Origin of the sequence: Azospirillum sp. OGB3, from assembly GCF_014192915.1 — a bacterium.
GTDB lineage: Bacteria > Pseudomonadota > Alphaproteobacteria > Azospirillales > Azospirillaceae > Azospirillum.
On sequence record NZ_JACHYN010000013.1, the window covers coordinates 1 to 113,720 of the forward strand.

The 113,720-nt window shown below is 68.6% G+C and carries 94 protein-coding genes, 2 tRNA genes, 2 pseudogenes and 2 riboswitches (1 of these 100 running past the window's edge); of the genes and pseudogenes, 47 read left to right on the forward strand and 51 right to left on the reverse strand.

Translation table 11 applies throughout. The features are described 5' to 3' along the window. Positions 1–310 precede the first annotated feature (310 nt). From FHW79_RS22400 to FHW79_RS22415, 4 genes and pseudogenes are all read left to right on the forward strand, one after another. A pseudogene (locus FHW79_RS22400) lies at positions 311–1,266 on the forward strand (transposase). 136 nt (positions 1,267–1,402) lie between these two features. After that, a complete protein-coding gene (locus FHW79_RS22405) occupies positions 1,403–1,588 on the forward strand; it encodes a hypothetical protein (RefSeq protein WP_183180950.1) in 186 nt (61 codons plus the stop codon). A gap of 336 nt (positions 1,589–1,924) precedes the next feature. Beyond that, on the forward strand, positions 1,925–2,299 hold the full coding sequence (locus tag FHW79_RS22410) for a hypothetical protein (protein ID WP_183180951.1): 375 nt from the start codon (positions 1,925–1,927) through the stop codon (positions 2,297–2,299). A gap of 128 nt (positions 2,300–2,427) precedes the next feature. Further along, positions 2,428–3,195, forward strand: coding sequence for a superoxide dismutase (locus FHW79_RS22415; protein ID WP_247884544.1), 768 nt, complete (start codon positions 2,428–2,430; stop codon positions 3,193–3,195). Between the two features lie 64 nt (positions 3,196–3,259). Here FHW79_RS22415 and FHW79_RS22420 read toward each other — a convergent pair whose 3' ends face one another. Then, complete coding sequence (locus FHW79_RS22420) at positions 3,260–3,940, reverse strand: energy-coupling factor ABC transporter permease (protein ID WP_040137994.1); 681 nt, start codon at positions 3,938–3,940, stop codon at positions 3,260–3,262. A gap of 174 nt (positions 3,941–4,114) precedes the next feature. Beyond that, positions 4,115–4,355, reverse strand: a riboswitch (cobalamin riboswitch). Between the two features lie 144 nt (positions 4,356–4,499). Between FHW79_RS22420 and FHW79_RS22425 the strand changes: the two genes are divergently transcribed. After that, positions 4,500–6,428: a hypothetical protein gene (locus tag FHW79_RS22425; RefSeq protein WP_183180952.1), complete on the forward strand. Its 1,929-nt coding sequence runs from the start codon at positions 4,500–4,502 to the stop codon at positions 6,426–6,428. A 207-nt stretch (positions 6,429–6,635) separates the two neighbouring features. Continuing rightward, positions 6,636–7,787, forward strand: coding sequence for a glutathionylspermidine synthase family protein (locus FHW79_RS22430; protein ID WP_247884545.1), 1,152 nt, complete (start codon positions 6,636–6,638; stop codon positions 7,785–7,787). Positions 7,788–7,870: 83 nt separating this feature from the next. On the opposite strand, the gene FHW79_RS22435 is transcribed toward FHW79_RS22430, so the two are convergent. Further along, entirely contained in the window at positions 7,871–8,095 is a 225-nt protein-coding gene (locus FHW79_RS22435; protein WP_183180954.1) for a hypothetical protein, read from the reverse strand. A 149-nt stretch (positions 8,096–8,244) separates the two neighbouring features. Then, positions 8,245–8,904 carry a polyhydroxyalkanoate synthesis repressor PhaR gene (phaR, locus tag FHW79_RS22440; protein WP_183180955.1) on the reverse strand — a complete coding sequence of 220 codons (660 nt, stop codon included), beginning with the start codon at positions 8,902–8,904 and terminating at the stop codon, positions 8,245–8,247. Between the two features lie 545 nt (positions 8,905–9,449). Here phaR and FHW79_RS22445 point away from each other — a divergent pair. From FHW79_RS22445 to phbB, 3 genes are all read left to right on the forward strand, one after another. Further along, positions 9,450–10,652: an alpha/beta fold hydrolase gene (locus FHW79_RS22445; protein ID WP_211108431.1), complete on the forward strand. Its 1,203-nt coding sequence runs from the start codon at positions 9,450–9,452 to the stop codon at positions 10,650–10,652. 112 nt (positions 10,653–10,764) lie between these two features. Then, complete coding sequence (locus tag FHW79_RS22450; RefSeq protein ID WP_183180957.1) at positions 10,765–11,940, forward strand: acetyl-CoA C-acetyltransferase; 1,176 nt, start codon at positions 10,765–10,767, stop codon at positions 11,938–11,940. 98 nt (positions 11,941–12,038) lie between these two features. Further along, on the forward strand, positions 12,039–12,761 hold the full coding sequence (phbB, locus tag FHW79_RS22455) for an acetoacetyl-CoA reductase (RefSeq protein WP_119510469.1): 723 nt from the start codon (positions 12,039–12,041) through the stop codon (positions 12,759–12,761). A 610-nt stretch (positions 12,762–13,371) separates the two neighbouring features. Here the strand turns inward: phbB and FHW79_RS22460 are convergent. The 3 genes from FHW79_RS22460 to FHW79_RS22470 form a co-directional block, all read right to left on the reverse strand. After that, the gene (locus FHW79_RS22460) at positions 13,372–13,773 is read right to left on the reverse strand and encodes a hypothetical protein (RefSeq protein WP_183180958.1); all 402 of its coding nucleotides are present in this window, start codon (positions 13,771–13,773) and stop codon (positions 13,372–13,374) included. A gap of 5 nt (positions 13,774–13,778) precedes the next feature. Continuing rightward, entirely contained in the window at positions 13,779–15,032 is a 1,254-nt protein-coding gene (locus FHW79_RS22465) for an MFS transporter (RefSeq protein ID WP_183180959.1), read from the reverse strand. 115 nt (positions 15,033–15,147) lie between these two features. After that, positions 15,148–16,083: a LysR family transcriptional regulator gene (locus FHW79_RS22470; RefSeq protein ID WP_183180960.1), complete on the reverse strand. Its 936-nt coding sequence runs from the start codon at positions 16,081–16,083 to the stop codon at positions 15,148–15,150. Between the two features lie 111 nt (positions 16,084–16,194). Between FHW79_RS22470 and FHW79_RS22475 the strand changes: the two genes are divergently transcribed. After that, the gene (locus tag FHW79_RS22475) at positions 16,195–16,656 is read left to right on the forward strand and encodes an NUDIX hydrolase (protein ID WP_183180961.1); all 462 of its coding nucleotides are present in this window, start codon (positions 16,195–16,197) and stop codon (positions 16,654–16,656) included. Here the strand turns inward: FHW79_RS22475 and FHW79_RS22480 are convergent. From FHW79_RS22480 to FHW79_RS22505, 6 genes are all read right to left on the reverse strand, one after another. Continuing rightward, positions 16,619–17,455: an EAL domain-containing protein gene (locus tag FHW79_RS22480; RefSeq protein WP_183180962.1), complete on the reverse strand. Its 837-nt coding sequence runs from the start codon at positions 17,453–17,455 to the stop codon at positions 16,619–16,621. The genes FHW79_RS22475 and FHW79_RS22480 overlap by 38 nt on opposite strands. Positions 17,456–17,656: 201 nt before the next feature. Further along, complete coding sequence (ychF, locus tag FHW79_RS22485; protein ID WP_183180963.1) at positions 17,657–18,757, reverse strand: redox-regulated ATPase YchF; 1,101 nt, start codon at positions 18,755–18,757, stop codon at positions 17,657–17,659. Positions 18,758–18,875: 118 nt separating this feature from the next. After that, positions 18,876–19,691, reverse strand: a complete 816-nt coding sequence (locus tag FHW79_RS22490) for an energy transducer TonB (protein ID WP_183180964.1) — start codon at positions 19,689–19,691, stop codon at positions 18,876–18,878. Positions 19,692–19,718: 27 nt separating this feature from the next. Beyond that, the gene (locus FHW79_RS22495) at positions 19,719–21,956 is read right to left on the reverse strand and encodes a TonB-dependent receptor (protein ID WP_183180965.1); all 2,238 of its coding nucleotides are present in this window, start codon (positions 21,954–21,956) and stop codon (positions 19,719–19,721) included. A 214-nt stretch (positions 21,957–22,170) separates the two neighbouring features. Further along, positions 22,171–22,584 carry a DUF2946 domain-containing protein gene (locus tag FHW79_RS22500; protein ID WP_247884546.1) on the reverse strand — a complete coding sequence of 138 codons (414 nt, stop codon included), beginning with the start codon at positions 22,582–22,584 and terminating at the stop codon, positions 22,171–22,173. A 115-nt stretch (positions 22,585–22,699) separates the two neighbouring features. After that, the gene (locus tag FHW79_RS22505) at positions 22,700–24,664 is read right to left on the reverse strand and encodes an ATP-binding protein (RefSeq protein ID WP_183180966.1); all 1,965 of its coding nucleotides are present in this window, start codon (positions 24,662–24,664) and stop codon (positions 22,700–22,702) included. A gap of 162 nt (positions 24,665–24,826) precedes the next feature. Here FHW79_RS22505 and FHW79_RS22510 point away from each other — a divergent pair, with 162 nt between their 5' ends. Further along, positions 24,827–25,852: a chemotaxis protein CheB gene (locus FHW79_RS22510; RefSeq protein WP_183180967.1), complete on the forward strand. Its 1,026-nt coding sequence runs from the start codon at positions 24,827–24,829 to the stop codon at positions 25,850–25,852. Positions 25,853–25,898: 46 nt separating this feature from the next. Here the strand turns inward: FHW79_RS22510 and FHW79_RS22515 are convergent, their stop codons facing one another. The 3 genes from FHW79_RS22515 to FHW79_RS22525 form a co-directional block, all read right to left on the reverse strand. Then, positions 25,899–28,175, reverse strand: a complete 2,277-nt coding sequence (locus FHW79_RS22515; protein WP_183180968.1) for a CheR family methyltransferase — start codon at positions 28,173–28,175, stop codon at positions 25,899–25,901. 1 nt (position 28,176) lies between these two features. Further along, positions 28,177–31,086 carry a DNA polymerase I gene (gene polA, locus FHW79_RS22520; RefSeq protein WP_183180969.1) on the reverse strand — a complete coding sequence of 970 codons (2,910 nt, stop codon included), beginning with the start codon at positions 31,084–31,086 and terminating at the stop codon, positions 28,177–28,179. Between the two features lie 102 nt (positions 31,087–31,188). After that, positions 31,189–31,851 (reverse strand): DUF6766 family protein, encoded by a 663-nt coding sequence (locus FHW79_RS22525; protein ID WP_183180970.1) that lies wholly within the window; start codon positions 31,849–31,851, stop codon positions 31,189–31,191. A gap of 150 nt (positions 31,852–32,001) precedes the next feature. On the opposite strand from FHW79_RS22525, the gene FHW79_RS22530 reads away from it, so the two are divergent. From FHW79_RS22530 to FHW79_RS22540, 3 genes are all read left to right on the forward strand, one after another. Continuing rightward, complete coding sequence (locus FHW79_RS22530; RefSeq protein ID WP_211108432.1) at positions 32,002–32,535, forward strand: hypothetical protein; 534 nt, start codon at positions 32,002–32,004, stop codon at positions 32,533–32,535. Positions 32,536–32,625: 90 nt separating this feature from the next. Beyond that, positions 32,626–32,928, forward strand: coding sequence for a hypothetical protein (locus tag FHW79_RS22535; protein ID WP_183180971.1), 303 nt, complete (start codon positions 32,626–32,628; stop codon positions 32,926–32,928). A gap of 340 nt (positions 32,929–33,268) precedes the next feature. Next, complete coding sequence (locus tag FHW79_RS22540) at positions 33,269–33,553, forward strand: hypothetical protein (protein WP_247884547.1); 285 nt, start codon at positions 33,269–33,271, stop codon at positions 33,551–33,553. A gap of 226 nt (positions 33,554–33,779) precedes the next feature. Here the strand turns inward: FHW79_RS22540 and FHW79_RS22545 are convergent, their stop codons facing one another. From FHW79_RS22545 to FHW79_RS22570, 6 genes are all read right to left on the reverse strand, one after another. Beyond that, positions 33,780–34,358 carry an XRE family transcriptional regulator gene (locus FHW79_RS22545; protein WP_051658510.1) on the reverse strand — a complete coding sequence of 193 codons (579 nt, stop codon included), beginning with the start codon at positions 34,356–34,358 and terminating at the stop codon, positions 33,780–33,782. Between the two features lie 133 nt (positions 34,359–34,491). Then, positions 34,492–35,700 carry a hydantoinase/carbamoylase family amidase gene (locus tag FHW79_RS22550; RefSeq protein WP_183180972.1) on the reverse strand — a complete coding sequence of 403 codons (1,209 nt, stop codon included), beginning with the start codon at positions 35,698–35,700 and terminating at the stop codon, positions 34,492–34,494. A 118-nt stretch (positions 35,701–35,818) separates the two neighbouring features. Beyond that, positions 35,819–36,889 carry an arginase family protein gene (locus FHW79_RS22555; protein ID WP_183180973.1) on the reverse strand — a complete coding sequence of 357 codons (1,071 nt, stop codon included), beginning with the start codon at positions 36,887–36,889 and terminating at the stop codon, positions 35,819–35,821. 71 nt (positions 36,890–36,960) lie between these two features. Beyond that, complete coding sequence (locus FHW79_RS22560) at positions 36,961–37,800, reverse strand: ABC transporter substrate-binding protein (RefSeq protein ID WP_109068189.1); 840 nt, start codon at positions 37,798–37,800, stop codon at positions 36,961–36,963. Between the two features lie 11 nt (positions 37,801–37,811). Beyond that, positions 37,812–38,567, reverse strand: a complete 756-nt coding sequence (locus FHW79_RS22565; protein ID WP_183180974.1) for an amino acid ABC transporter ATP-binding protein — start codon at positions 38,565–38,567, stop codon at positions 37,812–37,814. Between the two features lie 36 nt (positions 38,568–38,603). Continuing rightward, positions 38,604–39,269 carry an amino acid ABC transporter permease gene (locus FHW79_RS22570; RefSeq protein ID WP_183180975.1) on the reverse strand — a complete coding sequence of 222 codons (666 nt, stop codon included), beginning with the start codon at positions 39,267–39,269 and terminating at the stop codon, positions 38,604–38,606. 273 nt (positions 39,270–39,542) lie between these two features. Between FHW79_RS22570 and FHW79_RS22575 the strand changes: the two are divergent. Continuing rightward, a pseudogene (locus FHW79_RS22575) lies at positions 39,543–39,734 on the forward strand (transposase); the annotation flags it as partial. A gap of 146 nt (positions 39,735–39,880) precedes the next feature. Here the strand turns inward: FHW79_RS22575 and FHW79_RS22580 are convergent. The 5 genes from FHW79_RS22580 to FHW79_RS22600 form a co-directional block, all read right to left on the reverse strand. Continuing rightward, on the reverse strand, positions 39,881–40,270 hold the full coding sequence (locus FHW79_RS22580) for a response regulator (RefSeq protein ID WP_183180976.1): 390 nt from the start codon (positions 40,268–40,270) through the stop codon (positions 39,881–39,883). Between the two features lie 4 nt (positions 40,271–40,274). After that, on the reverse strand, positions 40,275–43,208 hold the full coding sequence (locus FHW79_RS22585) for an ATP-binding protein (RefSeq protein ID WP_211108433.1): 2,934 nt from the start codon (positions 43,206–43,208) through the stop codon (positions 40,275–40,277). Between the two features lie 565 nt (positions 43,209–43,773). Then, a tRNA-Arg gene (locus FHW79_RS22590) sits at positions 43,774–43,850 on the reverse strand. A gap of 96 nt (positions 43,851–43,946) precedes the next feature. Next, entirely contained in the window at positions 43,947–44,948 is a 1,002-nt protein-coding gene (locus FHW79_RS22595; protein WP_183180978.1) for an alpha/beta hydrolase, read from the reverse strand. Beyond that, positions 44,938–45,966 carry an ABC transporter ATP-binding protein gene (locus FHW79_RS22600; RefSeq protein ID WP_183180979.1) on the reverse strand — a complete coding sequence of 343 codons (1,029 nt, stop codon included), beginning with the start codon at positions 45,964–45,966 and terminating at the stop codon, positions 44,938–44,940. Before FHW79_RS22600 ends, FHW79_RS22595 begins: the two co-directional genes overlap by 11 nt. 180 nt (positions 45,967–46,146) lie before the next feature. On the opposite strand from FHW79_RS22600, the gene FHW79_RS22605 reads away from it, so the two are divergent. Together FHW79_RS22605 and FHW79_RS22610 are read left to right on the forward strand one after the other, a co-directional pair. Continuing rightward, positions 46,147–46,329 carry a zinc-finger domain-containing protein gene (locus FHW79_RS22605; protein WP_035682430.1) on the forward strand — a complete coding sequence of 61 codons (183 nt, stop codon included), beginning with the start codon at positions 46,147–46,149 and terminating at the stop codon, positions 46,327–46,329. Between the two features lie 339 nt (positions 46,330–46,668). Then, on the forward strand, positions 46,669–48,732 hold the full coding sequence (locus FHW79_RS22610; RefSeq protein WP_183180980.1) for an EAL domain-containing protein: 2,064 nt from the start codon (positions 46,669–46,671) through the stop codon (positions 48,730–48,732). A 59-nt stretch (positions 48,733–48,791) separates the two neighbouring features. Here the strand turns inward: FHW79_RS22610 and FHW79_RS22615 are convergent, their stop codons facing one another. From FHW79_RS22615 to FHW79_RS22650, 8 genes are all read right to left on the reverse strand, one after another. After that, positions 48,792–49,388 carry a hypothetical protein gene (locus tag FHW79_RS22615; RefSeq protein ID WP_183180981.1) on the reverse strand — a complete coding sequence of 199 codons (597 nt, stop codon included), beginning with the start codon at positions 49,386–49,388 and terminating at the stop codon, positions 48,792–48,794. Between the two features lie 262 nt (positions 49,389–49,650). Further along, on the reverse strand, positions 49,651–50,451 hold the full coding sequence (locus FHW79_RS22620) for a MetQ/NlpA family ABC transporter substrate-binding protein (protein ID WP_183180982.1): 801 nt from the start codon (positions 50,449–50,451) through the stop codon (positions 49,651–49,653). Between the two features lie 10 nt (positions 50,452–50,461). Then, entirely contained in the window at positions 50,462–51,130 is a 669-nt protein-coding gene (locus FHW79_RS22625) for a methionine ABC transporter permease (RefSeq protein ID WP_149472059.1), read from the reverse strand. After that, positions 51,096–52,160, reverse strand: coding sequence for a methionine ABC transporter ATP-binding protein (locus FHW79_RS22630; protein ID WP_183180983.1), 1,065 nt, complete (start codon positions 52,158–52,160; stop codon positions 51,096–51,098). The genes FHW79_RS22625 and FHW79_RS22630 overlap by 35 nt, the downstream gene beginning before the upstream one ends. Beyond that, entirely contained in the window at positions 52,157–53,827 is a 1,671-nt protein-coding gene (locus FHW79_RS22635; RefSeq protein ID WP_183180984.1) for an acyl-CoA synthetase, read from the reverse strand. Before FHW79_RS22635 ends, FHW79_RS22630 begins: the two co-directional genes overlap by 4 nt. Positions 53,828–54,024: 197 nt before the next feature. Then, positions 54,025–54,804: a MetQ/NlpA family ABC transporter substrate-binding protein gene (locus FHW79_RS22640; protein WP_183180985.1), complete on the reverse strand. Its 780-nt coding sequence runs from the start codon at positions 54,802–54,804 to the stop codon at positions 54,025–54,027. Between the two features lie 73 nt (positions 54,805–54,877). Beyond that, on the reverse strand, positions 54,878–55,078 hold the full coding sequence (locus FHW79_RS22645; RefSeq protein WP_183180986.1) for a hypothetical protein: 201 nt from the start codon (positions 55,076–55,078) through the stop codon (positions 54,878–54,880). 398 nt (positions 55,079–55,476) lie between these two features. Further along, positions 55,477–56,616 carry a c-type cytochrome gene (locus FHW79_RS22650; protein ID WP_183180987.1) on the reverse strand — a complete coding sequence of 380 codons (1,140 nt, stop codon included), beginning with the start codon at positions 56,614–56,616 and terminating at the stop codon, positions 55,477–55,479. Between the two features lie 150 nt (positions 56,617–56,766). Between FHW79_RS22650 and coxB the strand changes: the two genes are divergently transcribed. Genes coxB through FHW79_RS22665 form a run of 3 tightly spaced genes read left to right on the forward strand, consistent with a single transcriptional unit; the run spans position 56,767 to position 60,691 of the window. Beyond that, the gene (coxB, locus tag FHW79_RS22655) at positions 56,767–57,795 is read left to right on the forward strand and encodes a cytochrome c oxidase subunit II (RefSeq protein ID WP_183180988.1); all 1,029 of its coding nucleotides are present in this window, start codon (positions 56,767–56,769) and stop codon (positions 57,793–57,795) included. Beyond that, complete coding sequence (gene ctaD, locus FHW79_RS22660) at positions 57,792–60,323, forward strand: cytochrome c oxidase subunit I (protein WP_183180989.1); 2,532 nt, start codon at positions 57,792–57,794, stop codon at positions 60,321–60,323. Before coxB ends, ctaD begins: the two co-directional genes overlap by 4 nt. An 8-nt stretch (positions 60,324–60,331) precedes the next feature. After that, complete coding sequence (locus FHW79_RS22665) at positions 60,332–60,691, forward strand: hypothetical protein (RefSeq protein ID WP_183180990.1); 360 nt, start codon at positions 60,332–60,334, stop codon at positions 60,689–60,691. Positions 60,692–60,701: 10 nt separating this feature from the next. On the opposite strand, the gene FHW79_RS22670 is transcribed toward FHW79_RS22665, so the two are convergent. Beyond that, the gene (locus tag FHW79_RS22670; RefSeq protein WP_183180991.1) at positions 60,702–61,565 is read right to left on the reverse strand and encodes a DUF2189 domain-containing protein; all 864 of its coding nucleotides are present in this window, start codon (positions 61,563–61,565) and stop codon (positions 60,702–60,704) included. A gap of 244 nt (positions 61,566–61,809) precedes the next feature. Between FHW79_RS22670 and FHW79_RS22675 the strand changes: the two genes are divergently transcribed. Together FHW79_RS22675 and FHW79_RS22680 are read left to right on the forward strand one after the other, a co-directional pair. Continuing rightward, positions 61,810–62,103: an acylphosphatase gene (locus tag FHW79_RS22675; protein ID WP_183180992.1), complete on the forward strand. Its 294-nt coding sequence runs from the start codon at positions 61,810–61,812 to the stop codon at positions 62,101–62,103. A gap of 192 nt (positions 62,104–62,295) precedes the next feature. Beyond that, entirely contained in the window at positions 62,296–62,805 is a 510-nt protein-coding gene (locus FHW79_RS22680) for a hypothetical protein (RefSeq protein WP_247884548.1), read from the forward strand. A gap of 3 nt (positions 62,806–62,808) precedes the next feature. Here the strand turns inward: FHW79_RS22680 and lipB are convergent, their stop codons facing one another. Continuing rightward, the gene (lipB, locus tag FHW79_RS22685) at positions 62,809–63,531 is read right to left on the reverse strand and encodes a lipoyl(octanoyl) transferase LipB (RefSeq protein ID WP_183180993.1); all 723 of its coding nucleotides are present in this window, start codon (positions 63,529–63,531) and stop codon (positions 62,809–62,811) included. 125 nt (positions 63,532–63,656) lie between these two features. Here lipB and FHW79_RS22690 point away from each other — a divergent pair. Beyond that, positions 63,657–63,743, forward strand: a tRNA-Leu gene (locus tag FHW79_RS22690). A gap of 107 nt (positions 63,744–63,850) precedes the next feature. On the opposite strand, the gene FHW79_RS22695 is transcribed toward FHW79_RS22690, so the two are convergent. Beyond that, positions 63,851–64,153, reverse strand: coding sequence for an STAS domain-containing protein (locus FHW79_RS22695; protein WP_040138053.1), 303 nt, complete (start codon positions 64,151–64,153; stop codon positions 63,851–63,853). A gap of 297 nt (positions 64,154–64,450) precedes the next feature. On the opposite strand from FHW79_RS22695, the gene mgtE reads away from it, so the two are divergent. From mgtE to FHW79_RS22730, 7 genes are all read left to right on the forward strand, one after another. Then, positions 64,451–65,890 carry a magnesium transporter gene (gene mgtE / locus FHW79_RS22700; RefSeq protein ID WP_137117927.1) on the forward strand — a complete coding sequence of 480 codons (1,440 nt, stop codon included), beginning with the start codon at positions 64,451–64,453 and terminating at the stop codon, positions 65,888–65,890. Between the two features lie 46 nt (positions 65,891–65,936). Further along, a riboswitch (TPP riboswitch) is annotated at positions 65,937–66,040 on the forward strand. Next, the gene (gene thiO / locus FHW79_RS22705) at positions 66,032–67,201 is read left to right on the forward strand and encodes a glycine oxidase ThiO (protein ID WP_183180994.1); all 1,170 of its coding nucleotides are present in this window, start codon (positions 66,032–66,034) and stop codon (positions 67,199–67,201) included. It overlaps the preceding riboswitch by 9 nt. Continuing rightward, positions 67,198–67,407 (forward strand): sulfur carrier protein ThiS, encoded by a 210-nt coding sequence (gene thiS / locus FHW79_RS22710; RefSeq protein ID WP_183180995.1) that lies wholly within the window; start codon positions 67,198–67,200, stop codon positions 67,405–67,407. The genes thiO and thiS overlap by 4 nt, the downstream gene beginning before the upstream one ends. A 45-nt stretch (positions 67,408–67,452) precedes the next feature. Continuing rightward, positions 67,453–68,223 carry a thiazole synthase gene (locus tag FHW79_RS22715; protein ID WP_183180996.1) on the forward strand — a complete coding sequence of 257 codons (771 nt, stop codon included), beginning with the start codon at positions 67,453–67,455 and terminating at the stop codon, positions 68,221–68,223. Positions 68,224–68,287: 64 nt separating this feature from the next. Beyond that, positions 68,288–68,731, forward strand: coding sequence for a PaaI family thioesterase (locus FHW79_RS22720; protein WP_183180997.1), 444 nt, complete (start codon positions 68,288–68,290; stop codon positions 68,729–68,731). 38 nt (positions 68,732–68,769) lie between these two features. Continuing rightward, positions 68,770–69,243 carry a hypothetical protein gene (locus FHW79_RS22725; protein ID WP_183180998.1) on the forward strand — a complete coding sequence of 158 codons (474 nt, stop codon included), beginning with the start codon at positions 68,770–68,772 and terminating at the stop codon, positions 69,241–69,243. 33 nt (positions 69,244–69,276) lie between these two features. After that, positions 69,277–69,975: an NnrU family protein gene (locus FHW79_RS22730; RefSeq protein WP_183180999.1), complete on the forward strand. Its 699-nt coding sequence runs from the start codon at positions 69,277–69,279 to the stop codon at positions 69,973–69,975. Between the two features lie 37 nt (positions 69,976–70,012). Here the strand turns inward: FHW79_RS22730 and FHW79_RS22735 are convergent, their stop codons facing one another. Next, entirely contained in the window at positions 70,013–72,142 is a 2,130-nt protein-coding gene (locus FHW79_RS22735; RefSeq protein WP_183181000.1) for a hypothetical protein, read from the reverse strand. Between the two features lie 229 nt (positions 72,143–72,371). Here FHW79_RS22735 and FHW79_RS22740 point away from each other — a divergent pair, with 229 nt between their 5' ends. After that, the gene (locus FHW79_RS22740; protein ID WP_247884549.1) at positions 72,372–72,785 is read left to right on the forward strand and encodes a Rid family hydrolase; all 414 of its coding nucleotides are present in this window, start codon (positions 72,372–72,374) and stop codon (positions 72,783–72,785) included. 18 nt (positions 72,786–72,803) lie between these two features. Here the strand turns inward: FHW79_RS22740 and FHW79_RS22745 are convergent, their stop codons facing one another. After that, on the reverse strand, positions 72,804–72,989 hold the full coding sequence (locus tag FHW79_RS22745; protein WP_183181001.1) for a hypothetical protein: 186 nt from the start codon (positions 72,987–72,989) through the stop codon (positions 72,804–72,806). 230 nt (positions 72,990–73,219) lie between these two features. On the opposite strand from FHW79_RS22745, the gene FHW79_RS22750 reads away from it, so the two are divergent. From FHW79_RS22750 to FHW79_RS22760, 3 genes are all read left to right on the forward strand, one after another. Continuing rightward, entirely contained in the window at positions 73,220–73,933 is a 714-nt protein-coding gene (locus FHW79_RS22750) for a response regulator transcription factor (RefSeq protein ID WP_183181002.1), read from the forward strand. Between the two features lie 83 nt (positions 73,934–74,016). Continuing rightward, on the forward strand, positions 74,017–74,619 hold the full coding sequence (locus FHW79_RS22755) for a 2-hydroxychromene-2-carboxylate isomerase (protein WP_183181003.1): 603 nt from the start codon (positions 74,017–74,019) through the stop codon (positions 74,617–74,619). Positions 74,620–74,718: 99 nt separating this feature from the next. Continuing rightward, complete coding sequence (locus FHW79_RS22760; RefSeq protein ID WP_183181004.1) at positions 74,719–75,705, forward strand: potassium channel family protein; 987 nt, start codon at positions 74,719–74,721, stop codon at positions 75,703–75,705. Between the two features lie 6 nt (positions 75,706–75,711). Here the strand turns inward: FHW79_RS22760 and ccoG (FHW79_RS22765) are convergent, their stop codons facing one another. The 4 genes from ccoG (FHW79_RS22765) to FHW79_RS22780 form a co-directional block, all read right to left on the reverse strand. Continuing rightward, positions 75,712–77,196, reverse strand: coding sequence for a cytochrome c oxidase accessory protein CcoG (ccoG, locus tag FHW79_RS22765; RefSeq protein ID WP_183181005.1), 1,485 nt, complete (start codon positions 77,194–77,196; stop codon positions 75,712–75,714). Positions 77,197–77,386: 190 nt separating this feature from the next. Further along, the gene (locus tag FHW79_RS22770; RefSeq protein WP_183181006.1) at positions 77,387–78,835 is read right to left on the reverse strand and encodes a PLP-dependent aminotransferase family protein; all 1,449 of its coding nucleotides are present in this window, start codon (positions 78,833–78,835) and stop codon (positions 77,387–77,389) included. A gap of 412 nt (positions 78,836–79,247) precedes the next feature. Then, positions 79,248–82,067, reverse strand: a complete 2,820-nt coding sequence (gene ppc, locus FHW79_RS22775; RefSeq protein ID WP_183181007.1) for a phosphoenolpyruvate carboxylase — start codon at positions 82,065–82,067, stop codon at positions 79,248–79,250. A 297-nt stretch (positions 82,068–82,364) separates the two neighbouring features. After that, positions 82,365–83,237 (reverse strand): SMP-30/gluconolactonase/LRE family protein, encoded by an 873-nt coding sequence (locus tag FHW79_RS22780; protein ID WP_183181008.1) that lies wholly within the window; start codon positions 83,235–83,237, stop codon positions 82,365–82,367. Between the two features lie 240 nt (positions 83,238–83,477). Between FHW79_RS22780 and fbaA the strand changes: the two genes are divergently transcribed. Further along, positions 83,478–84,557 (forward strand): class II fructose-bisphosphate aldolase, encoded by a 1,080-nt coding sequence (gene fbaA, locus FHW79_RS22785; RefSeq protein WP_035682507.1) that lies wholly within the window; start codon positions 83,478–83,480, stop codon positions 84,555–84,557. A 44-nt stretch (positions 84,558–84,601) separates the two neighbouring features. Here the strand turns inward: fbaA and FHW79_RS22790 are convergent, their stop codons facing one another. The 4 genes from FHW79_RS22790 to FHW79_RS22805 all read right to left on the reverse strand — a co-directional run bounded on the left by FHW79_RS22790 (position 84,602) and on the right by FHW79_RS22805 (position 88,982). Further along, positions 84,602–85,444, reverse strand: a complete 843-nt coding sequence (locus FHW79_RS22790; RefSeq protein WP_183181009.1) for a hypothetical protein — start codon at positions 85,442–85,444, stop codon at positions 84,602–84,604. 77 nt (positions 85,445–85,521) lie between these two features. Beyond that, positions 85,522–86,448, reverse strand: a complete 927-nt coding sequence (locus FHW79_RS22795; protein ID WP_348984246.1) for a glycosyltransferase — start codon at positions 86,446–86,448, stop codon at positions 85,522–85,524. 172 nt (positions 86,449–86,620) lie between these two features. Then, positions 86,621–88,099, reverse strand: coding sequence for a cytochrome c oxidase accessory protein CcoG (gene ccoG / locus FHW79_RS22800; RefSeq protein ID WP_183181010.1), 1,479 nt, complete (start codon positions 88,097–88,099; stop codon positions 86,621–86,623). Positions 88,100–88,274: 175 nt separating this feature from the next. Further along, positions 88,275–88,982, reverse strand: coding sequence for a Crp/Fnr family transcriptional regulator (locus tag FHW79_RS22805; protein WP_183181011.1), 708 nt, complete (start codon positions 88,980–88,982; stop codon positions 88,275–88,277). Positions 88,983–89,348: 366 nt separating this feature from the next. On the opposite strand from FHW79_RS22805, the gene FHW79_RS22810 reads away from it, so the two are divergent. From FHW79_RS22810 to FHW79_RS22845, 8 genes are all read left to right on the forward strand, one after another. Beyond that, positions 89,349–91,628: an ATP-binding protein gene (locus tag FHW79_RS22810; protein WP_183181012.1), complete on the forward strand. Its 2,280-nt coding sequence runs from the start codon at positions 89,349–89,351 to the stop codon at positions 91,626–91,628. Further along, a complete protein-coding gene (locus FHW79_RS22815; RefSeq protein WP_183181013.1) occupies positions 91,621–92,103 on the forward strand; it encodes a response regulator in 483 nt (160 codons plus the stop codon). Before FHW79_RS22810 ends, FHW79_RS22815 begins: the two co-directional genes overlap by 8 nt. Before the next feature lie 16 nt (positions 92,104–92,119). Further along, positions 92,120–95,035, forward strand: coding sequence for a PAS domain S-box protein (locus FHW79_RS22820; RefSeq protein WP_183181014.1), 2,916 nt, complete (start codon positions 92,120–92,122; stop codon positions 95,033–95,035). A 67-nt stretch (positions 95,036–95,102) separates the two neighbouring features. Further along, positions 95,103–97,610, forward strand: a complete 2,508-nt coding sequence (ptsP, locus tag FHW79_RS22825; protein WP_183181015.1) for a phosphoenolpyruvate--protein phosphotransferase — start codon at positions 95,103–95,105, stop codon at positions 97,608–97,610. After that, positions 97,607–98,563, forward strand: coding sequence for a 1-phosphofructokinase (gene pfkB, locus FHW79_RS22830; protein ID WP_183181016.1), 957 nt, complete (start codon positions 97,607–97,609; stop codon positions 98,561–98,563). The genes ptsP and pfkB overlap by 4 nt, the downstream gene beginning before the upstream one ends. A 26-nt stretch (positions 98,564–98,589) precedes the next feature. Next, a complete protein-coding gene (locus tag FHW79_RS22835; RefSeq protein WP_183181017.1) occupies positions 98,590–100,428 on the forward strand; it encodes a PTS fructose-like transporter subunit IIB in 1,839 nt (612 codons plus the stop codon). A gap of 170 nt (positions 100,429–100,598) precedes the next feature. After that, a complete protein-coding gene (locus tag FHW79_RS22840; protein ID WP_247884550.1) occupies positions 100,599–102,965 on the forward strand; it encodes a HAMP domain-containing sensor histidine kinase in 2,367 nt (788 codons plus the stop codon). A gap of 118 nt (positions 102,966–103,083) precedes the next feature. Beyond that, on the forward strand, positions 103,084–104,631 hold the full coding sequence (locus tag FHW79_RS22845) for a tetratricopeptide repeat protein (protein WP_183181018.1): 1,548 nt from the start codon (positions 103,084–103,086) through the stop codon (positions 104,629–104,631). On the opposite strand, the gene FHW79_RS22850 is transcribed toward FHW79_RS22845, so the two are convergent. Together FHW79_RS22850 and FHW79_RS22855 are read right to left on the reverse strand one after the other, a co-directional pair. Next, positions 104,583–106,874 (reverse strand): TonB-dependent receptor, encoded by a 2,292-nt coding sequence (locus FHW79_RS22850; RefSeq protein WP_183181019.1) that lies wholly within the window; start codon positions 106,872–106,874, stop codon positions 104,583–104,585. The genes FHW79_RS22845 and FHW79_RS22850 overlap by 49 nt on opposite strands. Before the next feature lie 128 nt (positions 106,875–107,002). Next, a complete protein-coding gene (locus tag FHW79_RS22855) occupies positions 107,003–108,016 on the reverse strand; it encodes a FecR family protein (protein WP_183181020.1) in 1,014 nt (337 codons plus the stop codon). Between the two features lie 236 nt (positions 108,017–108,252). On the opposite strand from FHW79_RS22855, the gene FHW79_RS22860 reads away from it, so the two are divergent. Continuing rightward, positions 108,253–108,765 carry a sigma-70 family RNA polymerase sigma factor gene (locus FHW79_RS22860; RefSeq protein ID WP_183181021.1) on the forward strand — a complete coding sequence of 171 codons (513 nt, stop codon included), beginning with the start codon at positions 108,253–108,255 and terminating at the stop codon, positions 108,763–108,765. A gap of 208 nt (positions 108,766–108,973) precedes the next feature. On the opposite strand, the gene FHW79_RS22865 is transcribed toward FHW79_RS22860, so the two are convergent. Beyond that, positions 108,974–109,687: a transglycosylase domain-containing protein gene (locus tag FHW79_RS22865; RefSeq protein WP_247884551.1), complete on the reverse strand. Its 714-nt coding sequence runs from the start codon at positions 109,685–109,687 to the stop codon at positions 108,974–108,976. A 444-nt stretch (positions 109,688–110,131) separates the two neighbouring features. On the opposite strand from FHW79_RS22865, the gene cysE reads away from it, so the two are divergent. Beyond that, complete coding sequence (gene cysE, locus FHW79_RS22870; protein ID WP_183181023.1) at positions 110,132–111,001, forward strand: serine O-acetyltransferase; 870 nt, start codon at positions 110,132–110,134, stop codon at positions 110,999–111,001. On the opposite strand, the gene FHW79_RS22875 is transcribed toward cysE, so the two are convergent. Continuing rightward, positions 110,998–111,924, reverse strand: coding sequence for a LysR family transcriptional regulator (locus tag FHW79_RS22875; protein WP_211108442.1), 927 nt, complete (start codon positions 111,922–111,924; stop codon positions 110,998–111,000). The genes cysE and FHW79_RS22875 overlap by 4 nt on opposite strands. Positions 111,925–112,109: 185 nt before the next feature. On the opposite strand from FHW79_RS22875, the gene FHW79_RS22880 reads away from it, so the two are divergent. After that, a complete protein-coding gene (locus tag FHW79_RS22880) occupies positions 112,110–113,231 on the forward strand; it encodes an extracellular solute-binding protein (protein ID WP_183181025.1) in 1,122 nt (373 codons plus the stop codon). A 65-nt stretch (positions 113,232–113,296) separates the two neighbouring features. Further along, positions 113,297–113,720, forward strand: partial view of an ABC transporter ATP-binding protein gene (locus FHW79_RS22885; RefSeq protein WP_183181026.1) — the 5' end (the start) only. 638 nt of this gene lie beyond the right edge of the window; only the first 424 of its 1,062 coding nucleotides appear in the window; the start codon lies at positions 113,297–113,299; the stop codon falls past the right edge of the window.

The following is a 113,720-nucleotide window of genomic DNA, read 5'->3' on the forward strand; positions in this document are numbered from 1 at the left end:
AGCCACCCAGGACTTGGACGATACGGTTTCAAACACGCTTGACAATCGGCTTCATGAACGGCAAGGCCGGCGCTTTCCCCTGCGGGAAGCGCCGGCTTTTCGTTGTGTCGAGGTGTCGCCACGGGCCCCCTCCCTAACCCTCCCCCGCCGTGGGCGGGGGAGGGGATCAAGGGGTTGGGAGGTGGACGGTGCAGAGCTTGTCGGGGCTTTCCTTGGCGATGCTCTTGTGAACACCTGGACGCCTCGAAAAACCGTAGCGTTGCCGGCGTTCTGGTGATTCCCTTGGCTTGAGGGCGACGGAGGACGGGACATGGCCGGTCAAACTGGGCTGTTCGATCTTCGGGACCGCGACGCGGAGCTGAGCAAGAGCGGTGATCCACTGGAACGGCTGTTGTCGGTGATGGACTTCAAAGTGTTCCGCCCGACGCTGGACGCGGCCCTGGGACGCAAGGATCGCTGCAAGGGCGGCCGGCCGCCGCTGGACGCGGTGATGATGTTCAAGATCCTGGTGCTGCAGGCGCTGTAGGGTCTGTCGGACAAGCAGGCCGAGCATCAGGTGCGCGACCGGCTGTCGTTCATGCGGCTCCTTCGCCCTGGGCGGCCAGATCATCGACGCCTCCATCGTGGAGGCGCCCCGGCAGCGGCTGACCCAGGAGGAGAAGCGCCAGATCCGTGACGGCGAAGACCAGCCCTCGCCGCCGGCCAAGGCGCGCCAGAAGGACAGGCAGGCGCGCTGGACGGTGAAGCGGGGACGGGTCAAGGCGAAGCCGGGACCGACGCTCGACGGGTCCGAGGCGCGCATGGTAGAGGGACTTCTGATCCCGGCGTTCGGCTACAAGTCGCACATCACCATCGACCACCGGTCCCGTCTGATCCGGCGCTTCATCGTCACCGACGCGGCGCGGCACGACGCTGCCCAACTGCCGGGCCTGCTCAACCCGGACGCTTTCGACAGCCGGGTATGGGCGGACAGCGCCTATCGCTCGAAGGCCAACGAAGCGGCCATCACGGCGGCGGGGCGCCGCAGCATGGTGCATGTCCGCAAGCCGAAGGGTCGGCCGATGCCGGAGCCCTACCAGCGTGCCAACCGTGCCCGCTCGGCGGTGCGCTCGGCCGTCGAGCATGTGTTCGCCGACCAGAAGGCGCGCATGGGGCTGTTCATCCGCACCATCGGCCTTGGGCGCGACGGTGACGATCGGCATCGCCAATCTCGCCCACAATTTCCGACGCCTGATCTGGCTTGAGGGGCGAATTGCGCCCGTATAGCGCCAAAATCGCTGCATATTCCCGCATTTTTCGCCAGAAATCGCGCTTCATCCCTCAAAAGGCAAAGCTTTCACGCCCGGACGCCCTCACTCTCACCATCAACCGAGGCTGAAAAGCGGTTTATCGAGGTGTTCGTATGGCGAGGTTCGGCGTCACCGCTCTGGTGTACGGGGTCGAAGCGTTCGCCGACATCGGGCGCATGCACGACATCGTGCTGACCAGCTTCGACGACGACGCCTACATAGACGCCAAAATGTTCGGCGGGCTTTACTGGTGCGATGAGTTCGTGCGGGCGGCCAAAGTGGAAACCGCCCCCCTGTAGTGGGTTGGGCGTCAGCGGGCTTGGCCTGTGCGCGGCGCCCCTATCCTGGGCTGAGTTCGATCGCATCTGGGAGAACACACGGGCCATCTTGGATATCAAAACGGTGAAGAAGCAGATCGAATCCGCACGGCACAAGCTCAACGCGGTCACAACCATCCAGGCGGTTTCCACCGCACTGGTCTATGGTTTGATCACGCCGTAACGCGCCTGCTTCCAAGACGGAAATCGGACGTTTTAATGAGGGGGTGGGCTAATCCGTAGGGGCCTTTGCCGCGACGGGGTTATCGGTTGGATGATGGTTTACCCGATCGAACGAATCGCCGGAGCTTTTCCGCCATGCCGACACCGCCGCACGGATTGCCCGACCGAGGGCTGAAGCCCTTCATTCTCGCCATTCATCGCGAAGCGCTGGAAACCGCCGCCGCCAAGGGGTTGAGCGGCACCCTGGCGCAGGTCGCCGCCCTCCAGGACACCGCCAGCCTTGCCTCGGCACAGGCCGGACGCCGCGTCACGGAGGAGGAGGTGATGCGGCTGCTGCTGCGGGAGCGCCGCGCCGGCAGTATCCGCGAGGCGGCGCAAGCGCCCCTGGTCGCTCCGGTCCGGAAGCCGGCGGCGCCACCCTCGCGATTCCGTCTGGGGCGCTGGCGAACGGTGGCGATGGGCGCGGCCCGGTCGGTACCCGCCGGCTTGGCGGGAAAGGCCCGCTTGTAAAGAACGGGCATCGCGCGGTCCGCTGGTACCGAATGAGTACGCCCATTGCCCTGTTGAGTGAGTTGCGGGGCGCACTGACGCTGTCGCTTCCCCGCTGTTCGGCACGAAACACAAGATTGGGAGGTCTCATGTCCGTTCGCCTGGATCGCCGCCAACTGCTGCTGTCCGCCGGCGCCGCCGCGCTGGTGCTGGCCGTGGCGCCGCGCTTCGTTCTGGCCCAAACAACAGGGGCCCAAACAACCGGAGGCCAAGCGCCGGGCGGCAAGGGTTTCACGCTGCCGCCGCTGTCCTACGCCCCCGCCGCGCTGGAACCGCACATCGACGCGACGACCATGAGCGTGCACCACGGCAAGCACCATCAGGCCTACGTCGACAACCTCAACAAGGCGCTCGCCAACCACGGCGACCTCCAGACGATGCCGCTGGCCGAACTGCTGAAGCGCGTGCCGGAACTGCCGGAGAGCATCCGCACCGCGGTGCGCAACAACGGCGGCGGGCACGCGAACCACAGCATGTTCTGGAGCATCATGGGACCGAACGCCGGCGGCGCCCCGGACGGCGAGGTGGGCGCCGCCATCACGCGCGACTTCGGCACCTTCGACGAGTTCAAGACGCGCTTCAACACGGCGGGCGCCGGGCAGTTCGGCAGCGGATGGGTCTTCGTCACCGCCGACCCGTCGTCGGGCAAACTGGCCATCGCCGCCCGTCCGAACCAGGATTCGCCGGCCATGGAGGGCGTGCCCGTGCTGATGGGCAACGACGTGTGGGAACACGCCTATTATCTGAAATACCAGAACCGCCGCGCCGACTATCTGGCGGCTTGGTGGAACGTCGTCGACTGGGGCGCGGTGAACCGCCGCTACGCGGCGATCCGCAAGGGCGAACTGGTGATCTGAACGGAAAAGGGCGGCAGGACATCCCCGCCGCCCTTCACGCGAACCATCCGGTCCGGGGAGCCGGTCAGGCGCCCTGGTGCAGGCGGATGTTGAACAGCGGACCCTGGCTCTGGCGGCGCAGCGCCTTGGCGACGGCCAGCACGGCGAGGTCGGCCAGCGGCTCGACGATGATGACGGTCATGTAGGCGGCGCCGAACGAGGCGACTTCCGTCATGGTCTCGGCGGTGAAGCCGTGGCCGTAGAAGGCCCAGAAGGCCACCCAGGCGACGATGCCGCCCTGGTAGGCGGTGGAGAGGGCCAGCGCCTGCGAGTACTTCAGGTCGACATAGGGGGTGGCGTCGGGAACGATCCGCTTCGCCAGCAGGCTGATGCCCCACAGCGGAACCAGCAGCGTGGTGACGTTCATGCCGTACTGCGGCAGGTCGAAGGGCGCGAAGAACAGGCCCTGGATCAGCAGGCCGGCGGCAAGGCCGATGGAGGCGGCACCGGCGCCGAACAGCAGGAGCAGGGTCGAACCGAGGATCAGGTGAACCTCCGACACGCCCACGGGGTGGTGCGGGAACACCTCGAAGAAGCTGAAGACCAGCGCGGTGGCGATCAGGCTGCGCAGCACCAGCGGCGCGACCCCGCCATTGTTGCGGACGTCGTCGCGCGCCAGCTTGCCGGCCATCGCGAAGCCGCCGGCGGCCGTCGCGTAGCTGAGAGCGATCTTGGCGCCGTCCACGACGCCGGGTTCGATGTGCATGCTCTATGCCCTTTCCGAGTCTGCCATGCGTTGGGAGGGGCGTCGTTGCTGGCAGGCACCGGCATCGCAACCCCCTTGGTCCCCTTGGCTGGGCGCACCGGAGGGACGGCTTGCGGAGGACGGGCGGCCGTCGGGCCGGACATCGGCAAGCGACCACCGGGGCACCCCGCCCGAGGACGTACGTTCGGTCACGGCAGGTCTCCTGGCTTGCGGGTCAAGGCGGCATCGTCCGGCCTTCCCGGCGCCCGTTCCCGCAGGCGGCGCCAGTGACACGGATAAGGACGAGGCCGCTCACCGCTCACAGTTGCGGGGGCAGCGCCGGATTTGCCGTGTCTCCCCGAACGGGGCGGTGCACCGGCTTCCCTCTTAGCCCCGCGACCGGATGGCGCGGGGAACCATAACCGGCGCCAGGGTAGGGGCGGGCTCCCCTGCCGTCAAGAGGGGGATGGAGGCCCGACCGCGGCATCGCATGCCTTCCTTGACACCGTTCCCACGGAGGCGACAAGGTGCCACGGACTGCGCGGCGCCGGACCAACGGGCGAAGGACGGGATTGCGGGCATGCTACCGGTTCATTTCCTGACCATCGTGCTGAACGGCGATCCCTTCATCCGCTATCACCTGGAGGTTTTCCGCCAACTGCCCTTCCCCTGGCATTGGCATGTCGTGGAAGGGGTGGCGGAACAGGTTCGCGACTCCTCTTGGTGCGCGCAGCGGGGTGGGCGCGTTCCGCAGGACCTTCACCGCGACGGCCGCAGCAGCGACGGGACGTCGGAGTATCTCGACCGCATCGCCGCGGAGGAACCCGAGCGCGTGTCGGTCTACCGCAAGCCGCCGGGCATGTTCTGGCAGGGCAAGGTGGAGATGGTGACCGCGCCGCTGGCCGCCATGACGGAGGACTGCCTGCTCTGGCAGGTCGATGCGGACGAGCTGTGGACGGCGGAGCAGATCACCCGTGCGCGCCGGATGTTCCTAGGCTCGCCGTCGCGCACGGCGGCTCTGTACCTCTGCCATTTCTTCGTCGGCCCGTCCCTGGTCCTCGACCGGCTGGACCAGTACGGCAATTACCGCGCCTACGAATGGCTGCGCACTTGGCGCTACCGGCCGGGCGACTACTGGCACTCGCACGTCCCGCCCCGGCTGATGCGCCCGCAGCCCGACGGGTCCGAGGTCGAGCTTGGCGCGGCCAACCCCTTCCTGCACGAGGAGACGGCGGCGGGCGGGCTGGTCTTCCAGCATTTCGCCTACGCGACGCGGGAGCAGGTCGCGTTCAAGGAGGTCTATTACGGCTACGACGGCGCGGTCGGGCAATGGGCTGCCCTGCAGACGGCGGGACGGTCGATCGGAGGCGGCACCCTTCCGCTGCGCGATTTCTTCCCTTGGGTGACCGACGCGGCGACTGTCGCCCGCGCCGAGCACGCCCTGGTGGAGCCGCTGGCGCGCCCGGACGCCGCAGGGACCTGGGGCTTCGTGCCGCCGGCGCGGGGCGCCTCGACGGCCCCGGCGGTGGCCCTGCTGCGGGAGTCCGGCCCCGCCGTCCGCCGCCGCACGCTCCTTCCCGGCGAACCGCCGCCCTTTCCGAGCGACCTGATCCGGAACGTCGGCCTGTTCCTGCTCGACGGGGCCGGCGCCGTGCTGCGGGCGTCGGGTTTCCTGCGGGAGCTGCGGCGGGCCTTGCCGCTGGCCCGGATCACCGTTTTCGCGACGCCGGACGCGGAGGCGGCGCTCGCCCTCTGCCCCTACATCAACCAGCGGGTCACCCTGCCGCCGCTGGGGGGGCGGGCGCCCGACGACGCGCTGGTGAGCGCGGTGCGCCAGGAGATCGGCCAGCAGTTCCGCGGTGCCTTCGACCTCGCGGTCAACCCGATCCGCGGCGAGGATGCCAGCTTCGCCAACCGATTGATGCAGGACACCGGCGCGCCGCTCCGCCTCGGTTGCAAGGTCGGCCGGCCGGTGCGCGGCTATTACGCCGACGCCTTCCTGACCCACGTCGCCCCGACTCCCGCCGGCCTGCTGGAGGCGCTGACCACCGGAGAACCGGACCCCGCCACGGAGGTCTGGACCCCCCCCGCCGGCGAGCGGGCCGCCGCCGCGCTTCTGGCCGAGGGCGTTCCGGCGCGCTGGCGCTGCGCCGTCGGGCTGTCCGCGTCCGCCGGCGCTGGAAGCCTGTCGGAGCTGTGCCGCCGCCTCGCCGCACGGGGCGACACTGCTCTGATCCTGGTCGGCGAGGAGGCCGCGAAGGGGGCTGCGGCGCGCATCGCCGGGGAGGCCGGGGCCGCCTGTTTGAACGCCGTTGGGCGGCTGGGCTTCGACGGGCTGTGCGCCCTGCTGCGGCGCTGCGACCTGTTCGTCGGGACCGGGGCCCCGGCGGCGGACATCGCCGCGGCGGCCCGGCTTCCCATGGTGGGAACCGGCCCGGAGCACGGCGATCCCACCGCCGAGGCAATGGAGGGCGCCATCGCGGCTTGGCTGGCCGACCGCGCCTATTGACGGGCGTTCCCGCCCGGCCTGTGAGATCCACGGGGGGAAGCGTGGAAAAACGGAGGGGCGGGCGCGCAAGGCGCTTGTGTTGGCGCGTTTGCGCCGCAATGATCCGCCCCCACCGAATCCCGGACGGCCGCAAGCGGCGCGCCGCAGCGGGGCAAAACCATGGATTGAATCCGCCGGCCCGGTAAGCACACGATGCGCAGAGCAGTCATGAAACCCCGTGCGGATTGGCGTCCGGGGCTCCGCAAATACCCCTATGGCGTCCGTGCCATGAACGCCGGCGCCTTCTGGCGCGAGGACGTGCGGTACGAGTTCTCCGCCCACCAGATCGACCTGATCGAGAGCGTCGCCGACGAGCTGCACACCATGCTGCGCGAGGCGCTGCGCGCGACGGTGGACGGGCGGGCGCTGGCCCGGCTGGGGGTGCGCGGCGGCGTGGGGCGGCTGCTGGAGGCCTCCTGGAACGACTATTGGGCGTCCGGCCGGCTGAACGAGCGGGCCGGCGCGCTGATCGGGCGGCTGACGCTGGCCTATGACGGGCGCGATTCGGTCAAGCTGCTGGCCTGCAACTACGACACGCCGGAAGGTCTGTTCGCCGCTTCGATCATCCAACGCAACTGGCGCGAAGCCCTGATGGGCGACGCCAACCAGTTCAACGGCCTGCACGAGGGGCTGGTGGAGCGCTGGGAGGAACTGGCGGTGGGAATGCCGGGCCGCAGCCTCGTCCATCTCGCCTGCGCCACCCCCGACCCGATGCGCGAGAGCGAACTGGTCTATCTGGCCGCCACCGCGGCGGAGGCCGGCATCGCCACGCATCTGCTGCCGCTGCAGAGCCTGGGCTGGGACGGCCGGCGCTTCATCGACGACGAGGGGCGGGCGGCCTCCTGGCTGGCGAAGATCTACCCCTGGCAGGGGCTGGCCGACGACGCCTTCCTGCAAAAGCTGCGGATGGGTGGCATGAGCATGCTGTCGCCGCTGTGGTGCTGGCCGATGTCGAACCATGGACTGCTGGCGACGCTCTGGTCGCTCTACCCGCGCCACCCGAACCTGTGCCGCGCCGCGCTCGACCCCGAGGAACTGGCCGGCTGCGAGGCGGTGACCGAGCGCAGCCTGTTCGGGCTGGATGACGCGGCCCAGCGCATGACCGCGCACGGCCGCGCCATCTCGGACACCGGGGAGGCCGAGTATCCGGGGGGACGGGTCTGGCTGGAAACCCCGCCGATCTTCGAGGAGGAGGGCGTCCACGCGCTCCTGCACTGCTGGATCATCGGGGACAAGTGCCTGGGCATGTCGGTCCGCGAGTCAGCGGACCCGCGGGTCGGCTCCGACGCGGCGATGGTGCCGCACATCTTCCGGGGCTGAGGCGTCTTCAAGGGGCGGACTGAGCCCGCCCTGTCTTTGAGAGGGGCAGGGCGGGCGCTTTGGCGGCGATTGACCGGCAGGCTTTAACGGCCGCGGCCCGGCGCGAAGGGATTGGGCAACGGCGAGCCAAACGCCGCCCGGCGGGCGTCCCGCCATGCGACGTCGTTGCCGACGCCGCTGTGGGTGGCGGACACCGACACCACCTGACTCTGGTGACGCAGCCAACCGCGCAGCTTTTCCTCGAACCGGTGGGCGTCCTGGACGTCTGCAACCTCCAGTTCCATCGTCATCTGCAATTCGGTCTTCATGGCGTTCCTCCTCTGGACCGTTCCAACGAACAAACAGCCGGGCGTGCCTCTGGTGCCGAAAAAAACAGAAAAGGGCGGGGAACTTTCCCCGCCCTGCGCTGCAACGCCGTGAAGGCGATGGCCGTCGATGCGATTGGCGGCGCTGCCGCTCACTTGCCTTCGGGCTTGGCCGGGCGTGCCGGCTTGGCGATGCTGGCGATCTGCTTCTGCAGGTCGTCGATCTGCTTCTGGAGCTCTTCATAGGTGTGGCTAACCGCCGCACCATTGGGCGGAACAGCGGACGGGCCGGGGGCCGCCGGGCGCGGAGGAGCGGCGGGGTGTTCGCCGGGCTGCCCGTCCTCGGCGCCGCCGAAGGGCGAGAACATGCGCATGGCCCGTTCGAACATCGCCATGTTCTGCTTGCCGACCTCTTCCAGCCGGCCGAAGGGGAACATGCCGCCCAGCGTGTTCTGGAAATAGTCGCGCATCTGCTCCTGGTTGCGCGAGAAGGACTGCATCGAATATTCGAGGTAGCGCGGCACCATCCACTGCATGTTGTCGCCGTAGAAGCCGATAAGCTGGCGCAGGAAGCTGATCGGCAGCAGGTTCTGGCCCTTGCTCTCCTCCTCGACGATGATCTGCGTCAGCACCGAGCGGGTAATGTCCTCTCCGGTCTTCGCGTCATAGACCACAAAGTCGAGCCCATCCTTGACCATCTGACAGAGATGGTCGAGCGTCACGTAGCTGCTGGTCGCCGTGTTGTAGAGCCGCCGGTTGGCGTACTTCTTGATCGTGATCGTCGCGGACTTCTGGTCTTCCTTGTCGGCCATCGCTGTTTCTTTCAAGAAGGGTCGTGCGGCGGGAATGTTCCAGATATAAGGACTACTCGAAGGAATGCACCCTGTCCAGTGCTGTGCCGCAGCGCTGCGACCGCTGGTGGACATCGCGCCGATATTTCAGGATTTGCGACATTTTCGATCGGTCCGTCGCGGCTCTGGTCAAGCGCACCGCCTCCCCCATATACTCCCGGCCATGGCCGAATCGTCCGAATCCGACAGCCCGTCCCTGGAAACGCTCGCGCAACGGTACCTCGACCTGTGGCAGGAACAATGGGCGGCCTGCGCCGCCGATCCCGAGATGGCCGATGCCGCTGCCCGCCTGTTCCAGATGATGGCGCAGGGCGCCGCGGCGATGGCGCCCTTCGTGCTGGGACCGGGCGGTTTCGTCTATGCCAGCCCGCCGGGCACCGGCTGGAATCCGATGCCGGCTTCATCCCAGGCGGCTTCATCCCAGCCGTCCTCCCAAGGAGAGCCGCGTGACCGGGGACAACGCCACGATCCCCCCGCACCCCCCCACCCCGCAGCCCGTCCCAAGGATGGGCCCGCGGCCCCTGGCGCTGCATCTGGCGACGGTGGCGGCGACACTGCTCAGCTCCTCCGCCGCATTGCCGCACTTGAGGAACGGCTCGCTGCCATGGAAGCCGCATCTGCGGGAGCGGGCGGAGGACCTGCGCCGGCGGATCGCCGCAACCGACGCGGACGCGTTCGCCCAGACGGTTGACCGGGAGGTCCGCCGCCAGCTCAACCTCGCCTTGACGGGGATCGAGCGCTACCGCCACCATCCCTACCGCCGCGACCTTCCCGACCCGCCCGTGCTGTGGACGGAAGGCGCGTCCCGCCTGCTCGACTACGGCGCCCTCGGCCCGGCGACCGGCGCGCCGGTGCTGTTCGTGCCGTCGCTGGTCAACCGCCATTACATCCTCGACCTGTCGGCGCGCAAAAGCCTGATGCGCTGGCTGGCCGCGCAGGGGCTGCGCCCCTTCCTCATCGACTGGGGCACGCCCGGCCCGCTGGAGCGGCGCTACAACCTGACCGACTACATCGCCGGGCGGCTGGAGCGCGTGCTCGCCGCGGTGGTGGAGGCGGTGGGCCGCCCGGTTCCGGTGGTCGGCTATTGCATGGGCGGGCTGCTCGCCACCGCGCTGGCGCAGCGCCGCCCCAAGGAGGTCGCGGCGCTCGGCCTGCTTGCCACTCCCTGGGACTTCCATGCGGAAGATGCCGGGATGGCCCGCCGCGCCGCCGCCGTCTTCCAGCCCTTCGGCCCGCTGCTCGACGTCTGGGGGGAGTTGCCGGTGGACATGCTGCAGGCGCTGTTCGCCCAGCTCGACCCGCTGCTGGCGCTCAAGAAATTTTCTCAGTTCGCCCGCATGGAGCCGGACAGCCGCGCCGCGCTCGCCTTCGTGTCGCTGGAGGATTGGCTGAACGATGGGGTGCCGCTGGTCGCCGGGGTGGCCCGCGACACGCTGGCCGGCTGGTACGGGCGCAACGACACGGCGCGCGGCGCGTGGCTGGTCGCCGGCCAGCCGGTGGAGCCGGCGCGGTTGCGCATGCCGGTCCTGGCGCTGATCCCGGAGCGCGACCGCATTGTTCCGCCAGCTTCCGCGGTGGCCTTGGCAAGATCAATCGACAGCGCGCAAATGATCAGGCCGCCGCTTGGCCATATTGGCATGGTGGTCAGCGCCGGAGCCGAAACAGGCGTTTGGCGCCCCCTGGCCGAATGGCTTAGTGCGGCAGGATAACCGCAGCCAGTCAGGTGTCTTGCATTGCGGGAAATCCGCGCATAAGGTTTTTCCCACTCCGTGCGGCCCACTGACACGATAATAAAACTGACAAAATCTGAGGAGCGTCAACATGACCGAGGTTGTGATCGCCAGCGCAGCGCGTACTCCCATCGGAAGCTTCAACGGGGCGCTCAGCACCGTGCCGGCCCATTACCTGGGTGAGATCGCCATCCGCGAGGCGCTGAGCCGCGCCAAGACCGACGCCGCTGAGGTGACCGAGGTCATCCTGGGCCAGATCCTGACCGCCGGTCAGGGCCAGAACCCGGCCCGCCAGGCCGCCGTCAACGCCGGCATCCCGGCCTCCGCCACCGCCTTCGGCATCAACCAGCTCTGCGGCTCCGGCCTGCGCTCGGTGGCGCTCGGCTATCAGGCGATCCGCAACGGCGACGCCGAGGTCATGGTTGTCGGCGGCCAGGAGAGCATGAGCCAGGCCCCGCACGTCATGCATCTTCGCAACGGCGTGAAGATGGGCGCCGCCGAGATGCTCGACACCATGCTGAAGGACGGCCTGATGGACGCCTTCAAGGGCTACCACATGGGCACGACGGCCGAGAACGTCGCCCAGAAGTGGCAGCTGACCCGCGAGGAGCAGGACGTCTTCGCCGCCGCCTCGCAGCAGAAGGCCGAGGCCGCCCAGAAGTCGGGCCGCTTCAAGGACGAGATCATCCCGGTCACCATCAAGGGCCGCAAGGGCGACATCATCGTCGCCGACGACGAGTATCCGAAGCACGGCACCACCGCGGAATCGCTGGCCAAGCTGCGCCCGGCCTTCTCCAAGGAGGGCACCGTGACCGCGGGCAACGCGTCGGGCATCAACGACGGCGCCGCCGCGCTGGTCCTGATGACCGCCGAGAACGCGGCCAAGCGCGGCCTGACCCCGCTGGCCCGCATCGTCTCCTGGGCGACCGCCGGCGTCGATCCGGCGATCATGGGCACCGGCCCGATCCCGGCCTCCCGCCTCGCGCTGGAGAAGGCCGGCTGGAAGCATGAGGATCTCGACCTGATCGAGGCGAACGAGGCCTTCGCCGCGCAGGCCCTGGCCGTCAACAAGGACCTTGGCTGGGACACCTCCAAGGTCAACGTCAACGGCGGCGCCATCGCGCTCGGCCACCCGGTCGGCGCTTCCGGCGCCCGCGTCCTGACCACCCTGCTCTATGAGATGCAGAAGCGCGACGCCAAGAGGGGCCTCGCCACCTTGTGCATCGGCGGCGGCATGGGCATCGCCCTCACCGTCGAGCGGGGCTGACGAAAAGCGGGCCGTTCCCTCCGGGGTGCGGCCCGTTTCGTATACGTGCCTACAGAAACCGATAAAGAATCCAACACCAAGCTTTGGGGGAGGAGCCAATGGCTCGAGTTGCAGTCGTCACGGGCGGAACGCGCGGTATCGGCGAAGCCATCTCCGTCGCGTTGAAGAATGCCGGCTATGTCGTCGCCGCCAACTACGCCGGCAACGATGAGAAGGCGAAGGAATTCTCGGCCCGCACGGGCATCGCGGTCTACAAGTTCGACGTGTCGGACTTCGACGCCGTGAAGGATGGCATCGCGAAGATCACCGCCGAACTCGGGCCGGTGGACGTGGTGGTGAACAACGCGGGCATCACCCGCGACGGCGTGATCCACCGCATGACCCCGCAGCAGTGGAACGACGTCATCGCGACGAACCTCACCTCCTGCTTCAACCTGTGCCGCAACGTCATCGACGGCATGCGCGAGCGCGGCTTCGGCCGCATCGTCAACATCGGCTCGGTGAACGGGCAGGCCGGCCAGTATGGCCAGGTGAACTACGCCGCCGCCAAGTCGGGCATCCACGGCTTCACCAAGGCTCTGGCCCAGGAGGGCGCGGCCAAGGGCGTCACCGTCAACGCCATCGCGCCGGGCTACATCGACACCGACATGGTGCGGGCGGTGCCGCCCAACGTGCTGGAAAAGATCGTCGCCCGCATCCCGGTCGGCCGTCTCGGCAAGGCCGAGGAGATCGCCCGCGGCGTGCTGTTCCTGGTCGGCGACGACGCCGGTTTCATCACCGGCTCGACCCTGTCGATCAACGGCGGCCAGCACATGTACTGATCGGCCGGTGCAGTGACTCCCGGGTCTGCGGACCCGTTTGAAGCGACACGAAGCCTTCGCCCCTCTCCCGCACCCGCGGGGGAGGGGTTTTTCTTTGGGCCGTCTAGAAGATGGATCGCCGAGGACATGACGCGCGGCGTGGAAGGCCGAAAAAGCGAAACCCCCGCGCGGGGGGCGGGGGTTTCAGCGGCTGTGCCAGGACATCCGCAATGGTTGAGCCGTCTCAACGGCAATGTTCAGAAATGTGTGGCCGAACAGGTCGGCTTCCTCAAGTAAGCGCAGGTGGACTCATGATGATCACACCCTCCTGGCTACGGGAACATTTGCTGTGATGAGAAGCTGGCTTTTGGGCCAACTTGATGCGGTGTCCACCGCGTCTTCACCTCAACCAGTGTTGCTCTGAGGGATAGCCTGCTCTTCCTTGCGGGGGTTGTCAATACCCGAACTGCGGTCCCGTTGCCGCTTGATGACGGGTTTGTGACGTCATACGGCCGGCGCATGAACCGTTCCATGATCGGCCGGCCGTATGACCCTTTCGCACAAGGCTGCGCCATGTGCTGTCGGGTTTGAACCGAAGGCGTTTGATGGAGGCCATCAAACGCCTTCGGTATCACTTGAACTGGAAGCCGACCGGGCGCTTGTCGTCCAGCGAGACCACCGCGCAGCCGCCCAGCGCCGGGCCGACCGACAGCTCGCCGTAGGCGGTGACCGCCCCTTCCTGCTTCAGGCGGCCGACGAAGCCGCCACCGTCGCTGCGGGCGACCCAGGCGAAGGGAATCCAGGTCTGGCGCACCGGCTGGCCGCCGGCGCGGACCACCGCGGTGAAGGCCTCGGCGGTCGGGGTGCCCGGCGGGAAGACGGCGAGCACCGTGCCGCCGTCCTCCTCGTTCAGAGCCGCCTGGTTCAGCGCCACCCCCGTCACCACCGCCCAAACGGCCAGCGCCAGCGCGCCGAGCGCCAGCGCGAAGCCGTGGCCGAAGCCAGGAGAGGAGGCGGGCGCCGGGTTCGTCATGACCGTCAGGCCTTGGCTTCCGCCGCCAGGGAGGGGGCGGGCTTCTCGGCGATCGGCCAGTTCACCACCGCGGCGGCAAAGGCCAGGGCCACGCTGGCCCACCACACCACGTCGTAGGAGCCGATGCGCTCGTACAGCACGCCGCCCAGCCACACGCCGAGGAAGCCGCCGACCTGATGGCTGAGGAAGGCGAAGCCGTAGAGCATGCCGAGATAGCGCGTGCCGAACATCAGAACGACGAGGCCGGAGGTCGGCGGCACCGTGGACAGCCACAGCAGGCCCATCGCCGCGGCGTAGAGGATCACCGAAACCGGGGTGACCGGCAGCAGGATGAAGAGCGCCGTGCACAGGCCGCGCAGCGTGTAGTTGGCGCAGAGCAGCAGGCGCTTGCTCATCTTGCCGCCCAGCACGCCCGACATGTAGGAGCCGACCACGTTGAACAGCCCGATCAGCGCCATCGCCCAGGAGGCGAGGCCGGGGCTGATCCCGGCGGCCGTCAGGTAGGGCGGCAGGTGGGTGGTGATGAAGGCGAGCTGGAAGCCGCAGACGAAGAAGCCGGTGACCAGCAGGACGTAGCTGCGGTGCTTGAAGGCCTGCCGGATCGTCGCGGCGAAACCGATGTCGGCCCCGGTGACGGCCTGCGCGCCCTTCGACCCGCCCGCCCCGGCGAAGGAGGAGGCGAGCACCGGGATCATCAGCATCGAGGCGCCGAACAGGATCAGCGCCGTCTGCCAGCCATAGGCGGCGATGAAGGCTTGGCCGGTGGGGGCGAACAGGAACTGGCCCATCGAGCCGGCGGCGGTGGCGACACCCATCGACCAGCTCCGCTTCTCCGGCGGGACGATGCGGCTGAAGCCGGCGATGACGATGCCGAAGGACGCCCCGGCCAGACCCAGCCCGATCAACAGGCCGGAGCTGAGATGCAGCATCAGCGGCGTGTCGGCGTAGGGCATCAGAGCCAGTCCCAGCGCGTAGAGAACGCCGCTGATCCCCAGCACCAGCGCCGGGCCGTAGCGGTCGCACAGCGCGCCGGCGAAGGGGGTGCCGATGCCCCAGACCAGATTCTGGATGGCGATCGACAGGGCGAAGACGTCGCGGCCCCAACCGTGCGCCTCCGACAGGGGGGCTGTGAACAGGCCCATGCTGGACCGCGGGCCGAACGCCAGCATGGCGATCAGGCAGCCGCAGGCGATGACGAATCCCGGCGTCCGCCAGGAGCGGGGCGACGGCGCCCCGCCCACCCGGTTGCTGGTGTCCAAGTTATCCTCCCTCGGCGCGGGCTGTGGCCGGTGCGGCAACGCTGGCCCGCGTCTCATCAGGGTCACACGATAAGCGTGCGCCGGGCGTGCATCAAATTCACAATGGGAAAGAAGGTTATTCGGCCGCGGAATGGCAGGGCAGGGGCAGAGGCGCCTCTTCCGCCGGGGGAAGCAGGTCCAGCAGGCTGTCCTCCAGCACGTCGAAGACGGGGCCGATGCGCCCGGTGAAGCGGCCGCGCAGCAGCCACACCGCGACGGTCAGCGCGAAGTCGGGGGTCTCCAGCGGCCGCACCTGGGCGGCGTGCAGGGTCGGGGCGATCAGCCGCAGCGGCGCCAGCCCGAATCCGACGCCGCGGGCGACCAGCGACAGCAGAAGCGACTGGTCGAACCCCTCCACCGTGACGTTCAGCGCCGGCCCGTGCTGCGCCATCGCGCGGCTCATGGCGGTCCGATACTGACAGCCGTCGGGCTGAAGCACCCAGCCCACGGCGTTCATCGCCGGCAGCGTCCAGTCCCGCTGCCCGGCCAGCTCGGCCGACGCGACGACCCGCACCGGCTCGCGCGAGATGCACACGGCGTCCAGGTCGTCCGGCGGCGTCTGGGCGTCGTGGGTCAGAACCAGCGCGCCGTCCAGCGTGCCGTTGCGCACCTGCTCGACCAGCGGCGTGCTCCAGTCCGAATGCAGGCGGACGGTCAGGCCGGGGAAGGCGGCGCGCAGCCGGTCCAGCGGATGGTGCGCGGCGATGGCGCTCAGCACATGGGCCACCCCCAGCCGCAGCAGGCCCTTGGGCTGGGCGGCCCCGGCAAAGGCGTCCGACAGCTCGTCCGCCGCGCTCAGCACCCGCTGCGCGTGGGCCAGCGCCATGGCGCCGTCGCGGGTCAAGGCCAGCGGCTTGGTCTGGCGGTCGAACAGGGACACGCCAAGCTCCGCCTCCAGCCGCTGGATCAGGCGCGAGACGGCGGACTGGGTCAGCCCCAGCCGGTGCGCGGCCTCCTGCACCGACTGGGCTTCGGCCACGGCGACGAAGGTGCGGATCTCGTTGAGCTTCATGGCGGCGTCCGGGGCTCGCTGTCCAGGGTGGCGGGTCGCTCGGCCTCTTGGCCACTGGTATCCGACTGTCCCCCTGGGTTAGCGTCGGGTCAAGCGCAACGAGGAGCCGCCATGTCCACCACACCCCCCGCCGATCGTTCCGGCCGCGAGTATCCCGACCGTCCCTGGGTGGGGGTGGGCGCCGTGGTGTGGCGCGGCGACCGGGTGCTGCTGATCCGCCGGGGCCGCCCGCCGCGGATGGGGCAGTGGAGCCTGCCCGGCGGCGCCCAGTCGGTGGGCGAGACGGTGTTCGAGACGGCGGTGCGCGAGGTGCTGGAGGAAACCGGCCTGCACGTCGTGCCGACGGAGGTGGTCACGGTGGTGGACGCCATGACGCTCGACGACACCGGGGCCGTCCAGTACCACTACACCATCGTCGAGGTGGCGGCGGAGAGCCCGGAGGGCGAGGCGGTCTGCGCCGACGACGCCCTGGAGGCGCGGTGGGCCACCATCGACGAGGCCGCGGAACTGACCGAATGGGACGAGACGGAGCGGGTCATCCGCCTGTCGGCGTCGCGGCGAGCCGCCGTATGAAGTCCGGCACCTGCGCCGCGTCCAGGGGTTTGGCCAGCAGATAGCCCTGGATGCGGTCGCAACGGTAGGCGCGCAGGTAGAGAAGCTCCTCGTTGGTCTCCACCCCTTCGGCGATCGCCTGCATCCCCAGCGCGTGGGCGAGGTCGATGATGGCGCGCACGATGGCGGCGGCGTCGCGGTCCTGCACCATCGCCTGGGTGAAATGCTTGTCGATCTTCAGCGCCTCGACCGGCACGCGGCGCAACAGGGCCAGCGAGGAATAGCCCGTCCCGAAATCATCCAGCACCAGCCGAACCCCGGCGCCGCGCAGCTGGGTCAGCACCTCGCGCGAGGACTCGCTGTGCTCGAACAGGGCGGTTTCGGTCAGTTCCAGCTTCAGGTTCGCGGCGGGCAGGCCGGTTTCGGCGAGGATGCCCAGAACGGCACGGGCGAAGCCGGGGTCCTGCAACTGCCGCGCCGACAGGTTCACCGCCACCGGCACATCGGCGATGCCACCCTGCATCCAGCCCGCCGCGATCTCGCAGGCGCGGCGCACCGTCCACTCGCCCAGGATGTGGATGGCGTCGCTGGTTTCCGCCATGGGGATGAAGACGTCGGGCGGGATCACCGTGCCGTCGTCGAGCCGCCAGCGCGACAGCGCCTCGAACCCGGTCAGTCGCCCGCTCTGGGTATCAGCCTGCGGCTGGAAGGCGAGGCGCAGCTCGCCGTGCCGGATGGCGTCGCGCACGCGGTCGGAGAAGGTACCGGGACCCGGCGCGATGGCACCCGGCGCGATGGTCGCGTTCTGGTTCACCGCCATATCCCCTCCGGTCCGGCCCGCGGTTGTCGCCCATTTCAGTGGACTTAACAGCCGAAGCGAGGCTTGTTAACCATATCTCAGGGGTATTTAAGCGGTTTTTCCAGTTTTACGAAAGGGTTAACGGATTTCCCGACGGTGATAAGATTGGGGGGCGTTAACCCCTTCTCCCTCAAGGAGGGGAAGGGGTCAGCGGAATTCCAATCAGACGTTGAAGCGGAAGTGGAAGATGTCGCCGTCGTTGACGACGTATTCCTTGCCTTCCTGGCGCATCTTGCCGTTGTCCTTCGCGCCCTGCTCGCCGCCCAGCGTGACGTAGCTGTCGAAATCGATCGTCTCGGCCCGGATGAAGCCGCGCTCGAAATCGGTGTGGATGACGCCCGCCGCTTCCGGGGCCTTGGCGCCGCGGCGCACGGTCCAGGCGCGGGCCTCCTTCGGGCCGACGGTGAAGAAGGTGATGAGGTCGAGCAGCTGGAAGCCGGCGCGGATCAGCTTGTTGAGGCCGGTCTCCTCCAGGCCGAGGGATTCCAGGAATTCCTGCTTCTCGGCGGCGTCGGAGAGCTGGGCGACCTCCGCCTCGATGGCGGCGGAGATGACGACCATGCCGGCGTTCTCGGCCTTGGCCTTCTCGGCGACCTTGGCGGTCAGGCCGTTGCCGGTGGCGGCGGACGCCTCTTCGACGTTGCAGACGTAGAGGACCGGCTTGGCGGTCAGCAGCATGAACTGCTTGAAGACCGGCTTCTCCTCCTCGCTGACCTCGACGACCCGGGCCGGCTTGCCGTCCTGGAGGACCTTCAGCGCGCGCTCCATCAGATCGGCCTTGATCTTGGAGTCCTTGTCGCCGCCCTTGGCCTTCTTCTGGAGGCTGGTGAGCTGGCGCTCCAGGCTCTCCATGTCGGCGAGCATCAGTTCCGTCTCGACCACCTCGGCGTCGCGCAGGGGATCGACGTTGCCTTCCACATGGGTGACGTCGTCGTCCTCGAAGCAGCGCAGGACGTGGACGATGGCGTCCACCTCGCGGATGTTGGCGAGGAACTGGTTGCCCAGCCCTTCACCCTTCGAGGCGCCGCGGATCAGGCCGGCGATGTCGACGAATTCGAGCTGGGTCGGGATGATCTTCTGCGACTTGGCGATGGCCGCCAGCTTGTCCAGCCGCGGGTCGGGCACGCCGACGCGGCCGACGTTCGGCTCCTTGGTGCAGAAGGGGAAGTTCGCCGCCTCGGCCGCCTGGGTGGCGGTCAGCGCGTTGAACAGGGTCGACTTGCCGACGTTCGGCAGGCCGACGATGCCGCAATTGAAGCCCATGGGGGTGCTCGCCGTCGGAAATCTCGGGAATTGGGGCGCTTTATCCTACGTGGAGCCGCAAAGCGCAAACGGGAAGTGGGGGTGGGCAGGGTTGAACGCCGCTTCCGGCGGGGCTGAGTCACCGCGGGCGGAACAGGAAGGGCACGGAGAAGACGCGGTCCTCCGCCGTCAGGCCGGGCGGCGGGGCGGGGAAGGGCGACGCCTTGCGCACCGCGGCCAGGGCCGCCCGATCCAGGGCCTCGTCGCCGCTCGACGTGAGGATGGAGGCGTCGAGCACCTCGCCCGCCGTGCCGAGGGTCAGCTTGACGGTGGCCTGCCCGCTGCCGACCACCTTCTCCGGCTTGTGCCGTCCGATCCAGGCCCAGACCTGCGCCCCGTAATCCACCATTGCGCCCCGGCTGGCCGAGACCGGCTCAACCGCCGCCGCGTTGCGGCCGGTTCCGGTTCCGGTTCCGGTTCCGGCTTCGGCGGATGGCGCCGGTGATGGGCTTGGGCCCGGTGCCGCCTGCGGTTTCGACACCGCCTTGACGGGCGGCTTCGGCTTCGGTTTGGGTGGCGGGGGAGGGGGCGGTTCCGGTGCGGATTCCGGGGTCGGCTCCAGCAGCGGGGGCACCGGTTCCAGCGCCACCTCCGGCTCGGGTTCCGGGACCGGTTGCGGCCCGGGGTCCTGCTGCGGCTCGCTTTCCGGTTCGGCGACCGCTGCCGGCGGCGGGCCGCTGTCCACCTCGGACGCCACCAGCATCATCTCGATCACCGGGGTGATGGTTTCGTTCAGGCTGACGGCGCCGGTCTCCTCCGCGACCGTGCCGGGGGCCGCTCCGGCGGCGGACAGAAGGACGGCCAGGGCGCCGGCGTGCAGCGTCCCGGACAGGGCGAGCGCCCCCAGCGGCCGGCGGGCCGGCTGGGGGCGCTCATGCAGGCGGATCGCGCGCAAGGCGGGGGCCTCGTCAGCCGGCCTCCATCAGAAGGCCATGGTCAGGCCGAGGTTGAAGGACCGCCCCATGCCGGCCAGGGCGCCGATCGGCTGGCGGTTGCCGCTGGCGCGGAAATCGCCGTAATCGACGCCGCCCAGCGGCAGGTGATACTGGGCGCCGAACAGGTTCTCGATCCCGACGTCGGCGCGCAGGTTGCCCCAGACGTAGCTGGTGCGCAGGTTGACCAGGGCGTAGCTGGGGGTTTCCGGCTCGTTCCGCCCGGAATCGACCAGAAACTTGCGCCCGACCACCTGGAATTCCAGGACGCTGCTCCAGTCGCCCAGCCGGTGGCCCAGGTCGATCGTCCCGTTCAGCGGCATGATGTGATAGAGGTCGCGCCCGGTGTCGAGGTTGCGGCCGCGGACGTAGCTGACCACGGCGCCCACCGTAAACTCGCCCAGCCGCTCGTCCTGATGCACCAGGCTGCGGCCCTCGGCGTTGATGCCGTACAGCTCCGCCGTGTGGTTGGCGAAGCGCAGCTGGACGAAGCCGTTCGACAGGGGGCCGATGCGGTCGGCGTCGATGAAGTTCTCGACGTGCGAATAATAGGGCGTGACCTTGACCGACCAGCGCTTGGCCTCGGCGTCCTGCCAGGCGGCGGTGGCGCCGACCGTGTAGGCGGTTTCCGGCTTCAGGTCCGGGTTGCCGACATAGCCGTTGGCGTCGCCGTACCAGCCGATCATGGTGGAGGACATGCCCCCGGTGCCCCAGGCGAACCGCTCGTACAGGTTGGGCGAACGGGTTTTCCGGGCGAAGCCCAGCTCGTAGCGTTCCGAGGCGGACGGCGCGAAGCGGAGCAGCGCCGTGGCGTCGACGTTCACGTCGGTCTTGGAGCGGTTCTCCCGGTTGAAGGCCGCGGCGGCGGGTGCGTCCGGGTTCGCCATACCCATCATGCCCATGCCGATCGTGTTGGCCCAGGAGTAGGGCTGGACCGGTCCGTTTTCCATCCACACCACGTCGTTGCGCACGCCGAGCAGCGAGGTCCAGGCCGGGGTCCAGCGCTTCTCCCACTCGGCGAAGGTGCCCAGCCGGTCGCGCCGTGCGTCGTTCAGGTTCACGAAGGTCAGCGGCGACATCATCGCCGACCCGGCGACCGGCGGCCACCAGTCGTCGATGCGGTAGCGGACCAGCTCGTTGCCGATGCGCAGCGTGTCCTGCGCCGACAGCGGAACTTCCGCCGAGACGGCATAGCCCATCTCGTGCGAATCCGTGTTCATCGGCATCCCGCCGCGGTCGGCGCCGCCCTTGTCGTGCAGGAAGTTCATGGCGTGGGCGGTGCGCTGCCAGAAGGCCCGGCCGTCCAGCGTGCCCCAGTCGAATTCACCCTTGTAATGGCCGTTCAGGGTGGTGCCGCGGTTCAGCGTCATGTCCATGCGCTGGTTCGCAAAGCCGGAATAGGGCGAATACTGGTAGCCGCCGGACAGGGTGATCTCGTGCCCGTCCTTGCGTGCGCTGGCCGACAGCGCGTGGTTCTGCACGTTGTAGAGGGTGGAGCGGACCTTGTCCCCATCGCCGTCCTTGTAGTCGTCTGCGCGGCTCCAGGCGCCGCTGTAGCGCAGGCTGAACCGCTCGGTCGCCGCGGTGGCGGTGCCGGACAGGGTGGTGCCGTTGCCGTTCGACCGGTAGACGGTGGACAGGCTGCCCTCGCCGTGGATGGGCTCGCCAGGCTGGGCATAGACGGGGGGCTTGCTGGTCACCGAGACGGTGCCGGCGATACTGTCGCCGCCCTTGCTGACCGGGGTGACGCCGGCGATGGCCTCGATGGCGCCGATGACGGCGGGGTCGGCGTAGGACAGCGGCGCGTTCATGTGGTTGGCGCAGGCGGCGGTCATCGGCATGCCGTCCAGCTGGACGCGCACGCGGTCGTCGGCCAGACCGTTCAGCGCCGGCAGGCTGGAGAAGCCGCCCGCGCTGTAGAGCGACACGCCGGGCAGGCTGCGCAGCAGAGCCGCGGCGTCCGCGCTGGCGATGCGGCGGCTGGCGATCTCGGCGGCGTCCAGCGTGCCGGCGCCGAGCGGCCGGGACAGGCCCTTCTCCGGCGCCGTGACGGCGGGTGCGGTGTTCGTCTCGACCGGGACGGCGGGCAGGGCCTGCGGGGTCTGTGCCTGGGCCGGCACTGCGCTCAGCGCGGCGAGGACCGCCGTCAGCAGGGCGGTGGAGGCGAGAAGGCGGTTGGACAAACGGGGGGCGTTCGCCGCGAAGGCGGCGGTGGACAGGCGAATCATTGGGCGCTCGTTCTCGAAACGGACGAGTGGAGATCGACGCAGCCTTGCCGTCCCGCCCGGTCCTCGATCCGCGCGCCGATCGGCGCACGGGATCGCGACCGGCGAGGTGCGGTGCGGAGGCTGGCGTTCAGGGTGGGATGGGCATGGCCGGACAGGCCGCGCCGCCGGGCTCGACAGCCGGGCGCGGCGATCACAGGGCGCGTGCCGAGGGTGGTCAGACGAGGATCGGGGGCGCTCGGGCCTTCAGCCGCGACAGGAACCAGCCGGCGGCGATGTGCTGGCCGGGCAATCCGATGGAACTGTGGGCGGTGACGGAGACCGGCAGCACCACCGTCAGAAGCGGCGGCAGCGTCGTGAGGCCGGCGACCAGACCGCACACCGGGCAGTCCTCACCCATGGACAGCGTGGGTTTTCCATCCGGAAGCAGGGACTCGGGAGGAGGGCCGTCGGGGAGGGCGATGGAGGCCATGCCCTGCGGCGTGCAGATCATGACCGTCTCGCCGGTCTCGGCGTTGGCCACCGGAACCAGGAAGGCCCAGCCGAGAAGCTGCAGCAGCAAGGCCATACCGCCCGCCATCACGGCGGCGCGGCCCAGCCTGCGTCCGATGCTTCCAAACAAAGCCGACATGTTCCGGGCGAACCCCTTTATCCGAGCAAGGGGTTAGGCTAATCGGGCTAAGCCGAAGGAACAAGGGACCATTGGTCGCACCCCCGCGTCGGCGCGCAACCCCAGGAGGGCAAAATCAGGAGGGCAGAACCTCGTCCAGCGCCCCGGCCAGATCGGCGGGCAGCACCGGCTTATGCAGCAGGCGGCAGCCGAGCGACATGGCCTCGCGCAAACGCTCCGGCGCGGTGTCGCCGGTGATGATGATGCCCGGCACCGGCCAGCGCTGGCGCACCAGCTCGACCACCGAGCGCCCGGAGTCGCCGCCCGGCAGGCGGTAGTCGGTCAGCACCACATGGGGGCGCCGCAGGCTAGGCAGCGTCGCGGCCAGTTCCCCCGCCGAGGACACGGCGACCACGCGCAGGCCCCAGCGCTTCAGCAACATGGTCATGCTGCGGCGGACCTGCTCGTCGTCCTCGACCAGCAGCACCGTGCGCCCCTTCAGCCGGGGTTCCCGGCCGACGGCCGGCACCGCCGCGGCGCCGGTGTCCGTCTGGCGGGCGTAGGGCACCGTCACCGAGAAGACCGAGCCCGCCCCGACCCGTGAGCGCAGCGTCACCTCCGTCCCCAGCAGGTGGGCGATGCGCGACACGATGGACAGCCCCAGCCCGAAGCCCTGGGTGCCGTTGCGCTCCGGGTTGTTGAGCTGGCGGAACTCCTCGAAAATGGCCCCGCGGGCGTCCTCGGGGATGCCCGGCCCGTTGTCCCACACCTGGAACTCGACCCCGTCCGCCCGGTGGCGGCAGCCGAGCAGCACCCGGCCCTTGGCGTCCTTTCCCTTGGCGTCCGTTCCCCTGGCATCCGTTCCCTTTGGCCGGCCATGGGCGATGGCGTTGGAGAGCAGGTTGCGCAGCATCCGTTCCAGGAGATGCGGATCGGTGCACACCGCCAGACGGCCGGGCCGGCAGCGCAGCTCAATGGACGAGGCCTCGGCCACGCCACGGAACTCCTCGGCCAGACGGGTCATCAGGGCGGTGGGGGAGAAGTCGGTGACCGACACCTCGATGACCCCGGCCTCCAGCCGGGACAGGTCGAGCAGCCCGCTCAGCATGCCGTTCAGGCTGTCGATGGACGCCTTCAGCCGGTTCAGCGATTCCTGGGCGACCGGGTCCGCGCCGACCGACCCGAGCAGGACGTGGGCGTAGAGGGCCGCCGCCTGGATCGGTTGGCGCAGGTCGTGGCTGGCCGCGGCGAGGAACTTGGTCTTGGCCCGGTTCGCCGCCTCCGCGGTCTCCTTCGCGCGCTTGAGCTGTTCCTGTGTCCGCTTCCGCTCGGTCACGTCGCGGAAGATCACGGCGATGCGGCGCTGGTCGGGGGCGCCGACCTTGAAGACGTAGAAGCTGATCCACTTCTCCAGCGGCCCGGCGTACAGCTCCGTCCGCGTCGATTCCCCGTCGCGGGCGGCGCGGCCGAACACTTCGTACCAGTGATCCTCGAAGGCCGGGCTGATCTCGCGCAGCCGCCGCCCCACGAAATCCTCCCCGGTCATACGCTGCGCCGCGGGATTCATCTCGAGATAGAGGACATCGGCCGGCCGGTCGCCCTCGAACAGCACCTCGGCGAGGAGGAACCCCTCGTCCATCGCCTCGAACAGGGTGCGGAAGCGCCGCTCGCTCTCGGCGAGCTGGGCCGTGCGCTCCTCCACCCGCTGCTCCAGATCGGCGTTGGCCTCCTCCAATTCCTCGGTGAGGACCTGAAGCTCCTCGTAGGAGGTCTGGAGTTCCTCCGACAGATGGGTTTCGCCCTGGCGGAGCGTGTTCAAGCGCTGGTCGGAATCCGCCAGGGCGTCGAGCAGCTCCGCCCGGTGGGTTTCCGACGCGGTGAGGCGTTCGCGCAGTGTGGCGATCTCCCGCCGCTGCGCGGTCATCTCCTCTTCGAACTGAAGCCGATCGGCGGCGAGAAGGCGGGCTTCCTCCTGCGCGTCCTCCGCCGTCACAAGGGCCTGTTCCAGGCTCCGGTCCAGCTCCGCGACACGCTGGCGCAGCGATTCACGCTCGGACTCGCGCGCCCCGTCCTCCGCACGGATGGATGCCGATCTGCCCAAGCCCTTCCCCCTCGCTGGGAACGAACATTCCCTCTCACTGGCAACGAATGTTTGCACAGAACGAACAACGGCGCGCTTGGGGAAAAGTTATACAACCAAAGCCGGAATTTTCGCGCCGACGCGCTGTTGTCATCCTGCACGCAAAAGGGTCGTTCCCGGATCATGGACAAGAGGGACATCCTGGCCATCGGAGCCTCCGCCGGCGGGATCACCGCCCTGCGCAGGCTGTTCGCGGCCATGCCGCGCGATGCGACGGCCACGGTCTTCGTCGTTCAGCACATCGGCGCCACGCGCAGCGTGCTGCCGGTTCTGCTGTCGCGCGCCGGCTGGCTTCCCGCCTTCCATCCCGAGGATGGCGAGCCGGTGCGGGAGGGCTGGATCCACGTCGCCCCGCCCGATCACCATCTGCTCGTCAAGGACGGTTGCGCGCTGGTGCGCCGCGGCGCGCGGGAGAACCGCTGCCGTCCCGCCATTGATCCTCTGTTCCGGTCGGTGGCGGTCGCCTACGGGGTGCGGGCGGTGGGGCTGATCCTGACCGGCACGCTGGACGACGGGACCGCCGGGCTGCGCGCCATCAAGCGCTGCGGCGGGCTGGCGGTGGTGCAGGACCCGGACGACGCCGAATGGCCGGACATGCCGCGCAACGCGCTGCGGCACGTCTCGGCGGACTCCTGCGCTCCGCTGTCCGATCTGCCGGCGCTGCTGGTCCGCCTTTTGTCCGAGCCGTCCGGCCCGGCCGTACCGGTCCCCGTCGACATCGCGATGGAGGCGCGCGTCCCGGAGAACGAGTTCGACGCGATGCCGGACCTCACCGCCGCCGTCGGCAGGCCGAGCACGCTGAGCTGCCCGGATTGCGGCGGCAATCTGGTGGAGATCGAGGACGGGCCGTTGCTGCGCTTCCGCTGCAAGGTCGGCCACGCCTATGGCCCTGCGGCGCTGGCGGAGTCGCATCGGGAGGCGGTCGAGCAGGCCATCTGGGTCGCCCTGCGCACCCATCAGGACCGTGCCCTCATGTTCCGGCGCCTGGCCGAGCGGGCCCGTAAGCAGGGGCATGCCACCGTAGAGGCCAACTGGACCAAGTCCGTCCAGGAGGCCGAGCGGACCGTGGCAATGCTGAAGGAGGTGCTGTCCCGGCAGGGTAAGGGTCAGGAGCTGGCCGGCGGCCTGGCCGAGGAAGGGGAGGACTGACGGAGTCGCCTCCACCCGCTGCCGGGCGGCGCGCCCCGGCCGTCCTTTACGTCGGCGCCGCCGTCGCGCCGCCGCCCGCGCCGAGATGCTGGCGTTCGCTGGTGTCGTGCACGATGGCGACGAGGATCGGCGGCTGCTCCCTGCCGAAATGCTGAAGGCACACCTCGACGGGGTAGGGGCCGCGGTGGCTGCCCTGCATCACCGTTTCGAAGACCACCTCCTGCTTATCGCCAGAGAGAAGAGGCGCCACGAGCGCCCGGAACCTCTCCGCCGGCACCTCGGGCATCAGGTCGTGGACGGCAAGTTGCTTCAGATGGTCCAGCTTGAAGCCCAGCTTGGTCTCGGCCCCGCGGTTCACCAGCAGGAAATGGAAGTTGGATGGATCGAGGAAATAAACCTCGTTCAGGGATTCGCCGATGATCCGCCCGAGATAGCCGGCGAAGGCCTCGGTCCGGGTCTGTTCGGTCACGTCCTCGATGATCAGGACGACGCCGCGGGCCTCCCGCGCCTCGTAGAGCAGTGGGGAGAGCCGGACCCGGCAGGTCACCGCGCGGCCGCGCCGGTCCACGGCGTTGAGCATGACGGGCGCCTGCGGCGCCTCGCTGTGCAGGACCCTCTCCAGGTCGAGGCGGAGCCGGTGCACCGGCAGGCCGATGTCGAGGTCGAGGAAGTCCTCGTCCTGCACCTCCTCGGCGCGCAGGCCCCACATGTTCTCGCCCCAGCGGTTCCAGGAGCGCACGCGCAAATCCTGGTCCAGGACGATGATGCCCACGTCCATGCTGCGCAGGATCGATTCCGAATAGCGGCGGAACTCCCCGGACTCCTCGCCCTGGCGGCGCAGCTCCTCGTTGGCGACCTCCAGCTCCTCGTTGGCGGAGCGCAGCTCCTCGTTCATGGTCTCCAGCTCCTCGTTGGTGGACTGGAGTTCCTCGTTGGTGGTTTCCAACTCCTCGTTGGTGGACTGGAGCTCCTCGTTGGTCGTCTCCAGCTCCTCGTTGGAGCTTTGCAGCTCCTCGATCGTCGTCTCCAGGCTCTCCTGTGCCGCCTCCAGCTCCTGCTGCACCTGGAAGTGCCGGCTGGTGTCGGTGATGCCGAGCAGCGTGGCGAAGGGCTTGCCGTCACGCCCGTAGAGCAGGGAAATCTCGATGCTCAGGCGCATCGGCTCGCCCGGCGGGCGGGCGAATTCCTGATGCTCGATGCGCACCACGCGCCCGGTCTTCTGCACCTCCTCGATGCGCGATCGCAGCTCCGCCGGGCGGTAGGAGATCGACAGGTCCTGGAACGGGCGGCCCATGTCGATCTCGCCCACGTCGAGCAGCCGCCGGGCCATGGCGTTGGCGAAGACGAGGATGCCGTCGCCGTTGACCGACAGATAGGCGGTGGCGCTGCTGTCCACGATGCCTTCCATCAGCCGGCTCTGGAAGCTCTGCCGAGGGCTGTTCTGGTCCGGCGCGATGGTCAGGCTGCCGCCCAGGCTGCGCCGCCATTCCTGCGGCACCTTGCGGAAGATGCGGCTCTTCAGGTTCACCGGCTCGAACATCTTGGAGCGGGCGAGCTGGGTCTCCGCCTTGCCGAGGAACAGGACGCCGTCGTTGGTCAGCGCGTAGTGGAGGCGCGGCAGGACGATGTTCTGGGTCTCGCTTTCCAGATAGATCAGCAGGTTGCGGCAGACCAGCAGGTCGATGCGGGAGATCGGGGCGTCGGTCACCAGATTGTGCCGCCCGAAGATCACGCATTTGCGCAGCTCGCGCTGGAAGACGTAGTGGTTGTTGGTGCGCTCGAAATAGCGTTCCAGCAGCGGGGAGGGCACGCTTTCCACGTCGCGCGGGGAGTAGATGGCGTGCCGGGCGGTGTTCAGCGCCGCGTCGTCCAGGTCGGTGGCGTAGATCTTCACCCGGTTGATGAAGGCGTCCTTGCCCAGCGCCTCGGCGAGCAGCATGGCGAGGGAATAGGGCTCCTCCCCCGACGCGCAGCCGGCGCTCCAGATGCGGATGGGGTCGCGGTCGGAACGCTGCGCCAGGATCTGCGGGACCACGTCCTTCCGCAGCACGTCCCACGACTCGGTGTCGCGGAAGAAGGAGGTCACGTTGATCAGAACGGTGTTCAGAAGATGGATGAATTCCTGCGGGTCGGCTTCCAGCAGAGCGTGGTAGGCGGCGAAATCCTCGCAGTCGGCCTCCTCCATCCGGCGGCGGATGCGCCGTTGCAGGCTGGTGCGCTTGTAGCCGCGGAAATCGAGGCCGCGGCTTTCCTGGATGTAGCGGATCAACGCCTCGAATTCGGGGTCGGCCGGCTCCTTGGCGTTGGTTTCCTTGCCGGACATCTCAGTGTGCCTCGTCCCAGTTGCCGCCGATTCCGGCCTCGGCCACCAGCGGCACGCCGAGCGTCGCGGCGCCTTCCATGACCTGCCGCACCAGGGCGGCGGCGCGTTCGGCCTGATCCTCCGGCGCCTCGAACAGCAGTTCGTCGTGCACCTGGAGCAGCATGCGGACCTCGTCGAAGCCGGCCTCCTTCAGGGCGCCGGGCACGCGGGCCATGGCGCGCTTCATGATGTCGGCGGCCGTGCCCTGGATCGGCGCGTTGATCGCCTGCCGTTCCGCGAAGGCGCGGCGGGCGGCGTTCTTGTCGTGGATGCCGGGGATGTAACAGCGCCGCCCGAACAGAGTCACCACATGGCCGTTCTGGCGGGCGAAGGCCTTGGTCGCCTCCATCCACACCTTCAGCTCGTGGAAGCGCTCGAAATAGGCCTTGATGAAGGCGTTGGCCTCGCCCGGCGCGATGCCGAGCTGGCGGCCCAGCCCGAAGCCGGAAATGCCGTAGATGATGCCGAAGTTGATCGCCTTGGCCTTGCGCCGGGTCTCCGAGGTCATCTGGTCGAGCGGCACGCCGAAGACCTGGCTGGCGGTGGCCGCGTGAATGTCGATGCCGTCCTGGAAGGCCTGCTTCAGCGCGGCGATGTCGGCCATCTCGGCGACCAGCCGCAGCTCGATCTGCGAATAGTCGATGGAGATCAGCTTGTGCCCCGGTGCGGCGACGAAGGCGCGGCGGATCTTGCGGCCCTCCTCGGTGCGGACCGGGATGTTCTGCAGGTTCGGGTCGGTCGAGGACAGGCGGCCGGTGTTGGTCGCCGCCATGGCGAAGGCGGTGTGCACCCGCTCCGACCCCTCGACGATCTGCGCCTGGAGCGCGTCGGTGTAGGTGTTCTTCAGCTTGGCGAGCTGGCGCCAGTCGAGCACGCGCTGGGCGATGACGTGGCCCTGCTCAGCCAGCTCCTCCAGCACGCTGGAGTCGGTGGAGTAGGCGCCGGTCTTGCCCTTCTTGCCGGTGCCGAGCTTCATCTCGTCGAACAGGATCTCACCGAGCTGCTTGGGCGAGCCGATGTTGAAGCTGCGCCCGGCGTGCCCGTGCACCTCCTTCTCGATCTCCGCCATGCGGACGGCGAGGTCCTGCGAGAGGCGGGCGAGGGCCGCGCGGTCCACGCGGATGCCGCAGGATTCCATGTCAGCGATCACCGGGACCAGCGGGCGCTCCAGCGTCTCGTAGACGGTGACCATCCGCTCGTCGACCAGCCGCGGCTTCAGCACCCGCCACAGGCGCAGCGTGATGTCGGCGTCCTCCGCGGCGTAGGCCAGGGCCTTGTCCAGCGGCACGCGGTCGAAGGTGATCTGGTTCTTCCCGGTGCCGCAGACCTCCTTGTAGGGGATGGTCGTGTGGGCGAGGTGCAGCTCCGCCAGCTCGTCCATGCCGTGGCCGTGGGCGCCGCCCTCCAGCACGTAGGAGATCAGCATGCTGTCGTCGACCGGCGACACGCGCACGCCGTGGCGGGCGAAGAGCTGGTAATCGAACTTGAAATTGTGCCCGATCTTCAGGATCGCCGGGTCCTCCAGCACCTCCTTCAGGGTCTTCAGCGCGTCCTCCGCCGGGATTTGCTTCGGCGCTTCCGGCGTCTCGAAGGACAGCTCCCCGCTGGCCGCGGCGTTGGGCGCCTGATGGGCCAGGGGGATGTAGCAGGCCAGCCCCGGCTCGGTCGCCAGCGAGATGCCGACCAGCGTCGCCGTGGCGGGGGTCAGCGAGTTGGTCTCGGTGTCCACGGCGAGGATGCCGGTGGTGCGGGCGCGCTCCAGCCAGACGGCCAGGGCGTCGAGGTCCTGCACCAGCTCGTAGCGCTGCTCGACGTCGGTCGGCGGGGCGGGGCGGCTGCGCGGCGCGCCGGCCTCCGCCGCCGGGGCGGGGGAGGTGGTTGCCGTCCTGGCCGGGCCGGCGGACGGCGTGGCGGAGGAGGGGACCGCGCCGTCGGCGATGGTGCCGTCCTTGCGCATCTCCGCCTCGACGCGGCTGACGATGGTGCGGAAGCCCTGGGCGCGCAGGAAGTCGATCAGCTTCTGGTGGTCGGGCTCGCGGACGCGCAGCTCCTCCAGCGGCTTCGGCGGCGGGGCGTGGTCGTCCAGCAGGACGAGGCGGCGGGAGATCCGCGCCTGCTCCGCGAAGTCGATCAGTTTCTGGCGGCGGGCCGGCTGCTTGATCTCGCCGGCGCGGGCCAGCAGCGATTCCAGGTCGCCGTATTCGGTGATGAGCTGGGCGGCGGTCTTCACGCCGATGCCCGGCACGCCCGGCACGTTGTCCACGCTGTCGCCGGCCAGCGCCTGCACGTCCACCACCCGGTCGGGGGCGACGCCGAACTTCTCGAACACCTCGTCGGGACCGATGGGCTTGTTCTTCAGCGGGTCGAGCATGCGCACGCCGGGGCGGACGAGCTGCATCATGTCCTTGTCGGACGACACGATGGTGACCTCGCGCCCGGCCTCGTTGGCCAGCCGCGCGTAGGTGGCGATCAGGTCGTCGGCCTCGTAGCCTTCCAGCTCCAGGCAGGGCAGGCAGAAGGCCTCCGTCGCCTCGCGGATCAGGGCGAACTGGGGCTTCAGCTCCTCCGGCGGCTCGGGGCGGTGGGCCTTGTATTCGGGATAGAACTCGTTGCGGAAGTTCAGCCGCTTCGAATCGAAGACCACCGCCACCGCGGACGCCTTGAGATCGGCCAGCAGCTTCAGCAGCATGTTGGAGAAGCCCAGCACCGCGTTCACCGGCGTGCCGTCCGGACGGTTCAGCATCGGCAGGGCGTGGAAGGCCCGGAAGATGAAGCCCGACCCGTCCACCAGATACAGGCCGCTGCCGTCCCCGGCGGGCGCGGGGGCGTCGGTGGCGGTCTGGAGCGTGTCGGTGGTCTTTTCGTCGGACATGTGATGCGGCCTCTTCCCTTCGGGGCGATACCATGGCCGAAGGCGGCCCGAGAGTCGAGCGCCCGACGCCCCCGGAAAGGCCGGCCGGGAGAGGCCGGGCGGTCAGTCGCCGGTTTGGCGGTTGGGGGCGGCGACCGGCTTGGATTCGGGGGAGCCGCGCTCACGCAGATAGATGCCGAGCACGACCAGAACGCCCATGGATAGGAACTCGCTCTGCCAGTTCTGGAAGCTCTCGTACCAGAATTCCGGATCGGCGAGGGTTTCGCCCATGGTCTTGGTGGGCTGGTGGTGCCACGCCGCCTCTTCGTTCGAGCGCCGCGTGCTGCCCGCCAGATGCAGGACGAAGGACATCACGAACAGGGTCACCAGCGCGATGCTGAGCGAATGGGAGTAGAGCCGCAGCAGCAGGCCGCCCCGGTGCACCGGCCAGGGCGCGTCGGGGTCGCCGCGCCGCCGCTCGGGCGCTTCGTCCTCCGGGTTGGCCTCTCCCGGCTTCTTGGATTCCGAGGAGCCTTTCTGGACCAGGATGGCGGTCAGCAGCACATAGACCGACATCTGGAGGAACTCGCTCTCCCAGTTCTCGAAGGTCGCCGACACGAAATGGCCGGTGGTCAGGTAATCGAATAAGCCGACGGGCGGCTGGGCGTGGAGGCGGAGCTCCTCCGCCAGGGCGCGCCATCCGGCCAGCACCTGCCCGACGATCGAGACGAGGAACAGCCCGAACAGGGCGACCGACAACCCGTTGTCCCGCAGGAAGCGACGCATGTGCTGCCCCTTGCCCGAAGCCACGCCCTGATCCGTCAACGCTTGGCCGGGCAAGAGGTTTCCCCGCCGGCCCCGAAGCCCACCAGGAACCTCGAAAGGCGGGATCCTGTTGATCGGTGGTCCTACGCAACAACCTTTGGTCCATTTTCCATGAACCGCTCTGTCGCCGGAGCCCTCGCCGGACTGGCCGGTACCGTCGCCATGACGGCGGCCATGCGCGCGATGTTCCGCGCGTTGCCGGAGAAGGACCGCTACCCCTTGCCGCCGCGCCTGATCACGGACCGCGTCGTCGGCCCGACCGGTTTGATGGACGCGATGGACGAACCGGAGCGCCGCGACCTGACGCTCGCCCTGCATTACGGCTACGGCGCCGCAGCCGGGGCGCTGTATCCCGCGGTCGCGCGGCGAATCGGCGGGCCGGCGGTGGCGACGGGAATCGGCTACGGTCTCGCGGTCTGGGGCGCCAGCTATCTGGGGTGGATTCCGGCGATGCGCATCCTGACTCCCGCGACCCACCATCCACGCGCCCGCAACGGCCTGATGCTGGCCGCCCATGTGGTCTGGGGAGGGGTGACGGGGGTCACGGCTGCGTATTTGATGGAAGGGGAAAGCCGGAGCCGATCCGGCGCGGGGGCGGTGGAGGGCGCCCGCGGACATGTCACCGCTGTCCGAGAGCCAGCGTAGGCGGGGCCTTCCTGAAGACATGCGGGAGTGTTGGCTGAGCGGCTTCGCTTGAAAAAATTCACTTCTAGAGCCCTTCCGAGGCGGGCGGCTGTGGCGATCAATTGCCGATTCGCGGCTCACGCACTGTCGGCGCAGGATGCCTGGGCGAAGACAAGACGTTTGGACCGGGAGTTTGCTGAACCGCGCCCCAAGACTGGTCTTGCAGAGATCCCCAAATGGACTTTTCACAATCTGCGGCGCCCGCAGCGCACCGGCCCATTCGAACTGCGGATCAACTCCGATGTCGCCGACCGGGTGCCGGGACGCGTCATCGATGGCGGCGTCGGCAACTGTGACCGTCACGCCGGCCTCGACGAGAACCAACTTCATTTATCGCTGGTCATGCGCAGGTAAATCAGTCGAGAGCCACGCGAAACCACTTCCGTCGATTGGTGTTGGTGAAGCAGAGGCTGATCCAGGTCCCTCATCGGTCTCATAGATCGACGGAGCGCCTGTATGGCTTCCAACCGTCAAAAATTCATCTGACAGAGGCTGGAGTGCCATGGTTGATCAGAAGACTTCCCCCACTCGAACCGCCACGCAGGCTCGACAAGGCAGTATCAAGCACGTTGGGCGGTATGTTCTTGGGATAAGCCTGCCGCTCGCAATTATCGCGATGATCGCTGTTTACATCTTCGTTTTCTAATCCGATCGGCTAGACACTTCCATACTCTTATTTTGTTGGAGAGAAGCTGTGAGCATTCAGTGCCGTTGCCTCATCCTCCGCGAAGGAGAGGCGCCTATATGGAGCGAAAAGGCGTTCCGCTTGCCACCGAGCAGGGGCGACGGCGTTCAGTTTGAGGAAAATGGAACGCCATTCACGTTCCGTGTCACGGAGATCCTGCACACGCTGTCGCTGGACGGCGTGGATTTCGCGCTGATCCTCACCGAAGTGCCTGGATCACGGGGCAAGCCGTTCAGGGTGTTGTTCGAAGATCAAGCCCGCACCACCGGCACATCGTCCAGCCCGGTCGTGTAGGCCGCCATCGCCTCTCCCCCGGTGATCGGCTGGCCGAAGCTGCGCGACCGCCGTCGCCTTGCCCGGGGGCAACGAAACCGTGGACAACGAAACCGGGGAGCGCGTCTCCGACGAGGAGGTGCGACACCTCCGCTGGGCGCCGCATGTCGTTTGCCCGACGTGGAACGAAACCCCATCGCCGCGAACCAAATGGGATGACGAACGAGCAGGCAGTTCCGGCCTTGCCCTAGAAGGTGGGCGGAGAGTTGAGCCACAGGACCGCGGCCGGAACGGTCCCCGGATTGGCGTAGCCGTGAGGAATCTCGGACGCGAAGAAAGCGGCATCCCCCGCGCTCATCCGGGTGGTCTCGTCGCCCAGGATCAGGTCGATCTCACCCGACAGCACATAGACGAATTCTTCGCCCGGATGGGTGATGCAGCCGTCGGAGCGTCCCCCGACGGCCACATGATGGATGTTCACCTGGAAGGAACTGCCCGGGGCGAGCACGGACAGGGCTTCGAGCTGCACACCGTCCCGCCCGCGCAGCAAACCGTCGGACAGGATGGGACGATCCCCATTCCGAACGATGATCGCCGGTTGGGCCCGCTCGGTCGGCAGCAGGTTTCCGATGTTGGTGTCGAGCGCCGTGGCGATCCTGTGCAGCGTGTTGAGCGATGGCCGGGCCTTGCCCTTCTCGATCTTCGACAGCAGCGCCACCGAGCAGTCGCAGCTTTTCGCCAAGCTCGACAAGGTCATCTTGCGCGCCACGCGCAGCTCATGGAGCCGTCTGCCAAAATTTTCGGACAGAAATTCGTCCTGCATCATCCCTGACTTTCACGCTCCGCGCTCTTTTTCCCGAAAACCGTGCCGAAACACACCGGAGCGGTCTCCGAAGTCCGTCATCCTATCGTCCCGGACCAACCTCCGCCACAGCGATGCGGTGCCGGGAGGTGGCCGTTCACAGGCTGTCGGCGCAGGCGAAAACGGCCTGCGCGAGCACATGGGCGCCCAGCACGATGTCTTCCGCCCGCGTGTCCTCCACCGGCGTGTGGCTCCGCCCGCCGATGCTCGGCACAAACAGCATGGCGGTGGGAACGCTCCGCGCCAGCACCATCGCGTCGTGGATCGCGCCGCTCGGCAATGGCATCGATCCGGCGCCGCGGGCGTCGGCGGCGTCGGCAACCAACCCCTGAAGCGCGGCGTCCAGCGACACCGGCGCCAGACGCCCGGCTTCCTCCAGCGAAACCCGCACCCCCTCCTGGCCGTCGAACTCGTCGACCAGCATCGCCAGCGCGGCGCTCAAGCTGTCCAGAGCCGCCGGGTCGAGGTCGCGGAATTCGAGCAGAAGCTCCCCCCGCTCGACGACGACGTTCACGGCGCCGGGCTGGAGCGACACCTTGCCCAGGTTCCACACGCTGTCCGTCGAGCCGGTCTGGCGGAAACGGTGATGGCAGGCGTCGGCGAAGCGGTAAAGCAGGCGGGCGGCGTCCCGGCGCAGCGCGATCGGGGTGGTGCCCGCATGGTCGGCGCGGCCGTCGAACCGCACGGCGTAGCGGCGCATGCCGAAGATCCCGGTGACCACGCCGATGGGGAGGCCGGCGGCCTCCAGCCGCGGCCCCTGCTCGATGTGGGCCTCGAAGAAGGCGCGGTGCCGTTGCGGGTCGAGACGGATCGGCGGGGCGGTGCCCGGACCGGTGGTGTCCAGACCGGCACTGGCCGCCTCCTCGGCGAAGCCGGCCGGCAGGCCGGGCAGGTCGCCGCAGAAGGAGCGGCTGCCCAGGCAGCTCAGGAACCGGCCCTCCTCGTCGGAGAAGTCGATCAGGTCGATGCCGACCGGCGCACCGGGGCGGGCCTCCATCCAGGCACGGGCGATCTCCAATCCATAGGCGAGGCCGAGCGTGCCGTCCAGCCAGCCCCCGGTCGGCACGCTGTCGGAATGGGAACCGATCAGCACCGACCGGCCGGCGCCGGGGGCCGCGCCATACAGGTTGCCCACCGCGTCGATGGTCGCCCTGAGACCGATCCTTTCCATTTCGCCGGCCAGCCAGCGGCGGGCCGCCAGGTCCGCCGGTGAGAGCGCGGGCCGGCAGACGCCGGACCCCACCGCGCCGAATCCCGCCAGGGTCCGCAGGGTCGCCAGAACGGCGTCGCCATTGACGTTGAGCATCGATCGGAAATCCCAGCGCCTCCGCCGCCGACGGACGGGGCGCTTCGCAAAGTTCGTAGGAAGGGAAACGGTGGAGAAGAGGGCGGAGAGCGGGCGCCGCTCCCCGCCGCCGGGTCCGTCAGGTCCCGGTCTGGCCGGCCTTGCGCATGGCGAGGCCCGCCAGGAAGTAGGTCACCGCGTAGACGATGACCCGGTACATGATCGCCGAACCGGGCGGGATGCACAGGAAGGACAGCCCGTCGCAGCCGCGCTTGCCGACCTCGTGCGCGATGCGGATCGCCTCGTAGTCGGTCATGCCGATCGGCTCGGCCAGTTCGCCCAGCACGTCGCCCTCGGTCGGTCCGGCGCCGCCCAGCACGTCCATGTCGAAATGGGCGTAGACGCCGGCCGTGCCGTCGTAGGCGTGGCGCAGGTTGTCGATCACGCCCTGGATGCCCAGCTCCGTCCGGATCTTCCACATCGGCATGAAGCAGGCGCCGTTGCGCAGGTAGTGGCGGACGATGTCCGGATTCTCCAGCATGCCGCGCTCGCCGATCTCGACCAGATTGCGGATGGCGTAGCTGGGGCAGTCGCGGAACAGCTTGTCCTTCCAGTTGGTCGAGCCGGCGACGTAGTCGTTCATGGTGGCCCAGTCGTAGGGCCAGCAGTCCCAATGGGTGTCGAGGCTGATCATGCCGACCGGCCCCTTCACATGCTCGGCCACCGGCCGGCCGATGGCGTAGGAGGCGCAAGGCGAGTTCTGGCCGATGACGATCGGCACCGCGCCGGCGGCCAGCGCCGCCTTGACCTTGCGCTCGACTCCCTCCTGGGCCTCCAGGATGCGCTCGACCGTGCCCTCGTAGCTGGCCTCGATGGGTATGTCCACGTCACCGTAATCGACGACCTTCAGATGCTCGAAGATGTCGAGGTCGAAGTCCTGCACGTAGCCGCCGCGGTAGCGGATCGACTGCTGGCGGACGCGGACGGTGGCGGCCAGCCATTCCGCCTTGTCGACGCCGCTGTACTTGGTTCCCCAGCCGGCGGCGAAGGGCGCGCCGATGATGACGGCGTCGGCGCCGGCCAGATCCTCGTCCCGGATGGCGTAGGGAACGCCGAGGAAGGTCGGCATGTCCGCCTTGATGCGGGGAAAGTGGGTCGTGCGCCAGGTTTTGCCGGCCAGGGTATCCTGCCAGCTCGGGTATTGCGGCATGGACGGAGATGTCCTCTTCGGGGGTTTTCAGGGCGACCGCTGCGGATCGGGTCGGGCGGCGGAGCCGGCGATCAGGGAGCCTGCTTGGGGAATTCGCGCAGGGCGGGCTCGTTCACGTAGCGGCCGCCGGTGATGTACTTGGCGGCGATCATGTCCCATTGGCCGGAGGTCAGCAGGTTGTCGAGCCCGACGTTGAGGACCGACTGCAGCTCGCTGTTGCCCTTGCGGACGGTCCAGGCGATCGGCAGGAAGTTCACAGGCCGGTCGTTGAACAGCATCTTCACGCCCGGCTGCTGTTCGGTGAAGCGGGTGGCGGTGAACAGGTCCTCGAAGCTGGCGTCGGCGCGGCCGGCCGCCACCTCCATGAAACCCGCGGTCAGGTTGCCGCCGGCCAGCGAGGTCAGCTTGGCGTTGGGGATGGTGCGGCGCACGAAGTCCTCGGCGGCCGTGCCCTGGACCACGGCGATGCGCACGTCCGGCTTGTTCATGTCGGCCAGCGAGGCGAAGCGCGCCTCGTCGTTCTTCACCACGGCCACGCTGCCGAGATAGAAGATCGGCTTGGTGAAGTCGACGACGGTGGCGCGCTTGACGGTGGCGAAGGTCGCGCCGATGGACATGTCGAACTGGCCGGCCTGCAGCCCGGCGACGAAGTTCGCCCAGGTCGTCTCGATGAAGACCGGGCGGACGCCCATCTGCTCGGCGATGGCGCGCGCCGCGTCCACATAGAATCCGGTCAGCTCGCCCGTCTTGGGGTCCTTGGCGGTGCCGGGCGGGGAGGGGATGTAGCCGATCTTCAGCTCGCCCTGCCGGACGATCTTCTCGACCTCGCCGGCGGCCTGGGCCTTGACGGCGCCGAAGGTCACCAGGGCGCCAACCACCAGCGACGAGATCAGCGTGCGGAATGCGGACATGTTCAGCCTCTTCAATGCAGGACGCGGGCAAGGAACGCGCGGGTCCTCGCGTTGTCCGGGTTGGTGAAAATCTTGCCTGGTGGTCCCTCTTCGACAATTCGGCCGCCTTCCATGAAGACGACCCGGCTCGCGACGTCGCGCGCGAAGCTCATTTCGTGGGTGACGATCACCATGGTCATGCCTTCGGCGGCGAGTTCGCGCATGGTGGTCAGCACCTCGCCGACCAGTTCGGGGTCAAGCGCCGAGGTCGGCTCGTCGAACAGCATCAGGCGCGGGCGCATCGCCAGGGCGCGGGCGATCGCGGCGCGCTGCTGCTGCCCGCCCGACAGCTTGGTCGGACGGACGTCGCGCTTGTCGGCCAGCCCAACCTTGGCGAGAAGCTGCTCGGCGTGGCGGACCGCTTCGTCGCGCGCGACGCCCTTGACCTGGATCGGCCCCTCGATGACGTTCTGAAGCGTCGTCATGTGGGGGAACAGGTTGAAGTTCTGGAACACCATGCCCATTTCGGCGCGCAGCCGGTTGGTCTGGCGCTCGGTGGCCAGCCGCCGCTGGCCGCTGGCCTCGACGTAGCCGACCAGTTCGTCGCCGAAGCGGACCTCGCCTTCGTCGTAGCGTTCCAGAAAGTTGATGCATTTCAAAAGCGTGCTCTTGCCGGAGCCGCTGGGTCCGATGATCGCCACGACGTCGTGGGGCTGCACGTCGAGATCAATGCCGCTCAGGACGCGCGCGCTGCCGTAGCTCTTCCCGAGGTTGGTGATGCGCAGCATAGGGGAAACTCCACCGGAGGATCGTGCGAGGATCGGTCAGGCCCGCATCTTCAGGCGCCGTTCCAGGCGCTGCGACAACCAGATCCAAGGATAGGTGATGAAGAAGAAAAAGATCGCCAGAAAGGTATAAACTTCAAGAGGGCGGTAGGTTGTGGCGATGAGGTTGTTGGATTCTTGAAGAAGCTCGTAGACCGCGATCATCGAGCCGAGCGTCGTCAGCTTCATCAGATTGGCGAATTCGTTGATCAGAGGCGGAATCATCTTCTGTCCGGCCTGAGGCAGGATGATGCGGCGGAGCGCCGTAAAGTGATTCATGCCGATGGACTTGGCAGCGAGAAACTGGCCGGTGTCCACTGCGTTGATGCCGGCCCGCACGATCTCCGACACATAGGCTCCGGAGTGGATGCCGAGGGCGATGATGATCGAGGTCATCGCGCTGAGCTGGTAACCGAAGATGATTGGGAAGCAGTAGTAGAGCCAGACAATCTGCACGAGCGCCGGAGTCGCGCGAATCATCTCGACATAGATGGATGTGACGGATCTTACAAAGACACCAGATGATTCCCGGCTCACGCCGACCAAGAGGCCGATGAACAAGCCGATGACAGACGACAGTAACGTTATCTGAAGAGTCGTGATAGCTCCGCGCGCAAAAATCGGCCAATACTCAAGTATTATGGCGAATTGCCATTCGTACCCCATCGCCGGTGCCCCTGTTCATAGTCTGGCTTTGTCGTCAGACCTAATTTTGAATGGCATTCAAAATGCTTGATTGATTTGGCACTGTCAATGGGGTTTCGCGATGCGTGGGGCATCGGTTTCCTTCTTTTCGATAATCAATCTGTAGTTGTAAAAAAGACGGAGGCTGCTGCGACTATGCCCGCCGTCATGCCCACTTTGCAGCGATGGATTGAATGACCGGTCCCCAGGAACTCCTTGGTCCTGGGTTTGCGTCCGCCGAGCAAGGAGACGGACATGAAGAAGAGCCGGTTCTGCGAGGAGCCGATTATTGGAACCCTGCGCGAGCAGGAAGCCGGCAGGCCAACGGCGGAGCTCTGCCGCAAGCACGGGATCAGCGAGACGACCTTCTCCCGGTGGACGGCGAAGTACGGCGGTCCGGAGGTGTCGGAAGCCAAGCGGCTGAAGACGCTGGAAGACGAGAACAGCCTCGCCGGCGCTTCGCCGATCAAGGTCGCCACGCGGATGTCACCGGAGGCGGGGCCGGGGCATGCCCCGATTGCCATCAACGCCCGGTCAGCGCATCACATGAGAGGACGCCCACTCTGAGCGGAGGACGCTCGGGGAGCAGGTCATCAGATGTCGGCCATTGCTTGCTGAATGGTTTCATTGAGTTTGTCCGGCTCATACGGTTTCCGGAGCAACGGCCCAATTGCGTGTGGAGACGGGGTGCGCTCCATGTCGGCGTACCCCGTTGCATAGATTACCTTAATGCTCGGGCGAAGAGCGCGAACGCGTTCCGCCAAAGCAAAGCCGTCAAGGCCAGGCATGCGAATATCTGTAAACAGGACATCGATGCGGGGCTCGTCACGAATGTGCTCCAGAGCCTCCTCCGCCGATCCTGCGTCGATCACGCGGTATCCCATGTCCTCGATAAGGTCGACGGTCATCATGCGGACCAAAGCCTCGTCCTCCACCACAAGTACGGTCGCTGGAGTGACGGGGTTGAGTCGATTGGTCTCCATGCGCCTACTCCACCACCGGCAAGAACAACGTGATGATCGTACCTTCGCCGACCCGGCTCGCGACGCTCGCGTGCCCACCCGATTGGCTGGCGAATCCATACACCTGACTTAGGCCCAATCCGGTTCCCTCTCCAGGCGGCTTCGTGGTGAAGAATGGCTCAAACACCCGCTCCACAATGCTTGGCGGCATACCGGACCCGCTGTCAATTACCCGTAGACTGACGTAACGGCGATCCGGCCTGAGATGCCGTTCGGCTGGTGGTTCCAGGGCTGCGGGCCGCGTTTCAAACCTTAGCGTGCCGCCGTTTGGCATCGCATCACGGGCGTTGATCGCCAAGTTCAACAGGGCCGCTTCCAATTCCGCACGGTCGACCAGGATTGGTGGAACGTCGCCCAGGTCGAGGTCCACGCGGACGTTCTCGGGAAAGGCGCGCCCGAGTACCGGAACGAGGTTTGCCAGCCGCTCGTTCACGTCGAGGGGCTGCGGGTCCAAGCGCTGACGCCGCGCAAACGACAGGAGTTGACGGGTCATAAGCGCGCCCCGCTCGATCGCTTCGGTCGCATGATCGAGAACGTTGCGCAAAGCGGGATCGGCGGTGCGACGGCCGACCAGATGAACGGCGCCTCGCAACACCATCAGAAGGTTGTTGAAGTCATGGGCAACTCCTGACGTCAATTGGCCAAGCGCCCGCATGCGTTCGGCATCATGATGCGCCTCGGCTGCCGCACGCCGGAGCTGCGTCATGGTCAGGTTTGCTCGCACGCGTGCGATGAGTTCTCGCGAAGAAAAGGGTTTGATCAAATAGTCGTCTGCACCTGCGTCCAGCCCCTCGACACTCGCCTCCTCACCAGCGCGGGCGGAAAGGAGCACCACCGGAATATCCTGCGTAGCTGGAGCGCTGCGCAACGCTGTCAACAGGCCAAACCCGTCCAGTCGCGGCATCATCACGTCGCTGAGCACCAGATCGGGCCGGGCCTCTCGGATCGCTTCAAGCGCCTCCACGCCATCGCAGGCGGTGCCCACGGTGAAGTCGGAGCCGAGAAGCCGGACGACGTAGTCGCGCATATCGGCGTTGTCGTCGACCACGAGGATGTAGCCGCCCATGCCACCATTCCCAACGTCCGGCGACGTGACGGCGGATGCTGGGGATGAAGCGCTTCGTCCGCCCCACCGGCTTGCTTCGGCCAGGAACGCCTCGGCCCGAATCGGCGTAGGGGTTTCGATCTTCGCCAGCGGATTGCCCGGCTTCCCTTGGTCATCTATGGCGTTCGTCGCATGCTCTTCCCCTGCTTCCCAGGGCAACGTGACCATAAAGGTCGATCCTTGGCCGACCACACTGGTGACCTCCGCGTCGCCACCATGCAAACGCGCCAGCTCGCGCACCAGCGCCAAGCCGATGCCGGTCCCCTCGTGCGTCCTCCCCTGCGCCGATGTGACACGGTGAAAGCGGTCGAAAATCCGCTCGTGCTCTTCGGGGGCAATGCCGGTTCCCGTATCGCCCACCTCAAGCGCAACGCCGTTCGACAGGCTCGTCAATCGGACGGTGATGGTGCCGGACAACGTATATTTCAGCGCATTCGACAGAAGATTGAGAACGATCTTCTCCCACATGTCACGGTCGACCGCGACCAGCCGAGGCAGCCTTTCGCATTCCACCCCGAAGCGCAAACCAGCCGTTTCGATCGCCGAGCGAAAAGAGCCAGCTATGTCGGTGGTAAAGGCGGCAAGATCCGTAGGCTCGAACTTGGCCTGTGCCCGCCCCGCCTCAATCCGTGAGAAATCAAGCAGCGAATTGACCAGTTTCAGCAGGCGCAGGCCGTTGCGGTGGATCGTGTGCAACAAAGCGCGATCAGCCTCATCCCATGCCGCCGCTTTGGGCAAAAGGTCTTCGAGAGGCCCGAGCAGCAAGGTCAACGGCGTCCGGAATTCATGGCTGACGTTGGAAAAGAAGACCGTCTTTGCACGGTCCAACTCCGTCAGGGCATCGGCACGCCGCCGTTCCGCTTCATAAGCCAATGCGTTGCTGAGCGTAACCGCAATCTGGCCAGCCAAGAGCTGCAAAAAGGACCGGTGGCCATCATCAAGGGCCCGGTTCGGGCTGGTGCCGGTGACAAGCACGCCGATCGGTGCGCCGTGCCCGGACCCGCCGATCGGCTGACTGACCGCAACACGGGTTGGGTCGCCCCACGGGCCTCCCGGCCGGGTCAGATGGTGATCAATGTCGTCGAGCACCACCATCTCACCCGCCATGGCGCGACGCAGTCCCCACGGATCGGGACCGTCGTCATGGAGGTGGATTGCGCGCGATGCGAGCGGATCGGTCGCAGGAAGCCCCACCACACTGTGGAGCACGATTTCATCCCCATCCGGATCACGCAGGTACAGAAGCATGAACGGCACGTCGAGGGGATGTTCGGCGACAATCGCCGCCGCCTCGCGGCACGCCAGATCGACGCTCCGCGTCTCTCCAGCCTTCGATGCCAAGTCGCGCAGCAACGCAACCCTCCGCTCCCCCACGATTTGCAGCGTGACTTCGCTGCACACCGCCAACATGCCCACGATCCGACCGTCGTCATCCTCCGCCGGCGCGTGCGACACACTGAAATAGGCCTCCTCGCGGTAACCGGCGCGCTCAAGCAGCAGCAGCAGAGCCGGCGTCCAATTGGCAACACCCGAGCGCATGACCTCGTCGATCATCGGGCCCAGCGTGTCCCAGGCCTCGGCAAGCGTGATCCGGATATCGCTTCCCAGGGCATCTGGGTGCTTGTCGCCGATCAGTTGCGCATAGGCGTCGTTGTAGAATTGGGTGAACTCCGTCCCCCAGGTCAGGATCATCGGATAACGGGAGGTAAGGAGGGTGCGGACCGTGGCTTTCAGACTTTGCGGCCACTTTTCGACCGGACCGACCGGCGTGCGGGACCAGTCGAACTCGCGCATCAAGGCTGCGATCGCTCCAGGTCGATCGAACAATCCTCTCTTACTCTGAATGCGGTTGTTCATTTCCTGTCACGGTCCGCGCTCAAACAGCAGGCTTATATGGGAATGAGGACGCTTGAGGAAAGGCGACAAGCGATAAGCTGCGCTGCATAGAACCGCTCCGAGCCCGTTTGAGAAAGAGGGCGGGCACGATCAAGTTGTGAGGCCCTGGGGCATGATGGAACTTATGGCGACGTAGATCTGCCTTCGGAGACGTCGATACGGGCCCTTAGGAGCGCGGCCAGCGTCGTCGTCCGCAATGCGGCCGTATCAATCGGAAGACCGGCGCGCTCAATGCCTGCTTCGATCTGGTGCGCCCATGCCTCAGCGTCAGCCTTCTTGGTGAATGTGCGGCTGATTGGGATGCCCTTCACGCCAAACCTGACCTGCCACTTTGTGCCGCGTTTACGGAACGAAGCCATGTCGAAAATACCGTCACTGTGACCACAGCGTGACGGATTGGTTTTTTGGCAATTTCCGGATTCTGCCCCAAGCGTCCAACCAATTGGAATGCTTGGGAAATCGCTGGCGGACCCGAATGGATTCGAACCATCGGCCTCTGCCTTCGGAGGGCAGCGCTCTATCCAGCTGAGCTACGGGTCCGTCATCAGCGGAGGCGCACCATAGCGAAAAGCCCGACCGAGTGCAAACACTCCTTTCGACATTTTTTCACACCCCGCCGGGGCCACTCACCCGCTCCTATTTCGCGGCCAGGAGGTTGCGGTTGCGGTCGGCGCCGCTCGCCAGAGGCTGCTTGGGATTTTCGATCCAGGCGGCGATGTCGTTGACCACCACCTGCCCCTTCAGGTCGCGCAGCAGCATGTGCCAGCCGTCGGGATACACCGCCACCACATGCCGTCCGCCGGCCTCGAACTCCTGGACCGCGCGGTTGACCGGAGTCTTCGGCAGCACCTCCTCATGGGCGCCGTAAAGCACGAGGGACGGCACCGACAGATGGCCGCAGGCGGTCAGGGCCGTGCCCATCAGGTCGGTCAGGCCCTCCAGCGCGTCGACGCGGGAGCCCTTGATGACCAGCGGGTCGCGGCCCAGGGCGCGCAGCATCTCGATGTTGTCGGACGCCTGGATCTTCAGGTCCTTCGGCGGGTGCACCACCATCCCCGGGACCGTGTTGTAGCTGAGCCAGAGCAGCGCCCTTGGGAAGAAGCCCATCGCGTCGCGGCCCCAGACGGCGGGGGCGACCAGGATCGTGCCGTTGACGTCAGGCGGATGAGCGCTGGTCATCGTCGCCAGCACCACGGCACCGCCCATGCTCTCGCCCATCAGGTAGACCGGCAGGCCAGGGTGGCGGGTGTGGATCTGCGAGACGGCCGTCTTCAGGTCGGCCACCAGCGTGTCGGTGCCCGGCCAGATGCCGGTGTTCCGCGTGGCGCCGAAGCCGCGCTGGTCGTAGGCGTAGACCGCGATCCCCCGCGTGGCGAGGCTGCGCCCGGCCCCGTCGAAGGCGTTGGAGTAGTCGTTGTAGCCGTGCAGGGCCAGAACCACCGCCCGCGGCGCCCCGCCTTCGGGCAGCCAGCGCCGCAGCGGCAGCTCGAAGCCGTCGGCGGCGATCAGGGCGCGGTCGGTCAGGGCCGGCTGGGTCACGGGCAAACCCATCGGCTGGTAGGCCGCGGTGCAGCCGGACAACAGAAGGCCGATCCCGACGATCAATCGCGCCACCCGGCCGGCCGCCCTACGCCGCATCGTGCGCGATCTCCTTGCGGGCGTGCGCGCCGCCGGTCAGTTGCAGGAAGATGTCCTCCAGATCCGATTCCTCGGTGCTGAGATCGACGACTCCCAGCCCCGCCCCGGCCAGGGCGGCGAGGATGCCGTCCACCCTCTGGCGGCTCGGCTGGTAGCGGACGATCAGGCGCCGCGGCTCGGCCAGTTCGGCGGTGAAGGCGGACAGTTCCGCCGGCACGGCGTCCAGGTCGCGGTCGACCAGAACGGTCAGCGCCTTGGCGTCCACCCGGCGGAGCAGAGTGGCGGTCGGCTCGCAGGCCACCACCGTGCCGTGGTTGATGATGGCGATGGAGTCGCACAGCTCCTGCGCCTCCTCCAGATAATGGGTGGTCAGCAGCACCGTCGACCCCTCGCGGTTCAGCTTGCGCACATGCTCCCAGAGTTGGATGCGCAGTTCCACGTCCACGCCGGCGGTCGGCTCGTCCAGCACCAGGACGGGCGGGGTGTGCACCATGGCCTTCGCCACCATCAGCCGCCGCTTCATGCCGCCCGACAGCGACCGCGCGTAGGCGTCGGCCTTGTCGCGCAGACCCACGGCTTCCAGAAGCTCCTCGGTACGGCGTTCGGCCTTGGGCACGCCGTAGAGGCCGGCCTGAAGCTCCAGCATTTCCCGCGGGGTGAAAAAAGGGTCCATGTTCAGTTCCTGGGGGACCACGCCGATCGACGCCCGCGCCTGGCGCGGATGGGCGTCGATGTCGGTTCCCCAGATCGAAACCGTGCCGCCGGTCTTGTTGACCAGCCCGGCCATGATGTTGATGAGCGTGGACTTGCCCGCCCCGTTCGGCCCCAGCAGCCCGAACACCGCCCCGCGTGGAATCGCCAGGTCGATGCCCTTAAGGGCTTGTTTCGGGCCGGCCTTGCCGGCGGCCTGATAGGTCTTGGTGAGGCCGCGCACCTCCACGGCGTAGGCGGGGACGGCGTGGGTGGGCAAGGTGGCGGCGGGCAGGGCGGCGGCGTTCAGCGGGGCGTGCGCAACCATGGAATCGAAAGGGCCTTTCCGGTCGTGCCCCGAGTCCGAACCCCCAGGGGCGATCACTGTCCAATCACTTGATCCGTCCGGCGCGTTGGGTATGATCCGACCCCGCGCGCGTGCCTCATTCGGTGGGCATCTTAACGATGGCGTTAACGCGCGCGTGTGTCAAAGTGGAGGATGTCTGCCATGCAGCCAATTGAAACGATCGAAGTCGAGACCCTGACCGTCGGATGCGACGGTGGCGGCGGCGCGCTCGGCCACCCGCTGGTCTACCTGACGCTGAGCGCCGAGGGGAAGGTCGAATGCCCCTACTGCTCGCGTCATTTCGTCCTGAAGGAAGGCGCCAAGACGGGCACGCACGGGCACTGAGCCCGGCGGCGCCTCTTACAGGGCGGAAACCCCGCGCACAGCAAGGGCCGGAGCGATCCGGCCCTTTTTGTTTGCCGGCGGTCCGAACCGGTGGTTCAGCTCGATTCTGTGGCCTTTCCGCCACCCGACGCTGTGGCGATGCAACGTCCGGGCGGGGTGGGTCATATGCCTCTTTTATTGCAATTGTGAAAAATATAAAACGAACCGCCTTGACGCGCGTCGCGATACGCCTTCTACTTTTTTGCGGCGCAAAAGAGGCGCCCATCGCAATTGCCCGCTCAGGTCCTTCGCATGCTTTTTCCTGAGGCCAACGCTCTCGCGCCAGATGAGGCCCGGTCCATGAGCCAAGAGACGGAAGAGCAATACAGAAGTATTTTCGAGAACGCGGTCGAAGGCATTTACCAGACCACGGTGGACGGGCGTTATCTGCGGGTCAATCCGGCGCTGGCGCGGATCTACGGCTACCGGTCGCCGGTCGACCTGATCGACAACCTGACGGACATCGCCGGCCAGCTCTACGTCGATCCCGGCAAGCGCGAGGCCTTCGCCCGCCTGATGGCCGAGCGCGACGTGGTGCAGAGCTTCGAGGCGCGGGTCTTCCGCAACGACGGCTCGATCATCTGGATCTCGGAGAACGCGCGCTGCGTGCGCGATCCGCAGGGCCGCATCCGCTATTACGAAGGCACCGTCCAGGACATCACCGAGCGCAAGCAGCACGAGGAGAAGATCCGGCTGCTCGCCACCGTCTTCGACAGCGTGGCCGACGGCATCCTGATCGTGGACCCCGACCTGTCGGTGCAGGCGGTCAACCCGGCCTACGAGGTGATGACCGACTTCCAGCGCGAGGAGCTTCTCCACCGCCCGCTGGTGATCTTCGCCCCCGGCTCGCACGAGCGCGCCTTCATCGACGACATCTGGCGCACCGCGCGCACGGAGGGGCGCTGGCAGGGCGAGGTGACCAGCTTCCGTCATTCCGGCGACGCCTTCGCGGCCTCGCTGTCGGTCACGGCGGTGCGCGCGCCGGGCGGCGCGCTGGAGCATTACGTGCTGACGCTCGCCGACATCAGCCAGCGCAAGTACCAGGAACACCAGATCCGCTACCAGGCCAGCTTCGACCGGCTGACCGACTTGCCCAACCGCTGGCTGGTCTGCGAGCGGCTGGAGGAGGCCATCGCGCGCGCCCAGCGCATGCGCACCAAGGTGGCCGTGGCCTTCCTCGACCTCAACCGCTTCAAGCAGGTCAACGACACGCTGGGCCACCACGCCGGCGACGACCTGCTGAAGCTGGTGGCCAAGCGCCTGCGCAACTGCACCCGCGTGTCCGACACGGTGGGCCGGCTGGGCGGCGACGAGTTCCTGATCGTGGCGCCCGACGCCGTGGACCGCGCCGCCGGCGCCCGGCTGGTCGAGAAGGTTCTCTATTCGATGGGCGAGCCCTTCGCCGTTCACAATCAGGAACTCTTCTGCGGCGCCTCGATCGGCGTCGCCTTCTTCCCCGACGACGGCGAGACGGCGGACCAGCTCCTGCGCAACGCCGACCTCGCCATGTACCACGCCAAGCGCAACCCGGAATGCAAGTTCGTCTTCTACGAGGCGGGCATGCGCGAGCGCACCGGCTTCACGCTGGGGCTGGAAAGCGACCTGCGCCGCGCCGCCGCGACGGGCGAGGAGTTCGCGCTGCATTTCCAGCCCAAGGTGGACATGCCGCAGCGCGGCTTCCACCGGGTGATCGGGGCGGAGGCGCTGATCCGCTGGCACCACCCGGTGCGCGGCCTCGTCAGCCCGGCGGAGTTCATCCCGCTGGCCGAGGAGACCGGCCTGATCTGGGAGATCGGCGCCTGGACCCTGAGGGAGGCCTGCGGCCGGTTGGCCGGCTGGCTGGCCGCGGGGCTGGACATCGCGTCGGTGTCCGTCAACCTGTCGCCGCGCCAGTTCCAGGACGCGCGTCTGGTGAACTTCGTCCGCGACGTGGTGGACCGCAGCGGCGTGCCGCCCGAGCGGCTGGAACTGGAGCTGACCGAGGGCGCCATGATCGGCGACATCGAGAAGGCGGTGACCATCCTGCACGGGCTGAAGGGGATCGGCATCCGCCTGTCCATCGACGATTTCGGGACCGGCTATTCCTCCCTGGCCTATCTGAAGCGGTTCCCGATCAACACGCTGAAGATCGACCGCAGCTTCGTCCGCGACATCGTTCAGTCGTCCACCGACCCGGCCATCGTCAACACCATCGTTAATCTGGCCGACAGCCTGGGCTTCGACACCATCGCCGAGGGGGTGGAGACGGAGGAGCAGGCGGACATGCTGCGCCGCCAGCGCTGCACGCGCATCCAAGGCTTCCTGATCAGCCGCCCGCTGGACGTGGACGCCTTCCAACGCTTCCTGGTGGAGAACGCCGGGTAAAGCGGCTCCCCGGCCGGCCGCTGTCCGATTGGAGCGGCTTGGCGGGAAGCCGCGCCCCGTCAGTTGCCGAGCTTGTTGGTGTCGAGCACAATCATCGCCACGCCGATCTTCTCCTTGCTGGCCGGATCGAGCACGGGAACGCTGACCTCGGTCAGCATGGCGTTCGTCTCGGCGTCTTTTTCAGGGTCGGTCATGTAGAGGTTGGAGCCACCACTGTAGACCTTCTGCCACTTCGGCTCGTCGCCCTGCCAATAGTCGGAGGTGCCGCCGGTCTGGGCCACGTTCAGGCCGCGGTTGTCCATCAGCAGGATTTCCACGATTCGGCCGTTGCTCTTGTCCGTCACCTCCTTCAGGCGCTTGGTCACGGCGTTGGCGGCGATCTTGTCGTAGGTCGGGTTGGCGGACTTGGCCTTGGCCGCCGCCTTCCAGTCGTTGTCCATGGCGTCGATCTTGGCTTGGTCGAGGCCCTTGTTCTGAGCGTTCTGAGCCTTGACGGCATCGACCACCGCCGGATCGGCGAGCCAGGTCTGGGTCTGCGGGCTCACCGTCTTGCGGACGTTGGCTTCCAGGGCGGGGTCGGCGGCGTAGGCCGGCAGGGTGCCGAGCACGGCCAGGACCGCCGCGGTGGACAGCAGCAGGGAAAAGCGTTTGGACATCGATTCCTCCCAAGGTTGATCCGCCCGCGGGCCGTCTTTGCGGCCTGTGCTTCGTGGGCGCAGAACCATAGGTCCCGCTTCATCCCGACCGTCAGAGGATTGCGTGATTTATTCCGTTTAGCGGAAAATCAGTGGGGCCAACCATTGTTGTCCTTGAAGCGCCCGACGGGAATTTCTTCGGGTTGGACCATCGTGGCGTCACGGCCAAAGAAAAAGGCCCTCCCCCCGGCTGGAGGAAGGGCCTTTCCGGTCCGGTGGCGGGTTACCAGGCCGGGACCACCGCACCCTTGAAGCGGTCGAGGATGAACTGCTTCACCTCGTCGCTCTGGTACACCTTCACCAGCGTGGCGACCCACGGCTTGTCCTGGTCGGCCTTCCGGACGGCGATGACGTTGGCGTAGGGGCTCTCGCTGGCCTCGCGGGCGATGGCGTCCTTGTTCGGGTCCAGGCCGGATTCCATGGCGAAGTTGGTGTTGATGACCGCCACGGTCACGTCGTCCAGCGAGCGCGGGAGCTGGGCGGCGTCCAGTTCCAGGATCTGGAGCTTCTTCGGGTTCTCGGCGATGTCGAGCGGCGACGCCTTCAGGCCGGCGCTCTCCTTCACCTTCAGCAGCCCCTTGGCCTGGAGCAGCAGCAGGGCGCGGCCGCCGTTGGTCGGGTCGTTGGGAATGGAGACCTTGGCGCCGTCGGGCAGCTCGTCCAGGCTCTTCACCTTCTTCGAGTAGACGCCCATCGGGAAGATCACCGTCTTGGCGACGCTGACCAGCTCGTAGCCGCGGTCCTTCACCTGGTTGTCCAGGTAGGGCTGGTGCTGGAAGGAGTTGGCGTTCAGGTCGCCCTGGGCCAGCGCCTGGTTCGGGATGACGTAGTCGGAGAACTCCAGAACCGTCAGGTCGAGGCCCTCCTTGGCGGCCAGCGGCTTGACCTTCTCGAAGATCTGGCCGTGCGGGCCGGGGGTGACGCCGATCTTCAGGGCTTCGGCCGACGCGCCGACGGCGGTCGCCAGGGTCGCGATGCCGGCCACCAGACCAAAGGCCGCGCCGAGCACACGGGTACGGAACATCTCCAACTCCTCAGGACTTCAGGTTGCGTTTGTTGACGCGGCGGGCGATCCAGTCGCCCGTCGATTGAACGATCTGCACCAGCACGATCAGCACGATCACCACGGCCAGCATGACCTCCGGCAGGAAGCGCTGGTAGCCGTAGCGGATGCCGAGGTCGCCGAGGCCGCCGCCGCCGACAGCACCCACCATGGCCGAATAGCCGATCAGGCTGACCACCGACAGCGTCAGGCCGAGCGCGATGGCGGGCATCGCCTCCGGCAGCAGGACCTTGCGGATGATCTGGAAGGGCGTGGCGCCCATGGACTGCGCCGCCTCGATCAGGCCGCGGTCGACCTCGCGCACGGCGCCCTCGACGATGCGGGCGATGAAGGGCACGGCGGCGACCGTCAGCGGCACGATGGCTGCGGCGGTGCCGATGGAGGTGCCGGCGATCAGCCGGGTGAAGGGAATGATCGCCACCACCAGGATGATGAAGGGGGTGGAGCGCGTCATGTTCACCAGCACGCCGGCGATCCGGTTGAAGGCGAGGTTCTGCAACAACTCCCCCCGGCCGGTGACGGCCAGGAGCACGCCCAGCGGAAGGCCCAGCGCCGTGCCGAGAAGGCCCGACACCGCCACCATGTAGAGCGTGTCGAGAAGCGCCTTAAACAGCAGCGCGTAGATTTCCGGGGACAGCATGACCGAGCACCTCGACACCGAGCTTGTTGACGTTCAGGAGGCTGATGGCCGCCTCGATGGACTGCGGGTTGCCGATGGCCTCCACCACCAGCGTTCCGAAGGGCGCGCCCTGGATCTCGTCGATCTGGCCGTGCCAGATGTTCAGGTCCAGGTTCAGCTTGCGGCTGATCGCGCTGATGACCGGGGAGGTCGCGCGCTCCCCCGTGAAGGTGATGCGCAGCACCATGTTCGACCCCGGCACCGGCGTCGCCGACAGGCGGGCGCGCAGACTGTCCGGGATGCCGCGGTTGATGACCGGGTCGACGAAGGTCTTCGTCGTCTCGTGCTTGGGGTGCGCGAAGATGTCGAAGACCGGCCCCTGCTCGATGATCCGTCCGTTCTCCATCACCGCCACCTTGTGGCAGATCTCCTTGATGACGGCGATCTCGTGGGTGATCAGGACGATGGTCAGCCCCAGCCGCTTGTTGATGTCGGCCAGCAGGTGGAGAATCTGGGTCGTCGTCTCCGGATCGAGGGCGGAGGTCGCCTCGTCCGACAGCAGCACCTTGGGCTTGCTGGCCAGCGCGCGGGCGATGCCGACGCGCTGCTTCTGCCCGCCCGACAGCTCCGCCGGGTAGCGGTCGCGCTTGTCGGTGAGGCCGACGAGGTCGAGCAGCGGCTCCACCGTTTCGCGGATCTGCGCCTTCGCCACTCCGGCCAGTTCCAGCGGCAGGGCGACGTTGTCGAACACCGTGCGCGAGGACAGCAGGTTGAAGTGCTGGAAGATCATGCCGATGCTGTGCCGCGCGGCGCGCAGTTCGCGCGGCGACAGGGCGGTGACGTCCACCCCGTCGACCAGCACGCGGCCCGACGTCGGCTTCTCCAGCAGGTTCACGGTGCGCAGCAGCGTGGATTTGCCGGCGCCCGAACGGCCGATGATGCCGTAGATCTCGCCGCGCCCGATGGTCAGGTCGATGTCGGCGAGCGCCTGGACCGGCTGCCCGGTGCCGCGGGACGGGTAGGTTTTCTGAAGCTGTTCGAAGGTTATCATACGCTCTTGGCCTCCCGACGTGCGCCCAGATCGCGGGCGGCGTCGCGCAGGACGGTCTTCTGGATTTTACCGGTCGATGTCTTCGGCAGGTCGCTGAACACAACGGTGCGCGGCACCTTGTAGTGCGCAATGCGGTCGCGGCACCATTGAATTATGTCGGACTCAGAGGGGCGCTCCGCGCCGGGCTTCACCGTCACGAAGGCGCAGGGGCTCTCCCCCCAACGGTCGTCGGGGCGGGCGACCACGGCGGCCTCCAGAACGGCGGGGTGCCGGTACAACGCTTCCTCCACCTCCAGGGACGAGATGTTCTCGCCGCCGGATATGATGATGTCCTTGCTGCGGTCCTTCACCTCGATATAGCCGTCGGGATGCAGGACGCCCAGATCCCCGGTGCGGAACCAGCCGTCCTTCAGCGCCTCCTTGGTCGCCGCGGGGTTCTTCAGATAGCCCTTCATCACCGTGTTGCCGCGCAGCGCGATCTCGCCGATGGTCTGGGCGTCGGCGGGCACCGGCCGGCCGGTTTCGCGGTCGAGCACGGTCGCGTCCTCCACCGCGACGTGGTTCACCCCCTGCCGCGCGAATTGCAGCGCCAGCCCGTCGGCGTCGAGGTCCTCCCAGCCGGCCTGCGGCGCGCAGACGGTGGCCGGGCCGTAGCATTCGGTCAGCCCGTACATGTGCACCACCTCGAAGCCCAGCGCCGCCATGCCGGCGAGAACCGCGGAGGGCGGGGCGGCGCCGCCGGTGCCCACGATGACGCGGCGGGGGGCGGGGCGCCGCACCGGTGCCGGGGCGTGGATCAGCATGTTCAGCACGATCGGCGCGCCGCACAGATGGGTGACGCCCAGCTCCGCGATAGCGTCGAAGATCGCCGCCGGCTCCACCCGGCGCAGGCAGACATGGGTGCCGCCCGCGGCGGTGACCGCCCAGCTGTAGGTCCAGCCGTTGCAGTGGAACATCGGCAGCGTCCACAGGAAGACGCTGTCGGGCCGGACGTTCAGGGTGAAGGCGTTGCCCAGCGCGTTCAGATAGGCGCCGCGGTGGTGGTAGACGACGCCCTTGGGGTTGCCGGTGGTGCCGCTGGTGTAGTTCAGCGCGATGGCCTGCCACTCGTCGTCCGGCCCGCGCCAGGGGGCGGGGTCGGCGGCGGCGAGGAAGTCCTCATACTCCACCACACCCAGCGACGGCGCGTCGGGCGCCTGCTCGTCGGCGACCTCCACCACCGTGATCGGGCGCTCCGTCCGGGCGAGCGCCGCCTTGGCGACCGGCGACAGCTCGCGGTCCACGATCAGGAGCGTCGTCTCGCTGTGGTCGAGGATGAAGGCGATGGCGGCGGCGTCCAGTCGGGTGTTCAGCGCGTTCAGCACCGCCCCGGCGAGCGGCACCGCGTAATGGGCCTCCAGCAGCGCCGGGACGTTGGGCGCCAGCACCGACACCGTGTCGCCGCGCCTCACGCCGGCCCGCAGCAGCGCCCCGGCGAAGCGTCGCACCCGGTCGTGGAACTGCGCGTAGGTGATGGTGCGGCGGCCGTGGCGGATGGCCGGCTTGTCCGGATAGACCTTCGCCGCGCGTTTCAGGAAGCTGAGCGGGCTGAGCGGGACGTGATTCGCGGGATCGGGGGCGAGGCCACGGTCGAAGATCGAGGCGGTGCGGCTGAACGGGCCGGTCATGACGGAGCTTCCTGAAAAGTCGAGGTTTTTGCCCGTTGATACCCCTCTCCCGCCCCGGGAGAGGGAAGGGGCCCGCGCAATGCGCGGGAAGGGTGAGGGTGCTGCCAACGGATCGGTGTTCGATTCTCGGCAGTACCCTCACCCGGCCCTTCGGGCCACCCTCTCCCGAGACGGGAGAGGGAACGGACAGGCCGCGCTCACCAAGTCGGGATGATGGTGCCGTTGAAGCGGGTGTTGATGAAGTCGCGCACCTCGGCGGAGCGGTAAAGCTCGATGAAGCGCTTGATCGCCGGGTCCTCGGCGCGGTCCTTGCGGACGGCCCAGACGAGGTGCCACTTCGACTGGTCGTCCTCCAGAACCAGCGCGGTCTTGGGAGTCAGCCCGGCCAGGACCGCGTAGTTCAGCGTGATGACCGAGGCGTCCACGTCGTCCAGCGAACGCGGAAGCTGGGCCGCATCCAGTTCCACCAGCTTGATCTTCTTCGGGTTGGACGCGATGTCGGCGATGGAGGTGTTCAGGCCCGCCCCATCCTTCAGCCCGATCACCCCGGCCTTGGCCAGCAGGAACAGGGCGCGGGCGCCGTTGGTCGGGTCGTTGGGGATGGAGACGCTGGCCCCCTCTTTCAGGTCGGCCAGCGCCGCGACCTTCTTCGCGTAGATGCCCATGGGCACGACGATGCTCTTGGCGATCGGCGCGATGTCGTAGCCGCGCTGCTTGATCTGATTGTCCAGGAAGGGCTGGTGCTGGAAGTTGTTGGCGTCGATGTCGCCGGACTGGAGCGCCGCGTTGGGCATGTTCCAGTCGGTGAACTCGATGACCTCCGCCTTCAACCCCTCCTTGGCGGCGATCTTCGCCGTGTATTCGAGGATCTCGCCATAGGGGCCGGCGGACACGCCGAGCTTCAGGGACGCGGCGCCGGCCCCGGTGGAGACGGTGAGAAGGGCAGCGGCGGCGATGGACGTGAGAAAGGCTTTCACGGAACGGGTCCTTTATGGGCAGTGTGGAATGGCTTTGTCGAACGATGGTGGCGTGTGAAATGCGGGCGCGCGATCAGCGCCGCCGCACGCCGGAGCGCCGGGCCGCCAGCTGCTGGGCGGCGCGCTCGGCCTGTCCGACGTTGCGGAAGGTCTTGCGGTCCAGGTCCTTGAAGGACCAGTCGGAGACGAAGAAGGTGAAGCCGCTCTGGCCGGCGACGACGATGCCGGCGGACCGGCCCTGGACCTCGATGGCGTAGGCGTTGGACGTGTTCATGACATGGTCTCCCTCGGCCCGCAGCGCTGCGGCGCGCGGGATTTTCATGCGGATCGGGTGCTGGACGGAACGGGTGGGCGCGCTGGGGTCAGCGGCGACACGAGGTGCTGCGCATTCGGCAACACAGGCCCGTCACGGCGCCGGTCCGATCGGCGGGGGAGGGGAGGGTCATCATGGTCATTCCGGTCACTCCTTCCAGAGTTCCACGACCGGTATCGTGGCGCTTTAGCGTTTGGTGACGCGGCGCAAGCTGGCGATCAAATTGCCGCGGGGCGCCCCCCTTGGGCGTCCGGCTTTTTATCTACAATGCGAGTGGGCATTCGGTCAAGGCAGAAAGTGAATTGATTTTGTGAAAATGCGTATACAGCAATTTTGCCTCGTTAAATTGGGCGCAAGACTCAGCGCTTCCCGTCCTCACTCGCCGTCTCCCGCGGGCGGCTCTGCGCGTAGTGCAGCGACAGGGCGCGAATCTGCTCCTCGGTCAGGTTGCGCACGGCGGCGCCCATGATCCTGGACAGCGGGGTGTCGCCGTGCGCGTCCCGCTGCCAGAGGCGGAGCTGGTCGGCGATGTAGCTGGCGTGCTGCCCGTCGAGGCGGGGGTAACGCGGGTCGCGGTCCGCACCATGGCAGCCGGAGCAGGCGGGCACCCCGGTGTCGCGGTCGCCGGACTCGGCCAGCCGGGCGCCCAGCTCCAGCAGGGCCGGATCGGCGTCGGCGGGCGCAGGGGGGAAAGGCGCCGCCGTCTGCCCGGCGTAATGGTCGGCGAGGCGGCGCAGGATCGACTCGTCCAGCCCGGCGGCCACCGGTTGCATGATGCCGCTGTTCCGTCCGCCCTCGGCATAGGCCTTCAGCGCGTGGAAGAGATACTCGGCGTTCTGGCCGGACAGGCGGGGGAAGGCGGCGGCGCTGTCCCCGCCGCCGCCGGCGCCGTCATAGCCGTGGCAGCGGGCGCAGTTGTCCAGCACCTCGCGGGCGGACCCGTCGAGCATCTGGAGGTCGGCCAGGGTCGAGCGGTCGCCGTCCGGCGGCGTCTCCCCGAAGGCGAGGCGGCGGTACTCCTCGGCGCTCATGCCGTCGAGCCGGCGCAGAAAGGCGGCCACCGCCCAGGGCTCGTCGTCGCGGGCCTGCGCGGGCCAAGCGGGCATGCCGGCGTATTTGATGCCGTTGTAGGTGATCCAGTACAGCTGCTTGTCCGTCCAGTCCCCGGTCTGCCCCGGCAGGAAGGGCGGGGTGGGCAGCATGTGACGGGAGATCGGGTTGCGTCCGACGTCCGGCGCGCCGTGGCAGGGGGCGCAGCCGTCCTCGTAATGGCCGGCGCCGCGCCGGATCAGCGCCGGGTCGTCGAGGTTGGGCGGATCGCTCACGAAGGCGGCGTGCGTCTCGATGGAGCTGCGCATCGCCATGCTGAAGAACCAGTGGACCGGCGGCCAGTGCTCCTTGCTGGCGGCGATGCTGTAGAGCCCCGACCAGGCGAACAGGAAGCCCCCCACCGCTTGGGCGCCCAGAACCAGCCCGATGATCGTCAGAACTCTGCGCATGGATGGGACGCTCCGCCGGTTGTGGGTGTTCGTCCCCGAGTGAATGCTCCCCCGCCGACCGAAGTTCCGGCGGAACCTGTGGCCTTGCCGTGAGTTTAGCCGTGCAACGACGCCGCCCGCCGCCGCGGGCCAACGCCGCGAGGGGGGTGCATGGACCGCAGGTCTGGCCGCAGCGAAGGACGCAGACGGAGCTGGCGGGGGGCGGCCCTGGCCGGCGGAATCGGGCTCCTGGCGGCCTGCGAGCGGGGTCCGCAGTCCGCGCTCCACCCCGCCGGGCGCAACGCCGAGGCGATCCTCGACCTGACGCTGATTCTCGTCGCCGGGGGCGGGGTCATCTTCCTTTTCGTCATGGCCCTGGCGGGGTACGCCGTCATCGCCCGGCCGGAACGCTTCCCGGGAGGCCGCGCCTGGATCATCGGCGGCGGCCTCGTTTTTCCCATCGTCACGCTGACCGCGCTCCAGGTCTACGAGTTCGCCGTGGCCCGGCAACTGTCGGACACCGGCGGGGTGGAGCCGCTGCGCATCGAGGTCACCGGATACATGTGGTGGTGGGAGGTCCGCTACCCCAACGTGCGGGTGGGGGAAGGCGGGGAGGTCCTGCGCACCGCCAACCGCCTCGTCATTCCGGCCGGGCGCCCGGTGGAGGTGGTGGTGACCGCGGCGGACGTGATCCACAGCTTCTGGGTGCCCAGCCTGGGCGGCAAGATGGACATGATCCCCGGCCACGAGAACCGGCTGATCCTGGTCGGGGAGCGGCCCGGCACCTACCGCGGCCAGTGCGCCGAATACTGCGGCGCCCAACACGCGCTGATGGCCTTCGACGTGGTGGTGGAGCCGCCCGAGCGCTTCGAGGAATGGCTGGCCGCCGAGCGCCGCCCCGCCGCCGAACCCGACGGGCCGCAGCAGGTCGCCGGGCGCGACGCCTTCCTGCGCGCCGGCTGCGGGTCCTGCCACACGGTGCGCGGCACGCCGGCCAACGGGGCGGCCGGGCCGGACCTGACCCATGTCGGCGGGCGCGGCGCGCTGGCCGCCGGGACGCTGCCCAACACGCCGGAGGCCCTGGCCGGCTGGATCGCCGGGTCGCAGCACATCAAGCCGGAGAACCGCATGCCGTCCTTCCCGATCTTGGGCGGCGACGATCTGCACGCCATCGCCGTCTGGCTGGAGAGCCTGAAATGACCCCCCCGCTCGATGATGCCGCCCTGCCCAGCCGCCTGCCGCGCCCGAAGGAGGAGCTGGAGGCTCTGAAGCGCGCCTGGAAACCGACCTCCGGCCTCGGCCTGCTGAAGGAGGTGAACAACAACATCATCGGGGTGATGTACATCGGCACGGCGCTGCTGTTCTTCGTCATCTCGGGCACGCTGGCGCTGGTCATGCGCACGCAGCTCGCCGTGCCGGAGAACGACGTGCTGGGGCACAGCCTCTACAACCAGTTCTTCACCGTGCACGGCACGGGCATGATGTTCCTGTTCGCCGTGCCCATCGTCGAGGCCATCGGCGTCTTCCTGCTGCCCTCCATGCTGGCGGCGCGCGACCTGCCCTTTCCGCGACTGTCGGCCTTCGCCTTCTGGGCCTATCTGTTCGGCGGGCTGGCCTTCTTCTGCTCGCTGATCTTCGAGGTGGCGCCGGACGGCGGCTGGTTCATGTACCCGCCGCTGACCAGCATGAAGTTCTCGCCCGGCATCAACGCCGATTTCTGGCTGCTCGGGATCGGCTTCATCGAGATCTCGGCCATCGCCGGGGCCATCGAGATCATCGTCGGCATCCTGCGCACCCGCCCGCCCGGCATGACGCTGGACAAGATCCCGGTCTATTGCTGGTCGATGCTGGTCATGGCGGGGATGATCGTCTTCGCCTTCCCGGCGGTGATCATCGCGACCGCGCTGCTGGAGATCGAGCGCGCCTTCGACTGGCCCTTCTTCATCGCGGAGCGGGGCGGCGACCCGCTGCTGTGGCAGCACCTGTTCTGGTTCTTCGGTCATCCGGAGGTCTACATCATCTTCCTGCCGGCGGCGGGGCTGGTGTCGATGATGGTGCCGGCGCTGGCGCAACGGCCGCTGATCGGCCACGACTGGGTGGTGGTGGCGCTGGTCGGCACCGGCTTCTTCAGCTTCGGCCTGTGGGTGCACCACATGTTCGCCACCGGCATCCCGCCGCTGAGTCTCAGCTTCTTCTCCGCCGCCAGCATGGCCGTGTCGGTGCCGGCGGGAATCCAGGTCTTCGCCTGGATCGCCACGCTGGGCAAGGGGCGGCTGCAATGGACGGTGGCGACGTGGTTCCTGCTGGGCTTCCTGTTCATCTTCGTGGCCGGCGGCCTGACCGGCGTGATGGTGGCGGTCATCCCCTTCGACTGGCAGGCCCATGACAGCTACTTCGTGGTGGCGCACCTGCATTACGTGCTGATCGGCGGCATGGTCTTCCCGGTCTTCGCCGGGCTGTATCACTGGTGGCCGACGATGAAGGGCACCATGCTGTCGGAGCGGCTGGGGCGCTGGGCCTTCTGGATGATGTTCATCGGCTTCAACGTCGCCTTCTTCCCCATGCATGTCAGCGGCCTGATGGGAATGCCGCGCCGCGTCTACACCTATCCGGGGGATCTGGGCTGGAACGTCCTGAACATGGTCTCGACCGTCGGAGCCTTCGTGATGGCCTTCGGCGTCCTGCTGGTGCTGATCGACATGGCGCGCGACGCCTTCGGCCGAGGGCGCCCGGCACCGGAGAATCCGTGGAAGGCGGGGACGCTGGAGTGGATTCCGAACGACGACTACGCGACGCGCAGCATCCCGCACGTCCGCTCCCTCTACCCGCTGTGGGACAACCCCAACCTGTCGCGCGAGGTGCAGGAGGGCGCCCATTACCTGCCCGGCGCCCCGACCCGCCGGCGCGAGACCATCGTGACCAGCCCGATCGAGGCCCGGCCGCAGTATCTGATGCCGATGCCCGGTCCGCACTGGAGCCATTTCCTCGCCGGGCTGTTCACCGCCGCCCATTTCATCTGTCTGGCCGTGCAGCTCTACTGGGTGTCGCTGGTGCCGGGGGTGCTGGCCATCGCCTCGGTCTTCTGGTGGGTGTGGAGCCTCGACAAGGGCGCCGACCACCCGCCGCAGGACGTCGGCGGCGGCTGGCGGGTGCCGGTCTATCTCCAGGGGTCGGAGAACCATTCCTGGTGGGGGACGGCAGTCCTGCTGCTGGTGGACGGGACGGCCTTCGCCTGCCTGTGCTTCACCTACGTCTTCCTGTGGACGGTCAGCCCGGACGTCTGGCCGGTGGGCACCGGCTCCCTGCCGGGGCTGGGGTGGCTGTTCGGCGAGGCGGCGCTGTGGGTCGTCGCGGCGGGGGCGATGCTGCTGGCGAGCCGCGCCGTGGCCGGCAACCGCTCCTGGGCGATGCGCGGCCTGCTGCTCGCGGGTGTCCTGCTGATGGCCGCCGCCGCGGTGGCCGAGCCCTACAACCGCATCGGCAGCGGCCTCGTGGCGTCGGAGAGCGCCTACGGCGCCATCGTCTACATGCTGGCCTCCTGGCAGGTCTTCCACGTCGTGATCCTGGTCCTGATGACCGGTTATGTGCTCGCGCGCTCCTTCGCCGGGCGACTGCACGCGCGGCGCCGCGTCACCTTCGACAACACGATGTTGATGTGGATCTACACCTGCGGGCAGGGGATCGTGTCGCTCCTGCTGGTGCATCTGTTCCCGCGTCTGGCCGTGTGAGGTGAAGCATGGAGAAGACGGCGTTCACCGCGACCTTCACCGGGATGATGTCGGCCTTCCTGATCTGGGCGGCCCATTTCGCGGCGGTCTACGGCATCAACGGCCTGATCTGCGCCCGCGAGTGGGACGGGGTGGAACTGTACGGCCACCCCGTCGCGGTGGTGCTGATCCTGGGCGCTACGGCGGTCGCCCTGCTGCTGGCCGCGGCCGTGCTGGCGGCGGCGCTGTGGGGCGCCGCTCCGGGCCGGCGGACCAGCGAGGACCCGCGGCGCTTCATCCGCCTGTTCACCGGGCTTGCCGCCGCGGGATCGCTGGTCGCCATCCTGTGGAACGGGCTGCCCGCCCTGCAGGTGCCGGCCTGCGGCTAACCCGGCCACCTCAGTCCGGGATGAGCCGGCGGTAGAGGTGCCAGGTGGCGTGGCCGAGCACCGGCATGACGATCACCAGCCCGACGAAGGCGGGCAGCGAGCCGAGCAGCAGCCCCCCCGCCACGATCAGGCCCCACAGCGCCATGGGCTCGGGATTCCTCAGCGTCGCGCGGACGGAGGTGCGGATGGCCGTCGCCACCCCGACCCGGCGGTCCATGAGGAGCGGGAAGCTGACCACGCTGATCGCCAGCGCCAGGACGGCGAACAGGAAGCCGACCCCGACTCCCAGCACGATCATGCTCCAGCCCGCGCGGGTGGTGAACAGGGCGTGGGTGAAAGCGCTCCAGCCCTCCGGCGCCAGCGGGGCGAGGGTCGCCATGTAGATGAGCTGCGCGGCCACCAGCCACAGCAGGAACACCGCCGTCAGGATCGCCCCCATCGCCAGGATCGCCCCAAAAGCCGGGGAGCGCGCCACGCCGAAGGCGTCCGCCCAGGACACGCGCTCGCCCTGCTCGCGCCGGCGGCTCATCTCGTAGAGGCCGACCGCGGCGAAGGGGCCGATCAGCACGAAGCCGGAGGCCAGCGGGAACAGCAGGTGCAGCGCGTTCTGGTCGAAGACCACCTCGGCCAGCAGCAGCCCGACCAGCGGGTAGATCAGGGCGATGAAGAGGACGTCGGTGCGGCAGGCCATGAAGTCATGGAGCCCCTTGCGCAGCGCGTCGCGCAGATCGTCGCCGCGGATACGCCGTACGGTCGGCTCCAGCGCCGCCCGCTCCCGCGCCGGCGGGGCGATGGCGTGGCCGGCTTCGGCCAGGCCGTGGGACCAGGATTTGAAATGGGCCGCTCCCCATTCCGCAGGGTTTCGGATGGTCATGTCCGTTCCTCCCGAACCGTTCGTTCAGGGGGTGCGAGCCCGCCCGTGCCCGGTCGCGGCCTTCGCTGTCGCGGCCCGGCGGTCACAGGAGATCCCGCGCCCCGCCATGCAGGGATGATACGCCGACGAATGGTTGACGGCACTGTTCATTGGAGGAGGGGAGGGCGCGGGGCAACGCCGGGTTTTCCGGAACCGGCGCCTGTCCTATTGTCCTGAGCTTATGGAAACGACACCGGGGATGGGAATGGCGGAAAAGGAAGACCGCAAGGCCGTGCTGGCCCGCATTCATGGCAAGGTGCAAGGCGTGTGGTACCGCGGCTGGACGGTGGACACGGCGAACCGGCTGGAATTGGCCGGCTGGGTGCGCAACCGCGGCGACGGCACGGTGGAGGCGCTGTTCGCCGGCCCGGCGGACGCCGTGGACCGCATGCTGGAGGCCTGCCGCCGCGGCCCCTCCGCCGCCATCGTCAGCGACATCGCCGTCGAGCCGGCCCGCGATCCCGGTCCGGGCGTCTTCGAGCAGCGTCCGACGCAGTGACGGCGGGGCGGGGTGGTTAGCGTTCTGTTAGCCATGGGGGGCTAGGCTGTCGGGTGCGGGTGGGGGCTGTTTAGCCGTGCCCCCACCCCGACCCTCTCCCGCTATCGCAGGGGAGGGAGAGTATCGCGAAGCGGCGGCAGTCCCCTCCCCTGCAAAGCGGGGGAGGGTTAGGGAGGGGGCACTCGGGTCGGGATGAGCGGCGAAAGGCCAAAATCAGCGCTCCGGCTCCTGCGCGGCACGCTTCTCTCGCTCGGCTTGCTGGCAACCGGAGCCGCCTGGGCCAAGGGACCGCTCGACCGGACCGAGCCGGGGCACATGCCGCCGGTGCCGCCCGGGGGCTATAACCTGCCGCTGGCGCCGCCGGTGGTCCAGTACCCCTTGCCGCCGCAATGGGTGACCATCCGCTCCACCCAGGACTGGCGGCACGCCGGCACCTTCGAGAAGGAGCTGAGCAAGGCCTGCGCCGCCCGCCAGTTCCGCGAGCAGATGCCGATGCGCTACCGCGCCATCTTCAAGGGCGAGGTCCTGGGCGTCGCCTTCGGCCACGGCCTGAACCTGCACGACCCGAAGAAGCAGGCGAACCGCAAGCTGATCTACCTGTTCCGGAACGGCGACAGCACCGGCTGCACCATCGTGTCGATCACCAACGAGGACCTGCGCGTCCTCAACGACGGGCAGCCCGCTGGGGCGGCGAAGCGGTAGGGGTCACTCCTCTGCGGCCGCGGCGCCGAAAACCTCCGCGAAGCTGGCGATCAGGGCGGCGTCCACATCCTCCATGGTGACGAGATGGCCGAGCGCCACGATGGAGGTCACGCCATGCTCGCTGATGCCGCAGGGGACGATGCCGGCGAAGTGGGACAGGTCCGGCTCGACGTTCAGGGCGACGCCGTGGAAGCTGACCCAGCGGCGCACCCGCACGCCGATGGCGGCAATCTTGTCCTCCTGGCCGGGCGCGCCGCCGTAGGGCTGCTTGTCCACCCAGATGCCGACGCGGCCCTCCCGCCGTTCGCCGCGGATGTTGAAGGCGGCCAAGGTGCGGATCAGCCACTCCTCCAGATCCTGGACGAAGGCGCGGATGTCGGCGCCGCGCGTCTTCAGGTCCAGCATCACATAGGCCACGCGCTGCCCCGGCCCATGGTAGGTGAACTGCCCGCCGCGCCCGGCCTGATAGACGGGGAAGCGGCCCGGCTCCAGCAGGTCCTCCTCCCGCGCGCTGGTGCCGGCGGTGTAGAGGGGCGGGTGCTCCAGCAGCCAGACCAGCTCCGGCGCGGTGCCGGCGCGGATCGCCTCGACGCGGGCTTCCATCTCGGCCAGCGCGTCGGGGTAGGGGACGGGCGTGTCGCTGATGCGCCACTCCACCGCCCGCGCAGGGGCAGCAGCGGGAGCGGCATCGGTGGACGGCGGAACGGGGGCGGTGAGGTCGGTCATTCCGACGTTATGAACTTTCTTTTCCAAAAACGCGAGACGCCGCTTGATCGGGCGTCGGGGATCTGCTATTCCCCCGCTCCACCCGATGACGGGAGTGATCCCGACGTCGGTTCTACCAGCCTTGTGCGGTCGTGGCGGAATTGGTAGACGCGCAGCGTTGAGGTCGCTGTGGCAGAGATGCCGTGGAAGTTCGAGTCTTCTCGACCGCACCATCCCCCAGAAACGGGGGGTTCAGGCAAACAAACGAAAAGCCCGCAGGTCGATCGGACCACAGCGGGCTTTTTCGTTTTCGGGCCACGGCGACCGGGACGGTCCCTTCTCAGCGGAACTCCACATACTGGTCGAGCGCGACGCGGCGCATGGTCTGCACGATGTAGGGCTGTGCGTTGTGCACCGTCACCAGCCCCTTGGCGTCGCGGCAGCGGTTGGCGAGAACGAACAGCATGCCGATCGCCGCGGAGTCGAGAAAGGTCAGGTAGCGCAGGTCCAGCCGCACGTCGGGCCGCGCGCCGATGTCCCAATCCGCCAGCAGGTCGTGGAATTTGCGGCTGTCGTCGTAGGTGAAACGCCCCGACAGCATGATCCCCTCCTGACCGTCGATGTCGGTGTAGGCGTACTCCATCGTCACATCCGCTGGCCGGTGGTGTCGGTTCTTCTCGGGCTGCGCGAGGTGAAAAGCCACGCGCGCATTATGGGTGCACGAATTGTGAAGCCCACGCAAGCAATTGCGCGTGGGGCCGAAGACCCGCGACCGGCCCGCCGGGCTGGACAAAACAGTGGCACACCTATATTCGGTGGGCGCCCCGGCGGGAACCCGCGAGGGCTCCCCACCAACCCGCAAACGCCGGTGCGCCATGGTCGGCCGATCGTAGGACCATGCCGTCACGCCGCATTGCCATCGTGAAGGGAGGGTGCCGCCATGCACACCGACCGCCAGGAACCGGATCGTATCCAGGACGATGTGCCGCACCCGGCCGAACGCCCCGACCCGCCCCGCGAGGACGGCGAGGAGGAGCGCGCCTATGGTGTCGAGCCGGAGTTCGTGGAGGAGGTCGTTGAACGGCTGCACGCCGGACGGCGCGACGAGCTGCGGGCCGAACTGGACCGGCTTCATCCCGCCGACATCGCCGACCTGATCGAGCAGCTCGGCCACGACGACCGGGAGGCGCTGATCGGCGTCCTGCGTCCCGACTTCGACGGCGAGGTGCTGAGCTACCTCAACCCCGATCTCCGCGAAGAGATCGTCGAGCTGTTCGAGCCGAAGGAACTGGCCGCTGCCGTCGCGGAGCTGGACACCGACGACGCCGTCGACGTCATCGAGGACCTGGACGAGGACACCCGGCGCGAGGTGCTGGAGAATCTGCCGGCCGCCGACCGCGCGCTGGTCCAGGAGAACCTGACCTACGACGAGTACACCGCCGGCCGCCTGATGCAGCGCGATCTGGTGGCGGTGCCGCAGTTCTGGACGGTGGGCAAGACCATCGACTATGTCCGTGCCGCCACCGACGAGCTGCCGGAGGACTTCTACGACATCTTCGTCGTCGACCCCATGCACCGGGTGGTCGGGGCGGTGCCGCTGTCGCGCCTGCTGCGCCAGAAGCGGTCCGTCCGCATCGCCGATCTGGTGACGGAGGAGGTGGACACCATCCCCGCCACCATGGACCAGGAGGAGGTGGCAAACCTGTTCCGCCAATACGCCCTGGTCTCCGCCCCCGTGGTGGACGCCGGAGGGCGGCTGATCGGCGTCATCACCGTCGACGACGTGGTCCACATCATCGACGAGGAGGCCGAGGACGACATCGGCAAGCTGGGCGGCGTCGGCGACACCTCGATCTACCGTTCGGTTCTGGAAACCTCGCGTTCGCGCATTTCCTGGCTGGGGCTGAACCTGTTCACCGCCTTCGCGGCGGCGGGCGTCATCTCGCTGTTCGAGGCGACCATCGAGCAGATCGTGGCGCTGGCCGTGCTGATGCCGATCACCGCCTCGATGGGCGGCAACGCCGGGACCCAGACGCTGACCGTAGCGGTGCGCGCCCTGGCGACGCGCGAGCTGTCGTCCTCCAACGCGCCCCGTGTGGTCGGCAAGGAGGTTCTGGTCGGTCTGCTCAACGGCGCCGTCTTCGCCACGCTGGTGGGGGCCATCGCCGCGACGTGGTTCGAGCCGATGATCGGCTTGGTGATCGGCTGCGCCATGGTCATCAACCTGTTCGTCGCCGGCCTGTGCGGGGTGCTGATCCCCATCGGGCTGGACCGGCTGGGCGTCGATCCGGCGGTGGCGAGTTCGGTCTTCCTGACCACCATGACCGACGTCATCGGATTCCTGTCCTTCCTGGGGTTGGCGTCGCTTTTGTTGTTGTGACCAACGAAAAGGGGCTTGCCAAAGGCGGCTCCCTTCCGGATGATCCGGGCATTGGCTGGGGTGCCGTGCGGGATGAGCCCGCGCGGCTGAGATCACACCCATCGAACCTGTCTGGATAATGCCAGCGAAGGGAGCCGCCGCATGGTATCCGCGCCCTTATTTCATTCTGATTCCGCAAAACCCACCGTCGCCGTGGTCGGCGCCGGGGTGATCGGCCTGTCCATCGCCTGGAGGCTGGCCGCCGCCGGCTGCCGGGTCGAGGTCTTCGACCGTGGCGCCGCCGGCCGGGGCGCCAGCCACGCTGCGGGCGGAATGCTCGCCGCCTGCGTGGAAACCGAACCCGGCGAAGAAAGCCTTCTGCCGCTGACCCGCGCCTCGCAGGACCTGTGGCCCGCCTTCGCGGCGGAGCTGGAGGCCGCCTCCGGCATGGCGGTGGACCTGCGCGGCGAAGGCACGATGGTCATCGCGCTGAACGCTGACGACTCGGCCAAGGTGCGCTTCCTGCACGATTTCCAGACCAAGCTCGGCCTGCCGGTGGAATGGCTGAGCGGGGCAGAGGTGCGGCGGCGCGAACCCTACCTCCAGCCGGGCGTGGCCGGCGCGCTCTTCTGCGCCGGCGACCATCAGGTCGACAACCGCAAGGTTGCCACCGCCCTGCACGCCGCCGCCCTGCGGGCCGGTGCCGTGGTGCACGAATACGCCGAGGTGTCTCGCATCGAGATCCGCGGCGGCCGCGCCGTCGGCGTCCAGGTCGGCGACCGGCTTTTCGAGGCCGATCGGGTGATTTTGGCCGCCGGGGCGTGGTCGGGCTGGATCGACGGGCTGTCTCCGGCGGGGCGTCCGCCGGTGCGCCCGGTGAAGGGGCAGATGCTCTGCCTGCGCATGGACGCCCGCCTGCCGCTGCTGCGCCATGTGGTGTGGACGCCGGGCACCTACCTGATCCCGCGGCTGGACGGGCGGCTGCTGGTCGGCGCCACGACGGAGGAGCGCGGATTCGACGACCGGCTGACCGCCGGGGGCCAGTTCGCCCTGCTGGAAGGGGCGTGGCGCGCCCTGCCGGGCATCGCCGAACTGCCCATCGAGGAAGCCTGGGCCGGTTTCCGTCCGGGCACCCGCGACGATGCCCCGATCCTCGGCCTCTCGGAGGTGGAGGGACTGGTCTACGCCACTGGGCACCACCGCAACGGCATCCTGCTGACTCCGGTCACCGCGGAATCGATCGCGCGGCTGATCCTGACCGGGGAGACCGATCCGGTGATCCGTCCCTTTGCGCTCGACCGCTTCGCCCAGTCGAAGGGGGCCGCGGCATGAGCGCCCGCATCCGCGTGAACGGGCGGGAGGAGGACCTCGCCGCCCCCACCGTCGCCGCCCTTCTGTCCGACCGGGGCATCGCCGCGGGCACGCGCGGGGTCGCCGTCGCCCTCAACGGCGCCGTCCTGCCGTCCCGCCGCTGGGACGAGACGCCCCTGTCCGCGGGCGACGCCCTGGAGATCATCCGCCCCGTGCAGGGCGGTTGACCTTCCCCCGCCGGAGAGCGGGACCAATTTCCGAAGGACACACCCATGAACGACACGCTCACCATAGCGGGCCGTGAGTTCCGCTCGCGCCTGTTTCTCGGCACCGCTGGCTATCCGAACCAGCAGGTCATGCTCGACGCGCTGGAGGCCAGCGGCAGCGAACTGGTCACGCTGGCCATCCGCCGCATCAGCCTGGACGGCTATTCGGAAAGCCTCGTCGACGTCATCGGCGACCGCGCCGGGCTGCTGCCCAACACCGCCGGCTGCCTGACCGCCAAGGAGGCGGTGCTGACCGCGCAGCTCGCCCGCGAGGCGCTGGGCGTGGACTGGATCAAGCTGGAGGTCATCGGCGACCGCGAACTGCTCTACCCCGACGTCGAGGAGCTGCTGCGCGCGACCGAGGAGTTGGTGGCCGACGGCTTCACCGTTCTGCCTTACTGCAACGATGATCCGGTGACATGCCGCAAGCTGGCCGACCTGGGCGCGGCGGCGGTGATGCCGCTGGGCGCCTTCATCGGCTCCGGCCTGGGCATCCGCAACCCGCACGCCATCGAGACAATCTGCGCGCGCAGTCCGGTGCCGGTGGTTTTGGACGCCGGAATCGGCACGGCCTCGGACGCCGCCCTGGCGATGGAGCTGGGCTGCGCCGCCGTCCTGCTGAACACCGCCGTGTCGAAGGCGCGCGATCCGGTGCGCATGGCGACGGCGATGCGCGACGCGGTGGCGGCGGGGCGGGCGGCCCGTCTGGCTGGGCGCATGCCGAAACGCGCCTTCGCGGAGGCGTCGAGCCCGCAGCTCGGCTTGATCGGAACGTAAGGCTGGCGCAGGGTAGGGGCCGTCCGATGTCAAACCCCCGAACACAATCAGAGAGACCCGAGACGTGCCCAAGACCTTCGAACCGCGCGATCCGGACTGGGAGGCGCGCTGCCGCGCCAGCTTCGAAATCCAGCCGATCTGCAAGACGCTGGGGATCGAGCTGACTCGGCTGGAGCCCGGCTTCTGCGAGATGCGCCTGCCGTTCCGCGCCGACCTGACGCAGCAGCACGGCTTCTTCCACGCGGGCATGGTCAGCACGCTGGCCGACAACGCCGGGGGTTACGCCGGCTACACGCTGATGCCGGCGGGCAGCGAGGTTCTGGCGGTGGAGTTCAAGGTCAATCTGATGTCGCCGGCCAAGGGCGAGGTGATGATCGCCCGCGCCCGCGTGTTGAAACCGGGCCGCACCCTGACCGTCACCAGCGTCGAGATCTCGATGCTCGACGGCGGGGTGGAGAAGGACTGCGCCATCATGCAGCAGACCCTGTTCTGCCAAGCCCCCGCCTGAGCCGTCCCAACCCTGTCCATCCGATCCAGGAGGTTCGCATGCCGCTGTCGCGTCTTTTCGGTGCCGCGCTGATCGCGGGCGCCGCCACCGTCGCCCTGGCCCAGCCGGCCCTTGCCCAGAAGAAGGAGCCGCCGGCCTGCGGCGCTGTGTCCTTCCGCGCCATCGCCCCCGGCGCGCCGGACGGTGAAACCGACGCCGGGCTCTACAAGTCCCGATTCGGCAAGATCGAGGTGAAGGCCGAGGTGAGGGGTGGGCAGGCCACCAATTATTACATGGTGCTGAACGGCAAGCGCATCGACGCCTCGGCCAACCCGCCCAAGGCCGCCGATTCCTGCCTGACGTCCAAGAGCGTCAAGCTGCCCTACCAGAAGCAGGCGGCGGGCGCCTGCACTGGCAACCGCTTCCGCGTGGTGATCGACCGCTCCGGCAAGCAGCCGGTGGCCCTGTTCTTCGGCCTGCACGGCGACGATTGGGCCTATTGCAGCGGCACGACGCTGGACAAGGGCGCCTGACGAGGGCTGTAGGACGCGACCGGGAGACCGCTCATGACCGGGACCATCGCCCATCTGTCCGCCGCGGGCCTGTTCCTGCTGCTGACGCATTTCGGCATGTCCAGCACGCCGCTGCGCGCGGCAATGGTCGCACGGCTGGGCGAGAAGCCCTATCTCGGCCTCTATTCGCTGGTCGCGGCGCTGGCCTTCTGGTGGCTGGCGGCGGCCTACAGCGGGGCGCCCCATGTGCCGCTGTGGCCGCCCGCCGGCGGGCTGGCCTGGGTGCCGGTCCTGCTGGTGCCGGTGGCGTTGTTCCTGCTCGTCGCCGGCCTTTCCACCCCGAACCCGACCTCGGTCGGGCAGGACAAGCTGCTGGCGGGCGAGCGGGAACCGGTCCGCGGCATCCTGCGGGTGACGCGGAACCCGTTCCTGTGGGGCGTCGGGCTGTGGGCGGTCGCCCACATGGTGCCGAACGGCGATCTCGCCTCGCTGATCCTGTTCGGCACGCTCGCCCTGCTGGCGCTGGGCGGCAGCGTCCTGATCGACGCGAAGCTGGCGCGGCGGCTGGGGATGGACTGGGACCGCTACGCCGCCCGCACCTCCAACCTGCCCTTCGCGGCGATCCTGGCCGGGCGCCAGAGCCTCGTCTGGCAGGAGATCGGCTGGTGGCGCCCGGTGGTGGCTCTGCTGCTTTACGGCGGGCTGCTGCACCTGCACCGGATGCTATTCGGCGTGTCGCCGCTGCCCTGGTGAGGGTCCAACACCCCGCCGCGTTTCGGACCGCCTCCGTTCAGAACGTCATGCCGCGCACCTGATCGCGCAGCGTGTTGCGGGCGGTGTCGGCCTCCTTGCGGGCGGTGGCCAGCTCGCGGGACAGCCCATCCAGGCGGGTTTCCTGCTCGCCCATCTTGGCGATGGTCCGCTTGAACAGGTCGCTGTCGCGCGGCAGCGTGGCGAGGTTCTGGCGCAGCCGCTCCTGCTCCTTGCCGATCTCCGCCTGTTCGCGTTCCAGGTCGGCGACGCGGCGCTCCTTGTCGGCGACGGCGGCGCGCAGGGTCGCGACCTTGCCCAAAGCCTCGCGCGCCGCGGGCGGCAGCTCGGTGGAGGAGGCGTAGGCCCGCACCTGCTCCGGCGACATTTCCGAGATGCCGAAGCGCTCGACCCGCGGCCGCTCCAGCGCGACCGCCAGGGTCACCGTCTGGCCGGCGGGCACCGCCACCGGCAAACGGTAGGCGTCGGCCGTCAGGTCCGGGGCGCTGACGCCCGTCGGCTGCACCAGTTCCCAGCCGGAACGACGCGGATGCTCGACGATGACCGTGCGGTCCTCGCCCGCCGCGCCGGCGATCCGGTAGGTGGTGGTCTGGCGGTCGGTCACGGTCAACTGCAGCACCCCGTCGGCCAGGGTGGCGCGGGACAGAGTGCGGCTCGGCTGCTCGGAGCGGTCCACCGTCACCGCCTGATCCACCGCGAAGCTGAGGATTCGGCTCTCGCCCGCCGGCAGGGTGGCCAGCCGCGCGTCGCCCACATAGGCGGCGGCCCCGCCAATCCGTTCATAGAGCGTCAGCACGCCCGGCGGCAGGCCGGTCTCACCCGAGTCGCCGTTGCTGAGGCGCAGCGCGGCCAGCGGGTGGCGCGGCTGGGTATTGGGCTGGTAGAGCGACAACCGCTCCGCCGGGATGGCGCGGGCGGTGATCGGCATCATCATCGTGCCGCCGTTCGCCAGGGTCACCGGCTGCGGGTAGCGGAACAGCACCTGCGCCGTCGCCTCCGTGCTTTCGGCGGGGGTGGTCTCCGCCGCGCGCTGGGGCATTGCCCCAGCGAAGGGCGCGCTCATCGCGGGGGCGGGGGCGGGGGCGGGCGGGGCGGCCATGGTGGTCGCGGCGCCGGACTCGGTGGCGGCGCGCGAGCGGACGGCCGAATCCTGCGCCTTCGCCATCACGTCGGCGGCCACGGCCCCCTCGTCGGGGGGCGGCAGGACGCGCCCCAGCACTTCCACCGGCACCTCCGGCCGATTCACGAAATAGGCGGAGTAGAGCGCCTGCCGGAAGGTGACCGGGTTGCCCGACGCCACCGACAGCTCCACCCCCTTCCAATCGTCGCCGCTGAGATTCTCCAGCACGGCCCAGCCCTGAAGGTCGCCCGTGCCGCCCTCGGTCCCCTTCGCCGGTCCGGGCGCCGATCCGGGCGCCGATTCGGGCAGGGTCAGGCGGTAGGTCGCCTTCCACAGCGGGGCGGCGACCACATAGGCGACGCGCACGGTCCGCTCGGCGCCCGCGTCCGCCTGCGGGGCGGTGGTGCGGATGGTCAGGCGCCGCCGCTCCTTGCCCGCCGCGCCGGCAACGGCGGCCAGGGCGGAGTCGAGCTGCGCCTGCACCCGCGGGTCGGCGAAGCGCAGGGAATCGGTCTCCTCCAGAACGAGCTGGCGCAGCCCCTCCGCGGTCATCAGGCTGACGCGGTTGCGGGTCACGGTGCCGCCGCCGTTGGGAAGCTGGGTGTATTCCTCGGTCACCGAGAGCAGACGGCCCGACACCGCGCGGGAGCCGCTGGTCTGCACCTCCGCCCCCTTCATGGCGTTCAGCAGGGCGGTGGGGGAGGCGAGATCCTGCGGCGTGAAGGGCAACTCGCGGAAGGCGGTCTCCAGCGGCTCCTGCCCCGGCAGGTCCACCGTGCCGATGCCGCCGCGGTCGTCGTAGACCACGATGCTTTTCAGCACGTCGTCCACCTGATCGCGGCGCACCTCCAGGGTCAGCGCCGCGTCGCCGGAGACGCGCGCCTCATGCTCGAAGTAGCCGACGCCGCCGGTGGACAGCAGCACCCGCTTCAGCGCCAGCGCTCCCGGCGGCTGGTCGGCCGCCAGGGCGGGCGCGGCCAGCAGCGGCACGGCGAGGGTGAAGAGGGCGGCTTTCGTGATCCCGGACATGCGGGTTTCTCCCGTTATGGACGATTGGGCGCTCTTGGCCTGACTGATTGGCCCGGCTTACGCTTTGATTTGGGAAAGATTGGGGCAGGCGGGAAGACGCGAACCGCGCCGACATGCCGCGGAACCGCCGTTGGTCAGGATTTGTGCGGGTTCGGCGCTCTGTGACATAAAGGCGCTCAATCGGTTTTGCTGATGATAAAGAACACGAACGATAAGGGATGGGCGCGCCATGACTCTGGACGGAAGCGGAGCCGCAGGGGCGGTCGGCGGATTGCCCGATGACCGGCGGATGGGCTGCGCGCGGGCTCTCATGACGGGGGCCGGGGGCGCTCCGGGGCAGCGATGGGTGTTCGTGTCCGGCACCCCCGGATTCGATGCGGCGCGCCGGACGATGGCCGGCGACGTGGAGGAGCAGGCGCGCCGGACCTTGCGCAACATCCGCAGGACGCTGCTGCGTTCGCAGGCGGATTTGTCGGACGTGGTGCGGATGCGGGTCTATCTGGCGGACGCCGCCGACTTTCCCCGGGTTCAGCCGATTCTGGCGGAGGAATTCCGCGACCGCCCGCCCATCGGCACGACCATGGTCTGCCCGCTGGCCGACCCGCGCATGAAGATCGAGATCGAGGTCACCGCGCGCTGCTGAACGTTTCGCGTTCCCGGCTCACACGTCGCCGACCAGCGTGCGCGCCGATTCGATGTGCCGGCGGGCCTCGCTCAGCAACGCGCGGTGCTGGGCCAGCGCTTCACGGATCGGCAGGCGGTTGTTGTAGACGCGCACCTCGTTCAGCAGGCGGTCGGCGCGGTCGAGATGGGCCATCCGTTCGAGGCACTGGTCGAGCACAAGCATCTTGATTCCCCTTCCGTGCGGGCTTTTGCCTTTCGCCTCGCGGCTGAGAGGAATAAACCAACCTGTGATGACCGCGTGATTTCAGGAAATCGGCTTTTTCGTTTCGATCGTACGGCGGAATGTTTCAGCCGATTCACCCATCGGTCGTGCGGCGAGTGCCTGTTACGGGCTTGTAACCGATTGCGTGCACCCATGGCGGTGAGCTATGAAGAGGACGGGAGGTAACGGCCATGCACATTCTCGCGGTCGATGACGATGAGCCGGTGCGCGAACTTCTGGAGTCCTATCTGGCTTCGGAAGGCTACCGCGTGACCACCGCACCGGACACGGCCGCGGCGAAGAAGGCGTTGGAGAGCGACGCCGTCGATCTGGTGGTCTGCGACCTGCGGCTGCCCGATGGCGACGGGCTGGGGCTGGTCCGCCAGATCCGCACCGAATCGCACATTCCCGTCATCATCCTGTCGTCGAAGGACCAGGACGTGGACCGCATCGTCGGGCTGGAACTGGGCGCCGACGACTACCTGACCAAGCCGTTCAACCCGCGCGAATTATTGGCCCGGATCAAGGCCGTGCTGCGCCGCGTCTCCGGCGAGGGGCGTCCGCCGCGCAGCCCCGACGACCTGCGCGCCGTCGTGCAGTTCGCCAACTGGGAGCTGGACCTGACCGCCCAGCGCCTGCGCAGCCAGGATGGACGCGAGGTGGAGCTGACCAAGGCGGAGTTCGGCCTGCTGGCCGCTTTCGTGAAGCGCCCGCAGCGCGTGCTGACCCGCGACCAGCTTCTGGATCTGACCCGCGCCGACGGGGCGGAGGTGTTCGACCGCTCCATCGACGTGCTGATCCTGCGCCTGCGCCGCAAGATCGAGGCGAATCCGAAGGAGCCGCGCATCATCAAGACCGAGCGCGGCGCCGGCTACGTTTTCGACGCCAAGGTGAAGACGGTCTGAGTCCCGTCCGGCCGTCGGCGGCTGGACGGAACCTTCGGCGCGCGCTAGCCTTTCCGGAAAAGCAGAACCGGGAGGAACCGCGGATGGCCGACCCCATCGATTTCTATTTCGATTTCGCCTCGCCCTACGGCTATTTCGCCAGCCGCCGCATCGAGGAGCTGGCTGCGGCGCATGGCCGCACCGTCACCTGGCGCCCGATCCTGCTCGGCGCCATCTTCAAGGTGACGGGGATGAAGCCGAACCTCCAGCAGCCGTTGCGGGGCGAATATCTGGTCCATGACGTGGGCCGCATCGCCCGGCTGACCAACGCGCCCTTCACCTACCCCGACTCGGCCCCTGCCAACAGCGTCGCCGCGTCGCGCGCCTTCTACTGGCTGACGGATGAGCATCCCGAGCAGGCGAAGCTTCTGGCCCGCACCCTCTACCACGCCCATTGGGGGGAGGGGCGCGACATCGGCCCCGCCGAAACGGTGGTGGAGATCGCCGGCACGCTCGGCCACGACCGGGCGGCGGTGGCCGCGGCCCTGCAGGACCAGACCGTCAAGGACCGGCTGCGCACCGAGAACGACGCGGCGGTGGACCGCGGAGTCTTCGGCTCCCCCTTCGTCATCGTCGACGACGAGCCCTTCTGGGGCTGGGACCGGCTGGACATGGTCGACCGCTGGCTGGGCACGGGCGGCTGGTGATCCCGCCATAAAGTCCGATGGGGGAGGGCGGTTGAAAGTCCTGCCATCGGGATCGGCCATGGCGCTATAAGGTGGGCTCCACCGACAACCGGTTCGCGCATGGACCAGATCCTCCCCGACCGCCGCTCCAGCAAGGCCGCCGGCCCCGCCCATACGTCCCGGCCGCGCGCCCGCCGCTCCTGGCTGACCGGCGCGGTGCTGACCGCGCTGATGCAGGGGATGATCGCCCTGTCCATCCGCTCGGTGTCGGGCGATCTCGCTTTCGCCCTGCTGGGGTCGGTCGGCCTCGTCGTCGGGGCCTTCCACTACCTGTTTCCGGGAAGCCAGTTCTTCAGCCTGGCCCTGGCGAACTTCATCGGCGTCTATGCCTGCGTGTTCGTCTTCTTCCTGGAAAGCAACTTCCACAGCATCCCGTCGCACATCCAGGCCGCCGCCTTCGCGATCCCGCTGATCGCCTTCCTGGGGGGCGCCTGGTGGCGGGCCGACACGATCCGCAGCATCGTGATGTCGCGGCGCCTGCGCGACGGCGGGCATTTCGACCGCATCTTCCTGTGGATGGCCCCGGTCTGGGGAATCGGTGCGCTGACCTTCCTGCTGCCGGGGCGGGAGGTGTCGCCGGAGACGCTGACGGCGATCTTCCTGCTGTCGATGTCCGCCATCGGAGTCGTCGTCGCGCTCGTCGCCCGCGACATCGCCGTCTTCCTGCTCGACGCTGGGCTGCTGTTCGAGGGCTTCTTCCAGCAGGCGGCCCGGCTCGTGCTGCCGGCCTTCGCCTTCCTGACCTTCTATTCGCTGTGCATCATCATGTTCGGCGCCTTCTACACCATCCTCGACCGTTTCATGGTGGAGCCGAACTTCATCATCGACGGCGTGCGCCGCGACCTGACCTTTCCGGAGGGGCTGTACTTCTCGCTGGTCACCTTCGCCACGGTCGGCTACGGCGACATCCATCCGGTGACAGGGGCGGTGCGGCTGATCTGCGGGATCGAGATCGTGATGGGCGTCCTGCTTCTGCTGTTCGGCTTCAGCGCCATCATCGGCCACACCGCCCCGCGGGACCGCCGCGACCGCGACGGTCCCCTCTGAGCCGCCTCAGGGGGCGAGGAACACCGTCTCGGCGTGATGGACCGTCCCGTCCGACAGGCGGGTCAGGGTGAGGGTCAGCGGCGTGGAACCGGCCACCGTAGCGCCCACCGGGGCGCGGACATGGACGCGGTGGGTCTGCACCGTGTCGGGTTCGGCGCCCAGCACCGGCGCCGCGCCATCGGCACCCGCGCCGCCGGCCGCCGTAACCGTGGCGCCGCGGGGGCCCGAGACGGTCAGGCGGTAGCCCTGCGGGGCGCGGGTCATGTTGGAGATCTTGACCGTGTAGCTGTTCTGGATGGCGCCGTCGGACAGTGTGACGTAGAGCGGCGCCCGGTCGCGCAGGACGGAGACATCCACCGTCGGCTCCAGCAGCACGCCCAGCGTCATCATCCCGCCGACCACCAGCATCACCAGCGAATAGATGATGGTGCGCGGGCGGACCAGCCGGTAGGGCTCCGGCTTGCGGGCCACGGCCTTGGCCTCCTGGGCGGACTGGGTGTCGTAGCGGATCAGCCCGCCGGGGCGCCCGATGCGGCCCATCACGTCGTCGCAGGCGTCGATGCACAGGCCGCAGCTGATGCAGTCCATCTGCAGGCCGTCGCGGATGTCGATGCCGGTCGGGCAGACCTGGACGCAGGCCTTGCAGTCAATGCAGTCGCCCAGCCCCTCGGCGGAGCGCTCCGCCCAGCTCTGCTCCTTGCGCAGCGGCGCGCGGCCGTCGCCGCGCCAGTCCTGATAGGTGACGGTGAGGCTTTCATCGTCCAGCAGGGCGGCCTGGATGCGCGGCCAGGGGCAGACATAGACGCACATCTGCTCGCGCATGAAGCCGGCCATGGCGTAGGTGCAGGCGGTCATGAACAGGATCCAGCCGGTCGCCACCGGTCCGGGCTGGAAGCGCAGCAGGTCCGCGACGTAGCCCGGCGCGTCCACGAAGTAGAAGAGGGCCGAGGCCCCGGTCGCCAGGGCGATGAGCAGCCAGACCGCATGCTTGGCCGTTTTCTTGGTCAGCCACGCGGCGTTGCGCGGGCCCTTGTCCAGCCGGATGCGGGCGCCCCGGTCGCCCTCGATCCACTCCTCCACCTTCACGTAGAGGTCGGTCCACACCGTCTGCGGGCAGGTGTAGCCGCACCACACGCGCCCGGCCAGCGCGGTCGCCAGGAACAGGCCGACCGCCGCCAGGATCATCGCACCGGTCAGGTAGTAGATGTGCTGCGGCCAGAGTTCGAGGGCGAACAGGTAGAAGCGCTGGCTGTCCAGATCAAAGAGGATCGCCTGGTTCGGCAGGCCGGCGCCGCGGTCCCAGCGCAGCCAGGGCAGCAGCATGAACAGCGCCAGCAGGCCCACCATCAGCGCCGACTTGATGCGGCGGAACCGGCCGCGCGCCGCCTTTGGGTAGATCTTCTGGTGCGAAGCGTAGAAGGCGACCGGGGCGGACGGGGCCGGCGCGGCGGGCGGTGGGGAGAGGGTGGACGAGCGGGCGGGATTCTGCATGGCGTGCCTCTGCGCAAACATCCGGACCACCCGAGCGGCGGCCTGCGGCATGGCGCCGACTGTATGCCTTCAATTGCCAACTCTGCAAGCGAGATTGAATGCATTCAATAAGGGCTATGTATGGAAATCCTTGATTCTTCGGGAGGCGATCCCAGCAATGCGACACTCTGAAGCAGGCCGTTGATCGGATTCAGATGATGACGCCTGCGGTGGCGGGCGGCAGCACCAAGGCGTCGGCCAGGATCTCCAGCGCGCGGCGGGTCTCGTCGCGGTCCAGCGGGGCGCCCAGGCAGAAGCGCAGGGCCGCGGGCACGTCCGGGGTGGTGGCGAAGGCCTCCGCGGCCACCGCCGAAATGCCACGGCCGCGCAGGTGGGCCGTGAATTCCCCACCGGTCCAGCCATCCGGCAGGGTGAGCCAGAGATGGAAGGCCTCGCGCTTGGTGACGATCCGCTCCGCCGGCAGCAGCGATTCGGCGAGCGCACGGCGGGCCATGGCCTCCGCCCGGATGGCGTCGCGCACGGCCTCCGCGGTGCCGTCGGCGATCCACAGCCGGGCGATGGCGGCGGACAGCGGGGCGGCGATCAGCGTGGTCGCCCGCTGCGCCACCGCCACCCGGCGGGCCTGACGGGCGTCGGGCGCCGCCACATAGGCGATGCGCAGCGCGGGGGATACGCATTTGGCAAGCCCGGCGACGTGGTAGGTCAGCTCCGGCGCGAAAGCGGCAAGCGGCGGCGGCGCCGTTTCGGGCAGCAGGCCGTAGATGTCGTCCTCGATCACCGGAACGCCATGCTCGCGCAAAGCCGCGGCGACCGCCCGCCGCCGCTCCTCCGGCATGGTCGCCGTGGTCGGGTTGTGGAAGGTCGGGATGCAGTAGAGCGCCTTGGGCCGGTGCTCGGCCAGAACGACGCGCAGGGCGTCGGGGTCGATGCCGTCGGCGTCCATCGGAACGCCGACCACCCGAAGCCCGAGCTGCGCCGCGGCGGCGCGGAAGCCGGGGTAGGTCAGCGCCTCCGCGCAGACCGTGTCCCCGGGGCGGGCCAGCGCGGAGAGCAGGGCGAGCAGGGCGGCCTGCGTGCCCGGCGCCACCAGCACCCGCTCTGCCGTAAGGCCGGGCAGGCGGTGGCGCAGCCAGCGGACCGCCGCCTCACGGTCGTCCGGGCTGTCGGCCCCGTCCGGGTAGCGCAGCAGGTCCGGCAGCTCCAGAGCCGCGGTGGCCGCGGCGATTCCGCGGTTCATGCGGGCGGTCAGGGCGGCGGAGTCATGCGGTTGCGGCGGCTGGTTCATCGCCATGCTGACGGCCAGCGGCACCGTGCCGACGGTGGTGTGCGGCTCCGCAGCGAAGGGCGGGGAGACATGGCCGGTCTTGCGCACGAAGGTGCCCTGTCCGACCCGCGCGTCGACCAGCCCGCGGTGTCGCGCCTCCCCATAGGCGCGGCTGACCGTGGTGAAGTCGATGCCCAGCCGGTCGGCCAGGATCCGCTGCGGCGGCAGCCGGTCGCCGGGCCTCAGCCGCCCCGACCCGATGTCCGCCGCGATGGCGTCCGCGATGGCGATGTAGACGGGGCGGCTGCGGTCTTCCAGGGAGGGCGCCCAGTCGATGGGGTGCGCGGCGGTTTGGGGAGTGGGAAGCGGCGGCATGGCGATCCTTGCAGGGAGGCGGGGAGCTCCCTTCCAGACATTAGGCCCGCCATTGTATGGATTGTCAATATGCGCGTCGGGAATGTTTCACCGGCTGCGCCAGCCCCCTCGTTCATCGCGGGGTGTTCCACCCTGGACAACAGGCTCCGCAGCCAAAGCGTGCGCAGAAAAAAGGCCACCGGGGTGGACCCCGATGGCCTTCGAGTCTAGGGAGGAAACGTCCAGGACGTCGCACCAGCCGCCGCAACGGCGGCCCACAACGCTTGAACACAAGAGGAAGCATACTAATATATTAATATGAAAGCAAGCGGGAAATCGGGGGTGGCAACCCATTTTCGACGCAGACCCACGGTTTCGTCGCTCCCGCTTCCGTCCCGCCGGAGCGACGGGACGGAAGCGGCAACCGCAGAGGTCAGCCGCTGTTGCGCAGGCCGGCGGCGACGCCGTTGATCGACATCAGGATGCCACGCCGCACCCGCTCGTCACTGCTGCCGGCGCGGTGACGCCGCAGAAGCTCGACCTGGACGTGGTTCAGCGGGTCCATGTAGGGGAAGCGGTTGCGGATCGACCGCGCCAGCAGCGGATTCTCGCCCAGCAGTTCGTCATGGCCGGCGATGGCCAGCAGATGGCGGCGGGTGCGCTGCCACTCCTCGCGGATGCGGCCGAAGATGCGCTCGCGCAGTTCGACGTCCTCCACCAGCTCCGCGTAGCGCGAGGCGATGGCGAGGTCGCTCTTGGCCAGCACCATGTCCATGTTGGACAGCAGCGACTTGAAGAAGGGCCAGGCGCGGTTCATGCGTTGGAGCAGGGCCAGGCCGTCCGGCTCCTCCTTCAGCCACGCCTCCACGGCGCTGCCGAAGCCGTACCAGCCCGGCAGCATCAGGCGGCACTGCGCCCAGGAGAAGACCCAGGGAATGGCGCGCAGGTCCTCGATGCGGTCCGACTTGGTGCGCGAGGCCGGGCGGCTGCCGATGTTCAGCGTGGCGATTTCCGAGATCGGCGTGGCCGTTCGGAAATATTGGGTGAAGCCCGGCGTCTCGTAGACCAACCCGCGGTAGGCGCCGAAGGCCAGCTCCGACAGCCGTTCCATCGCCGCGTAGAAGGATTCCGCCGGCTCGACGCGGTTCTCCAGGTCGAGCAGGGTGGCCTCCAGCGTCGCCGCGGTCAGGACCTCCAGGTTGCGCTGCCCGACTTCGGGGCGCCCGTACTTCGAGGCGATGACCTCGCCCTGCTCGGTGATGCGGATCTGGCCGGACACCGCGCCGGTCGGCTGGGCCAGGATCGCCTGATAGCTGGGGCCGCCGCCGCGGCCGACCGAGCCGCCGCGGCCGTGGAACAGCCGCATGCGCACGCCGTGCCGGTCGAACAGCTTCGCCAGCTCGATCTCCGCCTTGTAGAGCTCCCAGCCGGAGGTCAGGAAACCGCCGTCCTTGTTGCTGTCGGAATAGCCGAGCATCACCTCCTGCTCGTCCCCGCGCGAGGTGACCAGGGCGCGGTAGGCGGGCAGGGCGAACAGCCGCTCCATCGTCGCCGGGGCCTGCCGGAGGTCCTCGATGGTCTCGAACAGCGGGACGATGTTGAGGCCGAGCGCCGGGGCACTCTCCACTCCGGGGCGCAGCAGGCCGGACTCCTTGAGGAGAAGCGCCACCTCCAGCAGGTCGGACGCGCCGTCGGTCTTGGAGATGATGCTGTTCGGCAGGGCCGCGGGTCCGTAGGTCTCGCGGAGCTGGCGGGCGGCGAAGAAGATCGCCAGTTCACCCGCCGTCTCCTCCGAATAGGCGTGGTAGGGCGAGTGCAGCGGGCGCGGGCTCTGGATTTCCTCGGCCAGCAGGGCGATGCGCTCGTCCTCCGACAGGGCGGCGTAGTCGGCGCAGCGCCCGGCGACCGCCAGCAGCTCCGCCACCGTGCGCTGGTGCACGTCGGAGTTCTGGCGCAGGTCGATGGGAGCCAGATGGAAGCCGAAGGTCTTTACCGCGATGATCAGGCGGCGCAGCCGTCCGGCGGCCAGACGGCCCGCCCCGTGGGCCTTCAGCGAGGCGTCCAGCACCTCCAGGTCGGCCAGCAGCTCGGCGCTGGTGGCGTAGGGATCGCCCTTGCCCACCGCGTTGCGCAGCGCCTCATGCTGGTCGAGCGTGCGCGAGGTCGCCGCCAGACGGGCGTAGATGCCGGTCAGGGCGCGGCGGAACGGCTCGTCGGCGCGGTGCGGCGAATGGTCGGGCGAGCGCTTGGCCAGCGCCTCCAGCTCCGGCGAGGTGCCGAGCAGCAGTTCGGACAGCGGCAGCTCGCCGCCCAGCTCGTGGATCTCGGTCAGATAGTGGTCGAGCGCGGCGGTCGATTGCAGGCGCATCGCCTCGCGCAGGATCGGTGCCGTGACGAAGGGGTTGCCGTCGCGGTCGCCACCGATCCAGGAGCCAATGCGGAAATAGGGCGGCAGCGACCACTCCCGCTCGGGAAAGCGCTTGGCCAGCAGATCCTCGAAGCGGCAGAACAGCTTCGGCAGCTCGGAGAAGAAGGTGTCGGTGTAGTAGGAGATGCCGTTCTTCACCTCGTCGATCACGGCGAGGCGCTGCGGGCGCAGCATGCGGGTGCGCCACAGCGTCAGGATGGCCTCCTGCAGCGCGTCCATGTTGGCCTCCGCCTCCTCCGGCGTCAGACGGGAGCGGTCGCGGGTGTCCAGCAGGGACGCTACCTTGTGCTCCAGCGCCAGGATGCTCTTGCGCTGGACCTCGGTCGGGTGGGCGGTCAGCACCGGGCTGACCTGCGCGATGTCCAGCACCCCGGCCAGCCGGTCCGGCGCGACGCCGGCGGCCTCCAGCCGCTCCAGCGCGTAGGGCAGGGTGCCCTCGCGCGCCGGCGAGCCGGCGATGGCGTGGTCGCGGGTGCGGCGGATGTGGTGCTGGTCCTCGGCGATGTTGGCGAGGTGCAGGAAGTAGGAGAAGGCGCGCACCACCGACATCATCGTGTCGCGCGGCAGGCTATTCAAAATCTCGGCCATCTCGCGGCGGGCGGAGTCGTCGTCGTCGCGGTTGAAGCGGACCGACGCCTGGCGCACGCTCTCGATGACGCCGTAGACGCCGTCGCCCTCCTGCTCGCGCACCGTGTCGCCGAGCAGGCGGCCGAGCAGGCGGATGTCCTCGCGCAGCGGGAAATCCTTGTCGTCGGTGTCGGTGTCGGTGCCGGTTTCGGTGTCGCTGACCGGAGCGGTGGAATGGAGGGCGGCGTCGGTGGTCATCGTGGGTCGCTCCGGCTGTGCGAAGGTGAAACCGTCGAAAGGATCGGCGTGCAACTGTAAAGCAGTTTGCTGCACCCGCTAAAGCCCTTTTCCCCTTGTGGGAGAACGGCTTCGGCACGGTTGCGGACGCCGCCGCCCCGGTGGCGCCGGTTGCGCTGCGGTGTCCGCACAGATCTATCACTTGGCGGAAGGGCTCGCCACGGCGGCGCGCGGTCCTTCCGCCATGCGGTGACGGCTGCTGATCAGCAGTACTTTCATACTAGTATATCAAGTTTCCTGGCAAGGGTTCCGGCCGGTTTACGACGCGCCGAACCGTCCCGGCGGCAGCCCGACGACGCCGGGCGTGCAGGTGAACAGCCCGCCGGCCAGCGGTTCCCCGGCCGGGGCGTCCTGGGCGGCGGTGGTGATGAACAGCCGGTCCAGGCCCGGACCGCCGAAGGCGCAGGAGGTGACGTTGGACACTGGCAGCCGCACCACCCGGTCCAGCGTCCCGTCGGGCCGGAAGCGGCTGACCCGCCCGCCGCTCCAGTGGGCGACCCAGAGATGCCCCTCGGCGTCGCAGGTCATGCCGTCGGGATAGCCGTCCTCCTCGCCGAAGCGGATGTGGACGCGCTTGTCGGACAGGGTGCCGTCCGCTGCCAGGGTGAAGGCGAAGATGGTCCGGGACGGGCTGTCGGTGTGGTAGAGCGTCCGCCCGTCCGGGGACAGGGCGGGGCCGTTGCTGACCGTGTAGCCAGCGTCCGCCCGCTCCACGGAACCGTCCGGCCCGATGCGGTAGAGGGCGCCGGAGGCTTCCTGTTCCGCGTCGTCCATGCTGCCCACCCACAGCCGCCCCGCCGCGTCGGCCATGGCGTCGTTCAGCCGGTTGCCGGGTATGTCCTCCTCCAGCCGCAGCATCTCGGGTCCCATCGAGAGCCGGTCGCCGTCCAGCGTCAGGCCGACCAGCCGGCGCGAGCGCAGCCCGGCGATGAAGCCGGCGCCGTCCGCCCGCTCGACCAGCCAGCAGGCGGCCTCTTCCAGCGGCCAGGCGCGGCCCCGGTCGTCGGCGGGGGTGTAGCGCAGCAGGCGCGACCCGCGGATGTCCACGGCGAACAGGGCGTCGCGCGACGGCGACCACACCGGCCCTTCGCCAAGCTGCGCGCCCGCCTTCCAGACACAGTGAGCGTCCATGGTCACGGTCTCCTTCTCTGGCTGTCCGGCGCGATGCCGCGGGTCTTTTCGTCACAGGCCCGGGGTGACTTTCGCGGCAAGTCTTTTGCAGCGTTCCGGCGCGGGAAGTGGCAAAAAGAGCGCGTGGCGTTCGCCGGTCCCATGCCCATATGGGGCTTGACCGAACGATCGAACCGACGTTTGAACCAACGTTCGAACCAAAGTTTCAAGGCAGTATTTTTCCGAGGGAGGAATTCACCCATGTCTGCCCCGACCCGACTGAAGCCCGGCGTCGTGACCGGAGAGGACTACCGCGCGCTGATCGCCGCCTGCCAGGACGGCGGTTACGCTCTGCCGGCGGTCAACGTGGTCGGCACCAACGGCATCAACGCCGTCCTGGAGGCGGCGGCGAAGAACCGCTCCGACGTGATCGTGCAGCTGTCGAACGGCGGCGCCCGTTTCTACGCCGGCGAAGGCATGAAGGACGCGCTGCAGGCGCGCATCCTCGGTGCCGTGTCGGCGGCGCAGCACGTCCACCTGCTGGCCGAGCAGTACGGCGTCTGCGTCGTCCTGCACACCGACCACGCCAACAAGGGGCTCATCCCCTGGGTCGAGGGCATGATCGGCCACGGCGAGGAGCATTTCCGCCGCACCGGCCGCCCGCTGTTCAGCTCGCACATGCTCGACCTGTCGGAAGAGTCGCTGGACTTCAACCTGTCGGAATGCGCCCGCGTCCTCAAGCGCCTCGCCCCGCTGGGCATGAGCCTGGAGATCGAGCTGGGCGTGACCGGCGGCGAGGAGGACGGCATCGGGTCGGAGGACCTGGACGCCGCCAACAACGCCCACCTCTACACCCAACCGGAAGACGTGCTGCGCGCCTATGAGGAGCTGTCGCCCATCGGCCACTTCTCGGTCGCGGCCTCCTTCGGCAACGTCCACGGCGTCTACGCCCCGGGCAACGTCAAGCTGCGTCCGGAGATCCTCGGCGCCTCGCAGTCCCTGGTGGCGGAGCGTCACGGTGGCGGCGCCAAGCCGCTGGCCCTGGTGTTCCACGGCGGTTCGGGGTCGGAGAAGGAGAAGATCGCCCAGGCGGTCGGCTTCGGCGTGTTCAAGATGAACATCGACACCGACACCCAGTTCGCTTTCGCCGAGTCCATCGGCGGCTTCGTGCTGGAGAACGAGGCGGCCTTCCGCCATCAGATCGACCCGCAGTCGGGCAAGCCGCTGAAGAAGCTGTACGACCCGCGCAAGTGGCTGCGCCTGGGCGAGCAGGGCATGGTCCGCCGTCTGGACGAGGCCTTCGCCGATCTGGGCGCCGCCGGCAAGTCGCTGGCCGGCTGATCCGTCGGGGATAGGGGGTGGGAGGCCGGCATGGCCACTCGCCCCTACACCGACGGCACTACCCCGATCACCGGCTCCGGCGGCGTCGCGACTGCCGCCGGAGCCGGAGTTGGAGTCAGGACCGGCGCCGGGGGCGCCGCGAAATCCACGGCCAACTGCTCCACCGTCATCGATCCGGCACCCGCCGCCACTTCGGCGCCGAACTGGAAGCCGAGAACCCAGTCGGTCTCATCGACGATTCCGCGGTCCTGAAGCTCGTCCAGCAGCCGGTCCAGGTCCAGCGTCCCGGCCAGCCGGTCGTCGCCGTATTGCAGGACCGTGTACTCCCAGTCGATCGGGTTGCCGTCCACCCCACCGCTGAACACCGGCTTGTTCCACAGGGTGGCGTCCCCCTGCGCGTCGGTCAGCGTGGCGACCGGTTCGCCGGCGGGGGTGAAGTAGCCGCTGTGCAGCCACACCATCACCTCGTCGGTCACGCCCTCGATCCCCTTGTTCGGGTCGTCGCCGATCCACAGGCTGACGGCGACGTTGTAGAGGTTCGTCGCACCGGTCAGGCCGACCTTGTAGGTCACGTCGAAGTTGGGCAGGTCGGCGATCCGCGCCGGCAGGTTCATGCTGGTGGACGGCGCGCCGTTCCATGGATTGACGCCGTGCGTCAGCTCCGGATAGGCGCGCACCGGGTAATTCTCGTAGGTCAGGGCGCGGCGGCTGTCGTAGGGCCAGTTCCAGCTGATAACCGTCCCGTTCGGAAACGTCGCCTCATCAATGGCGATGGACTGGCTGAAGTCCTTGCCGTTGCGGTAGCCGCCCGGATTCCAGACGTTGCTGCTGGCCGCCCAGCCGCCGGCCTCCAGCCGGTTGGCGCTTCCCGTCAGCGTCGTGGTCATGGTGGGTCCCCGCTCCGTTGCATCCTGTGCGGCGTCGGGGCTTCAACAAGGGCGGGCGGCGATGATCGCGGCGGCGTTCAGCCCCCGAGGAACAGCCGGCGGTCGATGTCGCGGGCGAGCCGATCCATCGGGCTCGACGGTTCGATGGCGTCGAGCCATTTGTTGTGCCAATGAAAGCAGAAGGCGCCGGGGAAGAAGTTGTCGAGGTCATACGCGATCGGCGACGCCTTCATGAAGTCGTTGAAGTGAAGCACCGGATTGTCGATCCACCCGGCGTCGAACCAGGGGCACGGCAGCACCAGGATGTCCATCGGTGTGTCATAGACCAGGCCGGCCTGCTGGAAACCCCAGCCGCGCCCGCGGTTCCGGATGAACTCAATGTTGCCCTTCATCGCTTCGGAGCGCGGCGTGGGGGAGATGTAGATCGCGCCGTTGGGATAGTCCTGCTGTTCCCACCGGTAGGCGAGGATCTTGCCGGGGAACTGGTTCAGGAGCGGTGTGACGCTTCTCAGGAACAGGCAATCGAGGTCGAACCAGACGCCGCCGTATTTGTAGAGCAGGATGTACCGGACGATGTCGGAATAGAAGGACGCATCGATTGACCGCCCGAAGTCGGTTCCCTCAAGAAAGGTGCCGCGGCATTCGTCGCGTTCGGAGAAGGCGCGGATCTCGGCGTATTCGCTGATTTCATTCAGGTATTCGTTGTTGGTGCCATTTTGTACCCAGACAATGATTCTGTTTCCACGGCCGAGCACGTTGAACAAATGGCAACTTTTTACTGAAACGAGGTGCTTCTCGTTCAGCGCGCCGTCCCAATAAGCGTGGAAGGTGAGCGGCTCGGGCGGGGGCGTCTCGTCCTTGAGGAGCTTGGCGACTTCGAGCGAGAGAAGTTCGTCAGAAAAATCCTCCGGCGCGAATCGCAGCACTTCCATCGATGGCCCCTTCACGACGCCGTTCCCGGGGCGGGTCGCCCGCCGAACGCCGTTATGCAACAGGTTCGGCACGGCAGGCAACCTCACCCCCGACGGAACGCAGCCCTCACTTGCCCTTGCGGGTCAGCAGGAAGGCGAAGACGCCGATGGTCACGACGAACACGCTGACGGCGCCGACCAGGGCGATGTAGGTGGTGGTGTCGAAGTTCATGGCGCAACCTCCTTGTGTTGAAGTCAGGCGGAATCAGGGACCGAGGAAGACGGTCTCGTGCTGGACGGTCAGCCCGTCCGGCTGGCGGGTGACGACGAAGGCCGTGGGGGTCGAGGGCTGGCGCAACGCCTCCTTCGGCACGCGGACCAGCACCCGGTGGGTCGCCACGCTGTCGGGATCGGCCTGGACCGGGACGGAGCCCTCCGCCGCCTCGCCCTCACCGCCGGCCACCGACAGGACGGCGCCGGGAAGCCCGGTGACGGACAGGCGGTAGCTCTGAGCCGCCCGCGTCATGTTCAGGATCTTGACCGTGTAGGCGTTCTGGATGTCGCCGTTGGACAGGGTGACGAACAGCGGCGCGCGGTCGCGCAGGATGTTCACGTCGACCTTCGGCTTCAGCACCAGCCCGGCGGCCATCATCCCGCCGACGACGGTCAGCAGCAGTGTGTAGATGATGGTGCGCGGGCGGACCGGCTTGAACGCCGGCTTGGCGCCGTTGGCCCGCGCGATCTGGGCGTTCAGGGAATCGAAGCGGACCAGATCGCCGGGCCGCCCGATCCTCGCCATCACGTCGTTGCAGGCGTCCACGCACAGGCCGCAACCGATGCAGGCGAGCTGCGGGCCGTTGCGGATGTCCACCCCGGTCGGGCAGACATGGACGCAGGCCCCGCAATCGATGCAGTCGCCCAGCCCCTTCGCCTTGCGCTCCTCCCAGCTTTGCGAGCGTTTCAGGTGGCCGCGACCCTCGCCGCGCCAGTCCTCATAGGTGACGGTCAGGCTCTCCTCGTCCTGCATCGCCGCCTGGAAGCGCGGCCAGGGGCACATGTAGACGCACACCTGCTCGCGCGCGTGCCCGGCCAGCAGATAGGTGGTCGCGGTGAACAGCCCGATGAACAGCAGCACGGTCGAGGACGCCTCGAACCGCAGCATTTCCAGCGCCAGGGTCGGAGCGTCGTTGAAATAGAAGACCCAGGCCCCGCCGGTCAGCAGCGCGATCAGCAGCCACGCGGCGTGCTTGGCCGCCTTCCTGCCCAGCTTGGCCGGCGACCAGGGGGCGTTGTCGAGACGGATGCGGTCGCCGCGGTCGCCCTCGATCCGGCGCTCCACCCACAGGAACAGGTCGCTCCACACCGTCTGCGGGCAGGCGTAGCCGCACCAGACTCGGCCGGCGAGCGCGGTCGCCAGGAACAGGCCGATGGCCCCCAGGATCAGCGCGCCGGTCAGGTAATAGACCTGCTGCGGCCACAGCTCGATGAAGAAGACATACAGGCGGCGGCCCGGCATATCCACCAGCACCGCCTGATCCGGCGCGTTGGGGCCGCGGTCCCAGCGAATCCAGGGGGTGACGTAGTAGAGGCCGAGCAGAAGGATCAGCGTCAGCCATTTCAGCCGGCGGAAGGTGCCGGCGACCGACTTCGGGTAGATCTTGTTGTGCTTGGCGTAGAGGCTGCTCTTGCGCGCGGATTCCGCGGTGTGGGAGGCGGTTTGCGGTTCGGTGGTGGAAACGCTCATCATGCTCGTCCGTGGTTCGGCCCGCGGACAAATGGGCAGGGGCGGGGCAGGGGCGGGCCATCCCCGCAGGCTAGGGAGACAGCGCGTCGGCGCCTTTGCGAATCCGCAAACGGACGGGGGTTGGGGGCGATTTTTGTCGGGGGGAGGGTGGGGGTGCCGAGGGGTTGAACCTTGCCTACCCGTCCAGCGCCACCGCCTCCAGCGCGGCAAGATCGCAGACGAAGACGTTCGGCGCCCGCTCGACCACCAGGCCCGCGCGCTTGAACTCGGCGATGGTGCGGCTCGCCGTTTCCATGCCGACGCCGAGCATGGCGCCCAGATCCTCGCGGCCCGACAGCAGGACCGGTTCGCTCGGAGCATCGGCGGCGAGCTTCAGGAACAGCCGGGCCAGCCGCCGGCGGGCGCTGCCGGTGGACAACTCGGTCAGCCACTCGTCGGCCTGATGCAGGGACTGGTACCAGCGCTCCATCAGGCGGGCATGCAGGCGCGGCGTCTCCTTGCTCAGCCGCTCGACCACCGCGCGCGGCAGGCGGCAGGTCTCGGCCTCCTGAAGCACGACGGCGGTGTGCTCGTAGGGCTTGCCGACCAGCACCTCCAGCCCGGCCACGGCGCCACGGCGGAGCAGCCGGACGATGCGCTGCGTGCCGTCGGGGAGGAACTGGACCAGCTTCACCAGCCCGCCGCGGATCGTGTAGAGGGAGCCGCCCTCGTCACCCGCGCTGTAGAGCGTGGCGCCGGGCTGGAAGCGCAGCTCGTCGATGGGAATGTGGATCAGGTCGAAATCCTGGTCGCGCAGGTCGCCGAACAGGACGAGGTCCCGGATGGCGCAACTGCTGCAGCGCGCGGCGCCCAGCCGCGCGGCGTCGATTCCGTTCCGATGCAATCCTGCCCGCCTTCCGTCCGCCGGACCCGTTCCGCCCGAAGCCGCGGAGCAGATTTTACGCGGTCCGGTCGAAAAGTTCCAACCGCGTGGATCCGCCCCGGGCGATTTCCCGTATCCTGTCCTACCCCCTCTTCCCACGTTGCCTGAAACGAAAGGCAACCTATATGACCAATCGCTTATGCCCTTGTTCTGAAGTGGTATTGTCTCAGTCCCCCGCCGTTGATAACCAAAGAGATGCCCGCCACGTCGAAACATTCGACATTATCTGAAATCATCGAATAGACCGGACGGCGAGCAGGGCATTAAGGAGCGACCTATTGGATTGTCTTTGTTTTCGGAGTGAACGCTGCGACAAGGACCAGCGCCATGACCGTTGGTGATTTGGACCTCGACGCCTGCAGCCGGGAACCGATCCATCGCCCCGGCAGCATCCAGCCCCACGGCATGCTGTTGGCCTTCTCCGGAAGCGATGCCGGCGCCCCCCTGATCCAGGCCAGCGCCAACGCCGCGCCGGCGCTGTCCCTGCCGCTGGAGCAGGCGTTGGGTCTGGCGCTGGAGCGGGCGCTGCACCCGCAGATCGCCGCCGCAGTTCGCTCTTTCCTTGCCGCCGGTCCGGTTCCCTCCCGCCCGGTGCCGGTCGCCGTGACCGAATTGCCCGGTGCTGGGCGTCATCAGCTTCTTGCCCACGCCGTCGATGACGCGGTGGGCAACCGCGTGGTGATCCTGGAACTGGAGCGGCTGGACGGGCTGGAGACCGACCTCCTCGACCACGTCTACCCGCGCATGCGCGAGGCGCTGGAGCGGATGGACGCGCTGAACGCGCCGACGGACCTTCTGAGCTGCGCCGCGCAGGAGGTCCGCGCGCTGACCGGCTTCGACCGCGTGCTGATCTACCGCTTCGACGCCGACTGGCACGGCACGGTGGTGGCGGAGGACGGGAACGGACGGCTGCCCTCCTACATGGACCTGCGCTTTCCGGCCTCCGACATCCCGACCCAGGCGCGCGAGCTGTACCGGCTGAACCGCCAGCGGCTGATCCCCGATGCCGGCTACGCCCCGGTGCCGCTGGTCGCGTTGTCGCCGGTCCCCGAAGGAGCGCTGCCGCTCGATCTCAGCTTTTCCGTCCTGCGCAGCGTGTCGCCGGTGCATGTGCAGTACATGCGGAACATGGAAACCGCCTCCTCCATGTCGGTGTCGATCCTGCTCCACGGCGCCCTGTGGGGACTGGTCTCCTGCCACCACCACGAGCCGAAGGCGGTGTCCTACGCCGTGCGCTCGGCGTGCGACCTGATCGCCCAAATCCTGTCGGTGCGCATCGCCGCGGTGGAGGACCGGCGCGACGCCGAGCACCGCATCGCCCTGCAGGCCATCCAGGCGCGGCTGCTGGCCGCCATGGCCCAGGCCGATCCCTTCATCACCGGCCTGACCGAGCATCCCGACGACCTGCTGCGCTTCGCCAACGCCAGCGGCGCCGCCGTGGTCTTCGAGCGGCGCTGCACGCTGGTCGGCGACACCCCGACGGAAGAGCAGGTGCGCGACCTCGTGGACTGGTTGGCCACCCAGGGCGAGCCGGAGCAGTTCGAGACCGACAGCCTGCCCGCCCTCTACCCGGCCGCCGCGGACTTCGAAGGCAAGGCTGCGGGGCTGCTGGCCGTCGCCGTGTCGAAGCTGCACGCCAGCTACGTGCTGTGGTTCCGGCCCGAGGTGGTGCGCACCGTCCGCTGGGGCGGTGACCCGCGCAAGCCGCTCGACCGTGACGGGCGGGGCCTGAGCCCGCGCGCCTCCTTCGAGACCTGGAAGGAGACGGTGCGCCACCGCGCGCTGCCTTGGAGCGCGGCGGAGCGCGACACCGCCGCGGCGCTGCGCCACGCCGTCATCGGCATCGTCCTGCGCAAGGCCGAGGAACTGGCCGCCCTGTCGCGGGAGCTGGCGCGCTCCAACAAGGAGCTGGAGTCCTTCTCCTACTCCGTCTCCCACGACCTGCGCGCGCCGTTCCGCCACATCGTCGGCTACGCCGAGCTGTTGCAGGAGCTGGAGGCGGACCGGTTGAGCGCAACCGGGAAGCGCTACCTGGACGTCATCGTGGACGCGGCCAACAGCGCCGGCACCTTGGTGGACAATCTGCTGCACTTCTCCCAGATGGGCCGCAGCGAGTTGACCCCTGTGTCCATGGACATGAACGCCCTGGTCGCGGAGGTGCGGGAGACGCTGGCCCCCGACACCGCCGGGCGGGCCATCGAGTGGGACATCGCCCCGCTGCCCACGGTGCGCGGCGATCCCGTGATGATGCGGCTGGTTCTGCAAAATCTTTTGTCGAACGCCATCAAATACTCCCGCGGCCGGGAACCGGCGCGCATCGCCGTGGGTTGCGAAGACCGGTCCACCGAAACCATCTTCTTCGTCAGGGACAACGGGGTCGGCTTCAATCAGGCATACGAGAAGAAGCTGTTCGGGGTCTTCCAACGGCTGCACCGCAACGAGGAGTTCGAAGGCATCGGCATCGGACTGGCCAACGTGCGCCGCGCCGTGGACCGCCATGGCGGACGGACCTGGGCCGACGGTCGGCTCGACAAGGGGGCCATCTTCTACTTCACGCTGCCGAAGGCCGGGACGGCGAAACCGGATCTGCGAGACCTCGATGAGTGACCTGAAACCCATCCTGCTGGTCGAAGACAACCCGCGGGACCTGGAGCTGACCCTGGCGGCGCTGGAGAAATGCCAGCTCGCCAACGACGTGATCGTCGCGCGCGACGGCGAGGAGGCGTTGAGCATGCTGACCCGCCGCGATCCGGAAACCGGAAAGCCGACACAGCTTCCCGCCGTTGTCCTGCTCGACCTCAAGCTGCCGAAGATCGACGGGCTGGAGGTGCTGGAGCGGGTGAAGAGCGATCCGGAGACCCGGCACGTCCCCATCGTGATGCTCACCGCGTCGCGTGAGGAAAGCGACCTCGTGCGCAGCTACAAGCTGGGCGTGAACGCCTTCGTGGTGAAGCCGGTGGACTTCAAGGCCTTTTTCCAGGCGATCCGCGACCTGGGCGCCTTCTGGGCGATCCTGAACGAACCCCCGGTCGGCTGCGCCCGCCGTCCGGCGGGAACCCCGCCCGCGGGTAAAGGCGCCTGAAGGAATGCCCTCCGCTATGCCCTCCGCGGTGACCATCCTGCATCTGGAAGACAGCCCGCTGGACTGCGAGCTGGCCTGCGCACGCCTGCGGAAGGCGGGAATCACCTGCGACGTGACCCGCGTGGACACCCGCGCGGCCTTCGAGGCGGCGCTGGTCAAGGCGGCGGCGGACGGGCGGCGCTTCGACCTGATCCTGGCCGATTTCTCCCTGCCCGATTTCGACGGGCTGGAGGCGCTGGGCATCGCCAAGGCCCGTGCTCCGGAAACCCCCTTCCTGTTCCTGTCCGGGCGCATGGGGGAGGAGACGGCGGTGTCGGCGCTGAAGATGGGCGCGCGCGACTATGTGCTGAAGCAGCGGCTGGCCCATCTGCCCGCCGCGGTGGAGCGGGCGATCGTCGAGGCCCGCACCCTGGCCGAGCGGCGGCTGGCCGAGGAGAATCTGCGCCGGCTGCGGCAGGCCATCGACGACATCCGCGACTACGCCATCGTCACGCTGGACCCGGAGGGCCGCATCACCTCGTGGAACGAGGGCAGCCGCCGCCTGTTCGGCCACACGGAGGAGGAGGCGCTGGGCCGCCCCCTGTCCCTGCTCTTCGCGCCGGAGGAACGCTGCGCGGAGAACATCCGCGGCCTGCTGGCCGGGGTGGCGGAGAAGGAGCGTTGCGAGGTCGAATGGATCCACGCGGCGCGGGACGGGCGGCGCTTCTTCGGCTCCACCGTGCTGACCGTGGCGCGCGACGCCACGGGCGCGCCGGCCGCCTATTCGGTGGTGGTGCGCGACATCACCGACCGCCGCGCCTCGGAAATCGCGCTGCGCGACAGCGAGGCCAAGTTCCGCGCCATCGCGGAAAGCATGCCCCAGCTCGTCTGGTCGGCTCCGCCGGACGGCCTTCCCGATTACTACAACCTGCATTGGTTCGCCTACACCGGCACGCGGCCGGAGGCGATGACCGGGACCGCCTGGATGGAGGTGGTGCATCCGGACGATCGGGCGCGCACCGCCGCCCTGTGGACCGCCGCGGTGCGGTCGGGCGACGCCTACGAGGTCGAGTACCGGCTGCGCGAAGCCGGGGGCCGCTACCGCTGGTTCCTCGGGCGGGCGGTGCCGCTGCGCGACGGGGACGGGCGGATCACCCGCTGGTTCGGCACCTGCACCGACGTCGACGACGCGGTGAAGTCCCGCACCGCCCAGGCCGACGCACGCGAGGATCTGGAACGGCAGGTGGCCGAGCGCACGGCGGAGCTGGTGGCCGCCAACCGCCGCCTGCTGGGCGAAGTGGCGGAGCGGCAGCGCGCCCAGGCCGACCTCAGCGCGCTCTACGCCAAGACGCCGGTGCCGCTGCATTCGCTGGACGCCGAGGGGCGGCTGCTGAGCGTCAGCGACCGCTGGCTGGAGTTCATGGGCTATGAGAGCCGGGGGCAGGTGCTCGGCCGCAACATCGCGGAGTTCATGCCGCCGGACGTCGCGCGGGAGCACCGGGAGCACCTCTGGCCGGAGCTGCTGCGGCTCGGCGCCTTCCAGGACATGCCCTACCGGCTGGTCAAGCGGTCGGGGGAGGTCGCCGACGTATTGGTCTCCGCCCGGATCGAGCGCGACGGGTGGGGCGGTTTCCTGCGCACCATGGCCGCCGTGGTCGACGTCTCCGCCCGGCTGCGCGCCGAGGCGGAGCGCGAGCGGGCCGAGGAGGCGCTGCGCCATTCCCAGAAGATGGACGCGCTGGGCCAGCTGACCGGCGGCATCGCCCACGACTTCAACAACCTGCTGACGGCGATCTCGGGCAACCTGGATCTGCTGCTGTCCCGGCTGGACACGGCGGAGCGGGGCGACCTGCGCGACTACGCCAGCCACGCCAAGGTCGGGGCGACCCGCGCCGCCGGGCTGACGCAACGCCTGCTCGCCTTCGCCCGGCGGCAGCCGCTGCGCCCGGACGCGACGGAGCCCTGCGTGCTGGTCGAGGGGATGGAGGACCTGCTGCGCCGCACGGTGGGCGAGCAGGTGTCCATCGCGACCGATTGCCCGCCGGACGTCTGGGCGGCCTGGTGCGACTCCAACCAGCTGGAGATCGCCCTGCTGAATCTGGTGGTGAACGCCCGCGACGCCATGCCGGACGGCGGGCGCATCACCATCAGCGCCGCCAACGCCCATCTGACGGCGGCCGACGTGGCGGGCGACGCCTCCGGCGCGGCGCCCGGCGACTACGTCGTCTTGACCGTGGCCGACACCGGCATGGGCATGCCGCCCGACATCATCAAGCGCGCCTTCGACCCGTTCTTCACCACCAAGCCGATCGGGCAGGGGACTGGGCTGGGACTGTCGCAGGTCTATGGCTTCGTCAGCCAGTCCCACGGGCTGGTGCGCATCGACAGCGAGGCCGGGCGTGGCACCGCCGTGCGCCTCTATCTGCCGCGCTGCGACGGGGCGGAGGGCACCAGCCTTCCGCCGGGGGCTGCCGCGGTGCCCGCCGCCAAAGGAGGGACGGATGCGGCGGCGGACAACACCGCGGGAACCGTTCTGCTGGTCGAGGACGAGGCGCTGGTCCGCATGGTCGCGGTGCAGGCGCTGGAAGATGCCGGGCTGGACGTCGTCGAGGCATCGGACGGGACGGAGGCGCTGGAGCTGCTGGACAGCGGCCTGCGCGCGGATCTGGTGGTGACCGACGTCGGGCTTCCCGGCATGAACGGGCGGCAGCTGGCCGAGGCGGTGCATGAGCGGCGGCCCGAGCTGGGCGTGCTGTTCATGACCGGCTACGCTTACGACGCCACGCTCGGCACCGGCATCCTGGAGCCGGGCTGCGAGGTGCTCCAGAAGCCCTTCGAAACGACGGCGCTGGTCGCCCGCGTCACCGGCATGCTGGCCCACACGCGCGGTGGCGGCAGTGGTGGTAGTGGCGGCCCTATGCGCGAATCTGTCCCGGAACGCCACTGCGACTGATGCGTTATCCTCCTCTAAGGACGAGTCCGGCCCCGCGCATGGACTCCGCGAGGGGGGAGGACGGGCGATGCTTCAGGTCTCCGAATCGCAGGTGCGCCTTGGGCTCTCGGCGCCGGACAAGACGGAGGCCATCCGCATCGCCGGCCGGGCGATGGTCGACAGTGGACTGATCGATCCCGGCTACATCGACAGCATGCTGGGCCGCGAGGCGGTGTCCGGCACCTATCTCGGCAGCGGCATCGCCATCCCCCACGGGCTTCCCGAGGCGCGCGATCTGGTGCGGCGGACCGGCGTGGTGGTCGTCCAGTTCCCCCAGGGCGTCGATTGGGGCGGCGGGGAGACGGCGCGGCTGGTCGTCGGCATCGCCGCCAAGTCGGACGAGCACATCGCCGTGCTGCAGCGGCTGACCGGCGTGCTGGGCGACCCGGCGGAGGCCGCGCGGCTGGGCGGCACGGGCGATCCGCGCGCCATCATGGCCGTTCTGAACGGCGAGGCGCCCGCCGCACCCGCGGCGGCGTCCACCGCGCCTCCCATCGACGGGGACTCCATCGCGGTCACCGCCCCGACGCCCCACGGGCTGCACGCCCGCCCGGCGACGGCGCTGGTCGAGGTCGCCAAGCGCTTCCGCGCCGAGATCGCCGTCCGGCACGGCGGCACCACGGCCAACGCCAAGAGCCTGATTTCCCTGCTGCGCCTTGGCGCGTCCGGTGGTCAGCCGCTGACCGTCACCGCCGCGGGCGAGGACGCGGCGGCGGCGCTCCAGGCCATCCGCGCCGCTTTCGAGGCAGGGCTGGACGAGCCGGTCTCCACGGCGACGCCCGTGGCTGAGCCGGCGCCGCGGGCCGTCCCGGCGGACCTCGATTATGACGGGCGGGTGATCGCCGGCATCTCCGCCTCCCCCGGCGTCTCCACCGGCCCGGTCTGGAAGTTCCAGCGCGAGGAGCTGACGGTCGCCGAGACCGCCCCGGACCCAGAAGCCCAGCACCGCCGGCTGGATCAGGCGCTCGCCGCCGCCGCCGCCGACCTGCGCAATCTGCACGAGGAGTTCTGGAAGAAGGCCGGCGCCGCCAAGGCCGCCATTTTCAAGGCGCATCAGGAGCTTCTCGACGATCCGGAGATGGTCGCCGAGGCCCACGCCCTGATCGGCCAGGGCAAGAGCGCCGGCTGGGCGTGGCGCACCGTCTACGAGGAGCGCGCCGGCACGCTGGCCCAGCTCGCCGACCCGCTGCTGGCCGGGCGGGCCGCCGACCTCAGCGACGTCGGACGCCGCGTGCTGCGCCTGCTCGCCGTGGTGACGGAGAGCGTGGCAGCCCTGCCGGACCATCCCGTCATCCTGCTGGCCGAGGATCTGGAGCCGTCCGACACGGCCAAGCTCGACCCGGCCAAGGTGCTGGGGCTGTGCACGGCGGGGGGCGGCGCCACCTCCCACACGGCGATCATCGCGCGTTCGCTGGACATCCCCGCGGTCGTCGCCGCCGGTCCTTCCGCACTGGATCTGGAGAACGGACGGGCGGCGATCCTCGATGGCGACGGCGGGGTGCTGGTCGCCGACCCCAGCGAGCGCGACCGCGGCCGCGCCGCCGAGGCCCGGGTCAGGGTGGGCGAGCGGCGGGAGGCCGAGCGGCTCGACCGCTACAAGCCGGCCATCACCACGGACGGACGGCGCGTCGAGGTCGCCGCCAACATCTCGGACCCGGCGGAGGCGGTGCAGGCCGTCGAGGCGGGCGGCGAGGGCGTCGGGCTGATGCGCACCGAGTTCCTGTTCCTCCAGCGCGACCTGCCGCCGGACGAGGAGGAGCAGTTCGCCGCCTACCGGACCATGGTGCGGGCGATGAACGGGCTGCCGATCATCCTGCGCACGCTGGACATCGGCGGCGACAAGAACGTCCCCTATCTGCGCATGCCGGCGGAGGGCAACCCCTTCCTGGGCGTGCGCGGCATCCGCCTGTGCTTCGAGCGGGAGGACCTGTTCCGCACCCAGCTGCGCGCCATGCTGCGAGCCTCCGCGGAGGGGCCGGTGCGCATCATGTACCCGATGATCGCCACCCCGGCGGAGCTGGAGCGCGCCAAGGCGATCACCGAGGCGGTGCGGCGGGAACTGGACGTGCCGCCGGTTGAACTGGGCATCATGATCGAGGTGCCGTCCGCCGTGATGATGGCCGACCGGCTGGCACGGGAGGTGTCCTTCTTCTCCATCGGCACCAACGACCTGACGCAGTATGTGCTGGCGATGGACCGGTTGCACCCGGTGCTGGCCCCGCAGGCCGACGGGCTGCACCCCGCCGTCCTGCGCATGGTGGAGCGCACGGTGGACGCCGCCCGCCGCGCCGGAATCTGGGTCGGCGCCTGCGGCGGCGTGGCCGGCGACCCGGCGGGAGCGGTGCTGCTGTCCGGGCTGGGCGTCGCGGAGCTGAGCGTGGCCATTCCCGCGGTTCCCTCGGTCAAGGCGCGGCTGCGCGCCATTGCCATGGCCGACGCCGAGCGCACCGCCCGCGAGGCGCTGGACTGCGCCGACGCGGCGGAGGTAAGGACTCTGGTCCGCCAACGTTTCGCCGACGCCGGAGGCCTGTCATGACCACAGCAACCACCCCACGCCCCGGCGTCGTCACCGTGACGCTGAACGCCGCCATCGACCAGACCCTCGACGTGCCGGGCTTCGCCGCCGGAGCGGTCAACCGGGCGGTCGCCGAAACGCGGACCGCCGGCGGCAAGGGCATCAACGTCGCCGCCTTCCTGTCTGGCGGCTCCATTCCGGTGACCGCCACCGGCTTCCTCGGCGAGGAGAACACCGCCGCCTTCGACGCGCTGTTCCGCCGCCGCGGCATCCGCGACCGCTGCCTGCGCTTGGCCGGCCGCAGCCGGGTGAACATCAAGCTGGTGGATCGTGAAGGCCGTTCCGTCACCGACATCAACCTGCCGGGCCTGCATGTCCCGGCGGAAAGCTGGCGGGGGCTGTTGACCGTGGTGAACGACCTCGCCGCCGCCAACCGGACCTTCGTCCTGTCGGGCAGCGTCCCGGCGGGTGTGCCGGACACCGCCTACGCCGAGATGGTCACCGCCCTGCACCGGCGCGGCGCCTTCGTGGTGGTGGACGCCAGCGGCCCGCCGCTGCGCCACGCCGTGGCCGCCCGCCCTGATATGGTGAAACCGAACGCGGCGGAGCTGGCCGAACTGCTCGGCCGCCCGCTGAAGGATCGCGCCGAGGTGGTGCACGCGGCCCGCGAGCTGTCGGAGTCCGGCATCGCGCTCGTCGTCGTGTCGCTGGGCGCCGAGGGTGCCGTCTTCGTGGAGGGCGGCCGCGCTCTGCTCGCCGTGCCGCCGCCCGTCGAGGTCGCCAGCACCGTCGGCGCCGGGGACGCCATGGTCGCCGGGGTCGTCGCCGCCCGGCTGGACGGGGGCGGGCTGGAGGAGTGCGCGCGGCGCGGCACCGCCTTTGCCGCTGGCACGCTGTCGCGCCTCGGCCCCGAACTGCCGCCACCGGAGCGTCTCGCCGAGCTGATGCGGGCCGTTCGGGTGGAGGAATTGTAAGGCATTTCAGCGCCGGAGGGATCGCGATGGCAAAGCTCGTGGCTGTGACCGCCTGCCCGACGGGGATCGCCCACACCGTCATGGCGGCCGAGGCGCTGCGCCGCACCGCTGCGCTGATGGGCCACACCATCGCGGTGGAGACCCAGGGGGCGAACGGCGTGCAGACGCCGCTCTCCGCGGCCGACATCGCGGCGGCCGACGCGGTGGTCCTGGCCACCGACATCGCCGTGGACGATTCCCGTTTCGCCGGTAAGCCGATCCTGCGCACCTCCACCGCCGCCGCCATCCGCGACACCAAGGCGGTGATCGGCAACGCCCTGGCCGATGTCCCCGGCGCGCAGACCGAAGCCGCCGCTCCGCAGCCCGCCCCGAAGCCGACACCCACCGTGGTGCGCAGCCCCGGCCTTCTGGTCGCCATCACCGCCTGCCCGACCGGCATCGCCCATACCTTCATGGCCGCCGAGGCGCTGAAACAGGCCGCCCAGGCCAGGGGCTACCGCATCAAGGTCGAGACCCAGGGCTCGGTCGGCGCAAAGAACGCGCTGACCGAGGAGGAGATCGCCGAGGCCGAGGCCGTCATCATCGGCGCCGACACCCACGTCGCCACCGACCGCTTCGCCGGCAAACGGCTGCTGAAGACCTCGGTGGGCGAGGCGCTGAAGCAGCCCGCCCGTGTGATCGACGAGGCGATCGCCCTGCCGCCTCCCGCCGCGACGGGAAGCGCCGCCGCTCCCGCCTATGCCGACGCGGTGTCGGGGGCAAAGGCACGGCAGAAGGAGGCGCAGGCCGGCCCCTACAAGCATCTGCTGACCGGCGTGTCCTTCATGCTGCCCCTCGTGGTGGCCGGCGGCCTGATCATCGCCCTGTCCTTCGTCTTCGGCATCGAGGCCTTCAAGGAACCGGGAACCCTTCCGGCGGCGCTGATGCAGATCGGCGGCGAGGCCGCCTTCGGGCTGATGGTGCCGGTGCTGGCCGGCTACATCGCCTATTCCATCGCCGACCGGCCCGGCCTCGCTCCCGGATTCATCGGCGGGATGCTGGCCGCGAAGATCGGGGCGGGCTTCCTGGGCGGCATTGTGGCGGGTTTCCTGGCCGGCTACATCGCCCGCTGGCTGCGCGACACCATCCGGCTGCCGCAGAATCTGGAAGGGCTGAAGCCGGTGCTGATCATCCCGCTCCTTGGCACGCTGGCGGTCGGTCTGCTGATGATCTACGTCATCGGCACGCCGGTCGCCGCGATCATGAACGGGCTGACCGCCTTCCTGCAGAGCATGACCGGCGCCAACGCGGTGGCGCTCGGCGCGCTTCTGGGCGCCATGATGGCGCTGGACATGGGCGGGCCGGTCAACAAGGCGGCCTACACCTTCGCGGTCGGGCTTCTCGCCTCCAGCACCTACACGCCGATGGCCGCGGTGATGGCGGCGGGCATGACGCCGCCGCTCGGGTTGGCGCTCGCCACCCTGGTCGTGCCCAGCCGGTTCACGATGCAGGAGCGCGAGGCGGGCAAGGCTGCGGGCGTGCTCGGCCTCGCCTTCATCACCGAAGGGGCGATTCCCTTCGCCGCCAAGGACCCGCTGCGCGTCATCCCCGCCGCCATGGCCGGGTCGGCGGTGGCCGGCGCCTTGTCGATGTGGTTCGGCTGCGGGTTGCGGGCGCCGCACGGCGGCGTCTTCGTGCTGGCGATCCCCAACGCGGTGGCGCCGCTCGGCCCCTACGTCCTGGCTATCGTCGCCGGAACCGTCGTGACGACGCTTGGTTTGATGGTTTTGAAGCGCCGCGTCGAGGCGGACCCGACCGCGGCGCCGACGCTCGGCACCGCCGCGCCGACCCCGACCAGCCCCGCGCCCAGCGGGGCAGGGCGCTGAGAGGAGAGGATCGTCGCATCCGCTGATTGCCGGCTGTACCGCAAATTAGTTTTAATTTTCGCCAAAATTGAAAGAACTCGACAACTCAAGAGTGCTATCGCTAGCTTTGCGTTGTTCCGCCGCCGGCCTGTTCCGCAGTCCCCTGGAGGAACGGCAGCCGGCGGAGCGTGATGAGGATCTCGTATCGCATAGCGACGGTGGGTGGAATTCCGGTGGTCATCGCGGCGTTGATCGCGGTGTCCGCCTGGATTCTGCTGGAGCGCGCCGGCCGCTCGCGCGAGGCCGCGGTTCTGGCCGGCACCGTCTACCGCGAGATGATCGCCGCCACCGCGGCCCGCAACGACTTCATCCATTCGCCCCCTGAAGGCCGCCTTCCCCATGAGGTCACCTTCCGCCGCGCCACCCACGGCGCGCGGGCGGCGCTTGACGCGCTGGGTGGGCTGGCGGACCAGGGCATCCAGGCCGACGCCGTGGAAACCGCCCGCCGCGCGTCCGACCGTCACGCCGCCCGGCTGGAGGAGTTGGTGGATGCCATCGCCTTCAGTGATGCCCGTGCCCGCGGCATGGCGGAGCAGGAGGCGCGTCTTCTCGCTTTGGCCGAACAGGCGCGCCAGCGGCAGCACGCCGCCAACGCGGCGCTCGTCGCCTCCCTGGCCGAGGCCGACCGGCAGATGCGCGACAGCCGCAATCTCGTGGATGGCCTGCACAGGTTGCGGGAAGCGATTCTGAGCGCCCGGCTGGCCGCGAAGGACGAGGTGCTTGGTGCCGAACCACCCGACTCGCCAGCCGAATCGTTACCCAACGCGGCGGCGCGGTCCGATGCCCTGGCTTTCTGGCTGGACCGTGTGGAGCGAGCCGCCGAGGGGCTTGCCGCGTCGCTTCCCGCCGACACCGCCCATGGGACGGCGCTGGACGAGTTGACGCGGTTGCGGGCCGAACGGCTGGACCGGACGACGCTCACGGAACTGGCACCCCGTTACGACGCGCTCGCCGAGCGGGTCCTGAAAGCCGCCGACACCGGCTACAGCGCCGTCCAGGACGAGGTGACGGAGCTTTTGCACCACACCGTGTCAGCCCACGCCATGGAGCAGGAGACCCAGACGCTCGCCATGACCGCCCTGACCCTCAGCGGGCGCACCCTGAGGGCGCTGGAGCGGCGCGACCCCCGCGGCCTGCATGACGTCGCAACCGACAGCGGGCGGTTGCGCGACCGGGTCGCCGGGCTTCCCATCTCCCCGCTCATCCAGGACGAGATGCTGGCCGCCATCACCGCGTGGCGCGATGGGCTGGAGCGCACCACCGACGGGCTGGCCCGCCAGAACGGCGCCATCGCCGCGATGGACATGGACGCCGCCGCGGTGATGAACACCGCCCGCCGCCTGAACGACCTGTTCCAGGACAGCGCGGTGCGCAGCGCCGGCCTGCTGCGTTCCACCCTGCTCATCGGGGCGACCATCGGCCTGCTGTTCGCCGCCGGGGCGGCGCTCCTGGTGGCCGGCGGCATCACGCGCCCCCTGCGCCGTCTTCAGGGGGCCACCCGGCGGTTGGCCCGCGACCCGCGTGACGGGCGGGTAACCGACCTCGAGCGGCGGGACGAGCTGGGCGACATGGCCCGCGCCGTTCACCACTTCGCCGCTGAGATCAACCGCCGCGAGGACGAGCTGCGCCGGGCCAAGGAGCAGGCGGACTCCACCCTTGCGGAGTTACGGCGGACCCAGGCTCATCTGGTGCAGGCGGAGAAGTTGGCCGCGCTGGGGCAGGTGGTGGCCGGCGTGGCGCACGAGATCAACACGCCGCTGGGCATCACGCTCACCACCTCCACCCTGATCCGCGAGAAGGTGCCGAAGATGAAACGCCTTCTCGATTCCGGCCAGCTGCGCCGCCGCGAGCTGGAACGCTTCCTGACCGACATGGGTGACGTGTCCGAACTGATGGTCAACAACGCCGTCCGCGCGGCCGAGCTGGTCCAGCGCTTCAAGGAGCTGGCGATGGACCCGGTGGGGGAAACGCGCCGGCGCTTTGACCTCCGCCTCTGCCTGATGCAGGCGGTGGAGGCGATGGGAGCCTTCTGGGATGCGGCGGAACACCGGGTTGTCGTGGACTGTCCGCCTGGGCTGATGATGGACGGTTACCCGCAAGCCATCGCGCAGATCGTCTCGCATCTCCTGCTGAACGCGGTCAACCATGGCTTTGCAGACGGGAAGGGGGCAGACGGGGAGGGGACAGACGGGCAAAGAGGAGAAGGGCAAAGCGGCACCGTAACGGTTGCTGCCCGCAAAGCCTCGGCGGAGGTCGTGGAACTGTCCGTCGCCGACGACGGGCGGGGCATCCCGGTGGACCTTCGCGCGCGGATCTTCGATCCCTTCTTCACCACGCGCCGCGGACACGGCCATGCTGGTCTCGGTCTGCACATCGTCCACAACGCGGTCAGCCAGCTCGGCGGCACCATCACCCTGGAGGATGAGGGGGAAGAGGCGGGAGGGGCTCGCTTCGTCATCCGCCTTCCCCCCGCCATGCGGGAGAGGGACGGCGCATGACGCGGGCGGACAGGCTGTCCGTCGCACGGACGCTTGCGCGCCGCGCGGCGTCGGTCTACTGCAGAGCGGGTCCGTTCGGCGGTTTCCCGTTTAACGGTTTCAGCGCAAGGGGCCGGGCATGGCGACGATCGAGGAAGCCTACGCGGTCGCCATCGACCACCATCAGGCCGGGCGGCTGGAAGAGGCGGCGATCATCTACCAGCGCATCCTGGACGTCGATCCGGAGCAGGCTCATGCCTCGCATCTGCTGGGCATCGTCGCCGGCCAGAGGGGCCGCCCGGCCGAGGCCGTCGCGCTGATCGCCGCCGCGGTGGCGCGGGACGGATCGAACACCGATTTCCTCGGCAATCTGGGCGCAGCGCTGAAGGCGGCGGGGCGGCACGACGAGGCCATTCGTCATTTCGCCCGCGCCCTGGCGTTGGAGCCGGCGGCGCGCGGCGTTCCGGGCAATCTCGGTTCCGCCCTGGCCGCCGATGACCGGATCGGCGACGCCGTGTCCTGGCTGGGACGCGCGGCCGCTCTCGACCCGTCGCATTTCGAGACGCTCCTGAATCTGGGCATCGCGCTGCGCGACGCGGGCCGGTTCGACGCGGCGGAAACGGCGCTGGAGACCGCCAAGTCCCTGCGTCCGGACCATCCGCATCCGGTCTGCGAACTGGCGGTGCTGAAGCTGGCGCTCGGCGATTTGGAAGAGGGGCTGGCGCTTTACGAACGGCGCTGGGACTACACCGGCCAATCCGCGGCGGTGTCCGGCAAGCCGGTGTGGCGGGGCGAGGGCATCGCTGGCAAGACCATCCTTCTCTATTACGAGCAAGGTCTGGGAGACACCCTGCAATTCGTCCGCTACGCGCCGCTGCTGGCCGACCGCGGCGCGCGGGTGCTGCTGATCGTCCAGCCGGAGTTGCGCCGCCTCCTGGCCTCGGTGCGGGGCATCGACCGTCTGGCCACCTACGACGATGCCGATGGACTGCCGGGTTTCGACCTGTGTTGCCCGCTGATGAGCCTGCCCTTCGCCTTCGGAACGCGCATCGATGCAATTCCCTCCGGCGCCCCCTACATCACGCCGCCCCCCGATCTGGTGGCCGGCTGGGCGGAACGGCTCGGTTGGAGCCGGAGCGGAGAATCCACAGGCTCGCGCCCGCTGCGCGTCGGATTTGTCTGGTCGGGCAACCCGCGGCGCCACGATCCCACCTCCCACGCGATGGACCGCCGCCGCAGCGTGCCCTTCGCGCTGATGGAGCCGCTGCTGTCGGTGCCGGGGATCGAGGCGGTCAGCCTCCAGGTCGGGGAAGCGGCGGAGCAGGCGCGGGCGGCCGTCGCGGCGGGCCGGCTCAGCGATCCCATGGCGGGTGTCACGGACTTTGCCGATACCGCGGCCATCGCGGCGCATCTTGACCTCGTCATCACCGTGGACACGTCGGTCGCCCACTTGGCGGCGGCGATGGGGCGTCCGGTGTGGATGCTGTCGCGCTGCGACGCCTGCTGGCGCTGGTTCCGCGGACGCGACGACAGCCCCTGGTATCCGACGATGCGCCTCTACCGGCAGGACTCGCCCGGCGACTGGGCGCCGGTCATGGCCCGCGTGGGCCATGACCTTGCCGCAGCCACGGCGCGGGATCAGAACTGCGCCGAGGCGCTGAGCAGGAAGGCCCGGCCCGGCTGGTAGAGCGGGGTGACGGTGCCGAACTCCTGCCCGTAGGTGGCACGGTCGGCGTAGGTCTCGTCGAAGAGATTGCGGACGTCGAGGCGCAGCGCCAAGTTGGCGTGCTCCGGCAGCCGGTGCTCCACGAACAGGTTGGCCGTCTGATACCCCTTCAGCGGCCGCTGCCCGGCCTGGACCTTGTCGTAGTCGAGCACGAACTCCACATCGGCGCCGAAGGTCAGGTTCCAGGACTGCACGGTGTGGGCGCCGCCAACGGTGAAGACCTGCCCGATCGGTGTGGCGAGGTAGGTGCCGGTGTCGGAATCCGCGGGCAGCCCGTCGATCTTCACGTCGATGTCGGCGTATTTGGCGCGGATGAAGCCGTTCGTCCAGGCGTAGCCGAGACCCAGCTCATAGCCCTCCGACCGCACGTCGCGGGCGAGGGTGGCGCTCGTGGCGGCGAAGCGCGCGGCGCGGGCATCGTCAAGCTTGGTGCGGAAGATCCGGCCTTCCGCGGTGAACCCCTCGTAGCGGGCCTCCAGGCCGGCGGTGCTGTTGTAGGCCGTCACCGGGCGCGGGCCGGCGCCGTAGTTCCAGGCTGGATTCATGATGTAGTTCTCGGCCAGCTGGACGCCGCCCCAGCCGCGGGACACGCCGGCCTTGGCGGTCAGGTAGCGGGGCAGCAGGTCGAACTCGCCCGAGATGTTGTGGCTGAGGCCGTGGTTGGTCCACTCCCGTCCGGTCGTCCCCTCGAAAGTTTGGCGGTCGCCGCGCAGGCCGAAGGACAGGCGCAGACGCTCCATCGGCTCCAGCCGGGCCTGACCGTACAGGCCGTTGTTGCGCGCCCGCTCGGTCGCGGACATCGTCCGGTCCCGGTAGTTGGCGCGGTCCACGTAGAAGTCGGTGCCTGTCGTGAAGGTGCCGATCCGGAAGCCGAAGGTGTTTTCCAGCTTGCCGTTGAAGGAGCTGGTCGCCCCCTTGCCCGGGTAGCTCCCCGGCACGGTGCTGCTGCCGACCGGGCGGGTGAAGATCGGCGTCTCCACGTCGGTGCGGCCATAGGCGAGCACCAGCTTGGGGTTCCACAGCTCCGTAGGCAGGGCGTCGGTGTAGGTGAAGACCATGTTCTGGCGGTCGAGCGAGTAGTCGCGCACGCGCGGCTCCCAGGCCGGGCGCCCGGCCAGCGACCCGATGTTCGCGCGGAAGGGCCGCGGCGCGTCGTCGTAGACCCGCTCGTAGCTGGCCTGGAAGCGGTGGCCGCTTTCCGTCTGCACCGCCGCCTTGCCGAGGCCGCTGACCACGTCCGTCTCGGTGCCGTCCACCTTGCGTCCGTTGCCCGCGGTGTACTTGCCGCCCTTGCCGTAGGTCACGGTGCCCAGCGCCTCCAGCCCCTGGTGGCGTCCGAAGCCGGCGAGGTTGGTGGTCAGGCCGGAGCCGTTTGTGTTGAAGGTGGTCTTGCCGAAGGCGCCGATGCCGTCGCTCGCCAGGAAGTCGCTGGCGTCCTTCGTCTCGTAGGCGATGGAGCCGGCGAGCGCGCCCGGCCCGGCGTCGGCGGGGGCGACGCCGGCGTCCACGCGCGCCACCTTCAGCAGCGCCGGGTCGATCAGCGTGGTGCCGTTGTGGTGGAAGACCTTGTTGTTCTGGCGGCTGCCGTCGATGGTGACCGCCAGATTGGTTTCCTCGACGCCGTTCACATAGACCTTCTGCGACATCGGCACGGAACTTCCCACGCGGATCGTCGGCTCGCCGGAGAAGACGTCGCGGAGGTCGCTGGGATTCTTGCGCTCCAGATCCTCCCTGGTGATGGTGATGTTGCCGCTTCCGCTGCCTGCGCCGGTCGAGGCGGTGACCGACACCGGCGCCAGCATTGTGACGTCGCCGGTCGGGGCCGGAACCAGCGTCACGGAGCCGGTGCCGGTCGTGCGGTAGCCGGCGCCCGTTCCGGACAGCAGCGTGTCGAGCGCCTGGGCGGGCGTCATGCTGCCCGACACCGGGCGGGAGCTGCGCCCGGCGGCCAGATCGGCGGAGTAGCCGATCTGCCAGCCGGTCTGGCGCGCGAAGGTGTCGAGCGCCGCGGGCAAGGGCTGCGCCGGCAGCGCGAAGACCATTGTCTGCGCGGCGGGTGCGGCCTGCTGGGCCAGGGACGGGGAGGGGAGGGCCAGGACGCCGCCGAGCGCGGTGGTCGCCATCAGGGCCAGGATCAGATGCCGGGCGGCGGTTCCCCGCGCGCATACCGAGAACTTGCCTGTCGAAACCGTCCGGCCTTCCATTCCTCACAACTCCCGTCTGCGCTGGTGGCGGGGGCGTGATTACCGGTGTATGGACCGTGCCCCCTCTTTTCGGCAGACGCACGGGGGCGTGGCGTCTCACAAAAAAAATTCCGAAAGAAAGACAAAACCTATCGAAGCAGGATGATTCCGGCAGGAAGCTCGGTCACGCGGGCGCCTACGACGTCGGCCAGCGAGCGGAGCGCCGCGATGGGATCGTCCAGCCGGTAGTTTCCGCTGACCCGTGCGCCGGCCAGCCGGTCGCCGATCAGAACGATCGGTGCGCCATGGTAGTGCCGGATGGTGTCGACGACCGCGGCGAAGGGTTGGTCGTGGAACACGTAGCGCCCGTCCTTCCAGGCAAGCGCAACCGTCGGGTCCGGGCGGGCGGGCGCCGACAGGCCGTCCACCGTGGCCGTCACCCGGTCACCCGGAACGAGGGACACCGTCTGGCCCGGCGGTTCCCGCCGGCTGACCGACACCCGCCCGCGCTCCAGGAAGACGGCGTCCTGCCCGCCGTCCGACCGCACGGTGAAGGCGGTGCCGGTCACCTCCACCTCGCTGAAGCCGGCGGTGACGCGGAAGGGGTGGGCGGGGTCGCTGACCACGTCGAAGTAGGCCTGCCCGCGCAGCAGCCGGACGTGGCGCCGGCCCTCGGCGAAATCGAGCGCGACCGCGGAGTCGGTGTCGAGGATCAGCCGGGACCGGTCGGGCAAGGCGATCTCCCGCCGCTCCCCCGCAACGGTGCGATGGTCGGCGGTCAGGCGGAGCGCCAATGTGGGCTGGAGATGGACGCCAATGGCCAGCAGCAGCGCGGCGGCGGCCAGCGAGACCCGCCACCCGCCGAACCGCCCGGACCGCCGCCTCGTCGCGGACTGGTTGGCCGACGGCGAAGGGGCAGTCTGCGGGTGATGGGCGAGCGTCGCCGCCTGCAATTCGGGCATGCTCCCAAGCGACGACAGGCGGTCGAATGCCGCGGCGTGGCGCGGGTCGCGGTTCCGCCATACCTGATAGGCGGCTCGGGTATCCGGGTCCACGGGCGCGTCGAGAAGCGTCACGAACCAGGTGAGCGCCTCGTCCGTGATCGGGTCCGCATGCCGGTAGGCCCCGGCATCCTGTTCGCCGTCTGCCTTGTCCTGCTTCACGCTGGCCTTCCACTCTTCCTTGACCGGACTCACGTACAGTTGAGACGTTTCATCATTCGGCGGGTCACAATTCGCGAACCGCAGCCCATAGCCCGCAGATGGTGATCATTCCTGCGGCCGTCCAACCGGCTTGACATCTGAAATTGAGAATCATTATCAATCTCGATGTTGCAAGGCCGCCGATGTCGCACCGACCGCGGTGGTGTCCTTTCCGCCGCCGTACCGACAGGGCTATCATGTCCGCAAGCCTGATTGCGATCTATCTCGATCACCGCCGCTCGTTGTTCGGGTGTGCGATGAAGATCGTGCGTGATCTTCAGGTTGCCGAGGATCTGTTGCAGGAAAGCTATCTACGCGCCTGCAAGGCTGTGGAGAGGGGACCCATCGACAACATCGGGGCGTTCCTCCACCGGACGGTCCACAACCTCGCGCTGGACCATCTCCGGCGCTGCCGGACCCAGGAGCGGTTCGAGGCCGGCCCGACGGACACCGTCGAGGCGCTGGGCATCGCATCGGAAACCCCTTCGGCGGAAGAACGCCTGCTGCAGCGCGAGCGGCTGTCGTGCTTCATGGACGCTCTGGACCGTCTGCCGGCGCGTGCCCGGCAGGTGTGGCTTCTGAACCGGGTCGAAGGCCTGTCCTATCCCCAGATCGCCGCCCATCTGGGTGTATCGCAGGGCACGGTCTTCAACGACATGAAGCTGGCGATGGGTCATTTCGTGGACACCATGGCGCGCCGGAACCCCTAGCCGTGGAACACGCTCCCGATTGAAATCGGGAGGGGCCGGCCTGACCCCCGGACCACGGAAAGCAGATGCGCGGATCCGGTGCCGGGTGTATGTGTGATGGTGTGCCGCCTGGAATGGCGCGTAAGTCCCATAAGGTGTCTTATGGAAAATACACGAGTTAGGCTTACGCCGCACGCCGTTGCCCGCAGGATGAAGCTGCTGGAACCGCTCAGCTATTGGAAGGCTGTCGGCACCCTTCGAGCCAAACGTCACCGTGCCCTTCGGGAACACACGCTCCTGCCGCCAAGCGTTCAATCCGCCTGACACGCTCGTTGAGCGCAGGATCATTGTCACGAAGCTTGAAGGATGCTGGCGAGATGAGAACGGCTACCAATCGAGCAAATTCCGTGCTGCTCAACTCAGCCGGCGGCCGCCCATAGATCGCTGAACTTGCCTTATGAAAGCCAGTCACCCAGCCTTCCGGACCTTCACCCATTTCCAGTGTATCGAGCCAAAGGGCCAAAATCTGATCCTTGGAGAGTCGGCTTTCCAGGCCCATCGCATACCCGGTTTGTCGTATCTTCCCGACGCCCGGTTGGAATTTTTCGAAAGCAAGGCGCTTGGAAGCCGACTGCGTGATTGTCGTCGCTCCGGCGCCAGGGGTCGAAAAATCCACTCCGGTGTGATCGACGAAACTTGGGTCCTCAACTTTCAGCAACATCGCCAGATGGTCCGCGCCGAGCGAATCCCCTCCCAGTCCCTGAGCTATCAGATCGTCTGCGCGCTGACGCAATTGCGGAGCATCCGATAGAGCGTCCCAGTATCCTTTTCCGCCGTAAGCAATGGCCGCGACGACAAGCAAGCCAACAAGAAGACCTGCGAGCTTAAAAATTCGTCTCATGAGTTGTTTACCAGGGCGTGATGTATGAGCCGAAGCATTCATTTGGCCTCCCGCTGGTCTTGCCGAGCTGGTCATTCGGACAGGGCGGGCAGCATGATTGCGGCATTATTGCCGAGCGGGGCGATGGTTTCCAGCGTCATGCAGCGCGTGCTGGAAAGGGCTGGAGCGCCCATAGGATCACGGTGAACGGCAATGCCGCCGCCTTGCCGGAAGAAGCCGGCACCAGGAACACGCGGGTCGGGTCCAGCCCCTACGCCAGCGACGATATGATCATCTGGTAACCCCTCCGCTGCGCGGATGGGGTTGTCTGAGTGGGCAGGCAATTTTCACAGCGTGAAAATGTGCAAAAATTCGTGGTGGTCCTTCATTTCCCACGACATAGCTCCCCTTCCGGAAAGCGCCGTGCTAGGCTTCCGTCCGGCCTGTTGAAGGCCCCATGACCGGACCGACGGCCGGACCGGTCGGGAACATCAGGACACGCGTACCATGAATCACATCGTCGCCCCCTGCCTTAAGGACCAGGACCTCAAGGAGCTGGACCGCCCGGAATCGCCCCTTCTGGAGGGCGTCGACGGCATGTGGGCGATGCTGCGCGCCGAGGCGGAGAACGTCGTCGTCAAGGAGCCTTGGCTGCGCCCCTTCATCGACACCGCCATCCTGCTGCACCATGACTTCCCGTCGGCGCTGGGCAGCCTGCTGGCGCGCAAGCTGGGCGACTCCTACATCTCCGCCGACCAGCTCGCGATGCTCGTGCGCTCGGCGGTCGCCGACGCGCCCTGCATCGTCGAGGAAGCCTGCTCCGATCTCCAGGCCATCTGCACGCGCGACCCGGCGGCCGACAACTGCCTGACACCCTTCCTCTACTACAAGGGCTTCCACGCGCTGGAATGGCACCGCATCGGCCACTGGCTGTGGCGGCGCGAGCGGCGCGACCTCGCCCACTTCCTGCAAAGCCGGGTGTCGGAGGTGTTCGCGGTGGACATCCACCCGGCGGTCCCGGTCGGACGCGGCGTCTTCATCGACCACGGAACCGGCGTGGTGATCGGCGAGACCGCGGTGGTCGGCAACGACGTTTCGATCCTTCAGGAGGTCACGCTCGGCGGCACCGGCAAGGAGCATGGCGACCGCCACCCGAAGGTGCGCGACGGCGTCCTGCTGTCCGCTGGCGCCAAGATTCTGGGCAACATCGAGATCGGCAGCCGCGCCAAGGTCGGGGCCGGCAGCGTCGTGTTGAAGGACGTGCCGCCCTGCGCCACCGTGGTCGGCGTCCCGGCGCGGATCGTCGGCTGGTGCCGTGACACGGTGCCGGCGCTCGCCATGGACCAGACGGTGCCGGAGCCGGAGTATCACATTTAATGGCCCGGACCGCTCCGGAACTCCGGCGCGGTCATCTCCTCGCGGGTCAGGGCGATGAACAGGTCCACCACCGGGCTCTTGGAGCGGTTGGCGTCGAAGGCCACCTGGAAGGGCGCCTGATAGGACAGGACCTTGGGCAACAGCACCCGCAACCGCCCACCTTTGATGTAGGGCGCCGCGTAGTGGTCCGGCAGATAGCCGGCATAGGCGCCGGACAGGATCAGCCGCGCTGCCCCCTCCATGTCGCTGACCGTCGCCTTGGGCGTCGAGATGGCGAAGATCTTCAGGTCGCGCGCCCCCCAATAGCTGCGCGCGACCAGCCGGTAGCGGCGGATTTCGTCCAGGTCGATGGCCTCGTCCGGCAGGGTGAACAGCGGGTGCCCGTCCGCCACGCAGAAGTGGATCGTTTCGTTGTAGAGGTCCTGATAGGACAGGCTTGGCACGATGCGCGGGAAGCTGGCGATGGCGAGTTGGAGCTGCCCGCCGATGACGTCGCGCAGAAGCTCGTTCGGCGGGCGGACGTTGATGATCAGCGAGACCTCCGGCGCCGCCTCGGTGAAGCGGGCGAAGACACGCTCCAGCGGGGCGCGCGGGTCAGTCAGCGTGTTGTCCACCAGCCCGACCGCCAGCGTGCCGGTCAGCCGCTCGCGCAGGCCGCGCACCCGGCCGCGGAAACGCTCCAGCGTGTCGAACACGCGCCGCGCCTCGTCGTAGACCGCCTGCCCTTCCGGGGTGAGCTGGAATCCCGAGCGCCCGCGTCGGCACAGCCGCAGGCCCAGCCGGGTCTCCAGATCGGCGAAATGGGTGGAGATGGTGGACAGCGACAGGTTCAGTTCGCTCTGCGCCGCACTGAATCCGCCGGCCTCGACGATGGTCATGAACAACCGCAACAGGCGCAGATCCACGGTTTCCAGCTGAATCATCGCCACAACGCTCGCCCTCCCCTGCCCGGCCCGATGGCTCCGGACCACCCGATACTTCGACCCGGATCGAAGTAAGATACAAAACTTTCTGATTTTCGGGCAACGGCGCCGGGCGTCTAATGACCACAGGCCGCAATGCTGGCCTCACGAACAGATAAGCTCGTCCGCAAGGAAAGGTCGCATCCATGAACGAGACGACGGGTAAGCAGGGACTTCACGCCGCCTTGACCGGCGGCATCAGCCGGCGCGCGGTTCTGGCTGGAGCGGGCACGCTGGCTACGGCGGCCGCCATCGGCTTTCCGAACATCGTCCGCGCCCAGTCGAAGACGCTGAAGGTCGGCGTCTACGGCGGCTACTTCAAGGAATCCTTCGAAAAGCACATCTTCCCGGAATTCTCCAAGGCCACCGGCATCACGGTGGAGGCCATCGCCGAACCGACCGGCGAAGCGTGGCTGGTCCAGCTCGAACAGGCGGCCCGCGCCCGTCAGGCGCCCGCCGACGTCTCGATGATGTCGCAGGTGGCGATGCTGAAGGGGGCCTCGGCGGAACTGTGGGCGCCCTTCGACCTGTCGAAGATCCCCAACGCCGCCAAGGTCGTCCCGCACCTCGTCAACAAGTACCCGGACGGCAAGGTCAGCGGCATCGGCGCGGTGTCCTGGTACATCACGCTGGTCACCAACACCAAGAGCTACCCGCAGGCCCCGGACAGCTGGGCGGCCCTGTGGGACCCGGCGAACAAGGACAAGCTCGGCCTACTGGCTCTGGTCAGCAACAGCTTCCTGCTGGAGGTCACGGCGGCCACCTTCTTCGGCGGCACCAAGCACCTGGACAGCGAGCAGGGGCAGCTCGACTGCTTCAAGAAGCTGGCGGAGCTGAAGTCCAACGTGAAGCTCTGGTACCGCGACGAAGCGCAGTTCGAGGCCTCGCTGAAGTCCGGCGAGATTCCGATGGGCCAGTACTACCACGACGTGACCGGCCTCGCCGCCGCGGACGGGCAGCCGGTGCGCTCGACCTTCCCGAAGGAGGGCGGCATCCTGGATTCGGGAAGCTGGGCGGTCACCCGCGCCTCCAAGGCCGGCGACCTCGCCCACGTCTTCGTCGACTACATGTGCCAGCCATCGATCCAGGCCCTGCTGTCGCGCAAGGTCGGCACCGCCCCGACCATCGACCGCAAGCTGACCGACCTGACGGACCAGGAGTTCGCCGCCGTGTCCTCCGACATCGCGCCGATCATCCCGCGCTACGACCTGTACACGAGCAAGTCCGACTGGCTGAACCAGAAGTGGACGGAAATGATCGTCGGATGAGTGCCTGACCCCTCTCCCGGGACGGGAGAGGGGAATCACTCCCTCCATCAAGACAAAGCCATCCCATGTCAGCCCTTGTCCTCGACGGTCTCACCAAACGATACGGTCCCGTGACCGCGGTGCACGGCGCGTCGCTGCGCATCCCGCACGGGCAATTCGTCTGCCTGCTTGGCCCGTCCGGCTGCGGGAAGACGACGCTGCTGCGCATGATCGCCGGGCTGGAGGACCCCTCTGGCGGACGGCTCGTCATCGACGGGCGCGACATCACCACGGCCCCCGCCCACACGCGGGAATTCGGCGTGGTGTTCCAGTCGCTGGCCCTCTTCCCGCACCTGACGGCGGGGGAGAACATCGCCTACCCCCTGCGCATCCGCGGCGTCCCGAAAGCCGAGCAGCGCAGGCGCGCCGACGAGTTGCTGGAGCTGGTGCGCCTGCCCGGCGTGGCCGACCGGCCCGTCTCCAAGCTCTCGGGCGGGCAGCGGCAGCGCG

Bases quoted from the DNA above. Each gene is read 5' to 3' on its own strand.
- FHW79_RS22715 (WP_183180996.1), top strand. From the start codon at position 67,453: ATGAACGACACGCTCACCATAGCGGGCCGTGAGTTCCGCTCGCGCCTG.
- FHW79_RS22435 (WP_183180954.1), bottom strand. From the start codon at position 8,095: ATGAAGACCGAATTGCAGATGACGATGGAACTGGAGGTTGCAGACGTC.
- FHW79_RS22645 (WP_183180986.1), bottom strand. From the start codon at position 55,078: ATGAACACGTCCAACGCCTACGCCATCGAGGTCCAGGGCCGGTCCGCC.
- FHW79_RS22585 (WP_211108433.1), bottom strand. From the start codon at position 43,208: ATGCGCGAGTTCGACTGGTCCCGCACGCCGGTCGGTCCGGTCGAAAAG.
- FHW79_RS22555 (WP_183180973.1), bottom strand. From the start codon at position 36,889: ATGCCGCAATACCCGAGCTGGCAGGATACCCTGGCCGGCAAAACCTGG.
- FHW79_RS22680 (WP_247884548.1), top strand. From the start codon at position 62,296: ATGAGCGGCGAAAGGCCAAAATCAGCGCTCCGGCTCCTGCGCGGCACG.
- FHW79_RS22725 (WP_183180998.1), top strand. From the start codon at position 68,770: ATGCCGCTGTCGCGTCTTTTCGGTGCCGCGCTGATCGCGGGCGCCGCC.
- FHW79_RS22580 (WP_183180976.1), bottom strand. From the start codon at position 40,270: ATGGAGACCAATCGACTCAACCCCGTCACTCCAGCGACCGTACTTGTG.
- FHW79_RS22635 (WP_183180984.1), bottom strand. From the start codon at position 53,827: ATGACCGGCCCGTTCAGCCGCACCGCCTCGATCTTCGACCGTGGCCTC.
- FHW79_RS22420 (WP_040137994.1), bottom strand. From the start codon at position 3,940: ATGCACATCGAACCCGGCGTCGTGGACGGCGCCAAGATCGCTCTCAGC.
- mgtE (WP_137117927.1), top strand. From the start codon at position 64,451: ATGCACACCGACCGCCAGGAACCGGATCGTATCCAGGACGATGTGCCG.
- phaR (WP_183180955.1), bottom strand. From the start codon at position 8,904: ATGGCCGACAAGGAAGACCAGAAGTCCGCGACGATCACGATCAAGAAG.
- FHW79_RS22470 (WP_183180960.1), bottom strand. From the start codon at position 16,083: ATGAAGCTCAACGAGATCCGCACCTTCGTCGCCGTGGCCGAAGCCCAG.
- FHW79_RS22755 (WP_183181003.1), top strand. From the start codon at position 74,017: ATGGCCGACCCCATCGATTTCTATTTCGATTTCGCCTCGCCCTACGGC.
- FHW79_RS22460 (WP_183180958.1), bottom strand. From the start codon at position 13,773: ATGACGAACCCGGCGCCCGCCTCCTCTCCTGGCTTCGGCCACGGCTTC.
- FHW79_RS22695 (WP_040138053.1), bottom strand. From the start codon at position 64,153: ATGGAGTACGCCTACACCGACATCGACGGTCAGGAGGGGATCATGCTG.
- FHW79_RS22810 (WP_183181012.1), top strand. From the start codon at position 89,349: ATGACCGTTGGTGATTTGGACCTCGACGCCTGCAGCCGGGAACCGATC.
- polA (WP_183180969.1), bottom strand. From the start codon at position 31,086: ATGTCCGACGAAAAGACCACCGACACGCTCCAGACCGCCACCGACGCC.
- FHW79_RS22570 (WP_183180975.1), bottom strand. From the start codon at position 39,269: ATGGGGTACGAATGGCAATTCGCCATAATACTTGAGTATTGGCCGATT.
- FHW79_RS22605 (WP_035682430.1), top strand. From the start codon at position 46,147: ATGCAGCCAATTGAAACGATCGAAGTCGAGACCCTGACCGTCGGATGC.
- FHW79_RS22815 (WP_183181013.1), top strand. From the start codon at position 91,621: ATGAGTGACCTGAAACCCATCCTGCTGGTCGAAGACAACCCGCGGGAC.
- FHW79_RS22650 (WP_183180987.1), bottom strand. From the start codon at position 56,616: ATGCGCAGAGTTCTGACGATCATCGGGCTGGTTCTGGGCGCCCAAGCG.
- FHW79_RS22500 (WP_247884546.1), bottom strand. From the start codon at position 22,584: ATGTCGGCTTTGTTTGGAAGCATCGGACGCAGGCTGGGCCGCGCCGCC.
- FHW79_RS22845 (WP_183181018.1), top strand. From the start codon at position 103,084: ATGGCGACGATCGAGGAAGCCTACGCGGTCGCCATCGACCACCATCAG.
- FHW79_RS22600 (WP_183180979.1), bottom strand. From the start codon at position 45,966: ATGGTTGCGCACGCCCCGCTGAACGCCGCCGCCCTGCCCGCCGCCACC.
- FHW79_RS22740 (WP_247884549.1), top strand. From the start codon at position 72,372: ATGACTCTGGACGGAAGCGGAGCCGCAGGGGCGGTCGGCGGATTGCCC.
- FHW79_RS22445 (WP_211108431.1), top strand. From the start codon at position 9,450: ATGGGCCCGCGGCCCCTGGCGCTGCATCTGGCGACGGTGGCGGCGACA.
- ccoG (WP_183181010.1), bottom strand. From the start codon at position 88,099: ATGAGCGTTTCCACCACCGAACCGCAAACCGCCTCCCACACCGCGGAA.
- FHW79_RS22670 (WP_183180991.1), bottom strand. From the start codon at position 61,565: ATGACCATCCGAAACCCTGCGGAATGGGGAGCGGCCCATTTCAAATCC.
- ptsP (WP_183181015.1), top strand. From the start codon at position 95,103: ATGCTTCAGGTCTCCGAATCGCAGGTGCGCCTTGGGCTCTCGGCGCCG.
- FHW79_RS22675 (WP_183180992.1), top strand. From the start codon at position 61,810: ATGGCGGAAAAGGAAGACCGCAAGGCCGTGCTGGCCCGCATTCATGGC.
- FHW79_RS22545 (WP_051658510.1), bottom strand. From the start codon at position 34,358: ATGATGCAGGACGAATTTCTGTCCGAAAATTTTGGCAGACGGCTCCAT.
- FHW79_RS22745 (WP_183181001.1), bottom strand. From the start codon at position 72,989: ATGCTTGTGCTCGACCAGTGCCTCGAACGGATGGCCCATCTCGACCGC.
- FHW79_RS22735 (WP_183181000.1), bottom strand. From the start codon at position 72,142: ATGTCCGGGATCACGAAAGCCGCCCTCTTCACCCTCGCCGTGCCGCTG.
- FHW79_RS22405 (WP_183180950.1), top strand. From the start codon at position 1,403: ATGGCGAGGTTCGGCGTCACCGCTCTGGTGTACGGGGTCGAAGCGTTC.
- FHW79_RS22480 (WP_183180962.1), bottom strand. From the start codon at position 17,455: ATGGCGGTGAACCAGAACGCGACCATCGCGCCGGGTGCCATCGCGCCG.
- FHW79_RS22630 (WP_183180983.1), bottom strand. From the start codon at position 52,160: ATGATAACCTTCGAACAGCTTCAGAAAACCTACCCGTCCCGCGGCACC.
- FHW79_RS22610 (WP_183180980.1), top strand. From the start codon at position 46,669: ATGAGCCAAGAGACGGAAGAGCAATACAGAAGTATTTTCGAGAACGCG.
- FHW79_RS22475 (WP_183180961.1), top strand. From the start codon at position 16,195: ATGTCCACCACACCCCCCGCCGATCGTTCCGGCCGCGAGTATCCCGAC.
- FHW79_RS22730 (WP_183180999.1), top strand. From the start codon at position 69,277: ATGACCGGGACCATCGCCCATCTGTCCGCCGCGGGCCTGTTCCTGCTG.
- thiO (WP_183180994.1), top strand. From the start codon at position 66,032: ATGGTATCCGCGCCCTTATTTCATTCTGATTCCGCAAAACCCACCGTC.
- FHW79_RS22425 (WP_183180952.1), top strand. From the start codon at position 4,500: ATGCTACCGGTTCATTTCCTGACCATCGTGCTGAACGGCGATCCCTTC.
- FHW79_RS22595 (WP_183180978.1), bottom strand. From the start codon at position 44,948: ATGCGGCGTAGGGCGGCCGGCCGGGTGGCGCGATTGATCGTCGGGATC.
- FHW79_RS22615 (WP_183180981.1), bottom strand. From the start codon at position 49,388: ATGTCCAAACGCTTTTCCCTGCTGCTGTCCACCGCGGCGGTCCTGGCC.
- FHW79_RS22820 (WP_183181014.1), top strand. From the start codon at position 92,120: ATGCCCTCCGCGGTGACCATCCTGCATCTGGAAGACAGCCCGCTGGAC.
- coxB (WP_183180988.1), top strand. From the start codon at position 56,767: ATGGACCGCAGGTCTGGCCGCAGCGAAGGACGCAGACGGAGCTGGCGG.
- phbB (WP_119510469.1), top strand. From the start codon at position 12,039: ATGGCTCGAGTTGCAGTCGTCACGGGCGGAACGCGCGGTATCGGCGAA.
- FHW79_RS22530 (WP_211108432.1), top strand. From the start codon at position 32,002: ATGAACCGCTCTGTCGCCGGAGCCCTCGCCGGACTGGCCGGTACCGTC.
- cysE (WP_183181023.1), top strand. From the start codon at position 110,132: ATGAATCACATCGTCGCCCCCTGCCTTAAGGACCAGGACCTCAAGGAG.
- fbaA (WP_035682507.1), top strand. From the start codon at position 83,478: ATGTCTGCCCCGACCCGACTGAAGCCCGGCGTCGTGACCGGAGAGGAC.
- thiS (WP_183180995.1), top strand. From the start codon at position 67,198: ATGAGCGCCCGCATCCGCGTGAACGGGCGGGAGGAGGACCTCGCCGCC.
- FHW79_RS22550 (WP_183180972.1), bottom strand. From the start codon at position 35,700: ATGCTCAACGTCAATGGCGACGCCGTTCTGGCGACCCTGCGGACCCTG.
- FHW79_RS22525 (WP_183180970.1), bottom strand. From the start codon at position 31,851: ATGCGTCGCTTCCTGCGGGACAACGGGTTGTCGGTCGCCCTGTTCGGG.
- FHW79_RS22750 (WP_183181002.1), top strand. From the start codon at position 73,220: ATGCACATTCTCGCGGTCGATGACGATGAGCCGGTGCGCGAACTTCTG.
- FHW79_RS22880 (WP_183181025.1), top strand. From the start codon at position 112,110: ATGAACGAGACGACGGGTAAGCAGGGACTTCACGCCGCCTTGACCGGC.
- FHW79_RS22780 (WP_183181008.1), bottom strand. From the start codon at position 83,237: ATGGACGCTCACTGTGTCTGGAAGGCGGGCGCGCAGCTTGGCGAAGGG.
- FHW79_RS22865 (WP_247884551.1), bottom strand. From the start codon at position 109,687: ATGAATGCTTCGGCTCATACATCACGCCCTGGTAAACAACTCATGAGA.
- FHW79_RS22850 (WP_183181019.1), bottom strand. From the start codon at position 106,874: ATGGAAGGCCGGACGGTTTCGACAGGCAAGTTCTCGGTATGCGCGCGG.
- FHW79_RS22510 (WP_183180967.1), top strand. From the start codon at position 24,827: ATGGACAAGAGGGACATCCTGGCCATCGGAGCCTCCGCCGGCGGGATC.
- FHW79_RS22625 (WP_149472059.1), bottom strand. From the start codon at position 51,130: ATGCTGTCCCCGGAAATCTACGCGCTGCTGTTTAAGGCGCTTCTCGAC.
- FHW79_RS22565 (WP_183180974.1), bottom strand. From the start codon at position 38,567: ATGCTGCGCATCACCAACCTCGGGAAGAGCTACGGCAGCGCGCGCGTC.
- FHW79_RS22415 (WP_247884544.1), top strand. From the start codon at position 2,428: ATGTCCGTTCGCCTGGATCGCCGCCAACTGCTGCTGTCCGCCGGCGCC.
- FHW79_RS22770 (WP_183181006.1), bottom strand. From the start codon at position 78,835: ATGCCGCCGCTTCCCACTCCCCAAACCGCCGCGCACCCCATCGACTGG.
- FHW79_RS22410 (WP_183180951.1), top strand. From the start codon at position 1,925: ATGCCGACACCGCCGCACGGATTGCCCGACCGAGGGCTGAAGCCCTTC.
- FHW79_RS22450 (WP_183180957.1), top strand. From the start codon at position 10,765: ATGACCGAGGTTGTGATCGCCAGCGCAGCGCGTACTCCCATCGGAAGC.
- FHW79_RS22665 (WP_183180990.1), top strand. From the start codon at position 60,332: ATGGAGAAGACGGCGTTCACCGCGACCTTCACCGGGATGATGTCGGCC.
- FHW79_RS22620 (WP_183180982.1), bottom strand. From the start codon at position 50,451: ATGTTCCGTACCCGTGTGCTCGGCGCGGCCTTTGGTCTGGTGGCCGGC.
- FHW79_RS22835 (WP_183181017.1), top strand. From the start codon at position 98,590: ATGGCAAAGCTCGTGGCTGTGACCGCCTGCCCGACGGGGATCGCCCAC.
- ccoG (WP_183181005.1), bottom strand. From the start codon at position 77,196: ATGCAGAATCCCGCCCGCTCGTCCACCCTCTCCCCACCGCCCGCCGCG.
- FHW79_RS22860 (WP_183181021.1), top strand. From the start codon at position 108,253: ATGTCCGCAAGCCTGATTGCGATCTATCTCGATCACCGCCGCTCGTTG.
- FHW79_RS22760 (WP_183181004.1), top strand. From the start codon at position 74,719: ATGGACCAGATCCTCCCCGACCGCCGCTCCAGCAAGGCCGCCGGCCCC.
- ychF (WP_183180963.1), bottom strand. From the start codon at position 18,757: ATGGGCTTCAATTGCGGCATCGTCGGCCTGCCGAACGTCGGCAAGTCG.
- FHW79_RS22495 (WP_183180965.1), bottom strand. From the start codon at position 21,956: ATGATTCGCCTGTCCACCGCCGCCTTCGCGGCGAACGCCCCCCGTTTG.
- FHW79_RS22515 (WP_183180968.1), bottom strand. From the start codon at position 28,175: ATGTCCGGCAAGGAAACCAACGCCAAGGAGCCGGCCGACCCCGAATTC.
- FHW79_RS22430 (WP_247884545.1), top strand. From the start codon at position 6,636: ATGAAACCCCGTGCGGATTGGCGTCCGGGGCTCCGCAAATACCCCTAT.
- FHW79_RS22790 (WP_183181009.1), bottom strand. From the start codon at position 85,444: ATGACCACGACGCTGACGGGAAGCGCCAACCGGCTGGAGGCCGGCGGC.
- pfkB (WP_183181016.1), top strand. From the start codon at position 97,607: ATGACCACAGCAACCACCCCACGCCCCGGCGTCGTCACCGTGACGCTG.
- FHW79_RS22840 (WP_247884550.1), top strand. From the start codon at position 100,599: ATGAGGATCTCGTATCGCATAGCGACGGTGGGTGGAATTCCGGTGGTC.
- ppc (WP_183181007.1), bottom strand. From the start codon at position 82,067: ATGACCACCGACGCCGCCCTCCATTCCACCGCTCCGGTCAGCGACACC.
- lipB (WP_183180993.1), bottom strand. From the start codon at position 63,531: ATGACCGACCTCACCGCCCCCGTTCCGCCGTCCACCGATGCCGCTCCC.
- ctaD (WP_183180989.1), top strand. From the start codon at position 57,792: ATGACCCCCCCGCTCGATGATGCCGCCCTGCCCAGCCGCCTGCCGCGC.
- FHW79_RS22875 (WP_211108442.1), bottom strand. From the start codon at position 111,924: ATGATTCAGCTGGAAACCGTGGATCTGCGCCTGTTGCGGTTGTTCATG.
- FHW79_RS22560 (WP_109068189.1), bottom strand. From the start codon at position 37,800: ATGTCCGCATTCCGCACGCTGATCTCGTCGCTGGTGGTTGGCGCCCTG.